This is a genomic window from Paenibacillus naphthalenovorans, assembly GCF_001465255.1.
GTDB lineage: Bacteria > Bacillota > Bacilli > Paenibacillales > NBRC-103111 > Paenibacillus_G > Paenibacillus_G naphthalenovorans.
The window spans coordinates 1,667,506-1,782,448 of record NZ_CP013652.1; the positions used below are offsets into that span (position 1 = coordinate 1,667,506).

Below are 114,943 nucleotides of genomic sequence, written 5' to 3' on the forward strand. Positions count from 1 at the left end.
CTTGTCCCCTCCTTAATGTGATATCATAAATAGTTGGAAAAGTCCAATGAGGATGAACCCCATAAAGCCCCGTGCTTCATAATGGAAGCCGCGGAGCTTAGCGATTTGTCATGGATGAACCTGTTGTTTTCGGCGTTGTCGTGCTGCACCAGCGGGAGTTCGGAAGCAGCTCCTATTCATGATTACGGATGTAATTCTGAGGCGACGTACCTACAATCGATTTAAAATCACGGATAAAATGCGATTGATCGTAATAGCCTAATTCCGAGGACAGTTCAAGCCAATCCGGAGGGTCGCCTTGTTCCATCCGCTCCGCAGCATCATGCAGCCGATAGCGCCGGATGACCCACTTGGGGCTTACCCCCACATACCGATCAAATAATCGTTGGAGCGTTCGTTTATGCAGACCGGTTTGCCGCACCGCATCTTCCACTTTGATCAGGGTTCGGTCCTCCCGAATCGCGCTCGCAATGTCATTGACCAGCCCAACGTTCGGATCCGGCTCAGGCAGCCGCTCGAATATAAACGATTCCACGAGATTTACCATTCACTGCGCATCATCACGCTCAAGGATTTCCTCTTCCAACGGTTTGCTGTTTAGGCCAAATACATTCTGAAAGCCGACGGAGCTATGAAGACACCAAATCACATTGGCCCATGATATTGAGCAATATTAAGACATACGCTGAAACGGGCAAGACAATTGACTTTGGATTTTAATATTTAATGTTATTCATCTTCTAATGCCGCCTGATTATGGTGGCATTTTTCGTTTTTGCTTAAATTTAGGATCGATCTTTTCATATTTATAGAAGGAAGTGCTAGTGAGAATGAGCTGAATGGTGATATAATAGAAAAACGTTTTTCTGAAAAAGGATCGTCGTCTGAGAAAGGAGCTGAACTTCGAATGGTGAAAACCTTGTGGAAATCGCCATACATACTGCTTATCATCGCGACTTGCTTTTGGGGCGGTAATTTTGTTGTAGGCAAAACGCTCGTAACCGAGGTTCCTCCTTTTTTGCTGGCGCTAATGCGGTGGATCTTGGCCCTGCTCGTGATCCTCCCGTTCTGGGGGGCGGAATGCTGGAGATACCGCAAGCAGATTATGCAAAAATGGCGGATGACGCTGTTCCTTTCGCTCACAGGTATTGCCGGGTTCAATACATTAACCTATATTGCCGTACAATACACAGGCTCCATTAATGCATCGCTGATGAATGCGGCGACGCCTATGATGATCGTCGTCATTTCGTTGTTCATGCTGAAGGAACGAATCAACTGGAGCGTGCTTCCCGCGATTCTGCTCTCCCTGTTCGGCGTAATCTGGATCATTTCGCGCGGCAGTTGGTCGGCGATCGCAGGCCTCTCTTTTAACCGCGGCGATTTGTGGATGCTGGCTGCCATAGGTTGTTGGGCGCTCTACTCCGTAGGCATGAAAAAGTTTGCAGGCGAGCTGCCTGTGCATGCTTTGTTCGTGGCCACGCTGGTGATGGCATTGATCGTCCTTGTTCCTAGCTCGGTTGCAGAATGGATGATCCGCGGTTCCGAGATCGAGTGGACGGCCGGGCTTGTCTCCGGCGTGGTATTTATCGGTATTTTTCCTTCCCTGTTATCCTTTACGGCATGGAATGCGGCGATCGCCATGATTGGTCCGTCGCGCTGCTCCGGCTTTTTGAACCTGATTCCGCTGTTCAGTGCGATCTTTGCTACATTTTTCGCCGGAGAATCGATTCGTGCGTACCATCTGATCGGAGCCGTATTGATTATTACCGGTGTGTACTTTATGAACCGTCGGTTAAAACCGTCGTCTAAACGAATGGAGATTACAGCCTGATGAATGCCAAACCGCATGTACCTATGGCTTTACCGCTGCTGCTGCTCATCGGTATCGTGGCTATTTCTTTTTCGTCTATATTCGTGCGGTGGTCGAACGCGCCGGTATCCGTCACCGCTATGTACCGGCTCGTCCTAACTACTCTGCTCATGCTTCCTTTCTTATGGAAATATCGTGAAGAGATTCGCCGAATCTCGATTCGGGATTGGTTGGGGCTGGCTTTATCGGGGCTTGCGCTTGGGCTGCACTTTTTATTGTGGATGGGCTCGCTTAAGCTGACAACGGTAGCAAGCTCCACGGCCATTCTCGCCCTGGAGCCGGTTTTCGTCCTGATCGGAGCCTGCCTCTTCTTGAAGCAGCGGACCAACACGTTTGCAGTGATCAGCATGCTGATCGCAATCACCGGAGCCATCCTGATCGGCTACGGTGATTGGGGACTCACCGGGCCGGCGCTGCTTGGAGATCTGCTTTCACTTCTCGGCACCATCGCCGTCGCCATACATATGCTTATGGGCAAAAGCCTGTTGAACCGGGTTCCCGCTTTTCTCTACAGCTTCTTCGTGTTTGCCTTTGCTGCGGCGGTTCTTGCCGTCTACAATCTGGGACTTGGATTTAGCTTTACGGACTACGATGCGAAGGAATGGGGAATTTTCCTGCTGATGGCTGTCGTCCCCACCTTGTTCGGCCATTATCTGTTTAATTGGCTGCTCAAGTTTATGCGTCCGGAATCCGTATCGATGAGCGTACTCGGCGAGCCGCTCGGAGCTACCGTTCTTGCTTATCTGCTGCTGGGCGAAACTGTTACCTGGCTGCAGGCGGCCGCGGGAGTCCTGCTGCTGTTGGGCGTTTGGCTGTTTCTTCTTTCGAATGAAAAGCAGAACTCCCCTGAATTGCTTCATTCTCAAGTCAATTAAACAAAATGAAAACCTCCTTTGTCCGCAGACAAAAGGAGGTTTCAGTCGTTTCCGATTAAGAAACGCGACGCGCGGTCGTGTAATTTTTCTTCCACCAACCACTATTCAGATCGGAGATCGTCACTCCGGGCTTGCCATATGTGTGTATAAATTTACCATTGCCAATGTAAATTCCGACGTGGTGGATCGGTTTATAGAAGAAGACGAGATCGCCTGGCTTCAACTGGCTTTTCGGCACATACTTGCCGACCTTGGATTGGGCTTTGGAAGTACGCGGGAGCGTAATTCCATGCTTTGCAAACACGGTCTTCACAAAGGAAGAGCAGTCAAAAGTTCGGGTTTGGCCCATCTTTGCACCAAACTCGTAAGGCGTACCCAGATATTTTTGGCTTGTGGAAATAATGCTCTGTGCTTTCGATGCGGATACAGCTTCAACGGTGTTTACAGGTCCAGCCAATATACCGGTCGTAAGCAGCGCAGCGCTTAAGCTGACTGACATCATAAGACGTCCCCAGCGTTTTCCCATCAGGTTGTTCATCTGTAACGTCCTCCTTGAGTAAGTTGTGGCTGCTTGGCCATAACCTACTATAGCACAGATGAAAATCAGGGATATTTTCCCAAAGTTAGGCGATTCCTTGCTATGACTGGCTTTAGGCTTGATTATTAGAATTCAATGAGAATTCTCTCATGGTCTGCTCAGATTATTACGCTTCCTTTTCCTTCTTTAGCAGAGTTATGGTAACGGTCATCCCCTTCCCTTCGTCGCTGTCCAGCCGGATCGTACCCTGGTTCTGTTCTACGATCCGTTTGGCGATCGCAAGTCCGAGGCCCGATCCTCCCGTGCCCCGTCCTCGCGCTTTATCCACTCGGTAAAAACGCTCGAACAGCTGACCAAGCTCCCGCCGCGGAACCCCGATCCCCTCGTCCTTCACTTGCAATATAACCGTATTGGCTTCTTCTTTGCACACGATCGTTACAGGCTTTTTACTGTATTTAATCGCATTATCCAGAAGAATAATCAGCAGCTGCTTGATTTTTTCCTCGTCTGCCATGCAATAAAGCTCCTTGGAGGCGGATTCCACCCTAATCTCCCGCTTGAACGCAAGGCTCAGCTGTTCGGCTGTCGCATCAATCAAAGGCTTCAAATTGATATTGCGCAGCCGGATCTCGGGTTGACGTTCGATCTCCGCCATATGCAGCAGGGAGTCGATCAGACCTTTCAGACGGACGGTTTCCGAATGAATGGCGTCCAACGCTTCTTGACGAAGGGTCGGATCTTCTCCTCCCCACCGCCGAAGCAAAGACGTATAGCTTTCAATGACGGTCAGCGGCGTTCTCAGTTCATGGGAGGCATCGGAAACGAATTGTTTTTGCTTCAGGTCGTTTTCCTGCAGACTAAGGATCATTTGGTTGAAGGTTTTGCCCAGTCTTCCAAGCTCGTCATTTTTTGTTGTAAATTGTGAGCTTAGTTGAATGAACTGGCCCTTACTGCGGACGGTGTTCATCGTCTCGAGCAGCTGCCGGATCGGCCGTATGATGACCCGGGTGTAAAATACCCCTCCTACCAATGAAAACAGGAGGACGCTAACCGTGGTCACCATGAGCCCGGTAGCCAAGATTTCCATAAAATCTCCCAAGACGTCGAGCGCCTTTCCCAATTCCAGCAGCCCGATTTGAACGCCATTCTCTATAATAGGTACTTGTATGAACAACAACTGGTCAAGGCCGTTTTCAACGGTAAAATGGTAATCAGTCCGATAAACCGGCGGATGGGTTGCAAGCTGTTCGTTGGAAACGCTTTGGGCAGCGATGGCACCGGTTGGAGTGATAATCCGAATAAGTGAATCGGGGTCTTGAAACTCTTTGAGAAGATGTGGATTCGACCAATTTTCCGGAATTTTTATTTCAGGATTGCGGAGAATGATTTGCGCCTTGTTCCAAAGAAGCTCCACCTCGGCATCTGTGATTTTCTTCAGAATATAAAAATAAATAAAGTAATTAAAAAACAGCACGATCAACAGTATCCAGGCTCCGGTCATCAAAATCAATCTTGTGCGGAGACTCATGGCTCAGGCACCGTCAATTCATATCCGATGCCTCGCGCTGTTCGAATCAGCTTAGGCTGGTAGCCTTTATCGATTTTTTGGCGCAGATAGCGGATATATACGTCTACAATGTTCGTATCCCCGACAAAATCATATCCCCAGACATCGGACAAGATTTGCTCCCGGCTGACCACATATCCTTTGTGCTCGATCAAATATTGAAGAAGATCAAATTCCTTGGGGGTAAGCTCAATGGCGTTGCCGCCGCGCGTGACCTTACGCGCTACCAGGTCCACCTGCAAATCATCGACTTCCAGCACATTGCCCGAAGGCTTGGGATGACTTGTCATCTGAATGAGATTGCGGATTCGGGCAAGCAGTTCTTCGATGGCGAACGGTTTGGTGACATAATCATTCGCGCCTTGTTCAAAACCGCTGACAACATCCGGTGTGGCGTCTCTGGCCGTCAACAAAATAACGGGAACGCTCTGATCCGCCTGACGGATCCGTCGCAGCACCTCCAGCCCGTTCCACTCGGGAAGCATCACATCCAGCAGGATGAGGCTCCAGGAGTCTTCCAAAGCCAGTTTTACTCCCTCCTTGCCATCAAATGCGGTACCGACCCGGTATCCCTCATGCTCCAACTCCAGTCTCAATACCCGCGATATATGCTCATCATCTTCAATAATAAGAATGGAATCGGCCATACGTTCTCCATTGTTCTCGTCGTTTGGTTTCATCATGTCCAAGCGGTTCATTCTTTATTCCGCTCCGGCAAAAAAAAGAGCAATGATCCGCCTCTTAGCGGTCATTGCTCTTTTCCTGCGGATTCGGCCCGTTCACTGCCGAAAGCCATGATGACATGCTGAATTTTTTGCAGGCGAATATATTCGTTATTTTTCAAATCCGTTCGAAAATAAGCAAACATATAAGCGCCTTCCAGGAACGACAGGCCGGGATAACAGATTAAATCCGAGTTGGTATAGGGATTATCGAGAATAATCTGCCATTCTCCATCCCGTTGATCTGCCGGGACGGTTTCGAGAACCGTTTGCTTATAGGTGACGATAAGCTCATATTCATCCCAAATCTGCGCCCAAGCGGGACTGAATAGCTGCGGCTGCGGAAAAAGCTTCTTGGCCAATGTTACCAGACGGCGCATGTTCGCCATGTCGTTATCCTCGCAACGCTTCAACCGTTCGCGAAATCCATCGATAAACAGCCGAAATGACGTAAATCCGCCCTTTCGAATGGTGTCCTGAAAGGTGTTCAGTTCAGTCTCCGTGGTTGCGGCTTCAAATAAATCAAAAAGATTCGTATTCATCAGCTTTTTATTCCCCGTTCTTTGCGTCATCATTAGGCATCCCATGCGGAATGGACGGTCATATTCCCTTGCGGATCTAAACAAAGCCTGCGGGAAGGATCATTTTTCAGCTTTACATTAAAAAGCTTTAACCGGCCTTCGTTAACAGGCAGAAGCTGCCACAAGTCAAGATCGTCACGGCCGGTCATGGATAAGAAATCATCCTTTTCCCGTTCTGCCGCGCTCTCGTCATCCCAATGCTTGGCGCCGTAATAATCCAGATCATAGTTGTTTTTTTGAATGCAGGCTGCAATCTCGCCGGATTGGGTATGCCGAAGGACATATAGCAACGGACATCCCTCCATATTTATGGGATAAAAAGAAAAGCGCAAGCTCAATGAAGAGTTTGCGCCCTGAGCATGTGCCTTACAAGTAAGGATTTTCGTGCTTCGCCTTCAGACGGCTCCAGCGGCGTTCCACTTCGTTCTCGAACGATTGAAGCGCTTCGGCGTATTCGGGCTTGGTCAGGTGCTTCGTTTTGCCCATATTTTTGAGCCACTCGCCAACCGGAATCCGCTTGTTTTTCTCTTCCGGGTTGTACGTAATCGTCGTCACTCCGTTCTCTACTTCGTAGAGAGGGAAGAAACAGGAATTCACGGCCTGATCGATCAGCGTTTGACCGATTTGTTCCTCAGACAGCCAGTTGAGCGGACAGGTGATCAGGATTTTGCCGTATACCAATCCTTCATTCTGTGCATAATATTGCGCCTTAGCCGCTTTCTTCAGCAGATCCTGCGGGTTGGCTTCCGAACCGGTAAATACATAAGGAATATTGGTCGCCGCCATAATTTGCGGAGTATCCTTATGGTGGAACAGCTTGCCTCCTTGATGCTTGCCGACATTGGACGTAGACGTCCGATGTCCCAGTGGCGTAGAGTAGGACAGCTGAGCTCCCGTATTCATATATCCTTCATTATCGTATTCAAGAATGATCATTTTATGATTGCGCAGCGCGGCGCCGATCGCAGGTCCCATCCCGATATCCATACCGCCGTCCCCGGTGATCATAACGAATGTGAAATCGTCCGGAAGGTTCAAATACTCCAGCTCGCCGCGGCGTTTACGCTCCCAGAACATTTCCACCACGCCGGACAGCGTTGCCGCACCGCTCTGGAACAGGTTGTGGATATACGTCGCTTTGTGGGAGGAATAAGGATATCCTGTCGTAACAACCATCGCGCAGCCTGTATGGAACAAGGCTACGATATCGCCTTCAATCCCTTTGAAAAACAGTTCGAGACCGGAGAAAATACCGCATCCCGGACAGGCCCCATGGCCGGGAGCAAGACGCTTGGGCTTTTTCGTCAGCTGACGGATCGGAGGCACTTTGACTTTGAGCTGTCCCGTTTCTTCGTCTTTGTTGACGGTAATCAGGCCCGTTTTGAGATCCTCATACTTCATCGGCTCAAGAACACGTCTGGGCTTGTTGTTAGGATCGCCGGGCGTATGTCCGTAATAATCGAACGGCACGTCGACACGGCCCTTCTTCACCGCCTCGATGGCGAGCTCGAAGAACGCATGGCCGTCTTCGGCATAGAAATCTTTGCCGCCGAGTCCGTATATACGGCTGATGACCATCGTATCGCGGTTGCCGTGCGTGAAAAGCGCCGCCCTGATCTCCAGCGACATATTGCCGCCGTAAGCTCCGTAGGAATCGGCGCGGTCGCCGACCGTCACGGCTTTGACGTTTTTAAGCGCCTCCGCAATTTGCTTCTGCGGGAACGGGCGAATCATGTTCGGTGCAATCGACCCCGCTTTGATGCCTTGGGCGCGCAGCTGGTCGACAACGTCTTTAATAATTTCCGACGACGAGTTCATCAGGAACACGGCCACTTCCGCGTCTTCCATCCGGTAAAGGTCGAGGATCGGGTAATCGCGGCCCGTCAAGATTCTGTATTCTTTTCGGATACGGTCGAATACCTCTCCTGCTCTGTACATCGCCTCGGATTGCTGGTAACAGTTATTGATGTAGTCCGGCTCGTTCATGTAAGGCCCGACGGTAATCGGATTATTCCGGTCAAGCACGTGCGGGAACTGCTTCGGCTGCTCCCCGATAAAGGCATGAACATCGCTCTTATGTGCGAAGGTTTGTACGCGGCGCTTCTGGTGAGAAGTAAAGTAACCATCGGAGGCTACGATAACCGGAAGACGGACATCCGGATCTTCCGCCAGCTTGATTGCCATGATATTCATATCGTAAACGGCTTGCGGATCGCGGCACATCAGGATCGGCCAGCCGGTATTCAGCGCGTAGTACAAATCGGAATGGTCGCCGTGTATATTCAAGGGTCCCGATACGGAACGGCAAACCAGATTCATCACCATCGGAAAACGCGTTCCGGATTGAACCGGCATCTGCTCCAGCATGTATAGATAGCCGTTAGCGCTGGTTGCATTGAATACGCGTCCGCCTGCGGTGGAGGCCCCGTAACAAATCCCTGCGGACCCATGCTCTCCGTCTGCCGGAATGAGTTTGATGTCATGCTGGCCGTTAGCCTTCATCAAGTCAAGGAATTGCGCTACTTCGGTGGACGGGGAAATGGGAAAGTACCCCATCACATGATAGTTGATCTGGTGAGCGGCATAAGCGGCCATTTCGTTACCGGACTCATATACCATCCGCTGCTCTACCGTTCCTTGGCTGACCTCTTTATTGATTTCAATTGCCATATGCTTTCACCTCTCCCTGTTTATCGTAAGCTTGTCAGTTCGCCAAGACGAAACGATGCGGAACGCGATGCGCTTCAGCGTAGCCATCCGTCTCGCGATTCGCCGAGAGCGCTTCCGTCGGACAGGCAACAACGCACTTCAGACAGCCTTTGCAGTATTGGTAATCAATGCCTTGAAGGAACATTTGCGGACGGCCCTTCTTGTCGGGCAGTTCGTCCCAGACGAAGCAAAAGTCGGGACAGGCGGTATCGCAGGCCGCACAGTGAATGCATTTGTCCTCGTCAAAATGAGGCATCATTCCGTTCCGGGAAATACTCAGATCCTTCAAAATACTGTTGCCGGGATTGGTGACCATTCCGCCGATCGATTGCGTGGCATAGCCCAGCACCGGGATATCCCAACGCGTAGGCTTCGGCATTTCCGTCCCTTCCGGCAATGCGAAGGTTTGAAACTGCACCTCGTCGTAGCCGCGCTGGAATGTTCTAAGAGCCGGCTCCACCGCGCCAGGGTATTTTTTCTCTAGGGATTTGCGAATAATCCCCTTCATATGCTCGAAATCAAGGAATTCGCAGAGCCGGAACAAGCCGCCCAGCATCGCCATGTTAACGCGGTTTTTCTCCTCCAGCGCAATGCCGGTGGCATCGACCACGGCAACCGTACCGCCGATCAGCTTCATTTTCTCCTTCAATGCTTCGGGAGTCTTGGAGGAATTGACCAAAACCACGCTGTCTTGATAAATGCCGCTGACCACATTCACGGTTTTGGATAAATTTTCATGAAACACACCTACTACGTGCGGACGCTCAACCGGCGTGGTGTCGCGAATGTTCGTCTCCATATCGCAAAAACGAATATGCGCTTTAACTGGCGATCCTTTTTTCTCGGAACCGTAAGAAGAAAAACTGACGCCGTTAAAACCGCTTCCAACAACGCCTGCTTCTGCCAGCATCTTGCCCGCCAGATTCGCGCCCAGACCGCCGATGGATTCGAGCCGAATTTCAAAGAAGCCGAGTTCGTTCGTTTTCGGTAGAACCCTCATGAGTTCAACTCCCCTCGTAAAATTGAAAAGGTTTACAATTCCTACGAAAACAGTATATCAGTTTCTATTCTTCTCGCATAGAGTTTCCGGCAATTTTGTAAGCGTTTTTTGAAGAAAATCTAACATGAATACCAAAAAAATTTCCATATATTACAATTATGAACCACCGGTTTTATTGGTTACAGAGCAATTCGTCCCATTTTTTATTAAAATGAGCTGAAAATGAGGTTTTATATGAAACTATCTGTTATGAAACAGCATAATTCTGTTATAAAACATTACAAAGATGGTCATTCTTATGCGATCGGTACCTATGCCAAAACGTAATAACGCCCAACCGTTCGCAGCTTCGGTCGGGCGTTTATTTTTAAACTTTTCTTCAGGCTTATCACTCATTAACTGCCGCGATACGTGCTGTATCCGCCTGGCGCGACCAGCAGCGGCACGTGATAATGCTTATCGGGATCTTGAACACCGAAGCGGATCGGCACCTCGCCCAGAAACGGCTCGCCGGCATCGAATGCCGCAGTGCCCAGGTCAACGAAATAATCCCCCACGGCAAAAACAAGCTCATACTTTCCTGCGGTCAACTCTTCGCCTTCAAGCAGCGGTGCGTCTGGGCGGCCGTCGGTATTGGTCATGGTCTTACGTATCCGCTCTTTGGTTCCGTTTGCTGTTATCCGCCATAGCTCCAGCTTCATGCCCCCGGCCGGACGTCCGGAAGAAATATCCAGCACATGCGTCGTCAAGCATCCGCCCTTCACGCTGTAACTCCCTTCTGTTCGCCCGCTGCCGTCCCGGCGTGCGCCTCTGTCAAATCGGCTTGTGTCATCGTGAAGCCCTGGAAGCCGTAAGGCGGCCTCGGTTCCGTGTATACGCGTCCTTCCGAGCCGGAGATTTCTTCGACGACCGTTTCCCACGTGCGGTTGTTTGATTCGAAGCGAACCTCCGACAGCTGTGGAAACCGGGACAAGATCCGAAGTCCGATATGATAAATTAGATGCTGGATCGACGGACTGTTTTGTTCGTGGAAAACGGTATGCGCAATATCGCGAATTTGCTCTGAAGCGACATAGCTTTCTTCTCCCGGCGAGATGACATCCTCAACCTTCCCGTACTTCCACCCGATGTTGAGCCAAATGAACAGAGGCCGGTCATGCGATTCCGGCAAGGTCGTATATTCATCCCGGACAAAACCGGCAAACGAACTCCCTTTCACTTTAATCAACTGAAGGTCGGAGACACTGCACTGATGGCCGGTCACCACAATCCCTTCACCCGAGCGTTCTACGGTCAAAGCCGCCGAGGAATGATCGTTGTGCGAACGCCGGTACACCAATCCGCTTTCAATAAGATCTCCTTGAGGCCCCGGCACGGGCAGCGTCTCGAAGGGAATCCGATCCGCACGCATTCGAATGGTAGTCATCTGGGGATATTTCGATAAAAAGATACGGCTAATATGCAGCAGGAAGCCTTCAACCGTACAGCCATCGTAATCTGCCGCATGGCGGAGGATCAGATTTTTCATCGAATCGGTGGCAACGACGAGTGAATTATCCCCTTCCGTGAATGAAGGCAGAAACGCATCGCCTTGCACCGCAATGTTCACATTGAGCGCAAAGATGACGTTATCGCTGCCGATAAAACCGGACTCCGGAATCCGCCTGATCGCCTGGAGCGGTTTGGCAAAGGTACGGTAAACCAGCACATCTCCTTTCCCGTAATACATGGTGCGTCCGGTTTCGTTCGGTTTTATCATCATATTCGCATTCCCCTTTCCGGAACATGAGACGGTATCCTCTTCGATCCGATCGTTTAAGCGAAAGAGGGCGATTTTGCTTACCTCTCTCCATGCGATTTCGTATTCTTCTTCTGTCGTGCCCTTGAGACGGGCTTGCATAGCTGCCAGGATCGAATGCTTGTTATGTCCTCGAACGGCCATAATAAAAGGAAATCCGAACTTGCCTACATATGCTTCGTTGCATGAGGAAAATTCCGCATACTCAGCTTCTGTCAAGCCGGTTAACCCTGCCCCTTGCTGCTCCTTCACTGACGTTTCGCTCATACTCAGCTTACCCGCCAAATCCGGGTGAGCCCGCAGCAGCGCAAGTCGTTCCTTCGGACTGGCGGAACGTACAGCCTCCAGCATCGCATCGTGCAGGTGCTTCACGCTGGAGAACGGACGTGCGGCATAAACTGTCTCCGCTATCCACGGGGAGTGCTCAAACACCCATCCGATCGTCTCGACGAACGCGTGTTTCTCCATGCTGTTCAGTGCGTTCAGCCTAATTTTCATGTCACCGACACCTGCTTCCACTGTCGAATCTCAACTGCTCCATTACGGCCTTCCGAATTTCCTTCTTTTAGATGAAAAGGTACATGCACGACTTACTTTTTAGGCAAAAATTCGGTAGTAAAGACTTTGCTAACATCGAGCGGCGACTTCAGAAGCCCCAGATCGGCCAACTGCTTGTTCAGCGTTTCCCAACGTTCCATGGACATGTAGCCTACACCGTGAGTGGCGGCATCTCCTTCAAAGACGAGAGGCTGCAGCGCCGTCGCGCTGTATTCCAATTTTTCCAGCGGAGTGTCCGGATTTTTCTCCTGGATGAACGGGTTGATTTCCGTATAATGGTCTTTGTAGTAATTCCACCCTTTCACCGTCGCTTCGACGAAGGCCTTCACCGCCTCGGGGTTTTCTTTCATAAAGCTTTCGGTGGTATACATGATGTTGCCGTAAGGCGCATAGCCGAAGTCCGCGTTCAGCAGCACCTCCACTTCAACCCCCTCCTGCTTCATGGCAAAAGGCTCGGAGGTCACATATACCTGTGTGGCGGATTCTTTATCGTTCACAAAGTTGGCCAATTGCCCCGTATATTTCAACTCCTGAACTTTATCGAGATGGAACGCCTTTTTCATGTATTCCCAATAAGCGACGCCGCTGCCGACATAAACTTTGCGGCCGTTCAGCTGCTCCATGCTTTTGATGTTCCGATCTTTGTGCACCATGATCCCCTGGGGATTTTTCTGGAAGGTTCCCAAAATCGCGACCAGAGGGAGGCCGTTTTCTCTTGCAAACAGCACTTCATCGGCCTGCCCCATGCCGAACTGCGCTTTCCCGGAAGCGACAATCTGCGTTGCCGAGATGCCCGGACCTCCGGATTGGATCGTCATGTCCAAACCTGCCTCTTTATAGAAGCCTTTGATTAGGGCCGTGTAATTGCCGCCGTGCTCCGATTGGGCAAACCAGTTCGTCACCTGGGTAACGGCAACCGGCTGCTTTTCTGCATCGGACGGGGCTCCTGGTTTCGGATCGGCCGAAGCCGGCTGCGTTTCCGATTGGGCGCCGCAGCCGCTAAGTACGGCACCGGCAATAAGCAAACCGGCGAATACGGCAGTAACCGGGCGTTTGGACCATGATAAATTCCATTTTTTCATATATATACCCCCATCATTCATATCGTTTACCCTTGAATTAATGAAGCCAATCGATCGAGTACATTCGATCCCCAAGTCTCTGTTTGCGCTGAAGCATACACCCATCTTCCGCCCCGGTAAACGGCGCGTCCGGAAGGCTGTTCCGTCAGCAGCTCATGAGCGGACCGCGCATCCAGAACAACAAAATCGGCGGAGGCTCCGGCGAAGATCCCGTATGCTCCAAGCCCCAGAATGGAAGCGGGGGTTTCGGTAACCATCCGCAAAAGCGCAAGCTGATCCGCAGGACTGCCCAGATGTGCGGCATAGCCGGTGATCAAGGCGATTTGCAGTAAATCCCCCTTGCCGAAAGGATGGAACGGATCCTGGATGTTGTCGGAGGCCGCCGCCAACGCAATACCGGCATTCAGCAGCTCCTTCACCCGCGTCGTTCCCCGGCGGATTAATCCTTGATCTCCGCGTCCCTGCAGGTACAGGTTGACTGCCGGAAGCGTAACGGCGCCAAGCCTCGCATCTGCCATCCGCTCGATCAACTGCCCGGCACGTGCCTGATCTATCGCGGACAGGGAGCATAAATGGCCTACCGTTACCCGCCCTTGATAACCGTACTCTATCGTTTTCTCCGCAATATAAGCGATCGTTTGAATAGTCGGGTCATCGCTTTCATCCGCATGAAGATCGATGGGTTTTCCGTATTTTGCAGCCAGCGCAAAGATAAGATCCATATCCTCCTCCGGTGTCATCGAGAGGTGCGGCGCTCCGCCGACCCCGTCCATGCCCAGCTTTAACGCTTCTTCGATCATTTCCATTTCCTCTTTGGTCAGCTTGTCGTAAGGACACATCGGGAAAAATTGCATCTGCAGCACACCCTGCAGCTCCTCTTTGACTTCAAGCGCGGCATGCACAGCACGAAAAGCGGTCTCCCGTCCTGCCTTGACAGGAAAATCCAGATGACTGCGAAGCGCTGTAGTGCCGAAAGAAAGAGCCCGCAAAGCCGCTTTACGGATGCGGTTTTTAAGCTCTTCTTTGGTAAAGCTCTGAACGGCGGCCCTGTAATTCGTTATCGCCTCGTGAAGCGTTCCGGAACGATTGCCTACTTTGGCGAGGGAATAGGCCTTATCCAGATGCATATGGGCATCCACCATGCCCGGAATCAGCACCCTGCCCTGCAAATCCAACGCACAGTCCGATCCGGCGTTAAACGGTTTCGAGAACCATTCATCCATAGGCAGGAAAGGGTCCGCGCAAGGAATCGTTCCCTGCTGCTGCAAAGCAATCGAAGTCCAGCTTCCGTCCGAAGCTTTCAATTCATATAGGCCGTTTTCATCCAGTAACGGAAGCCGTGCGTTAATCAAATGAAGTTCGGATGAATTCATTCGCCGCTCCTCTCTGTTCCCTTATTTTCGATGATCTCCTCCTTTCCGCTTACGGTTCATAAACAATTTTTCCGGGATTCAGCAATCCCAGGGGGTCGTTCTCGCGTTTTTTCCGCTGCATGGCTCCCACTTCGCCGCGTCCCCCGCTGTCGAGCACCCAAGTATGGGGATCAAAAATGTTCACGCCGTTGGCCTCAAAAAAACGGATGATTTCATATAATCTCTCTTCGCTTTTAAATCTGATAAGGGGAAGCGATGCCAGGCTTAACCGGCCTCCATTCTTCACCCATTCAAAATGCAGCAGCACCTCGTCGCCGAATTCATCTTTTATCAGCCGGATTTGCTCCAAATAACGGTCGGCTGCAAAGCCGGCCTGAAGATAAGTGATCGCCGGATCCATCTTCAGCGCCCAAAGCGTCGTATGATTCCAAGTAAAATCGGAAAGACCGATTGTCTTGCGGTACTGCTCCGCTTCGATGATATGCCCGACGCGCCCGCCCATGCTTTGGGCCAGCCCGGAAACAGCCGTCAGCGTGCCGTTGGCGATTTCCAGAAACACGGCCGCCGCCCCGGGTTCCAATACTTTTTTGAGCGGTACAAAATACGCGGGAATCGGCCACTCCATCGGGCTGATTAAACGTTTGGGAATCGCTTCTTCTTTGGCAAGCGCTTCGCCGAACTGCACCGCCGACGCTATATCGTTAAAATGAATAACGGTCTGCATCCACTCCGTTTTCGGGGCCGATGCGATGGTAAGCTCCGTGACGATCCCCGTCGTTCCATAGTTGTGAATGTATGGATACAGGTCCTGTCCTTGGACAACCAACCGTCTTGGAACTTCTTCCATTGTATAAACGGCCGCCTCCAGTACGTTGCCGTCCCACAGGTTGCCCCATGTGATCGAGCCGATGCCGCCGGAACCGCCGCAGACAAATCCGCCGACCGTCGCCTTCATGAAGGTGCTTGGATAGATGCGCAGTTCCTGTCCCCTCTCCCTCAGATGCTTCTCCAGCGAGCCGAGTCGTACGCCGCATTGCACGCGGGCGTATCCGTCGCCAACTTCCAGGATTTCATCCAGCTGACTCATATCCATCACAATACCGCCTTCCAGAGGAACCGCCTGGCCGTAATTGCCCGTGCCCGCCCCTCGAACTGTAACCGGTATGCGGTGCCGGTAGGCAAAGGACAATACCGCCGATACCTCGCGCTCATCCTTCGGGATGACGATGCCGTCGGCGATTTTTTCCTTCAACTGACGTTCGAGCACCGGCGAATACCAATAATAGTCCTTGGACAAACGTTCTTTGGACTCCATATCGAGCAACAGACGCGCTTCCCCAAGCAAACCGATCATTTCTTTCTCCCATTCGACAGCCATGCTCTGATTCGCTCCTCTCAGCTTCAATGTTTTCATGCGCCTGATACGACCCGTACCCGTTCACTGATTTCATTCGTCGTGCGGTACCATCAGCGTGGCTTTACCGATATCTCTTTCTCGCTCAGCACCTCCATTTGTTGTTATTGTATTAGATGGGTTATGAATGGTAAATAGAATATGAGTGTTTTTGTAATAATACATAACATTATAGTGCAGTTTTGTGCGTCATACCATAATCATATGTTATATATAATTACATATATATGCCATATTTAGAGGTCAAAAGACTTAGTTTCAATAAAATAAGCCGGATTTTCCTTATTGCGGAAAACCCGGCTTCCATTGATTGGTTCATTATATCAGCTTATTCGCTTATGTTTCGAGCAGGATTCGACCCGTCAAAGACAAGTCGTACCCGTGAATGGTGCGCAGTTCATTCTGAAATGCATCGGACTGCAAAATGTAAATGAAGGATTCGATCCATTCCCGATTCTCAGGCTTTTTCATCATAACGAGATCGTACCGTTCTTGAATTAAGGGGATAAACTGGACATTGCCGACAATGGAAGCGGCTTTTTCGATTCCTATGCCGACATCCGCCTCCCCGGAAGCCACTTTTCCGGCTACCCCTAAATGATTGGATTCCTCTTTATGATACCCGTTAAGCCGGTCCGGCGGAATGCCGTGAAGACGAAGCTGTTCGTCAAGCAGAACACGTGCTCCCGAACCCTTTTCACGATTGATGAGCCGTAAGCCCGGCCGCTTTAGATCGCTCCAACTGCCGAGATTGTGCGGATTGCCCCGCTGGACATAAAATCCGGCCCATCGCGAAAGCAAATTCACCACCAGATAGGACGAGCCGACGAGCAATTTACGGATATAGGGGAGATTATACTCTCCCGTATCGCCATCCAACAGATGCGTACTGACGATGTCCGATTCGCCCCGGTACATGGAAATCAGGCTGTCGAGGCTTCCGACATAGGCACGCAATGGCCGTACGCCGGGGATATTCCTCTCCATATGCTTGGCCAGAATATCCAGGCTGATGTCCTGCCCGGTGATAACGACAGCGCGCGTTCCGTTATGGGAAGCCGATAGCGCGGGTCTTGCAGAAACTTCAGCCAGTGCCGGCTTTTCGGCGGCCTTGATGCTTTTGGTTCTTTGCTTATACGCTTCGAGGTCGGCCGCATCCACCCGCATCTGCTTGCCAACACGGTAAGAGGGCAGCTCCCCTTTTTTTATCAGATCGTATACCGTGAGTTTGGATATCTTCAATAGCTTAGCGATTTCTTCGGTCGTGTAGGACTGTTCGTTAGACATCCTAATCCTCCCTGCTCATTGTCATTGCCGCTCATTCGTCCGACTTTATTTTATCACATCCGGACATAAAAAGATTCTTATACAGGTTTACAATGTAAAGACTCTATATACAATATAATTATTTATGTTATATTATATCTAATTATAATTTAGGAGGCGAAATAATGTTTGGAAATGTTAAAAGAAATATGATCTTATTATTTATCTCTGTAATAATGTTTGCGTTTGCAGGTTGCGGAACGGAGCAAAAACCGGCCGCTAACGCCGGTGACAGTGCACAGGCCCCGAATTCGAACCAAACCGGTCAGCAGCAGCTTGTGGAAACTGTGGAATTGACCGTTTCTGCGGCAGCAAGCCTGACCGATGCGCTCAAGGAAATCCAGAAGGCTTACGAAACCAAGAATACAAATATCAAATTGAACTTTAACTTCGGCGCATCCGGGGCTTTACAACAGCAGATTGAGCAAGGGGCTCCGGCAGATTTATTCCTTTCCGCTGCGCCCAAGAACATGCAGGCGCTCGTTGACAAACAGCTGATCGATACGAATAAACAAAAGAATTTGTTGAACAACGAACTGGTCGTCGTCACTCCGGCAGATGGGAAAACGGAGGTTAAAAGTATAGCGGATTTAGCGAAAGCGGAAGTAAAACATGTGGCGATCGGCATTCCGGAAAGCGTCCCGGCCGGAAACTATGCCAAAGAAGCGCTTACTAACGCCAAACTGTGGGATACGCTGCAGTCCAAAACCGTACAAGGAAAAGACGTGCGACAAGTGCTTCAATACGTGGAAACCGGGAACGCCGAAGCCGGATTTGTATATAAAACGGACGCTTTGACTTCAAAGCAGGTCACCATCGCTTTTGCCGTCGATCCGACTACCTACACTCCCGTCGAGTATCCGATAGGAATTGTCAAAGCGACGAAGTATAGTAAAGAAGCTGAAGATTTATTTACATACCTGCAATCGAAAGAAGCGCTGGATGTATTCGTCAAATACGGATTTTCCATACCGAAGTGATCGTGATGGGCATGAGTTGGAGTTGGAACGAATATTGGTCCCCGATAGGATTATCACTGCAAGTGGCCATGCTATCCAGTATAGTGGTTGCTGTATTAGGTGTGGGTGCTGCCTGGTGGATGTCCCGGCGATCGTTTAAAGGAAAGACGCTTCTCGAAACGGCATTTATGCTGCCGCTTGTCCTTCCGCCAACCGTAGTCGGTTTTTTGCTCTTGGTTATGCTTGGCCGAAAAAGCTGGATCGGACGTTTCTTCGAATGGTTGTTCGATGCGCCGGTCGTCTTTTCCTGGTGGGCAGCCGTGGTCGCTTCGATCGTGGTAGCTTTTCCGCTCGTCTATCAAACGATGAAGACAGGCTATGCTTCCGTCGACCGGGATTTGGAGGATGCGGGGCGTTCCATCGGAGCAAGCGAATGGCAAGTGTTCAGGTACATCACACTTCCATTAACCTTTCGTTCATTAGTCACCGCCTATATCCTTGGCTTCGCGCGGGGGCTCGGCGAATTCGGGGCAACCTTGATGATTGCCGGGAATATTCCCGGCAAAACCCAAACCATCCCTACTGCGATTTATGTTGCGGTCGATGCGGGCAATACGGCGATGGCGTGGGCCTGGACAGGTGCTATTATTCTCATTTCCTTTATTATGCTGCTGTTTACCGGTCGCATTTCAAAAAAATGATCATCGCGATGTTAAATATTTCATTCCAAATACGCTGAAATCATTTCCTTTCAAACATCCTGTGATATATTTTAAATGCAAGAAAACGTTGCCATTTGAAATCATGGAGGATGGTGTCTATGTTAGCGAATGAGCGGGAATTTGTCACCGACCTGATTGTTCGAGATCAGTATTATCCTGTTCCGCTTCCCGCCGTACTAGGCCATGAGGGCTCGGGTATTGTGGAAAGCGTAGGCAATGGCGTATCCAGCGTACAGCCGGGAGATCACGTTGTATTATCTTTTGCTTCCTGCGGGGCTTGCACCAGTTGTCGCACGGGCAGGCCCTATGCATGCGAAACCTTCTATGAATAGCCAAAAATCAACAGGGCTGCCTTCCAAGGCAGCTCCGTCCATTACGCCATACGCCATACGCCATAATGTCTGACCCAAAGGACAAACCGTTTCATTTCTTCGCACTATGCCCATGCTTATACTTCACGGTCCACATTCCTCGCACCTTGCCTGTTAAGTTCGGACAGCTTTTCTACCGCCCGAATGATCGGTCCATAGCCGGTACAACGACATAAATTGCCCGACAGGGACTCTTCAATTTCCGAACGATTCGGGCAAGGATTCGCTTTTAAGAGCCCCTTGACGGACATCAGCATACCCGAGGTGCAGTAGCCGCATTGAAAAGCGCCTTCTTCCAGAAACGCCTGCTGCACCGGATCGCGCTCCGGTCCTTGCAGCCCTTCAATAGTCACCAGCTCTCTGCCTGCGCATTGATAGGCCATCAACAAACAGCTGTTGACCGGTTTACCGTCCAAAAGTACCATACAAGCTCCGCATCGTCCGATTCCGCAGGCCATTTTCGTCCCCGTCAGACGCAGTTCATCCCGGAGAATGTCGAGCAATTTTCTCGTGGGAGGCATATGCTCCAGGACGACAGGTTTCCCGTTGATCGTGCAACTCCATGCTCCGGCATTGGCATCTACAATCATCCGCTTCACGCTCCATTCAAGAAATCGGCGTTTCCAATGAGCTGCTCCGGAGAGATCGGCAGCTTCTCCACCCACACACCGACGGCCTGCCGAACGGCAGAAATAATCGCCGGGGCCAGAGCCACCGTTCCTATTTCGCCTATTCCCCGAGGTCCATAGGGATCGCCTTCCGGAAGCTCTTCAATGGCATCCAGGCAAAAGCGCCCGGGCATATCGTATACGGTCGGAATCAAGTACGTATCCAAATTCCGGGTGACATAATGTCCCGATGACATAACCGCATCCTCCATTAGCGTAAATCCAATGGCCATGCTGCTCCCGCCCTCAATCTGTCCCGCATAGCCCATGGGATTCACAACCGGTCCCGCTGCAACCGCATGATACTGATCGACGATCCGGACACGGCCTGTCAGCGTATTAACCTCCACCTCGACAGCTGCACCGGCGTAAGTGTAAAGGAAATGGCCGCCCATGACGGCGTCAGGCGTTGTCGGAAAATGAATTTGACTTAAAGTCTCGATCGGTTTCGCTGCCTTTTCGGCCAACTCCCTGTAAGTTATGACGGGCGAATGGCGGTCCGACTCGCTTCCAAGCGCCTGCCTTCTCCATATGCCTCCTGGTCCTGTTTCCAGCTCTGAGGGATGAATGTCCAATATGGCCGATGCCTCCGACAGCAGCTTGCCGATAAAGACCGGCTTCATTTTTTGCAGGGCCAGCCACATCATCGTGGTTGTACGGGATGCGGTGCTGGAACCGCTGTGCGGCACACGATCCGTATCTCCAATAACAAGCGACAAATCCTCCGCAAGACAGCTGAATTGTTCCGTCAGCATGATCTCCAGCGTTCCCAGCAGCCCCTGCCCGATTTCCTCGTAGCCGAAGGCGGCCTCGATTTTCCCTTCCGGATTCAACGACAGCCTGCCTCCTCCGAAATCCGGCAAACCAAAACCGAGCCCCGATCCATGCATGGCGATAGCTGCGCCTACTCCCCGTCGAATCCAGGGTACCCGATCATCCTTCGCGTTTTCTTTTCTTCTGCGCCAAACATCGCTTTGTTCGACCGAGGCCCATACTTGGCCGGCTCCTTCAGTCGCAACGATCTTCTGTTCCATCGGACCGGGATCGTCCGCCTTGCGGAGATTGATCCGGCGCAGCTCCCAAGGGTCCATCCCCAGCTTTTCGGCAAGCCGGTCCATCTGACCCTCCAGCGCACAAATCACCTGATTTCCCCCGAAGCCCCGAAATTCTCCGGATATCCCGTTGTTCGTATAAACAGACAGCCCTTCCACGTCTACGTTGGGAATACGGTAAGGTCCCATGGTATGCTCGGTGGCGAAATTCAGTACGGCCGGTCCTAGAGTCGCATAGGCGCCGGTGTCCGCGATCATTCGCACCTGATGAGCTGCCAACCGGCCTTCGTCGTCCACGCCGGTGCGCATGGTAATCTTCATCGGATGACGCTTCAACCCTGCACGAACGGACTCGAAGCGCTCCTGATGAATCTTGACAGGCCGGCCGCTCTTTAATGCGAGCAGCGCTCCGAACGGCTGAATGTTAAGCTCATCCTTCCCGCCAAATGATCCTCCGATCGGACTGGAAACGACCCGAATCCCGGATTCCGGCATCGCCAAAATTCTCGACAGCTGCATCCGGTCCTTATAACCGTGCTGCGTCGGTGCGTACACCGTCAATCTTCCGTCCTCCCCAGGAACGAATAATCCGCCTTCCGTTTCCATGTACGTATGCATTTGTCTCGGCGTGTAATAAGTATGTTCCACCACATGCGCACAGCGGGTGAATGCTTCCGATACTTCACCACGCCGATATGAGGTTCGGTGCAGAACGTTTCCTGACGGATGAAGCTTCGGAGCATCCGGACGCAGTGCGGCTTCAGGATTATCCAGCACCGGTAAAGGTTCATAACCAACTTCGATCATCCGCAGCGCCTGCTCCGCAATCTCGAGGCTGTCCGCTGCTACGGCAACTAAAGCATCCCCTATATATCGGACCCGATCCTCACAAAGCACAGGCTGATCAGGGATGGCTATTCCAAAACGGTTCATGCCGGGAACGTCTCTGTACGTAATAACCGCATGAACGCCTGGAAGCCGTTCGGCTTCCTCCGTTCGAATGAAAAGCACCCGGGCATGAGCGTGCCGGCTTCGCAATATTTTGCCGTAAAGCATCCCCGGCTTATGCATATCCGTCAAATATATGCATTTTCCCGTCACCTTATCCGCTCCGTCCGGCCGGATCTTCCAGCGTGTTCCCGCATTTGGTTTGTTCAACAGCACGTCATTCCCTCCCCGGCAATTCGGATTTAACGTTTGGCCGTCATCTGCTTCCACAGCTCCGACACGATCAGATTGGCTGCGGCTGTCCGCCGGTATTCCGCAGCAGCGAATGGATCGGCGAAGCCGCTCCATTCCGATTTCACTAAATCATGCGCTTGTTTCAGAAGCGATTCCGTGAGCGGCCGTCCTGTCAGCAGCGCTTCCGTGTACGGCAGACGACAGGCCGTAGAAGAGCCTCCTCCTGCAGCTAACTTTAATTCAGACAAGCTTCCGTCTTGATGCAAAATCCCCGTGCCGGCAACCGTAACAAGAGAAGGAGCAAAGGCCTCCCGTCGCGCAGCTTTATGATAAAATTCCATGACGCCAGTATCGCTTCCCTTAACCGGCACGGGCTGCAGGACAATCTCCGCCAAGATGCGTTTGTCCTCTCCGGCCTTACCTTTCCGCCGTCCGGCCAACCAGGATTCCAGCCGTTCCGCTACAATTCCCTTGCCGTTAAACCAACTCAGGATGGCGTCGTTAACTAATAACGCAGGAATGGCATCACCGATGCCGGAAGCCACGTTGCCTCCCAGCGTTCCTATATTCCGCACGGAAGGTGCGGCAATCAACCTGCACGCTTCAGCGAGCAGCCGGGATTCCGCTTGTTTTCCGCACGCTGCCAACCGAACCAAACTGCCAATTCTGAGCTTGACTCCATCTCCTCTATTCTCCAGTACGCGCAAGCCTTGCAGTTCGGATATGCCCTCCAAGCTGATCAAATGCATGGGCATCTCGGTCTGTCCGGACTCCCACTGTGTCCTTAACAGCGACCCGCCGGATACGAAAGTGCTTGCCGCCTGCAGATTTTGGCGCAATTCCCATGCTTCTCTCAAACCGGAGGGCTGCCAAACCCTCGGTTCGGAAGGATGAATGCGGTTGCCGATCGCCATGGCCAATCCCTCCCGATGTTCAGATCGAGTGCGTGGTATTTCAAATCTTCCTAGAGCAAAGCATTCGGCCGCAATGCTGTCGGTGATTTCTTCCGGACCTGCCGTTACCGATATCCAAGCCGACCGGATCATGCAAATGATCCGGAGCAGATTTACGGCAAGCGTGTCCCTCGGTTTCGATCACCGTGGCAAGCACCGTCTTTCGCCTGGTTTGGAACAACACCTCCAGCAATTCGTGCATCTCCATGTCACCATACCTTATGATCCGTCTATATCCGCTTCAGCAGCCTTTCGATACACCGATCGGCCTCTTGCAGTACCACCTTCTTATCTACGGTAAGCAGCTGCTTTCCTTGCATCACGATCTTTCCGTCAATGATTACCGTATCCACGTCGCCGCGGGTTGCCGAATACACGATACGAGAATACGGATCGGCATCATACGATGGATACGCATGAAAATCGTTGAGATCCAACAGGATCAGATCGGCTTTTTTCCCCGGCTCGATACTGCCGATCTCGCCTTCCATCCCGAGCACCTCCGCCCCGCCCATCGTCGCCATCCGAAGCACATTCTTCGCCCCCATAGCGGCCGGTCCGTAATTCGTTTTATGAATCAGCGCAGCAAGGCGCATTTCTTGAAACATGTCGAGATGATTATTGCAGGCGGCCCCGTCCGCTCCCAGACCGACATGGGTATGCTGAGACAATAAATCCGGCACATCCGCAATGCCGGAGACCAGCTTCAGATTGGAGCCCGGACAATGCGTCACTTTCACGCCGCGTTGGCGGATAATCCGCTTTTCTTCTTCATCGAGCCAGATGCAGTGGGCCAATATCAGCCTGGGCGTAGCCAGCCCGATATGATCGAGGTACACGACATTGCGCATGCCTCTCTCCCGCTCGACCTGCTCAATCTCGCCTCTGTTTTCAGAAGCATGAGTATGGATCTTTACGTCGTACTGCTCCGACAGATCCCTGACTTCCGTCAGCAGACGCTCCGTGCAGGATACTACAAAACGCGGGCAAAATGCATACCGAATCCGTCCGCCTTCCGCTCCGTTCCATTTCTGCAGCAGATCTACGCTTTCCAGGATCGATTGATCCGTCCGCTCAAGTAAAGCGGACGGCACATCCGCGCCGCAATCCATCATGACTTTGCCGGCTACGGCGCGAATGCCGCTTTCTGCCATAGCGCGAAAAGCAAAATCCGTATGGCGAACCGTCTCCATATCAAGAATGGTGGTTGTTCCGCTGCGAATCAGCTCTCCAATGCCAAGCAAAGCCGAATAGTAGACCGATTCTTCGTCATGCGCAGCCTCCAGAGGCCAAATTCTCTTCTTCAGCCAATCCAGCAGCTCCATGTCATCGGCCCGCCCCCGGAACAGCGTCTGGCATAAATGAATGTGCGTTTGCACAAATCCCGGCAGCAGCACGCGCCCTTTGCCCGCAATGATATGATCGGCTTGCTTTTCCAACGAGCTCAGATCAGGTGCGGCATGAACGATCCGGTCATTCTCAATCCAAACATCCCCGGAATATACTTCTTCTTGACTGTTCATGGTAATGATTTGAGCTTGCTTGATGAGCAGTTTAGACATGGATGTCCTCCTTGCGTCTGGGTAACGCCTTTAGGAATTCAGCATTTGCCGAAAGACGAACACAAGCTTCAGCCGGAGCAAATCGCTTATGCTTTTATAATCGACGCCCAACAATTCGCCGATCTTCTCCAACCTATATGCCGCGGTGTTGCGATGAATGTAAAGCTGTTTGGCGGTTTCATTCATTTGCCCGTCATTGTCTATAAAGACCTCGAGCGTGTGCAGCATCTCCCGCGCATACTCGGGATCCTTGACCAGCAGCGCTTGAAGCACTTCATCGCAATACAGTTGCATTTTCCGGTCGGGCACATGCTGAAATAAATAGGCAAGCTCCACCGTTTCGAATTGAATGACCGGATCGCGAATTCCGAGACGTTCTGCAATCTGCTGCGTGTCCTGACATTCCTGAAACGCCTTCAGCAAAGACTCCGGCTTGCATTTTCTGCCGCTCACCGACAGCCGGGGCCTGCGTGTGGCGTCCGCCGCTCCGAGCAGGCCTTGTAATCCTTTGGCAAGAAGGGCCGGGAGCGTCCCGTTCCCGGAAAATGAATCCGCGGAAAAAATCGAGAACTCCCCCTCTCCTATGCGAAAATGGATCACCTGTTTGTTTTTCAGCTCAGGATGGAATTTAAGCTCTTCGCGAAGGTCGCGAAGCCATTTGGAGCGGTCGCTTTCCGGGATCTCCGGCGGCACCGCTGCCAGCACACACTGATACGATCCTTCGAAAAGCTTGATCCCAAGGCGTTCCGCCCCTTCTGTAAGCGCCTCAATGGTGCCGTTCCCTTTTAAATAGCGCGACAATAAGTACCCGAGGTCATTTTGCACGGATTGATCGACAAATTCTTTGTACACGAAACTCATTTGGTAAGAGATGATTTCTGCCGCCTGGTGAAAAAGACCTTCCTCTACCTTCATCAATTGAGGTTCTGTAGGATAAAACAGCACGTAACCGATACCTTCTTCTTTATCCGTCAAAGGAATGCGGAAATGTCTGCCGTTCTCCGAGTAAACCCATTGGCTGCGGTCTTTCCAAGGCCACCCCTGCAGAAGCTGCGCTTCACTCATCGAGGTTGAATTAAAGACCAGATGACCGCGTGAAGCGACCACAGCCATCGGATACCCGATAATCCCCAGTATCGCATGAAAAAAGTTGCTGAGATGGTCGGGTTTGAGGGCGAACTGCATAAGCTTTTTTTGCTTCTCGAGGACCGAATGAAGCACCTTGGTATTGCGCTGCAATTCGGCGTAAAATAACCCTTTCATCTGATCGGAGAACGTGAATTGATAAGGAAGCTCTATGAGAGGAAATTCCAGACGGTCCGCCTCGTCAAGGATGGATTCGGGAACATCGGACCAAAACCGGCCCAGCTTGATCCCGAGCCCCGCGGAACCCCGCTGGTCCAGCTTGCGCAGCAGTTGGATGCCCTCGTCAATGTCGTCTTTAATGAGGTATGCGGTCGTAAACAACATTTCGCCGTCTTTTATCCAATCAGTGATGTCCGGGGCGTCCATCACATTGACGGATTTCACGATTCTTGACGTACCGGTTTTTCCTGCAATCAGCCTTCCTTTAGACAAAGGAAAAATCGACAACGCCTGTTCGACGGTAAGATGCATAGGTACTCCCCTCCCAGGAAATGACCTCGGATATTCGTGCGGCTGGATCCATTGCGGAATTCGGAATATATATGTTATATTATATAACATTATACAAAGCAAAACACCAAAATTCAATGAATTTATGTTATTAAATATAACATAAATAAAAAATCCGCCCCTCGCGAGGTCGGATTTCGTGTGGAATTGAAGTCGGATTATTGCTTGAATACGCCAAGCAGACGTTTACCTTCTGCACCTGTCTCTGTGGTAAACACTTCGTAGATGCGAACGGATAACGGGTAACCAAACTGCTCGGAATTGCCGCTGAAGGTAAAGTTGTTTTCTCCGTTTACAATCCGGTTCGAACCGATGAAAGGAGCGGTTGCCGTTCCGAGTAAACGGTCTAAATTATCATAAAGCTCAAACTGCAAATGAGAGAAGCTCGGATCGATCTGAACCTGCTGCTGACGCTCGATATCAAAGAAAAATTTGGCTTTGTAGGAATGCGTAAGCGTCGTCGAGTTATACAGCGCGCTGATATTCCAGCTGCTTACCTTCACATCGAACGGATAAACACTAAATTGGTTTTGCTCGTTTTCGGGTTGAAGCGTCACATTATAAGTTGCGATGGTTGTTTTATACGGAGCCGCCGTCTTGGCGTCCAATACTCGGAGCGCCAGTCCTTTGCCCGTCTCGGAGAACGGCACCGTATACTGGAAGCTGACCGTAATCGATGAATTCGGCAGGACCGAAGGCGTGCTGATGCTCTGCCTGCTGCCGCTGTACTGGTATCCGTCCGCGCTTATGATTTCGGATTGGAAATTCGGTACGGCGATCGGACGGTCGCTCTTGTTCGTCAGCTTAAATTTGGCCGTGACGTTCTTGGAGCCTTCCTCTTTATTCTCATGCATGTTCAGTTCAACGACGGATACTTCCATATCCGGGTGAATCAAGGTGCTCAGGCTGTCAAATTTCATCGGCGCACCGAGCGTGTAAGCCTCATGGTTATTGATGTTTCCTTGGTTCGGAAGCAGAATGTTCAGGCGTCCCACATTGTAGGTCACCTTCTCTCCCGGTCCCCCTGCCCCGCCCTGGGCAAACGACTCGGGAGTCAGAAGGTTTAAGCTGGTGAGTACGGCATCCTGATCAACGGGAATGGAGTAATGGATATATTTTTTTTCTTTCGCTTCCAAGGCAACGATCCCCTGCTCTACCCGGCTGCCGGAGTAAATCTTGCCGTCCGTTTTACCGTCGATAACAAAATCAGGGACGATCTCTCTTTTGTCCGCCGGATTGTAAGCCAAAAGCTGTACGACGTAGAATGTACCCTCCTTGGTCGATTCTTTGTTGATGCCTACCGGTGTATATTGAATCGGAGAGATCACCGACGGAATCACGAAGGAGTCCGACCATTTTTTGACGGCCGCGGGATCCGTAATCGGCGTATCGCTTCCTTTCCACGTTTCTCCTTGAATCGGAGCGGCTGCGATCAGCGTCTCCTTCTTTGGATAGACATACACGTCTACATCCGTCCAGTTGACCTCGGTTAAGCTGACGCTGTCGGTCCGGTCGATAACCGTCATATAGCTCAGCTCGGTATTGGCTTTCGGTTGAATCGCTTTGGCATTGGAGGCGCTGGGCTGCAGCGTATATTCAATGCCTTCGCTCGTCTTCACGCGAAGCTCGTATTCCGGAACTCTCGTTACGGCATTGCCGTTGTTCTTCATCCGGATGACGACACCCAGACGCGTCCCTTCCTGTACACGTTCGTTCAATACGCTTTTGACCTCGACATCCAAAACCTGGGTCAATTTGTATGTAACGGCCGTCTGTGCGCTGACGGCGGGTTCTGAAGCCTCGGCCGCAAAAGCGGAGTAACCGGTGCTTATCATCGAGGCGGTAATTACAACAGATGCTACGGTTTTCTTCAGCTTGTGTTTCACTTGGGTTTCCTCCTGTCAAGTCTGATGTCGGTTATTTCTGCCTTTTTCTTCCGTTATAGCTCTCATTGCTGCTATTCAACCACAACTTTAGTGCCATCGGACAAGCTTGCCGGCGGTGAGATCACAATTTTGTCTTCATGATGGAATAAGGAGCTGTTTTCAACAAAAACCCAATCCTTATTTTTATCCTCAGTTGTAACTGCGATCTCCCGGACCTGATCTCCATCCAGCTTATACACAAGTTTTTTTCCGTCTTTTTCAATAATGGAGTCTCTCGGTATTTCTACACGTTTAGCAGCATCGGCGGTAAAGTTCACTGTAACCACGTTACCTGCGCGGAGAAGATTTTCCGGATTCGGGACGGTTAACCTTACCGTAAACGTGTTATTGTTAGGATCGGAAACCGGACTAACGAAGGAAACCGTTCCTTGAAATTTTTTATCCGGTAAGCTCGCGACTTGAATATCGATGGAGTCCCCTTCCTTGATCTGGTTCACCTCTGACTCCGGAACACTCACCTCGACTTTGGCAGGATCCAAACTAACCAGCTGCAGAAGGGAGGCACCGGAAGGCATGGCGGTGAAAGCCATCTCACCGGCTTTTGCATATTTCTTCACCACAATACCGTCGATCGGAGAAACAATAGAGGCATTCCTCAGCATTAAATTGGCCGAATCAAGATCCGCTTGTGCAGCTGCAACCTGGGCTCTAAGCTGGTCTATCGTACTGGCCGCAGCTCCGGCCTTTAATAAGTCCAGCTTCGCCTGGGCACTCCTCGCATTGGCTACCGCTGCATCGTAGGCTGATTTTGCCGTTTTATAGTTGGTTGTCGCTAACTCCAATTCATCCTTCGTGATGTTGCCCATATCATAATGGTTTTTGGCTTGATTATACGTAATTTGAATTTGGTCAAAAGCCGCTTTCGATTGATCAACCAAAGCATGGGCAGCATCCAGTGCACCTTGGACTGCACGGATATCCTCTTGCCTGGCTCCCTCAAGCGTATTAGCGAGCTGGGCTTGTGCTGCATCGAGACCGGCCTGGGCTTTTCTCACCTGCACTTCTAATTCGCTTGTCTCCAGCTGCACAAGCAAATCGCCTTTTTTCACTTTTGCCCCTTCCTCTACCAAAATGGAAGCGATTCTTCCAGGCTGCTTGGAATAGATCTCTACCGTTTCATTCACAACAACCTTACCGATGAGTCCACGTTCGACAGATGACAATGTAATCGTCTTAACCGAAGGAATCTGCTGTTCGGAGGCATTAGCAGGCAGATCGGTGCCGCAGCCTGTAAAGACCATCGTCGAAGCGGCAAGAACGGATAATATGGTGATCGTACGAAACCTTTTGTTCATCTCAGTTCTCCCCCTTAATATGTATCTTCACTTCAGCGCTCATGCCCGGAGACAGGTTCAACCCTCGCTGATCGTCTATCGATATTTTGACCCCGATCCGCTGGGTCACCTTTGTAAAATTACCGCTTGTGCTTGTCGTAGGAAGAAGAGAGAACGTTGACGCCGTGGCGTTCCCGATCTCATAGACTTTTCCAGTAAGCGTATGGCTCGGGAATGAATCAATGGAGAATTCAACATATTGGCCGAGCTTGATCTTTTCGATTTCCGTCTCTTCAATATTGGCGGAAACATAAAGTGCTTTTTTATCCACAATCATCGCTACGGATTGGCCCGGTGTGACGACCTCGCCCGGTTTTGCCGAGGTATGAATTACCGTACCGCTAACCGGAGAGCGAAGTGATGCTTGATCCAGTAACGTGCTGGATAAGTTCGTTATGTCCTGCTGACCTACGATTTGATCCGCAACAACCGTATCTCCTTGTTTGATCGTCAGTGTGTTTAGCTTCCCTGAAATTTTAGGCATGACACGATAGATCTCTCCTGCTAATCGCGCATCTTCCGTTTTCACATAATGAACCGATTGATACCAAAAATAAGATCCAATGCCTGCCCCTGAACCTATGATGACGATAATGATCAATATTAAGATCAGTTTTCTTTTCATGTTTCTCCCCCCAAGATTTCAAACGATAGATATGGTTCTGTATGGTCAATAAGCTCGGGTGAACTCAACCTTAGTGAATCATGATGTCATCCCCGCCTTCACGGGACGATTTGTTTTTCATTAGAAATACGAGAGGGATGCAAATCGCTCCCAAGATCACAAGAAGAAAAAACGTATCCGTGAAGCCCCGTACTAACGCTTCTTTCTGAATCGTTTGACCCAGTACGCCAAGGAATCCGCCCTGCGAGGCAGCCGTATCCGCCCCCAGCATCATATAGTTATGTACAATATGGCCTTGGAATACTGCAAATGCCGGCGACGTTTCTGATATCTGCTCCGTTATCGCTGCTCCGTATTGTGTTGTCCGATGCGACATAAAGGTCCCCAAAAGAGCAATCCCAAAGGAGGATGACACACTGCGCAGGATGTTGGAGAGCGAAGACGCGCTGCCCATCAGCTCGTTAGACATCGTATTTAATCCCGCAGCAATAATGGGCATCATGCATAAACCGATTCCCAGCCCTCGAATAACAAGGTATACGTTCAATTCATAGTTGGAGATGTCACCCGTAATAAAATGCAATTTGTAAGTACCAAAGGTTAATAGCGCCAGACCAGTTACTCCAAAAGGAATGACTCCAATCCGGTTTGATAGCGCACCGACAAGCGGCATCATCAAGGCGGTGGCAATGGCTTGAGGCATCAGCTGTACTCCCGTTTGAGACGGCGTTAGCCCCCCGACATTCTGGTACCATATCGGAAGGATATACGCTCCTCCTTGAATCGCAATAAACACCAGGGAAGAGATAAGGATACTGACGGTAAAATCCTTATTTTTAAATAATCGTAAATTGATGACCGGGTCTTTCTTCCCCGTCTCAACCCACAGCAGCAGCATGAAGCTGGAAACCGATATCCATATGAGCGTAACGATGTATAGGGATGTCCACCCCTCTGCTTCACCCTTTTTGATGATCAGCAGCAATGAACAAAAAAAGATACTCGAGAGAATAATGCCCGGAAAATCAAATTTCAAATGCGATTGTTTGGGTGTTTCTTTAATGAGAAAAAAAGCGATCAATAAGGATAAGAGGCCTATCGGAATATTAATATAAAACAAGATGCTCCAATGCATATGCTCTACGACGTAGCCTCCAATCGTTGGCCCCAGGGAAGGAGCAGCCATGGCAGAGATCCCCCAAATCCCCATCGCGATAGGCACCTTGGAGCGATCCATAATCTGATAAAGCATGGCCATGCCTACCGGCATGATGATTCCTCCGCCTAAGCCCTGAAGGACTCGAAATACGATAAGGCTGGTATCATTCCACGCCATCCCGCACATGGCTGAAGTCATTATGAAAGCCGAAACCGAAATCATAAGTATTTTTTTATAACCGAAGCGGTCTGCCAAGAATCCTCCGAGCGGGATGACCACGGCTGTAGCCAAAGTATATCCGGTAACCACCCACTCCATATCATCTATTGTTGAATTCAATAAGCTGGTCATTTTGGGTATAGCGACATTGATTACGCTATGGTCCAACATTTCGAGAAACGTTGCAAAAATAATGGAGAATAAAGCAATCCACTGCTTGATGCCACCCTTTTCCTTATCCGGCGATGGCTCAGATGTATTGGTAGTCATACATGTCCCCTCTTATATTACATATTTTGTAAAGTTAGTGGGCCCTCTCTTAGTCAAAAAGAAGTCTTTCGAGACGGTTACACAACTCCGATAAGGGTTTATGTTCTCTTAAATAATTTAGTAATGACTTCTTGATCACGGTTCTTGGACGATTACGATTCGCTTCTTCCTTCAGATAAGCAATCGCTTCTATCACTTCCTTTTTAGACTGAGGTTCGATGTTAAGAGACGCTGCCTTGCTCTCTATCATCCTATACAATTCCAAGATTTGGTTCTCTTTATCCACAGGACTGTACTCAACAAATTCTATTTTTTTTCTTAGTTCACAAGTAATCACGGGCTCGATACGGCTTTCATGAAAATACTGAATGAGGATATCGAGGATATTTGAAATCAGCTTGGATACAACTGGAATAGCGTTTTGTTGAGTATGAATGATTTGAAAGGCATATTCCCGCATAAAGGAGTGATAGGCTAATACGATATCCCAAACGAAGGGATCGATCTCTTCACCATAGGCAGACAGCAGCATTTTTTTCGTTAAATGCATGATTTGTTTTTCAAATATGACGATGGAGGAATTCGTTTTGACTAGACTTGCAGAGCTCACATCATGGGGAGAGATCACGGATAAGAAGAAATGCCTTTGCTCAAAAATATGTTCCAGTGTGAGCTGACAATGCTTCTCGATCTTTTCTTTTGCAGTCATATCCGCCAGCAGAATGACATAGTCCGCCATTTCCTGCATGGAATCGATAAATTGAGTCAAGACTTCGCTGAGAAGTACATCCTTGGATTCGAACATTTTATAAAAGGAGCCCTTGGCTACACCGGCTTCCTTGGCGATCTCATCTACCGTGGTTGCTGCAAGCCCCTTCTCGGAAAATAACCGGCTCGCTGCATCAATGATTTCTTGGCGCTTTGGCATGCTTCAACCTCCTGGATATTCACTCAAAGAACTAATGAGTTCATTGTGAACACTAAAGTTTAAACATCTTTTACTGATTATACATTGGACATTTTTTCCTCGTCAATACTAAAGAGTCTCTTTTGAACTCATAAGTTTACAGTTTAAAGCCTTTGTTCATTGATTTTTCAATAATTGATAGATAACGTTAGGTCCCGAATAGTTATCCAAACAAAAAAACCCGCTGGCAGCGGGCGTAAGGAATGGTATAGACTCTAGCTCAAGCTTTGGTTTACTCTTTGTACAATTTCATCGGCTGTCATGCCTCGGGCGTTAATCACCGACGCTTGAGTAACGGTTTCACTGATTCCCATCACGTTCTTATCCTGACCGGAAATGACGCAGCAATCGCAATTTTGCAAATTTCCGCTGTCTATGGAAACAACCTCGTGCCCGTTTTGCTGCAGGGCATTCTTTACATCCTCCAAGCTGTTCTCAACCGCAATTTTTGCCATGGCTTTTCTTCCCTCCTTTTCCATGATGTAGTTTACCCTGGAAGTTTCCTTTTTTATACCAGCTATTTTAGGGAGATGGGATAATCTTTATTGATGACAATCGGATCGTATACGCGCTGTAAAGAAATCGTGTACTTATCCTGCTTGGAGGCAGGGATGTAAAGATCCAGGTATGGACTGCTGCTTTCGCTTGTAATTGCTGTTCACTTTCTCCATTAATTGATCGTTTTGGGAAATTTGATCGTTATACTCTTTTATGAAGAAATACACGCCTTCCAGCCGGTCTTGATGAGGGGCTCCTTTTTTCACTTTCAAGTGAAGATATCCGTCATGATATCGAGCCTTCTCAATGACGATGTCCTTATTCTTATATCGAACCGTTAAGGGGAACGTTCCATTCATTGAAAGCTCAAAGCTGCCGCTGGGTTCTCTCTCTGAGACTTGTACCGTTCCTATATGCAGGTACAGCTCCTTTACCTCGGTGTCAAAGAACACGGATGAGGAAAATGGCAGCTGCATCTTTCCGTCTTCCATCATCAATCCAGGACCGGAAGAAGTGTTGTTCGTTGTCTCGGTCCAATATGCCTCGCCTCACTTTAAATGTTTCTATTCATATAGGCGTAACCGAGCGCCATTCGGTTCAATCCTGACCAAAGAAAAACAGCTGCAATGAGCAGCTGCGAATTAACCCTATTTTTTACTCTAAGCGGCATCTTGTTCACTCATCCGATTCCACTTCATACACACATTGAAATCGTTCAACGCCGGGGAATTTTTCCCCCAGGCTTCTGATGGAAAAACCGATATTCCTATAGAACTCCACCGATTCTTCATCGGTTTCCGCTTGAATTTCCCGCGGTTTTTTGAGCTCGATCAGCTCCAATATTTGTCCTCTGCCATAGCCTTGCCCGCGATATTCCGGATGAACAGCGAGATGCTTCACTTCCAGAAGCCCATTCGGATGCGCAATAAACCCGACAAGGCCAATCATTTGGCCATCCTCTTCATATCCATACAGCTCGCGGCTGTCCTCTTTCGCATAGGCGTTCAGTTCCTTTTCCAACAAACCGGAGTCGGGAAAGACCGAATACGAGAGCAGTTCCTGTATATTTTTTTCGCCGAGCCTATGTTTAATATCCACTAGCATTGAAAGTCACTCCGTTACCGTTTCAAAATAAGGATTGCACTCTTCTATTAAATCATAGTTTCCGGCGTTGTCCAATTTTTATTTCGTTGTGATCATCCCGTTTACCCGAACCAGACTTCGGCTTTCCTCCGCATAGAGCTTTCTGGTCAGGAAGAAGGTCAAGATAAAGACCAGCATTCCGCCTCCGACCACTCCGGGCCAACGGTTTAGATGCCAAAACCAGCCCAAATAAAAACTTCCCAGGCCGCCGCCCAAATAATAAAAGAATAAGTACAGACTGGCCGCGCTTGCTTTGGCAAAGGCCGCCCGGGAATTTACCCAGCTTGCCGAGGCGGAATGGGAAAAGAAAAATCCGAAGCACTGCAGAACCAGGCCGATCAGGATAACCGGAAGCCAACCGACAAGCGTAAGCAGAAGACCCGAGGCAAAGATCAGGATACCTGCCATCATACAGCGGCTTTTGCCCCAGCGGTCGGACAATCTTCCGGACACCGCGGAACCCAGGCTGCCGGCCGCATAGGCCAGAAAGAGCATGCCCAGCTGGGAAGGACTCAGATGAAAGGGCTCCTCGCTAAGCAGGAAAGTAAGATAATTAAACGAACCGATAAACACAAAAAAATGCAGGCCTCCGATCAGCATTCCGATGCTCAGCGTCGGGTTTTTCAGATGATTGATCATAGCCAACGCGGCACTGCGCCATTGCAGAGGCGAAGGCTTAAAATTGCGGGAACGGGGAAGCAAGAACACAAACGCGACAAATAAAGCCACCGACAAGAATCCTATCATGGCAAAGGACGAGCGCCATCCCCAATGCTCTGCGATCACTCCGCTCAGAATCCTTCCGCTCATTCCTCCAAGGCTGTTCGCCGCGATATAAAGACCCATGGAAACACTTAATGCTTTGGGTGAAAATTCTTCACTCATATAGGCCATCGCCAAAGCCGGAAGCCCTGCAAGAAACAAGCCCTGTACGGCGCGCAGGATGAGGAGAACCGAGTAATCGCTGACGTAGGCCGTCAGAACCGTGGAGACGACCCCTCCTGCCATGCACCAGACCATGATCGGTTTTCTTCCAACCGCATCGGATACGGGCCCGTAAATCAGCAAAGCCACACTGATACAAAATACCACCACCGAAAGCGATAAGCTTGACATAAATTCGCTTAATCCAAATTCAACAACGAATAAGGGCAACAGCGGCTGCGTCAAATAAACGATCGCAAATACCAGGAAGGACCCCAGGCTTAGCGCCGCCGTAGCTCTCCAATATTCTCCTGTACCATAATTCATCAACGAAAACTCCTTTACATGACTGTTCTACAGATGATACCATGATGACATACTATTAATAAAATATATTAATTTCATCATTTCCATAACTATTGGGAATAGTTTATTCCGCAAAGGAGAGCCATGGATGGATTTTAAAAAGCTGCAGTATTTTGTAGAGATTGCGAATTCCGGCAGTTTTACCAAAGCTGCCGAGAAGCTGCTGGTTGCCCAGCCGGCGATCAGCAAATCGATTCATAAACTGGAGGAGGAATTGCAGCTCACCCTGTTCGACCGTTCGGAAAAGGCAGTGGCTCTAACCCCGGAAGGCCGCGCGCTGCTTATTCACGCCCGGGCCATTCTCAGCCGTGTAGAAGAAGCCCGTAAAGAAATGGAGGAATTAAGAGGACTCGAGAAAGGGGAAATCCGCATCGGTCTCCCCTCCATGTTTGGCAGTTATTATTTTCCCCAGATCATTAAGGAATTTAAAAAGAAATATCCTGCTCTCACCATCAGCGTAGTAGAAGCAGGAACGCTGGAAGTTCAAAAGCTGTTGGATCGTAAAGAGGTGGACATTGGAATTAGTGTTCTCGGCGACCACCAGCAGGAGCATCACGAGGTCATCCCTTTGTTAAGGGAGGAAATGGTGGTTTGTCTGCCGGCCGGTCATCCTCTGGCGGAGCGTTCGTCCTTGCGCCTTCAGGAGATTTTGAGCGAGCCCCTGGTTTTATTCAAAGAAGGTTATCTCCAGCGTGAATTGATTATGGAAGCAAGCCGATATGCCGCGAGCCCACCGAATATCACCTTCTCAACCAATCAATTGTCCCTGATCAAATCCCTGGTATCCGAGGGCTTTGGAATCACTTTGTTTTTGCGTATGGTCATTAAGCACGACGATCAATCTCTGGTTCCCGTCTCACTCGATCCGCCGGTATATCTGCATTTGGGGGCTTCATGGAACAAGGATACGTACTTATCGAAAGCATGCCAAACCTTTATGAACTTTCTCAAGCAGTGGTTATAAAGGCGAAAAATAAAAACAGAAGCACCAGCTGTGCCTCTGTTTTTTACCGATTACAATGTCTTAAGCCGGCGGCAAATTTCCTGAACCACTTCGGTCGTCGACGATGTGCCCCCGATATCCGGAGTTTTGATGCCATCCTGAATGACGCTTTCCATAACTTCAAGCATTTTGCGTCCGGCCTCGACTTCGCCCAAGTGATCCAGCATCATCTTCGCCGTCCAGATTTGACCTATGGGGTTAGCAATCCCCTTGCCGACAATATCGGGTGCGGAACCGTGTACGGGCTCGAACATGGATGGATATTTCCCGTTGATGTTAATATTGGCTGCCGGCGCGATGCCGATGCTGCCCATGATGGCCGCTCCCAGATCGGTGAGAATATCCCCGAACAGATTGCTTGCCACAATGACATCGAACGTGTGCGGGCGGGTGACAAAGAATGCTGCCAAGGCATCAATATGGCAGGATGACGTCTCGATGCCGGGATAATCCTTCCTTACTTCGTTAAACACGTCGTCCCAGAACGGCATCGAATGCACGATGCCATTGGATTTGGTTGCGCTGGTGACACGGCCTTTTCTTTGCTCAGCCAATTTGAAGCCGTACCGAATGGCCCGTTCCGTTCCTTTTCTGGTAAAGACGGCGCCTTGAATGGCTACCTCGTCCTCTCCTTTATGAATCCGTCCGCCGATCTCACTGTATTCTCCCTCGCTGTTTTCCCTCACCACGATCAGATCGAAATCGTTCGGAGAGTGTAAGGGGGATTGAATTCCCTTTATATATTTGGCGGGGCGGATATTGATGACCTGCTCGAATTCACGGCGGATTTTGATCAACAACCCCCAAAGGGACACGTGATCCGGAACCCTCTGCGGATCCCCCACCGCTCCGAGAAATACGGCAGTATAATTTTGCAGGATTTGAATCCCGTTATCAGGCATCATTTTCCCGTGCTCCAAGTAATAATCGCAGCTCCATGGATAGCTTGTAAAATTAAATTTCAAGCCCCCGTGAACTTCCGCTACCGTGTTTAACACTTCCAACGACGCGGGGACAACCTCCTTGCCGATGCCGTCGCCTGGAATCACCGCTATATCGTATATGTTCATGTGTTATCTCCTCCAGTTCCCTACTTGGGGCTTATCATTTGAAGCAGCCCCGTTAAATCAGCCATTTCATAATCCGGGCTGTAACGGGGGTCAAGCGTATAATCATTCAGCCGGTTGGACCAGGCGCAGGTAAGCCCCGCTGATTTGGCTCCCATCACATCAAACACCGAGCCCGCAACATGCAATAATTCCCTTCTATCCAATCCGAGACGGGTAAACGGAAGCTGATAAATTTTGGGGCTTGGTTTATATGCTTCGGCCTGATCGGAAGAAAAAATGTAATCAAAATGAATGCCGATCTCCTCTTGAAGCGCTTGCAGCATCGCTTCCGTTCCGTTGGACAAAATGGCGATGGCGTAGCCTCTATTTTGGATTTCGGACAGGACCTCCGCCGCCTCCGGCCAAAGGCGCAGTCTCGTCCAAGCCAGTAACAATCGTTCTCTCGCTTCATCGGCCAGCTGAATGCCGAAACGCTTGGCTGTGTAGTCCAATGCGCGGAGGGTGATGGTATCATAGCTTAAATATCCCGTATCCAACGAATTGTTAAGCAATAAATAATCCCACTGCCGGGTACGCCACGTCCGAAAAAACGCCGTCGTATCAAGCTTATTTGAACCAATTTCCTTTGTGAGCTCGGGAATCAGACTCCCTTCAATATTAGCCAAAGCCGAGTATACATCGAAAGAAATCAACCGATAGGACATTGATTTATCCTCCTCTCTCTAAATTTGTAGACTGTCGACAGTAAACAATTATAGTATAACAGATCCGATTTGATTTATGAATCTTTTTTTGAATCGGATCGTGTTTTTTTTTAAAGCGGTCCGCCGGAATGCCCGAGAACTTGAATCAAATGCTGATAATCGGCCGTCAAGTGGCGTATCATGGCGCTTGACGCTTCTTCTTCGTTACGCTGCTTCATATACTCATAGATTTCCGCGTGCTGGTTATAAATCGTCCAATCGCGGGCTTCGCCCTGGAAATTCATGATCCGGTATAGAAACATCAAGGATCTCAAGTCGTTTAATTGTTTTTGTAAACGGTCATTCCGGCTGAACCGGATAATCAGATGATGGTATTGTTCGTTTAACCGGATCACTTCGTCCTTATCGTATCCATGGGGCTGTTCAATTTTTGATTTGGTTAACCTCAGCGTCTCTTCGATCTGCTTCAATTCCTCATCCGTCGCTTTTTGAACAGCCACACGGACAGCAAGCGCCTCAAGCGCCATACGGCATTGATAAATATCCTCAACGTCCTTTACCGTCGGCTTATAAACGATGATCCGCGATTTGTCGTCAATGATGACCAACCCTTCTTTTTCCAGGGCCCGGATCGCTTCCCGGATCGGACTTCTGCTGACATTCATTTCCTTGGCCAGCCTGGACTCCACAATTCGGTCTCCCGGTTTGTATATACCGTCAAAAATCATTTTTTTGATCGCATGGTACAGTTGATCATAATAGGGCATGGGCTTCTCGACGGAATAGGACTCCATTCATTTCACCTTCTTTTTCTGTCGGCATCAGTATAGGTATAAATGTAATGAATGCCCTCAGCGAAGTCAATGTCTGAATCCCATGAACCTCCCGGCTTCGCATGCTCAGGAGCCCTTAAACCCGGAATTTCGTTAAAGCCGCCTCCAATGAATCGGACAAGCTCTCAAGCTTCTCGGACAACCTGACGAGTTCCTCGCTGATATGGGTCTGCCCATGACTGAGTGAAGCGACCTCTTCCGTCGTTGCCGACGACTGCTCTGCTACAGCACTGACATTATGAATCGCAGCGCTGAGCGCGTATTGCGATTCATCCAATCGGTTGATCGATAAAGATACGTCCGTCAGCTTCTGAACAAAGCCGTCCATGTGCTCCTGCACCTGATTGAACAGCGTATCCGCTTCCTTGACGGATGCGATCTGTTCTTGGAACAACGGATAAGCGGTCGACAGCACCGATACCGTCTCATCGATTTCGCTTTGAATCGTCTCGATAATCTGCCCTACCACGTCGATGGATTGTTTGGATTGATCCGCCAGCTTGCGGATTTCGTCAGCCACGACCATGAATCCCTTGCCTGCGGCTCCGGCTCTTGCCGCTTCAATCGCAGCATTGAGCGACAAGATGTTGGTTTGCTTGGTTACATTATGTAATACATCCAATATTTTTCGAATGGAACGCGTGCTTTCCTTTAAATGATCCACTTTTTCAATCAGGGAACGAGTCATTTGTTCGGTAGAGTTCGTCTTGGAGATCAGCTCGACCATATATTCCGTTCCTTGTTTACTAGCTTGCTGCACCTGTGTCGCTGAGTTGACCATATCTTTATTAACCTCAACAACCTGCTCCATTTGCTTGCCGATCGTTTGCATGATGTCGCTTCCGCGTTCGGCCTCGACCGCTAAGCTGCCGGCTCCACCGGCGATTTCTTCTGTAGCCACGGCAATTTCTTTGGCCGATGCCGCCGTTTTCCTGGCAGCCTCTGAAAGTTCGCTTGAGGTGGACAACACCTCTTGGGCGGAGCGATTCGTTTGCTGGACCAATAACGTGATTTGTTCCATCATCTGGTTAAAGCTTTGTGCAAGCTCGCCGATTTCATCCCGGCTGTTCACTGTACAGCGAACGACAAGATTTCCCCGTTCCCCTTCCTTCATCAGGTTTCGGAGTTCGACCAACGGACGGGCAATGATCCGAACAACCAGATACCCGATGCCGCAAGCCACCAATGCCGCAATCAATGTCATCAAAACCGTTATTCCGGAGATTTTTTTGGTTTCCGCCAACAATTCATTCATCGGAACGCTTCCAAGCGTATACCAGCCTGTTTTTGACGACTGCTGATATACAACGAGCTGACTTTCGCCCGACGGATCAACCACAATATCGGAATATTGAGCCTGATCCAAATTGACGGCCACCTTGGAACCGGAACCTACAAGCTCTTCATTAGGATCATACACCATTCGGTGATCCGGGCTGACAATCGCAGCGAATCCGGTTTCCCCCATCTTCACGTCATTCATTTCATTCTGAAATACGCTGTACTTGTATTCAAACAGCACTATCGCATGATCCTGACCGCCTGAAATATCCGGCAGGATACCGGCTAGCGCAAAGGATTTCACCCCTTGTGTTCCGAAAAAACCGTCGTTTCGGGTTTCCAGCCAAACCGGAACGCCCTCAGCGGCAGACGATACTTTTTTAAACCAATCCGTATCGGTAACCTCCGTATTCGGCGGGTTCCCTGTTGTAACGATCGCTTTTCCGTTCTTGTCAAGCAGACTGATGGCATACATCGTATCGGCGTTGGATAAAGCGGATATCTGTGCTATGATTTGGCTGCCGATTTCCATCTGATCGAAAGAACCTTCAGGCGCCGAATAATACTTGAGAATGAGTAATTTTAAATCGCTGTCGGACAATGCCTGTTTGAAAATATCCTCAAACGAATTGTACAAAATATCGAGCTTGCGGCTGGTTTGAACAATCGTCTGTAACGACGCATCCGCTACCTTTTCCTGAATCACGTTTTTGGAAATAAAATAGGATGACGCTCCCATGGCGACAACCAAAACGACAACGCTGGCAAAAAAAATCAAAAACAATTTCATACCGACCGATTTCATCGGGTTTTTCTTCGTTATAACGAACGTCTGCTTACGGTTATTCCGATCCAATGAGATGAGTGAACTCCATGCTTTTTTGAACATTAGGCACCATCCTGTTTAACTCAAAAAAAATGGGAATTCAACCTTCTTGAGATGGTTAAATCAATTGGATAACCAAGTCCTTCAGGTAGCGAATTCCCTTTTTTTGAAGTTTATTATATTTGTGCAGATCTATCCGGAAATATCCACCTCAGAACCGACCGCGGCTTTTACCCGTTGTTTGGTACGCCGGATCAGGATCAGCGAAACAAAGAGAAGTACGAACGCCATGATCAGAATGCTCAACGATATCGGACGTGTAAAGAAAATGGAGAAATCGCCTGACGACATCGACATGGATTGAACAAAGGACTGCTCGAACATCGGCCCAAGAATAAAGCATAAGATCAGAGGAACCACCGGCCAACGGTATTTTTGCAAGAAGTATCCGACTGCGCCGAAAACTAATGCCATGAACACATCGAACAAACTGTTTCTTACCGTATAAGCCCCAATAATACTTAATACGAGGATAACAGGAGCCATCACACCGTATGGTACGGTAGTCAGTTTTGCCCATAATCCAACTAACGGCAAATTGAGTACAAGCAGCATCACATTACCGATAAACATACTCGCGATAATCGTCCAAACGAAGCCTCCGCTTTGTTCGAACAAAACCGGCCCCGGCTGAAGTCCGTAGATCATCAAGCCGGCGAGCAGAACGGCAAGCGGCGGAGAACTGGGAATACCCAGAGCAAAAAGCGGGATAAAGCCGGAAGAGCTGGTCGCATTGTTGGCCGACTCCGGTGCTGCCACCCCTTCAATCGCCCCTTTGCCGAATTGTTCCGGGTGCTTGGACACTTTCTTTTCTACGTCATAAGCCAGAAAGGTCGTAACCGCAGTGGAGCATCCGGGTAATAAGCCGAGGACAAAACCGATAAATCCTCCCCGGAACATCGCTTTGTAACTTTTCTTCAGGTCCGCAAAACTCGGATATACGCTGCCGATTTTGCCCGGAGCAATGGCGCCGCTCCTTTCTTCCATCCCCTTAATGACCTCGGTGATGGCGAATAGCCCGATAATGACGCTGATCATATCAATGCCAGCCGATAACGTATCGCTTCCAAACGTAAACCGCATCTGACCTCCGGAAGGCCCCATTCCCCCCATGGAGAACAAATAACCGAAGAGTCCCATGATTAATCCCTTAATAATGGAATTGCCCGCCAAGTTTACAATGACCGTAAGCGCCAACAACATCAATGCAAAATATTCCGGCGGACCGAACTTTAACGCCTGGTCTGCAAGGATCGGAGCAAAGAAGACAAGTCCGATCACCCCCATGGTTCCGGCCACGAAAGAACCGATTGCAGCGATGCCGAGCGCCGGACCGCCTTTTCCCTGCTTGGCCAGCGGATAACCGTCCAAACAGGTCGGCACCGATGAAACCTCTCCTGGAATGTTAAGCAGAATCGCCGTCGTTGAGCCGCCATACATGGCTCCATAATAGATTCCCGCTAACATGATAATTCCTTCTACCGGGCCGAGCACCGTTGTTAAAGGCAGCAAAATGGCGATGGCGGAAGTAGGTCCGAGACCCGGCAGCATCCCGACTAACGTTCCTACAAGTGCGCCCAATATGGCCATCGCAAGGTTAAGGGGTGTAACCGCTTCTGCAAATCCGTGTAAAAGCATGTTTAATGCTTCCATTGTTCATGTTTCACCCCTTCTTTATATATTGAATATTCCCGTCGGGAATGGCATTCCGAGCCAAAAAATGAAAAGGAAATAAAAAATCGTAGTTAAAATCGTTGCGTAAATCGCCGATTTGGCCAAACTGAAAAAACCAAGCACTTTAAACAAACCGATAGAAACCAATAAAGTACTGATCACATAGCCCAAATATTGAATGGCAAACCAATAAGCGAACAATAAACCTAAGGCGAGAAGCATGCTTTTCATGATCACACGGTCCGGAAATTCTACCTTAAAGCTTTCACCCTTTACAAAGAAAACCAACAGCAGACCTAACAAGATTAATGCGCCGCCAACAATCCCCGGCATCGTATGATCCCCGACGAATGTATCCATTCGTGCCGGAAACAAGCGAATCGCTTCCGACATTGCGATGCTCCCGAATATAATGCTGATGATGCCCCCAACACGATCAGACAGCATGTACTCTCCCCCTTCTGTTTGGATTTGACCCGTTACCTTGCAATCTCCTCCTTCTGTCGGTTTACCAACAAAAGGAGGAGATTGTTTTTCCTATCGATTACTTGATGAGTCCCTTATCTTTTACAATTTTCGTGAAGAGTTCCGTTTCTTCTTTTACGTATTTTTCATAATCAGCAGCATTCAAATATGCGCCTTGAACGCTCATCGACTTCAGCTTTTCCTGGAACGCAGGGTCCTGCTGCATTTTTTCAATGGTGGTTTCCCATTTCTTCACAACATAATCCGGAACGCCTTTCGGCATAGCAACCCCTACCCAGAACGATGCGGTGATTCCCTTTATCCCTTTTTCCTCCATAGTCGGAGCATCCGGGAAGAATTCGCTGCGTTTATCCGAGGCGATAGCCAGTATTTTCAGCTTGCCTGCCTTAACCAGATTATTGACTTCACTTACCCCTTGAACGCCAAGGGTGATGTGCCCGCCGGCAACCTTGGGAAGCGCATCGCCGGCGCCATTGGTGACGATCAGCTTAGCTTTGGAAAAATCTCCGCCGATGCTATCCAGCCACTGGATGACGCCGAAGGTTGCGATGGCCGTAGGACCATTGCTTGCAAAGGTAAGCTTGTCCGGATTTTTCTTGACCCAGTCATTCAGCTCTTCAATTGTGTTCCAGGGAGCGTCGGCCTTCACGACAAAAGCCAGCGGGTCATTGGTCGTTTTCGCAATAAACTGATAATCATCAATTGTGAACGGCAAGTTCGGAACACCTGCCAATAATCCCGTTACAGCGGAAACGCTCTGAGTCACTACGGAATATCCGTCCTTCGATCCTTGCTTCAAAACCGCTTGAGTGCCTGTTGCACCACCTGCACCCGGTTTGTTAACGACAATCACCGGCTGGCCCCATTCCTTGCTCAAATAATCACTCATGGCTCTTGCGAAAATATCCGTTCCTCCGCCAGCCGCAAAGGGTACGGTGATTTCAATTTGCTTCGTTGGGTATTTCGGTTCTTCTTTAACAGGTGCAGCAGCACCACCGCCCGAAGGGCCTTTCGAGGCTGGGGCCGAGCCGCACCCGGCTACAGCTACCGCCAATAAAGCCGTTGCCAGAATACCGCCAAACGATTTTTTCTTCACATGGAATTCCCCCTATACATTTTATAAAGAAAATCGCTTACAGTAAGCGTTTTCAGTTATAGACTCATCATAGTGGGATTAAAGAAAGAATACAATCTTTCGACCATATTGGTTCTTTTGGTCATTTTGGTCTTTGTGTCCTATTTGTTCAAAAACCGGTTCTCATTGGATTCTTTTCGAAATAACGACTTTCCATTTATAAAAAAATTAACGTTGGAAAATGAAAGGATTGCTCTATTCATTGATGCGTAATTTTTGCTTTGGATGAAATGAAGTCCAACGGTTCATAATAAATCCGGTAAATGAAATAATCTTCACATAAATGGATAGACAATAAATTTTTTAGGTGAGATGCTATGTTCAAATTTTGGAAAAGGGCTGCGGGCAGAAACGTTCATGAGCAACCTGACGATCTTCAGGAAACGGTTCTAACCATCGATGCCTTAAGACAAATGCTGGCTAACATGTATGATGCTGAATTCATTGAACGGCAAACAACCCGAGACCAGAAGGTAGATATTGTATACATAAGAACGTTGATCGACCAAGGGCGTTTGAATGAAGCCATTATCGAACCGATCTATCGTTGTTCCCAGGAGACAGTCTATGATTGTATTGCAGACATCAATGCGTCGGCTGTAGGTATGTTACTCGAGGCGCATAATCTGCTTTTACAAGGTTTCGTCCTTGTACATGATTCATCCATTAATCAATGGTGGTCTGTTCCTCTTCAGAATCCGTTAAGTCGAGCTATAGAGCCTTCGGAGACGGAAACCATTATCTATGGTCCAAAAGATAGCTTCAGCGAACAAATAGAGCAAAATATCACCATGCTTCGCAGACGCATGCCCATAGCAAAACTAAAGACAGAGATGTTTTCCATAGGTTATCTAAGTAAAACAAAGATCGTTATGATCTATGTTGAAGGTTTGACCAATCCTGAATTTATTTCCACTACAAGAAGTAAATTATCCAATATCGATTTTGATTTGATCCTTGAGTCATCCAACGTGACCGCTTTCATGGATGATCATACGCACAGCGTCTTTCCGCAGTATATGCAAACCGACAGGCCGGATGCATGCGTTTATTCTTTAGGGCTTGGCAAATTGATTATCCTGGTAGACAATACACCGTTTGCGATTATCGCGCCCATTACTTTTTTTCATCTTTTTCAATCCCCCGAGGATTATATCAACCGCTGGATGGTGGCCAGCTTTTTTCGGTGCATCCGATATTTGAGCTTTTTTCTAGCCATCACATTGATCCCGCTCTATGTGGCGTTATCTACCCATCATTATCAGATGCTGCCGCTGCAAATTCTTTTCGTTCTGCTGGAGTCCAGAAGTAAATTGCCGTTTACCCCCTTTTGGGAATCGTTTCTGATGCTGATCACCCTGGAGATCATCAAAGAGGCCAGCTTGCGGATGCCGACGAAATCGGGTCAGACCTTGGGAGTCATTGGAGGTATCGTGATAGGACAAGCCGCAGTACAAGCGGGATTCGCCAGTAAAGTGTTAATCGTGTTAGTCGGGATTTCGTCGATTGCTTCTTTTTTGGTTCCCAATTATCTGATGACCAAATCAAACACGCTCATCCAGTTTATTTTACTTGTGCTTTCAGCTTTTCTCGGGATTTTTGGAATAGCGATAGGGTTCATCGCATTACTTATCCATCTGAATGGGCTTACTTCACTTAAACAACCTTACTTTTCACCTGTAGCTCCATTTCACGCGGGAGAATGGATGGATCTTTTTATTCGAGGGCCCTTGCCATATATGAAAACCCGTCCTGATTCGTTGAAGCCTTTGGATAAACGGCGATATTGGCGGAGGAGATGATCATTTGAGAGAATTTTCCATATTTGAAAAATCGTCCGCCAATGGCGGTATATATGCCATGCTTATCGTAAACCGGTTGCAGCTGCTTTACTTTGCTTTAATGCTTCCCATGTATTTGATTCATTCCTATATGATTTGGGGGATCATTGTCATGGGGATATTATCACAAATCAATCTGACCCTTCTTTCCAAATGGTTCTCCTCGGATACGTCTCCAAAGGATTATCACGGCTTTGTTCAGCTTTTTGGCGAACGGACGGTTCGTATGTTTGCTTTGGTCGGCTGGGTTCTCATTCTAGTCAAAATTACGGTGATCACACTGAGTTATGTGGAAGTGATCCATTATTTCGTTTTCCCCTCTATGAACATATATTGGTTGATATTATTTGCTTTTTCCATTAGCTGCTATTTAGCCGTTACGGGAATGGAAAAAGTAATACGATTTGTTGTGATCACTTTTCTAGCTTCATTTTGGATCATTTTATTTTTTGTTCCTTTTTTCATACCGCCGGTTGCTTCGCTTTACGATCTATATCCCCTCATACCGACAAACTGGTCCATGGACTCCTGGAAAGGCTTGTTGTTCATATGGTCGGCTTTGTCAGGTCCCGAATACTTGGTTTGTTTGCTTCCATGGCTGGACAAAGGCCCTAAGCTGTTTAGATATGTATTCGCCGCGAATGCGCTTTCCGTTCTGGAATATGTCATTATATTTGCAGCCGCTTTATTTTTTTATGGCTCCAATTATTTGAGCAAAAGTGAGTTTCCGGTAGTGAATATGATCCGTTATCTGGAATCCCCTGTGTTTGAGCGGATCGATATGATTTTGATTTCCTTTAACCTCTTTCATTTCGTATTCGTCGCTGCCATCTTTATTCTCTTTTTTTACGGAGCTACCCGAATCATGCTCGGGAAGCAGGATAAGCCGCCTACCCGAACGGGCTTTTATGCTAGTTGTATGTTCATTTGTCTATGTTTGCTCATCGCCAATGTGTCATTCTGGCAGGAAGGAATCGAGCATAGCATCGGACTCATCCTGGAGGTATGCTTGAGTGCATTATCCTACTTACTGGTTCCGGCCATCCTTGTGGTTGCCGGCAAATTAAAGGGGCGTGTCTAAGTATGATTTGGATCAAGAGGTGTTTGCTAATAGCCCTTTTGTTCACAACGGGATGTTCACCGTTTGTAGAGAACAATACGATTGAAGAAATAGCCCCTGTGGTTTTTTGGTCTTTCAATGAAGGTGAAGAAGGAATGCTAAAAATCAGTACATTGGTTCCTCCGTTAATCAATGAAAAAAAGCGTCTGCTGAGTAAGCAGGTGAAACTGCTCAAGCAAGGGGGAAAGGAATTTAATTTAATTTATTATCGGGAGTTTAAATCCGGTCAGCTTCGGATGGTATTAATCAATAAAAATCTTGCCAAAAAAGGAACCCTCACCCTTATAGATACATTGTTAAACGATCCCGATATTTCTCAACGCCTTTATGTGGCCGTAGTAGAGGGAAGTTTTGAAGACTACATCAAGGGCCAGATAAGCAAGCAAGCCCACCTTGATTTTTTTCTTTATCGCATGTTCAAGCATTACGAGAATAGGCATCAAGGTGAAATGAGCATCGTGAATTTACATGAATTCAAAAATCGACTGTACTCTCCCTACACGGATCCTTTCCTGCCTGTATTCAAGGTTGGTAAAGACAATTTCATATATAAAGGAACAGCTTTTTTTCAAGAGGACAAACTTGTAGGAAGCATCGACAAGCTAAATGATCAAATTTTTCAATTGATCAGCAACGATTATTACCTCAAAAACCTTTCTATACCCGATTTAGCTGTAAGTATAGGTCAGGTTCGCTCCAAAACACAAATTCATTTTAATAAGGATTTCTCGGCCATGTCCATCCAGGTGAATCTGCAAGGAAGAATCGAAGAATACCGCGGGGACAAAAATATGTCTATAACGGAAGACTATTTGAGCCTTAATGAAGAGATAGAGACTTTTTTGGAAAAGCATACGATCATGTTTCTGAATAAATTACAAAAATGGAATGTTGACCCTATAGGGGTGGGGAAACTTACCCTTCGTCCCTTTTCCCGGCCTATAAGCAATAAAGAATGGTCTTCTTATTGGCCCAGAATGAAGATTAACGTCGAATATCGGATCGATTTTCAACCCATAAAGAGAATGAACCGCTAATTACAGCCTTGGAGTGCCAAGGTGCAAAAAAAGGATGGCATTTTGGCCGAAATTTGATAAGATAGTTGAGGTGTTTGTACATTAACCTGGACCGTCAAGGAGTGTATTGTTTTGAAGCAACCTAAACAAATCGGGGTTCATGAGCGCCTTCCGCTGCTGCAGAGCTTGCCGCTCAGTCTCCAGCATTTATTCGCCATGTTCGGCGCAACCGTGCTTGTCCCCTTCCTGTTTGAAGTGGACCCGGCCACGATACTGCTGATGAACGGAATCGGAACATTGCTGTATCTTTGGCTTTGCAAAGGGAAAATACCGGCCTATCTCGGCTCCAGTTTTGCCTATTTGTCTCCTGTATTTGCTGTTTTGTCAGCGGGGCTGCCTTATGAAGCGGCTCTTGGAGGATTTATTGCATCCGGGATTATTTTCACCTTGGTTGCTTTATTGATCAGCAGAGTGGGAACCCGCTGGTTGGACATCGTTTTTCCGCCTGCAGCCATGGGTGCCATCGTCACCGTTATCGGACTGGAGCTGGTACCGGTAGCTGCCGAAATGGCAGGCTTCATCAAACCGGCTGATGTTGCGGAATGGTCGCCTGATCCTAAAGCGATCATCGTCTCTTCCTTCACATTGCTCATTACGATTGTAGGCTCCGTTGTATTCCGGGGCTTTCTGAAGATCATTCCGATTCTTGTTGGCATTATCTGCGGCTACATTCTCGCTTGGTTTATGGGCTTTGTTCAATTTGGAGCAGTTGCGGAAGCGGATATCGTTGCAGCGCCGCACTTTTATTTCCCGCAGTTTAACCTCTCGGCCATCATCATTATTGCACCGGCCGCGCTTGTCGTTATAGCAGAGCATATTGGGCATCTGATTGTGACCGGCAACATCGTCGGAAAAGACTTATCGAAAGACCCGGGACTGGATCGTTCCTTGCTCGGCAACGGGATTTCGACGATCCTCTCCGGCTTCGTCGGCTCCACACCGAATACGACATACGGCGAGAATATCGGCGTTTTGGCCATATCCCGCGTATACTCTACTTGGGTAATTGGAGGAGCTGCGGTCATTGCCATTATTCTTTCGTTTTTCGGCAAGCTCACCGAAATCATCCGTACCATCCCCGTTCCGGTCATGGGCGGCGTATCTCTCCTCTTGTTCGGCGTCATCGCGGCCTCCGGAGTTCGAATGCTGGTCGAAACCAAAGTGGATTACTCCAAAGCCAGCAATCTGATTTTGACGAGCATTGTCCTTGTGATCGGAATCAGCGGAGCCACCCTGACGATCGGCAGTTTTTCGCTCAAAGGGATGGCGCTCGCGACTGTCCTGGCCATTCTGATCAGCCTCTTCTTTAAACTGCTGGAAAAGCTGAAGCTGATGAACGAATCAAGCGAATAAATTCCGAATAAAGAAAATACCCTGCAGCGGCAGCCATGCCTTTGCAGGGTATTTGGTATTTAAACCATATTACGAGATGGGTTCCAATCCGCCGTACTTGGATATGGCTATCACCAAATCGTGCAGAATGGGCAGAATAAATTGGGACGAGCCCAGCTTGAAGATGCCGCTGCGGTTATGCAGCACCGCTTCTCTTACATACACCCGGTAATGCTGCATGCCTGACTGAGTATTTACGGTCTCGCTTCCGACAGACTTGCTGGTGCTTAGCCGAACCGGACGGGAGCCCGCAGGGAGTTCAAACGGAGTGATGCTGATGATATCCTCCAGCATAATATGGTAATTCGCATGAGGCTTTTGAAAAATCAATTCCTTGGTGGATACCGTTAGACCGAAATCGCGCTTCTTGTGGGATAGCTTCAGGTCGCCCTCGAGCGCCTTGATCTTAATAAAGTTTTCGTTCATCGTTCCTTCCTCCTCGTATTTCTGCTGCGGAATCGCCTGAACGTATGAATAAGATACTGGATAATGCCATGAAACTAGCATACCACAAAACGGGATGTTAGTACTAACCCCTGTGGACAGTTCCTTTCGGCAAAACGGGCGAACGGCTCGTTTTGCCGAAACGACTAGATCCCGACGTGCGCATTCTACGGCTGGTGCTGCGCGACATCAATGAACGGGACCGATCTCTTCAACCGGCATACAATTGCTTTCCATTTTGACGAAAAAATACTTATTGTCATAAATGATTAATGTAATTAATTTATAGACTTTCGATAGACTCGCTCCGGTCGCCCGACGTCTCCGTAGGACAGGTCCGCTCTCAGCTTATTTTCGACAACCAAATGCTCAAGATATCGACGGGCGGTGGACCTGCTTACGCCAACCAGTTTTGCCGTTTGTTCAGCGGTTAAAGGTGCGTCGGCCTCGGCTATCGCTCCGATGATTTTATCCAGCGTAAGCTTGTCGATCCCTTTCGGAAGGGAAACGCCGACCACCTGTGCTTCTTTTTTCCCCGGGCCTTGAAGCAGGCGATCGATCTCGTCCTGACTGATATGGGCGTTTTTCCGCCGAAGCTGACGGATCGTATGGTAAAAGGTCTGGTAACGCAGCAGGGTTTCCCGCATCCGGTTAAACAGAACAGGCTTCATGATATAATCAAAAACGCCCCCACGGATCGCTTCCCGAACGGCATCTACTTCCTTGGCCGCGGTGATCATAATCACATCCGTTTGTCTGAATTCTTGTCCGATCATCCGGAGAATCTCGAGTCCGTTTGTTTCGGGAAAATAAATATCGAGCAGCACCAGATCCGGCTCCAATACCTGCAGCATTTCTACCACCTGCGTCTCATCGGTAGCCATTCCGATGACGGAGAATCCCTCGATCTTCTCGACAAAGCGCCGGTTGATTTCCGCAATGCGTTCATCGTCCTCAATAATCAGGACTTGAATCGGAAACCGTCCCTCCATCTCATTCTCCATCCAAAATCACTCCTTCGTAACGAAAGCTGTGCCTGCGGGGACTGCATTGGGGTTCCGTTTAGGAATAACGACGAAAAAAATCGTTCCGTGATCTGCGGACGGCTCATGCTGTATCGTTCCTCCAAGCCTTTGCACAGCGTGCTTCACCAAGGAAAGTCCAATGCCCCTGTGCTCGCCCTCTTTGCTGGATACTCCCCTCTCAAATATGCTGTCGGACCAATGCGGCGGGATTCCCGGCCCGTTATCTTCACATTCGATCATTAAATCATCACCCAGATCACTCAAAAATAGGGTGATTTTTTTCTCATCGTCGATCGAATGCTCAAGATGAGCTTCCATGGCATTGTCCGCCAGATTCCCGATGATGGTTACCAGCAGATCCTTGTCAATCCATCCGGGTACATCCCTGAAAGAACTCTCCCGGTCGATTTCAAATTGAATTTTCAACTCTTGCGCCCGGTTATATTTGCCGATGAGAAGTCCGCCAATGACCGGGTCGGGAATTTCACGCATGATGAACTGAATCAGGTTTTGATGGACGTCGGATTCTCTTGAGATCATCTCAACGGCCTCTTGATACGATTCGAGCTGAATCAAACCCGAGATGACATAAAGCTTATTGGAATATTCGTGCGTTTGCGCCCTCAGTCCTTCTGCAAATCGTTTGACCTGAGATAGCTCTTCAGCCAAACGAAACAATTCGGACTTATTCCGGAAGCTGGCCACAGCACCTATGACCTCCTGTTTCCGGTTGAAGACAGGAACTCTGTTGACTACAACCTCTTGTCCGTTGATCAGCATCATTTCGTCAAAATGGGATTGCCCCGTCCGGATGACCTCCAGCAGCCGGGTGGTCGGTACGACGTCCTGAATCGGTTTTCCCAGCAATTCTGCATCGTCCTTCAGACCAAGGATGTGCAGTGTCTGCTGGTTGGCCATGGTGATCCGCCCGCTGCTGTCTATCGCCAGCAGCGCCTCGCGGATCGATTCGAGTATCGCTTTCTTCTCCATATAAAGAGCGCCGATTTCTTCCGGCTCCAATCCGTGAATGGAACGGCGGACCCCTCTGGCGATCATCACCGCCCCAATTAGCGCAACCAGCAACGCGCCAAGAGCGATGATAAAAATCTGTCGCTGGTAGACGTCATCCCATTGATTAATATCATCGATCATAAAACCGATAGAAACGATGCCGATCACATCTCCATTGTCGGAGTGAATCGGTACTTTGCCCCGCAGCGAAGGGCCAAGCGAGCCTTCGGCTTCAGAAATGATCGACATCCCCTGCAGCACCGGCCCGTTATCTCCCCCGACCATTTCCTTGCCGATCCGGTCGGGGTACGGATGGGAATAGCGTATTCCATCTCGGTTGCCGATGACGATGAATTCAGCCCCTGTTTTGGAGCGAATGTCCTCCGCTATCGGCTGAATGACGGATGACGGATCCGGCAAGTCGAAAGCATATCTGATTTCCGGAATCGAGGCCACCGATTCGGCTACCTTTAAGGCTCTTGTGCCGATTTGATCCTTCAACAAGGAAGTCACCATATATTCAATAACGACGCTTAAAAGAACAAGCACCGTGAACAGCAGCGAACAGATGAGTACGATGAGCTTGGTTTGCAGCCTCACTTTCGTTTCGTTCTCCCTCCGCAGATCATAATATTATTAGCATACAATATTCAGCCGATGAACGAAACAAATCCCCTCACTGATGTTAAAGTCAGTGAAGGGACGGAAAAGCGGAATACGATTATCCTTCTTCGTTGACAAGCACTTTTTTGCCGCGCATCTTGAGCAGCAGAGGAATCGTAATCCAAAGAAGCGCAAGCAGAAGGAATACCAGAGAAAGCGGCTTCTGCAGGAAAATCATAAAATCGCCATTGGAGCCCGTAAGCGCCCGCCGCATATTGTTCTCGATCATTGGACCAAGAACGAGACCCAGCACCAGCGGTGCCAACGGGAAGTCATTGCGGGACAGGCAATAACCGGCTAGTCCGCATCCGACCAAGAGCATCAAATCAAATACCGACGCTTGTACGGCATAGACACCGAACACCGAAATCGCGACGATGCCCGGAATCAAATACTTCGGCGGCGTTTCGATAATTTTTGCGAACACTCTAACCAGCGGCATGTTTAAAATAAGCAGCATGAGATTACCGATAAACATACTTGCGATCAGGCCCCAAGCCACTCCGGGATGCTCTTCAAACAGCAGAGGACCCGGCTGAACATTGTACATGATTAATGCGCCCATCAGAATGGCCGTCGTTCCGGACCCCGGAATGCCCAGCGTCAGCAGCGGAATCATTGCGCCTCCGGCAGCTGCGTTATTTGCCGTTTCCGGTGCAGCTACGCCTTCAATGGCGCCTTTGCCGAATTTCTCGGGATGTTTGCTTACCTTTTTCTCCATAATATAAGAGAAAAAGGATGCCAGTGTTGCACCTGCGCCCGGCAATATGCCGATGAAAAAACCGAGCAGCGATGAACGGACCATGGGCATCGCACTGTCTTTCATGTCCTGTTTCGTCGGCAGGATACGGTTGATTTTGGCAAGAGTGCCATCGTTGGACTCCCGTTCCAAAATCGTCTTGAACACTTCTCCCAGTGCGAAAAGCCCTACAGCCACGGTCAGAAATTCCAGACCTTGATATAACACCGGAAGTTCGAACGTAAAACGTGCCACACCGGATACATTGTCTATACCGATGGTTGCGAGCAATAGTCCGAGAATCGTCATGATCATTGCCTTGGTCATCGATTTTCCGGCTAAACCGCTAACTGCACATAAGCCAAGGATCATTAATGAGAAATATTCGGCAGGCCCGAATCGAATCGCAACCGCAGACAGCGGTTGTGCCAGGAAGATCAGACCGATCAATGCGAACATCCCTGCTACGAACGAACCGATCGCCGCGATGGCTAATGCGGCTCCGGCCCGGCCTTGTTTGGCCATTTGGTAACCGTCGATGGCGGTTACGACAGATGATGACTCCCCTGGCGTATTCAGCAGTATCGAAGTCGTCGATCCTCCGTACATCGCGCCGTAATATACGCCCGCCAAAAGGATGATCGAGCTTACTGCCGCTTCATCCGGAGGCATGCCTCCTGTAATCGACGAAGTGATAGGGATCAGCAGCGCTACGCCGCTCATCGGTCCGATGCCGGGCAGAACCCCTACCGATGTGCCGATAAGAACGCCAAAGAAAGCGAAGAGCAGATTGTGCCATGCAAAAGCAGTGATAAAGCCGTCCATTAAATATTGCATTGTGCTCATAATGTTTCCCTCCTAAGGTGCCGCTCTCCTGTTATAGTCCCAGCCAAGCAGGGAATCCCGGCAGCGTACCCTGAAGCACGACGACGAATAAATAATAAACCCCGCCTGAGCAAAGCGCTGATACAATGATGGCCGAAATCCACCGGTCGCGCTTCATTGTTTGGAACCCGATGAGTAAAAATAAGAATGTACTGATGACGTACCCGATATGTTCCATAGAAAGACCGTATAAAATCGTTGCAGATAATATAATACCGAAACGCTTATAGTCAAGCTTAGGCTTTGAAGAACGATCTTGGGCAGCCGGATATTTGACGGCTTCATAAATCAATCTTGCACTAAGCAGCATTAGAATAATGCCTAAAATTAACGGAAAAATAGATGGCCCGACGTTGCTTCCGTAGGCGCTGGAAGATATGGAGCGGCTGCCCAAGGCAAACGCCGCGCCAATCGCTAAAAATACAATGCCTGCCGAGCGGTCAAACGTTTTGTTCATAGGTGTTTTCCTCCCCGCACCATCCAAAAGATCGAAGAAGAGAGCAGCCGTTGATCCAGGCTGTCTCATTCTTCTTATCGATGAATTTCTTTTCTTATTTATTTCGCCATATCCAATGCGGTCAGCATCTCTTTAATAAGCGACTCCTGCTGATCCAGGAAGGCCTTAAAATCGCTGGAGTTTTTGTAGTCTTTTTCCCAGGTATTCGCTTGAAGCTCTTTATTCCAGGCTTCCGAATCGTTCAGTTCTTTCAGCTTTGCGTCCCAGTACGCAAGGGCATCCGGGCTCATCTCTTTCGGTCCGAAAATACCGCGCCAGATATTGAACTCCGCATCGATTCCCTGTTCTTTAAGCGTCGGAACATCTTTCAGAAGACCGCCCAGGCGTTCGGGAGAAGCAATGGCCAACACCCGGATTTTCCCGGCCTTCAGATATTCGCCTACACTAGAAGCATCGGTAGCGATGACGTCGGCGTTTTTACCCAGCAGCGCCGTCATGGCTTCTCCGCCTCCATCATAAGACACATATTTCACTTGTTTCGGATCGATACCGGATTTAAATGCGGGCAGTACGGCAACCAAATGATCCATGGATCCCGGTGCGGAACCGCCGGCAATCGTCACCTTCGCCGGATCGGCCTTTAACGCATCTATAACAGATTTCATATCCTGAAATTTGGAGTCGGCCGACACCACAATAGCTCCGTAGTCCTTCGTCAATTGAGCAAGCGGTGTAGTATCTTTATAGCCGAATGCGCTGTTGCCTTCCTTCTTCAAGTTGTTGATCAGGATCGGAGGAGAGCTGACGAACAGCTTGTAATTGTTTTTTACATCTTTGGTGGCATATTCCGCCATGAATACCGTTCCGCCGCCTCCCGGTTTGTTCTCCACCGTCATCGATTGGCCGATCATTTTGTTTTCGCCAAGCACTTTGACTATGGATCTCGCCGTCTTGTCCCAACCGCCGCCTGCGCCGGAAGGAGCCACCACGATGATCGGCTTTTCCGGATATTTCGATGCCGAGGGGGTTTTGGAACTGCCTTCACTTGCTTGCGGCGTGCCCGAGCCGCTTCCGCATGCAGTCAAGCTAACGGCCATTACGCCAGCCAGTACCATTTTCCAGGAAAGACGAGACAGTGTTTTTAACATCATTTTTGAGGACCTCCCTGATATTCTTTTTCGATATGATAGCGCTTTCCATATTGCTTTGTCATTGTAGCATCAAGCGTTTTCATTCGTATAGCTTATGATCATAAGTTGAATAAACCCCATTTAGACCATTTCGTTCATTATGTTCACGATAAAAAATCCTCCTGCGTTATACGCAAGAGGATGCTTATTATTCTATGGCCTTCTTCTTATCCAGCATGCTGGCGCTCTTCCAGTTTCCCCAAATATAGTAGCCTGCTGACAGCAGAATCCCTGCGAAAAATCCGATCGGAAAGCTCCACCACAGCGCATCCAATCCGTACTGTCGGCCAAGATAATAGGCCAGCGGGACGCGGATACACCACAGCGCCAGGAATGTCGTAATCAACGGAATCATCACCGCCCCTGTTGAACGGACGACACCTGAAAGGACGAAGGTAATCCCGAACAGAATAAAAGCCCACAGTGTGATATGATTAATATTCATCCCTATAGCTATCGCAGCCTCGTCCTGAAGGAACAGCTGCAGCGCTTGCCGGTTGAATACATAAATGAGCGCCACCAGCATCCCCGTCATCATAAAATTAAGCAGTATCCCCAATAACGTCGTCTTGTGCACCCGATCCCACTTGCCGGCACCGATATTTTGCGCGGCGAAAGTGGATACCGCACTACCGATAGCCATAGCGGGCATTTGGATATAGGTAGACAGCTGCATGGCGGCGCCAAACGCCGCCGTAGCCACAGAACCGAAGCTGTTGACCAGATTGACAATGGCAATGGCGCTGGTGGAAACGAACATCAACTGAAGACCCATGGGAACTCCCTTCTTCACCAGTGATCCAAGGATTTGGCTGTCGAACCGCAAGTAATGCCGATCGGCCCCGGTCAACCGCAGAAAATGCTTTTTGCGGTACAGATAAAAGAGCAATCCGCACAAGCTGACGAATTGAGCAATGACCGTGGCGGTCGCTGCGCCTGCTGTCTCCATGCGGGGTATGGGACCTAACCCGAAAATAAAAAGCGGATTGAGCACGATATCCAGGAATACGGCAAGAAGTAAAAAATAGAATGGCGTTTTCGCATCCCCCGCCCCGCGTAATATCATCATGATGAAATTAAAGAAAAACATGAACGGGATACCGATAAAAATGATACGCAGGTAACCCAAGGCATAGGTCATCGCATCAACGGGAGTTTGCATCCACTCCAAAATCGAGGCGCTAAGTCCTACTCCTGCCATGGTGATCAGCAGAGCCATAGACAAAAAAAACAAGGCGCTGGTACCGACCACGCGTTTGGCCTGCACCTCATCACGGGCCCCTACGCTCTGTCCGATGAGAATGGTTGAGGCCATTCCGACGCCAAAGACTAAGCTCAAGAGGAAAAACATGATGTTGTTGGCGTTAGATGCAGCGGCAAAGGCGCTTTCGCCCAAAAATTTGCCAACCCAAATGGCATTGATCGTTCCGTTCAATGATTGAAGCACGTTTCCCATCAGCACCGGCATCGCGAACAACAGCAGGCTTTTGCCGATCGGACCTTCCGTCAAATTGGCTTCTACGGGCATCGCCTTAGACATGCTCTACCCCCTCCAAAGATAAAAAAGCTTCCGCCCGAAACCGTTTCGGCGAAGCTGCATTCGTATATGTTATGAAAGGAAGGCAGCTGTAATAGCTGCCTTTAAGCGTTTCATCTTGATATGATACTGTTAATATATAGTAAAAAGTAATGCGCGTAAATCCGGCTATGGTTGTGGTTTCGAATCCGGTACGGAGGCTGGAACGTCTTGGATGGCAGGAACGTTGGATTCCGTACGCTTCGTTAAGTGTTTGACCAAATTCTCCAAATCAATACCGCTTACGTTCTTCAGCATCTCCGGAGCGGTGGCCATCAGCTGCGTGACGTAGTTGCTGACGCGCGCCGCACCTTCGCCATTGCCTGTATCGACGACGGTGAGCTTGTCGATGGACTTCAACGGCTCCGCCACTTTTCCGGCAAGCTCCGGCAGCATCTTCACGATGATATCGAGTACGGCGGCTTCACCGAATTTCTCAAATGCCTGAGCAAGCTTCTCCTTCGCTTCCGCCTCGGCCAAACCGCGGAGCCGGATGACTTCCGCCTCAGCCGTACCTTTGGCCCGTTCGGCATCCGCCACAGCCAAACCTTCGAGCCGCTTCTGCTCAGCCATCGCCCGCGCTTCGGCTTCGATGCGGTATTGTCTCGCATCCGCTTCCGCCATTTGCTTGGCCTTTTCAGCTTCCGCAGCCTGAATCACTGCATAACGATCGGCATCCGCTTTTTTCTTCACTTCCGCATCATATTGCTTCTCGCGGCGCAAAATTTCTTTGCCTTCAAGATCAATTTCGCGTTCTTTACGAACAAGCTCGACTCGCATCTGCTCCTCGACAACGCTTTGTCTGGCGCGGGCTTCCTGAATATGGTAGGCTTGATCCGCTTCCGCGCGTGCCGTATCCTGCTCCTTTTTAAATGAAGCCACCTTCAGCTCTTTTTCCTTTGAAGCTTCGGCAATGTTCGTATCTCGCAGCAGCTCCGCTTTCTGCCCTTCTTCCTCGGCACGCGCCTTTTGAATCCTGGCATCCCGCAGGGCTTCCGCTTCGGCAATTTCCGCATCGCGTTTGACCGCGGCGATTCTGGGCTTCCCGAGCGCATCGAGATAACCGTGCTTATCCCGTAAATCCTTAATGGTAAAGGAAACGATCTGGAGGCCCATTTTTTTCAAATCCTTGGCTGCTACGCTTTGAACCTCCTGCGCGAATTTGTCGCGGTTGCGGTACACTTCTTCAACCGTCATCGAGCCCAGAATGGCCCGCAGGTGCCCTTCCAGCACTTCCTGCGCTTCCACCTTCAACGCTTCCGTCGGCTTGCCCAAGAACTGCTCCGCCGCTGTTGCCACATCTTCGACGGATCCGCCGATTTTGATAATGGCAACGCCGTCGGCCATGACCGGAACGCCCATACTAACAGTGTAGATACTTTTAATAACTAAAATTAAACTGCAAATGCTTTATAATCCCATCTTCAATTATAATAAAATCAATCAGTTTTAAAATAGTATATCTCTTTTCCTCAAGTGATTTATTACGATAATCAGCAATTTCATCTAATCGATTACGAAAACTTTTTAATAATAATTCTTTATCAATGTTATTTTGAGATTTTAATTTTATTTCTTCCAGTCTGCTTGTAAGCCTATCTAGATCGTCTGAGTATCGCTTGTTAAACAATTCAAACTGATTATCATTAATCTTTCCTTCCATGTTTTTTTCCAGAAGCTTGTCCATTTTTTTAGCTACTTGTTCAATTTCCTTTTCAATTCTTTTCATTTCCTTATCGTCTGAAACACTCCCATCATCAATATGTTTTATGGAATCATTAAATATTTGATCAAATTGTTCTTTATTATTTCGTAACTCATCGAGTTTGTTAAAGATCGTTTCTTCCAAATCTTCTGCTCTAACGTGATGAGAATCACAGTACTGGCTCCCATATCGGATATAGTTCATACAATAGTAATTATTTCTTGTGACTACCTTGCCATCACTGTTTTTTTTACCACGTTTAAAAGTCATACCATGTCCACACTTCCCGCATTTTGCCACACCAGCAAACAAGGATACATTATTTCTTATACCTTTTCTTGCGGCCTTAACACCCATTATCTCCTGTGCCTTAGAAAAAGTATCTTCACCTATAATGGGATCGTGAGCGTTCTTTACAGTAATCCATTTATCTTTATCATTAAAATCATTGCCAATATAAATATCTTCTGTTGTTTTGCCAATTGCTTCTGGATTTTTATACGGCCTTTCTTTTTTGCTTCGCTTATTATATACAACGCTCCCAATGTAGACTTCATTCTTTAAAATAAAGCCAATAGTATATTCATTCCACCTTTTAGATTTAGGCGAAGGATACTGTATTTTATCTTGGTTGTTACCATTAAGATAATGGGCAATTGATTTCATACCCATTCCTTCTATATACAATTTAAATATCAATCTAATAATATCTGCTTGAGAATCTTTAATTTGTAGTTTTTTTGTTTCGGGTACATATTCATATCCATAAGGAACGCTGCTTGGTTGATTCCATTCTCCTGCATAGGCTTTTTCAATTTGAGTATATTTAACCCTGTCTGCAAGTTTTTTGGACTCCATTTCTGCAAACATTAAATACATAGTCAATCTAGACAAATCTAATTTACCTGTTCCCGTCCTATTTTCAGGAGCAAATGAATCAAAATGTTCCTCTACAGTAACAACTCTGATTCCACTTTGATCTAGACGTTCGATTAATTCTAATCCTTTTGAAGTTTTGCGGTATAGACGACTAATTCCCTTCATGATTACACATTGGTAATTTCCATTGATGGCGTCTTTTATTAATTCCTTTACTTCTGGTCTACTATTATCATCAGTACCAGTTGCTGAGTCAGTTTTAACATCAACTATAACCAATCCCAATTCTTTTGCTTTTCTTTTGCATATTTTAATCTGATTTTCAATCGTCTCTTTCTGACCAACCTTTAAAGTTGATTTTCTTGTATATATAGCTGTTTTCATATTGTATCACCTCAAAATAAAAAAATGCTATCATAAGTATATATAATGACAGCATTTATTTCAATGATATTGTAAGTATATATAAGTCCATTTCAGTGTAAACTCATTTTCTTTTTATTAACTCAATAAACTCTTTTTTTATGTATTCATAATAATTAAATTTACCAGCATATGTGATTTTTTCTATAGTCAAGAGTTTAGGTTTTTTATCGTCAATTATCTTACTTTCCATTGTAATCACCTCTTGCAAATAACTATGCACCTCCAAGATTGTCTTATAATTATATCTGCATCTCTATGTATAGAAATTGAAAAATGAACAGAAAAGTGGTTGTTGAAAAATTAATTTTAATAAAATTTTCATTCTCCTTACGAAATTATTTCTTTATTATTCTATGTTTCTTTTTTACTCTTCATCTTTCTCTTTGGTTTCAACATTTCCTTATACTTCTTTTTATCCCATTCCAACAATTTGTTTTTGATAAGATATGTGAGTGCTACTGCAAAGGAATCAGATTCATCTTCATTATTGAAAACAATATCTGGATATGCTACTTGAATGATGTCTTGCACAAACTTTTTTGTGGCATCTCCACGTACAATTGCTTCTTTAACCTGCTTTGGTGGGTAATAGTTTTGTTCATAATCTCGCATTAGGTAATTAACTAATCCGTGCGCTCTATAGATTACCTGTGTAGAAGTGTTAAATCTTGAGAATCCTCTTTCAATTGCTACCACTTTTGGTTCATATGTATTCTTTAACTCTTCAACAACCGATGCAATTGTATAGAGCCTCATGCCATGTGTATGTTTTTCATTAGTTTTAACGGATGTTATATGTATTGGTTTTAAAGTTCTTAAGTCAAAAATTGTGATACCTGTCTGTTCCATTGAAATATCAAAACCATATAGATGGTTACTCAAATAATCACTCCTCTATTTATTATTTCTATAAACTTGAATTTGATTTTGTAGTTCACGAACCGAATTTACTAATCCTTTATTTTCGTTTTCTAACTCATAAATTCTTAGTAACAGTGTTTTAATTGTTTTATATATACAATTTTTCATATGCTTTACTCCTCATCATTTTCAGCGATCATTTCTTTTGTTTCAGTGATTGCAATTAAACAATTAATATTCCTACAACACACGAGACCGTAGTGCTCTAATATCTCATCCCCGATATATAGAGTTTTTCTACAGTTTTCGTTAGCACATGTTGAAAATTCCTCTGGTGATTCTCCTTCATCTCTGTACTCAAATCTATCCAAAACTTAAATCACCTCCTTTGCTTCATAATGTTGTTCAAATGTATGTATTGCACTATTAATCATCAATTTATTATGTGTTTGATTTGGATTATCAATTCTTTTTTCGCTAACTTTTATGTATTTTGCTTTTTTAAATTTTAATAATCTTTCAACCACTTCTTTTGACTGATTCCTAAAAACATAAAAACTCCAATCTCCATCTTTTGATAGCCATTTTGCATATACTCTTTTATGTTTTGTGTATTTACTTGGTTTGATCTTCTTCTTATTTCTTTTAGTTTTTTTATTTTTCATGTTGTGTCATTCCCCTTATGTAAATTTATAGGTAATAAAAGAGTGATTTTATTGGGTATTGTGATGATAAAAACAAGAGAATGAGTGAGTATTAGTGAGATATACAGAGATAAAATTACGTTATTTTAGAAAATTCATATCTCACGTTCGGTTTTGACGATAATTGTTCCGTCATCATTGACTTGGGTTATTAACATAGTTGTGTGCTTAACAGGTGAATCAAAATACTTGTATGGCTTAAATTGTGAACCGCGACGATATCCATATACCACCAATTTATTTCCACGAGTAAACCAACTTTTCTCTAATATTTCCTTTTTATCTCCATTTAGTCTGGAGACTTGCTTATTATAGTGAGCAAAAGCACCATCATAATACTTAACAGTAACTACTCCATCAGTTGTAAGCAAAGCAATAGTGTGTTTATTTTTATCTCTGTCAAGTACTGTTCCAGCAATACAACATAATTTAAACCTTGGTTTTTGTTGTCCTCTAGATTCGTAATGACTGACTACAACAGGTTCTTCAGGAAGAGAATTAAAATCTTCAATTCCATATATTTCTTTATTGATGTGTTTTAATTCGTGTTCAGTATAGTAGAACGATAGCGAATCCATTTCCCATTTACTGATTGTTCCTGAAGCATTACTTTCCCACTCAATTTCATATAAATGGTTGTTAACCATATTTAATGTATCTACACTTTGAAGCCATTCTTTAATACCGTCCATTTTTTTATCATATTCTTTTTTAAAGATTTTTTCAGAAATAACAGGAAGATTGTCCTTATACTCAACAATTCCGTTAGTTGTAAAATGTTCATAATAAAATTCAGTTGAAATATCGTCCAGTAAGTATAGTTTATCTTTACCTTCCGTTCTGTAGACTTTTTTCGTGACGTATTTTCTAAATTTAAACAACCTCTTGTACAAAGAATATTCTTCAGGAATTAAATTATTTTCAATTAATATATTAAAGTTTTGCATAGTCAATTTATCTTTTGGTGAGTAAACTCTAGTTGTTATAAAGTGTTTCATAATTTCAATTCTGTCACCAAAAGAATCGAAACATCCTGCTTTAATTAATTGAAGCACTTGTCCTTTTTTAACTAATCCTGTGTCATGCATTCTCTCAAGGAAGTCATCGAATGATTTATATGGTCTATGTTCAACCAAGATAGACGCTAATTCATCTCCAACTCCAACAAGTCCTTTTAGTCCGTATGTAATCTGTCTTACTTCAAAATCGGGCTTAAATCCAAATGATGCTTTATTAATATCTGGTAGACCAATTTTTACTCCATGGGATTGCATCATTCCAATAGCAGAAGCGACTTTACCATAGTTTGTAGATTTGTTTTTCTTTTCTTCTCCTTCATCGGATTCATCATTATTTTCATCTTCTGAACTCGCACTATTTACAGTGAGACAAGCTGTGTTCCAAATTAATGGATCATAACGATGATATAGATTCAAATCTTGTAATCCAACGATTGTATATACTGTAGTATGTAAATCTGAAAATGAGTATCCGATTTGTCGTTTAATTTGGACTTCCCATACATAATTCAGTAGATGTTTTGAAGTTCCTCTTTCTCTCCCTTTTTTGTAAAAAAGCTGTCTTGTTTCTTCGATTTTATCTTTGTTTTTTTTGACTATGCCTTTTCGAAGAAGGTTGGCTTCTACAATATCAAAGCCACTAATCTTCTCATCCATAACCATAATCATTACAGATTCTTGTGAATCTGCGATACCATATTTATGCTTCAAATGCTTTTCCATGATTGAGATTTCATCATCAGTTAAATGATGATCCCTCATTTCTTTATACCATAGAGAAATATTATTTTTATATTTTACATATAAATCAACAGGTTGAGTACTACCCTCATCAGGCATTAATCTCATTAGTGAGTTGGCAATTGAAGCTTCTAGTACATTTTGAGGTTTAACTTTTTTTGCAGTCTCGACTCCTATTTGGGTGTTGAATTGGAAAAGATCAATGACTTCACCATTACCCATTTTGTTCCATATTTCAGGATTATCATATTCTAATACATCAGGATGAAGATACTTTTCGTAGGTTTTCTTTAATGAGTCTTGCCATTCAATCATATTATTTTCTAATAATAAATTTAAAGATACTCTTAATTTATCTTCATTTTCAACCGTAAGAAGATCATATTTAATACCACCCATGTACTCACTATCACTCATGGAGAATTGTGTAATCCATTGTCCATTAGGAGCCTTCATTAGTGCATTTCTTTCAATCAAATCTTCATTGTAGATGAAGACTCCACCAGAATGGATACTTCTTTTATTTTCAAGTCCCTCGATCTTCAAAACTGTTTCTTTTAATTTCGGATATTTTTCAATTTCATTTATGAATTCTTTTACAGGTTCCCTTTCTTCTTCTTCATTTCCATATAAACAATCAGATATTGTCCAGTTAGAACCTCTTTCGAAAGGTATTAAAGAAGCAATATGCATTGCAATGTCATTATCGTAGCCAAGTCCACGGCAAGCTGTAAGTACTGCACTTTTTGATTTTTCGGTTCCAAACGTTGCAATATTAATTACTTTTCTTTCACCAAATTTTCTTTTCAGAGCATTGATGATTTGTTTTCTTTTTGCTGCTTCGCTGTCTAAATCGATATCTGGATAATCAGGTCTCGACTTGTGTAAATGCCGCCAATGTGGAAGATTGTACTGTAAAGGGTCAACTTGAGTAATATCTAACAAATAGTTAATGTAGAAGCCTGCCGCTGATCCTCGTCCCGGCCCAACAAGACTATTCCCACCGCAATCATCCCACATAATTAAAACAATTTCTCTTATGGTTATATAATACGCTGACATGGCTTCTTTTAGAGACAAAGAAATATGCCATAGTTCTTCAAGTTCAATATTGATTCGTGCTAATTTTTGATGAAAACTCTCTCTTGTTAAAGTGTTCCGAGGAACTTTAGCATCAAATCCGTCTTCAATTAATTTAATCAAATACCTGTCTTGTGGCTCATCTGAATAAGCCATTTTTGCTATGTATTCATATTTATCATATGCTGGTTTAAAGATATGGCGAACTTCAAATTCAGGCAATTCTATTCTAGGTATAGAAACTGGTTTAAATAGATCATATTCTTCAACCATATCCCCAATTTTTAATGTATTTTCAATTGCAATTTGGACATCTGAAGAGTCAAGATAATTTAGTCTTTCTTTGATTTCTTCTAAATTTTGAAGAAAACATGCTTCATAAAAATCATCCACTTCTCTTTCTCCATCTTTGGAATTAAGAAAAGCCCTATGGATTTCTCTGTCTTCTGGTCTTAAAAAGTGTGCATCGGTAGTAACAATCCATTGAAGACCATAATGTTTGGCAATAGGAATTAATTTCTTATTGCAATAAATTTGTTCTTCCGACCATGCAGGTTGAATTTCGATAAAGAAGTTTTCTTTTCCAAATGTATTGATACACCAATTTATAAAATTATGTATTTTTTTCTTTAACTCTTTTACTGTTTCTAAATCGTTATTTTCTTCTGCGACTTTCATCTCTAGTAGATAGATATTAATTTCACTACCAAGACATGCAGTTGACGCAATAAGATGTCCACGATTTTCAGAAACCACTTGTTCTAAGAATTCTTTTTCTGTAGGAGTTCTTTCCATTATACCTGTTTTAAAAGACTGCTCCCATGCTTTACTTGTGAGTATTCTTAATTGGCGATGACCAATAGCATCTTTGGCAATAAGAATGAAATGAGGAAATTTTGTTTTACCGCTTTTATAATTATTTTTTACTTCTTCTAGTGGCTCCATTAATAAGTAAATTTCATTTCCGAGAAGAAGTTTAAAATCTTTGGGGATAACAGTATTTCCATTTTTATCCGGCTTTTTCAATTCTTTTACTATTTTAATTGCCTCAACATGAGCAGATAGGCTTTCATGATCTGTGATTGCTATTCCTGAATACCCCATTTTTGCCGCTGTTTTTATTAAGTCTTTAGTTTTATTTGTTGAGTCAATTAATCGTAAATTAGAGCCTTTTGCAGTATGACAATGACATCCGATCAATTGGAAGCCTCCCCTCTATAAAATATTTCCTTTCATCGTGTTTCAGTTTTAGGTCGCCCTTTGCATATATCTCTATCTTCGTTACATCCCTTGCATGGGTTGCCCTCTTTATTTACCAACAACCAGACCAACTGACCATCCAATGTACACGTAAGCGGAATATATCCTTGCTGAACACACATCTGCTTGTACATATCCATTTTCAACTCATCTCCCCATGAAATTGTTCTTTTATTTGGTTTATGCAAATGGATCATCATCTTCTTGTTCATCATCAAGATATTGTTGATATTCTTCTTTAGGAACTTCTCTTATTACTTTGCATTTTTTTAAGGTAATTTGTGACCCATCTTTACTGTAAAAATCATCAACTTCAAATTCAACTTCAAGCAGCGCTTTATCTTTCCTCGAATTGAAAGGTGACTCATTGATTTCCTTAAGTTCGTTAAAATATAGTAATGGTGTTCCATAACTTCTATTTTGTGGTATTGCAATCTCACCAATTTTATACTCAAATTTACTATCATAATAACTTCTATATGTATTATTTTCATTTTTAACAAACTTATATAATTTCATATTACTAAGCTTATTTCCAGCATCTATTTCGATTCCATTTTTTGGCTTATTATTAGATTTTTTAATTGTTCCATTCGTTCTAATTCGATAATATACATCATTGATTTTAAAGAATTTAATAGGCTGTTTTCTGATTTCATCGATAATTTCTTCCGCATCTTCAAATTCCATAAACTCTGGAGCCTTAAAATAATCATCATCTAATGACAAATTTTCAATTTTATCAATTGCATTTTCAAGTGAAAAATCCTCACTTTCACCTTCAAAGAGTCTGTCATAATTTACTCCATACATACCACCAATCTGTTCTTTTAACTCAGATAAAGTAGTAATATTTAGTTTCATGCAAGTCATGACGATTCGCAGCATTTCAGGTTTAGAGATTGTATAGCCTTTATCTTTATACTTCTGAACACGTAACAATGATACAATTGGATAAGATGTATTTTTGTTAAAAATAAGAATTCTTTGCGAATTGTGCTTTAAGAAATCATTATGAAGATAAAATTTCTCATCGGCAAAATCAAAAGCGCCCATGCACACCGTAAAGTCGAATGTATCAAAAATCTCCTGTGCGTTTTTAAAATAGTCAAAGTGAATTAATTGAACGTCTTTACCTTGGAATTTAACGAGAGTGGCCTTTTTAGTGTTCGTTATCACCCATCCACTAGACCAGCTATCTTCAATAAATTGAATTAATGATTCTTCATCACGAAAATAGACATCGATATCATTAATTTCTCTGTTGCAGAATAAACTTGTGATTGTTCCACCAGCAATGAAACATTTATATTCTTTTAGTTCTTTGACTAATTTATCGCCTAAATGTGCATATAATTTATTCTTCTCAAATTGATAATCCATACCTTTATTTAACTCCTCCACTTCTTCGATTGGTTGAAACGTTTTTGGGTTGACCCACCCAAGAAAACAAATATTGTAATACGAACTAGGTTTAAGTGATTTCTCGTATAATGCTTCAAAATAATCTTTAGCAGTTTTTTTGTCTAATGGATTGGTGTTATAATTTGCATTATTTGATGAATAAGTTGGCACTAGTTTACCTTTGTGCTCTCGATAAGTCATAAGTAATTTCCTAGTAGTATTGATTGATGTATCGTATGTATGTACTTCTTTGGTGTTTGGTTCATATACAAATGTAAAGTTTTTTCTTTCTGAAATATCTTCTACATTTATTGGGTTTTTATAAGCCCACTTCTCATTTTTCAATGAGCAACATAATCAATAAATCAATTGATTATGGACAAAATGCTTGCCGTCTACTACTTTTTGCTTAAGCAATACGTAGATACTTCGTATAATTACTTGGTGTAAAATCCAATTTACAATTATTACTTAAAATATTCCATGCTCCAACAATGTCTCTGTGAAATTCTTCTTCGCAATTGTCACACCTATAATTCCTATTCTTTGGTTTGTTTTTGAATCCACAACAAGGACAAATTTGACTAGAATAACTCTCGTCAACTTTCTCGAATTGAATACCTTCAAGTCTTAACTTGTATTCTAGTAATCTCATGATCTTACCATATTCCCATTGGTTAATTTTTTGCCTTGTAAAACTATTTCCCTTAGCATTTGTCCCATATTCTATACCTGTCACATCTCCACAATATACCACAGAGATACCTTTCTCTATGGCCCAATTTGTATACATGCGAGTCAGTTTATGAATATGGTAATCAAGCTGTTTTCTGCATTTTGATTTGATTTTAGCATAAGCAATTCGATATTTATTGTATTGACGTGATCCTTTTTTGCAACGATCCATTTTTGAACGTAATTCTGCTTGTCTTTTATTACGAAATTGTTTGATTGAGCGAATTTTGCGACCAGTAATAATTAATTGATTTCGGTTATTATCCACAGATGTAATAGCATGAATCTCTCCAAGATCAATTGATGCTTTGTTGCTAAAGAAAGGTTTCTTTTCTTTCACTTCAATAAGATAAGAAATACAAGCATAATAATGACCATGTTCGTATACTAGTTTTAATGTTTTTATATTATGTGGTATTGGTGTTTTGAATTTTAAGACAATTTGTTTCCCATTATGAGGTTTTCCATCATTCCCAATGTATCGCGCAGTAGCTAAGTAGATAATATTGTCAGCATAATTAAAATGCATACGATAAGAGTCCCACTCTGTCGGAAAAAACTTTTTATCCTTATAAGGATAATACAGATCTTTCCTGCCAGATTTTCTAGCTTTTGAAATAGCTTTGTATGCTTCAAACACTCTTCTGGAAACGAAAGTTTTATTGAACGCGCATATAGTACTAACATCTATTTTCTTAACAAAACTTTGCAAATCTCCTTTAGATAGTAATTCTTTGTTCTTCTCGAAATTCATTTTATTTTCTTTAATGCACAAGTTCCATATATGAGCACTTTCTTTGTTGCAAATTTCAAGTCTTTTAAGATCGTATTCATTGCAATTAATTCTTAACTTGATAGTTTTATAAATTTCCAAAAATTCACCCCCTCTCGATGTGTATTATTAGTTCGAAAAGCTCCTTATACATTCCTCGATATCATCTAGTAAACTAGGTAAAATTTCACCTGTCTCAAGATACAACGTTGTACTATCCAACGATCCATTATAAAACCGTTCAAAAAACACCCTACTCATCTGATCTGTCCAATATTCCTCTAACCATCCAATAACCCATGGATCAACTTGAGGTATTTCCAAATAAATGATAAAATTAATGAATGACTGTTTAGATTGTTTTGCTGACTCCATTTGCCTACCTAACTCGATTACTTCTGCGTCCATTTTGATCATATGTATTAACCTCCCATTTGGTTATGGGATTATTGTATAACGAATTTCGTTAAATGTAAATAGTTAATCGAAAATAATTTAATTGAATTAATTAATTGTATTTTGTATAATTTATTTATAAAAGCAACATAGGAGGTTAAAACAATAATGAGTAGAATTGAATTTACTATAAATGACACACTTGAAGAATTAGGAATTACGAAAAATAAATTAGCTGTTGAAGCTAAACTAAGACCTAATTTGATACTAGAATTGACTAGTGGTGATACAAAAGCAATTAAGATAGAAACACTTGTACGAATACTCGATACAATTAATTTTATTGCTCATTCACAAGGAGTAGAGAAAAAATATAATGTTGAAAATATTATACGATACACAGAGTAAATCCACATATTCTTTTCCCTATAAAATCTAGTTTTTATTTGAACTGTAGTTCAAACTTTTCAATATCTTTGCTGGTCAATTGAATACCTACTTTTTCATCTGGAAAGTAGGTTAGTGTATCCCGCTGAATTTCCTTAGCTATTTCGTCTAAGTAGCTCTGTAATTTATTTAAGATGTGTTTTGAACGATCGTATGCTTCTTCATGAAGTTCCTCTGTAGCATTTTCTAAAATGCTTGTTGCATCAAACATTGCATTTGTAATATACGTCCCATAAATTCTCAGGCTAAGTATATCTTCAACTGTAACTTCTCTGTTATCATCAAGATACCATTGAAGATATTCTGAAAGCTCATCAGGAGCACAATATTTTTCAAAACCATCAATGTAAATCATTTCATATTTATCTAGCGCTTCTTTGTATGTAATTTTATTAATTTTCCCCCATTTTTCCCTTTCTTTTTGCTCCTCTTTGTTTCTTTGTTCCCATCTAGATTTATCGCACGTACAAAGATTACTGCGCCCAAGTAGGTTATCGCAATGTTCACATTTCTTTTGTACCCCATAATAACATGAGCCACATCCAACAATTGTGTCGTACCTGCCAAATTTTTTAATCTCATAAATTCCGTTCGTCACTTGCGCCAATGGGATTCCTTGAATATGCAATGATGTGCCGCTACATACAGGACATAAGACCTCATTATCTTCAAGTTCTCTAGTAACATTAAACTGTAAATTAACCTTTACGGTTTCAGTTCTCATTTTTGTCATTTCTCTCCTTTTCTTCATAAATTTCTTGTTTTATTACCATTCTAAAACCTTATCCTCTGGTCTTGTATACCAACCTTTTTCAATCAGTTTATCTATGTATTGCTTTGTAAATACAGTTTCAATTGTTGCCTCTGGATTATGTTTTTTGTGATGCTGCAACTCATGATATGCGTCTCTCATCGAGAGGATTAGCAAGTCTGGATCAATATCTTTTTTATACCCATTCATTTGAAGATGGTTTGCAAAGAGGATGCCGAATAATTTCTCGTCATCTCGTGAAACTACAGTATCACTTGCAACTGCCAATAATGCTTCTCCAATTGCTCTTGCTCGTTCTTTTGCTTTCATGTTTCCCCCATAAAATTCAAATTTCATCTTCTTTACCAAAGAACCTTGGTCATTCGTTAAATTAAATAATGTTTTCCAATGAAAACTTGTTAATTTTTTTATTTTACATTTCCCCTTCTTTAACTTAAAATAGATATTAATATGCAAAGAGGTGAATCTATGCTTAATGTAAAAATCTCTATTAATGACGGTAAAGGTAAAGAAGCAGAAATTGAAATCAATGAAGCAGATTCATTAAGTAAACTTGTGATAATTGATAAGGTTTTTAGGTTATTTGGTATTGAATCTGATGTTTTTGAGATGGTTGATACTTACTCTAAAATAGGCGATGCTTACAGTAACTTTTTTAATGAAGTAAAACCAATTGAACCACAACGAATAGATAAAACTGAAATTGAAAAGAATGAAATTAAAGAACAACTAATTAAAGGACTAACTGAAAATAAAGAAGAATTAGAATCTACATATAAAGAAACTAATGATCAACCTGATTACCTTATCACAGGAATTAAAATAGGACAACACGATGGTAAAAAGAGATATAAATTAAGATATGAGTGTTATGCATGCTACTTTAAAGGTACGCATTATGTATATGAAAGTTCTAAGAAAACTTGGTGTCACAAGTGCAGACATGAATTAACTATTTATCCCGCTCATCCTGAAGGTTTCCCTAATAGAGATAGTTTCGGGAACTATTTTAGAGCAGGTGAATATCAAGACATGAATTTAAAGTGGGACTGGAATTAGTCCCTTTCTTATCTTCTTTCGAAATAAATTTTTATTTGCTTTTCAATAAATTCTGCAACTGCTTTCCAATCATTAAATGTTTGTTTTTGTAGACCATATTTTACGGTTGTTAGAAAATCAATTCCATTATTATGATAAAACCAATAGCCAATCTCATCATTATTGTGAATTACATAGTATGCCATACCATCAGAATAAATTTTTAATTTATATTTACTTATTAAATCGCTAATCGGCATTAAGTATCTTGATTGTATGTAATTTGTAACATCTTCCATCATTAATAATCACCTTATAAAATGGAGTATTTTCATATTCTTTTTTTAATCTTATAGTCACACTTCATGCAAGACTTAATCGAAGTTCTTTTTATTCCCAATCCAAGAAAACCACAGTTTTCTTCTAAAATAATACCAAAAGGATTGATTTCACATCCACATCGAGGGCATCTCTTAGGCTTATCTTCTTTATATGGTCTAATGTATTCATATGTCAAAACTGTTCTCCTCCTTTCCTGATAAAAGTATCTTTTTATAGTGTTTTAAATATGTCGATTTATTATGTTTTCCATTCTGTCTATAATCTCTTGTAAGGTTGTTTTATTTATTTTTTTCTTTTCTAAAGTATTTACCATCCTTTCTAACATGTCGCATAATTCTAGATATCCTTCTCTACTTTCTTCAAGACTTAGTTCATAACTCAACAAATTGCTTTCTGTTTTATATTTAACTTCATCTGCTCTTTCAACCAAGTCTTTGATAGCGCATGACATGTCGTATCCCATATGATTTTCAACTAATTTAACCAAGTCATCATCATGTTTTATAAATTCAATCTCTCCATTTAAAATGTTAACAATTCTCATTTATTTCTCCCCAAGATCAAGTAATGCCCACCCAATATCATAAGATCCTTTATTTTGTAATTTACACTCCTTAATTACTGCTCTAAAGTCGTAATCGGTATTGAATTTCTTTTGAATCTGTTCATTAAATTTATCAAGTGACAACTTATTGTCGAGATATTTGCGATATTGTTTTGATATGTATTCATTTTCATCATATGTAAGCCACATAATTGTCACTCTCCATATAAAAGTTTTTTGTCTTCAATTTCATTATACAATTTCATTATATATTGAATCAATGCGTTTATTTGCAACTTCTATGTATTTTGATTCCGTTTCAAATCCTATAAATTTGCGATTATTTTTTAAAGCTGCTACAGCAGTTGTTCCACTACCCATGCAATTGTCTAGAACTATATCGCCTTCATTGGTGTATGTTTTTATAAGATATTCAAAAAGCGCCAATGGTTTTTGTGTTGGATGAACCGTTTTGCTTTCACTTGCAAATTCTAATATACTATCTGGATATCCTGTAAATTCTTGCACATATCCATCATTATTTCTACTGGGTCTTGTTCCGAATATATCATCTGGATTATTTTTTGATTTTTTCTTTTTTCCTAAAGGTTTAAGATCTTGTGGAAAATATTTCATATTTCGAGGACTCCTATTCGCTGTTGCTCCTTTAGAAAAAACTAAAACATTTTCATGTTTTTTCAATGGGGCATTTTTTGCATTTATAAATCCTGTCGGTTTACTCTTAACCCAAATCCACTCATATTTAAAGAGTCCATAATTGCTTTGAATTAATTTTGTTGTAAATGGTTGACTAGCAGTTAACACAATTGCTCCATCTGGTTTAATAATCCTTTCGTATTGTATCCAAAGTTTATCAATTGGAATTATACTGTCCCATTTTGCTTCTGTTGTGCCATATGGCAGATCACATAAAATTATGTCAATTGACTCGTTAGGAATTAACTTCATCCCTTCTAAGCAATCCATTTGATAAATACGATTTAATTCAAGACTACCAAGTAACTCTTTTCCCACCAAATCACTCTCCGTTTTATTTTTTGTTCCTAATAAAATGCATCTTTTATTTTAATTTTCTAAAACCTATCGTATGACTTACAACCGTTGCTAACCCATTCTTCAAATATTCTTTGTGTGCTGTGTCCATAATTTCCTCTAAACCAATCTGGAGCATGTTTGAATGTCTTCACAAATCCAACCAAACATTCATCACAAAGATCAAACAACCAACATTTTGAACGATACTTGTTATCTTCTTCTTCAAATGTCACATCTACATGATGCATATCTTCATGGCCCCAGTATTCATGGTCATGTTCATTCCATGTGACTTCACTTGTTTTCCCACACTTATTACAAACAACTGATTTGAGTTTTTGATCAATTTTAGTCGCTAGGATTTCTTCATAATTTCTCATATTTTTATTCATCTCCCTATAAAATAATTTTTTTTGTTCTAATCTCCATTTGAGATTAATTTTTATACAATAATTAGCTACTTAAGCAGCAATCTTTCCTACTGACATATCAAGTTCCGAGTTTACAATGAAGTATTGAACTAGTTCATCTTGCATCTTGCTTTTCTAATAAAATCTTGAGTTTCATTTGCTACATATAAATATTTCATCTTCCAAAATGCCGATAAATTTCATCTATATGAAATGGTCTATACTGTCCCAATTCAACACTAACGCACTTATAAATATTCTGATCTAAACCTTGAATCCGTGAATGAACATGCCCATGAACATTACCAATAATATCAGTTTGTAAAATTAGTTCCCAGAGCGCTTCTTCTTGTTGAGGATAATGACTCAATAGAAACTTATCAAAAATATAATAATTATGTACATCAAATCCCAGTTGGTGAAATTTTGAATCACTATATCCCTCGTCATGATTACCACGAATTAATATCTTTCTACCATTCAATCTAGGAATCATTTCTTGCTGCTTTTTTGAATTGTAAAAGAATACATCTCCTAAGTGAAAAATTAAATCGTATGGTTCCACATAAGAATTCCAATTATCAATTAATTCTTCATCCATTTCCTCGACAGAATTAAATGGTCGATTCTCATAAGCAATAATATTCTTATGTCCAAAGTGTGTATCAGCGGTAAACCATACTTCCATTTTTTCATCCCCTTCTCCTGATAAAACAGTGTATTTCATAACTTTTAATGTTCATCATAGTACACGTTGCCAATCCTGTAGAATCCCCTATAGAGTGCTTCCTTGAGAGTGATCAAATTGTTTTCATTCAAATGAAGATATTTCATCATGAATGCAGCATGTTCTTCCGAATAAACAATTTCACCATACACGTACCCATTAGTAAGTTTATCACCCTCTCAAAGTTCCGCTCCATCATTGTCTGTTTTACCCGTAGAGAACATAGGAATTTCATATTCTCGAAAATCTCTCAATTCATGGATTCCGTTCTCTTCAAAATAATAACAATAGTCAATATACTCCATTACATTGTGTTTCTTGTCATACATACGCATTTTAAATTTTTTCATTTGTATTCTCCTTTTTCTAATGAAACAGTGTATTTTATCGTAATTTACAGATTTCTTTTTTAAGTAGATCGAAAAATTCTTTTGCTTTTAATTGCAATTCCTCTGGCATACAAGAGATATTCAAATAAAATTCATCATTTTTGTACCTTATTGTTTGATTGTATATTTTACCAACCTCCTGTTCGATTTCTAATTTTGCAACCCCATAAAATTCTCCTTCGTCCTCTAGATCAAAAGGATTTTCATTTTCTGTACCAAGCGTGATGTTCCTTAGTTTTACTTTCACTTCATGCTCTCCTTTCGCCATGAAACTGGAATTTTAAGTGACTTATTTTATTTCAATAAACTGATAACTATCAGGCAAATAAACTTTAACATCATACAATCCTTTGTTAACGTTATGACCTAAGTCCCTTTCTAACCTTTTAAATGTGACGTATGGACGTTGCTCATGAGATAACTCCATGTGTGTCTCATACCAATTCGTATATGTCTCTACACCATTTCCCTTAAATGATATAGTAAGTGGTGTTCGCTGCACTTCAGTACTATATGTATATAACCAACCACCTGTTTTTTTGTGACTTAGCTCAGGATCAATTTTAATGTAAACCACTTCTCTTTTTTCTTCTGGAAGTTTCGAGATATATGGATAGGCCACTTCACTTTTCCATTTCTCTATTAGTTCTTCTTCTTTATTCATATCTGCGAGACCATTCCACCCAAGCAAACACATAAATACTATAACGGATAATAGGATACATTTTCCTTTTACTTCTTCATTATCTAAGAAAGAGTCGAATAACCAAATTGACAATTCAATTATTAAGAGCAATATTATAATAACCCACCATATCCAATAATCTAAACTAAAAACACTGCTATCATAATTTATTTTACCTAACTCAATAACTTGATCTATTGTCATATTTATCCCCTTTCAATAATATCCAACGTAATTTCTTGCATTCTCCTGTATGGCACAATCCAATATTGTTAGGTAGTGGATAACTACAGTCAGGGCAATTTCCTTTAAATGGACTATCCGATTCGTTAGCATACTTTCCCATACTATATGTCTTATCCATCTCTTCATCGAATCTACCGTGATCATAGCCTTCTTTATAAATTTTTGCTCGTTCTTCTTTTGTTCTTTTGCTACGATGACCAAATAATAAGAAGTGTAATGAAAATAAGTAAGCACCAATTGCTATAATCACTGATGGTATGTAAATGAACTTTGGTATATTTTCCATAAATCCGAAAATAACTGCTATTGTACCAATGGTGCTCATAAAGAAGTAATATGTTTTCATGTTCTCACCAATAAAACTAAGTTCGTTCTTTAACATTTCTTATCTCTCATCTCCCTTAAAATCGTTCTTTCAATGCAATGAGGATTTCTTCCATAACTCATTTCATCATCTCACTTTACTCTAATTATTTTCTTCTTTTATTTTTGCTTTCCACATAGTATTGTTTGTATCCATCTTCATCATTAATTTCTAAGCAATTCAGTTGAAGACCAAAGCAACATCCACCATCTATTCCTATTTTGTCTCCAGTAAACCAGATGTCTTCTGTTTCTTGCATATTGATTGTAGGTGTATGTCCAAAGATGACTGTTTTATCTACTAATGTGGGGTTATTTAAGAAAACGTCTCTAGTCCATAAGAAATTATCTTTGGGTTGTTCTTTCCAGTTTTCATACAGAGGGTTCAAACCTGCATGAACATAAATATATTCATCATCTTCATGATAGTATGACAAGGATTTAAGAAAATCAATGTGATGACCATAATGCTTTTGAATGAATTGTTTTGCTTCTTGAAATCTATTCATTGTAAAACCATCCTCAAACCAATTGACTCCACAGTAACTATTGATTGTATCAAGACCACCATTGTAAAGGAATGTACTGTCATCTTGATTATCAAGTGAGTCTAAGAACATTTGATCATGGTTTCCTTTGAGTGTAATTACTCCCCATTCTTCATGAAGGGCTTTTACTTGCTCAACAACTTCCTTGCTTTTGAGGCCTCGATCAATGTAATCGCCTAGAAGAATAAGTCTATCTTCTGAGGGATTGTATTTTACTAGAGCCAATAGTTCATTGAATTCTTCATAACAACCATGGATATCACTAATAACAAGTTTTCTTTTCAATATCATTCACTCCAAATAATGTATATATTTTGTTTTATGCTGATTCCTCTGTCATACACTTTAATTTTTCTAAAATTTTTTTATGTATTTGTGAAACTCTTTGATGGGTAATACCTAATTCATCCGACAATTCTCTTCCACTAATGCCTTCATAGTATATTTTATGTATAATGATTTTTTCTCTTTCGGTGGCAGTTTCATAGAATTTTATTAATAAATTACGTAAGAAAATAGAATTGGTTAGTGAAAAAGGATCAATAATATTAGTATCTGATACTATGTTATAAAGTGTATCTCCGTCTTCATGAGGTTTATCAAGACTGATAATGTGATAATAATCTCTTTTATTAAGTTTTGTCGCTCTTACATGATATTTAATCTCATTATTAATAGCTGTATATAACAAAGTGGTAAATTTGAAACCTTTAGTTGGGTCATAAAAATTGTATGCTTTTTGCATCCCTAGACAGCCTATGCTGATAAGTTCTTCAGTTTCAATATTACACCCCATTTTCTTCCATCTTCTCACTATTTTATAGATCGATGGAATATTATTTTTGAACAATAATTCTTTTGCTTCATTGTCACCTGATTTTGCTTTAGTGATTAACTCTTCATTATTGAGTTTCTTATTTCTTTTTATATAATTCCAGTTCAACTCCCCATCCCCTTAACTACTATGATATTTAGTGATTTTTCGTCAGTAAAAAATTTTGCTGATTCGGATAATTGCATTATATTACTCCCATGTATTTATTATGTATGTTATGTATTTATAATACCACTGTTGCGTATGCTCTTGCAATCTCTCTTTTATTATTTTGAATATTTTTTATTTTTAAATCTAAATCATTCACTTGGTTATTGAGATTAGCAATCATTTTTTCACATTCTTCTTTTACATTTTTTGATCGTGTTTTGTATTTTCTATACTTTAATGCTGATATTTCTGCTTCTGTTTTAAGTTTTAGATGTTCCATTCTTCTTAACATTGAACGTTCTATTCTATCTACTTTTCTAAATTCTTTTTCGTATAAATTTTTAACTTTTTCTTTTAGTCCAAAATATTGACCGTGCGAGTCGATAGGATATACAGTTAATATTGCAGTTAAGTCTAAGTTAATATGTATTGCAATTTTATCAGCCGTATACATATGCGATCTATTACCGTCTTCACCAACAATTTCACCTATGTATTTAGCTCTACCTAGCAATGATTTGACATGATTTAGTGCTGATGTTTTGTCTTTGATTTTAAAACGTTCTTCAATTCTTTCGTGTGCATGAGTTGTAAGACGGATATTTTTTACGTTTAAATTGGGTTTCTGCAATTGTTTATTCTCCTTTCCATTGAATAAAAAAATAATCCATATGGTAGAAACCTTATGGATTAAATATAGCATGATATTATATTTTAGTCAATATGTTATTTTTTATTTTCTTACGTACTCTCTAAAATAATAATCATATGGATTTTTATCGTCTTTCATGCCTTTTTCATCGCCTATTAATTTGAAATTTGATTCATATTCAGGGAAATAGGTATCGCCCTCAAATTGATGATCGATGTAAGTCACGTACAATTTATCTGCGATAGTCATAAATTGAGAATAAACATTTGCTCCACCGATTATAAAGATTTCTTCTTCAACACATATATTTTGTAATAATTTATGAATTGAATTAGAAACAATACAACCTTCAATTTTACATGAGTTATCTCTAGTTAAAATAACATTTATTCTATTAGACAAAGGCTTGCCTATGGACTCATAAGTATTTTTCCCCATGACTACAATATTTCCAGTAGTTATTTTCTTGAAATGAGATAAATCATTAGGCAGATACCAAGGTAAAGAATTGTTTGAACCAATCAATCTGTTTTTGTCGTGAGCAACAATTAGAGAGATCAAACAGATACCTCTCCTTTGATATGAGGATGTGCATCATAATTTTCTAAAGTAAAATGATCATATTTAAAAGAAAAGATATCTTTAATTTTTGGATCAATCTTCATTGTTGGTAGTGGTTTCGGTTCTCTTGTGAGTTGAAGTTTAACCTGTTCAATATGATTGGAATAAATGTGTATATCTCCACCTGTATAAATTAATTCTCCAATCTCTAAATCGCATACTTGGGCTACCATCATTGTAAGTAATGCGTATGAAGCAATATTAAATGGTAGTCCTAAGAAAACATCTGTAGAACGCATGTTAAACATACAAGAAAGTTTATTATTAACTACATAAAATTGAAATGCATAATGACACGGCGGCAAAGCCATCTGATCGATTTCTCCAACATTCCATGCTAAAACGAGATGCCTTCTAGAATCTGGATTGAATTTAATTTGATTAATAACCTGTGTTATTTGATCAATAGTCTTCCCATCTGCAGTTGTCCATGTGCGCCACTGAGAACCGTAGACACGACCAAGATTACCTTTTTCATCAGCCCACTCATCCCAAATTTTCACACCATTATCTTTTAGATATTGGATATTCGTTTCTCCAGACAGGAACCATAATAATTCATGGATAATTGATTTAAGATGGAGTTTCTTGGTTGTCAAAAGTGGAAATCCTTCCTGTAAATTAAATCTAAGTTGCCTTCCAAAAACAGAGATTGTTCCTGTACCTGTACGATCTGTTTTGATAGTTCCATTGTTTAATACATCTTTAAGTAAATCGAGGTATTGTTTCATAAATCCTCCTTAGTGTGATATTAAAGGGAGATACCGTAGCATCTCCCAATTATGTATTATTTTTGTGCTTCTTCAATTTGACGTTGGATTTCAGCTTCTAGAAGTGGTTCTGGAGGGTTCCAACCTTCAGGCTTTTGAATCTTACCATGCTCATTATAGCGCGGTTTACCGTCTGGAAATAACTTTTTCATATTGCAACTATGCACAATTTCAAACAGTGGGTCAGGATTGATCCCAAGTAGCGTGAAATCGCCACTATTAAAATATCTCATATCTAAACATGCATCAGCTTGAGCGACCAATTTATCTTCAGGAAATGGTTTTAAAGATTGTTTTGCATATGATTGTTCTAATCTTTCAAGTAGCTTTTTAAACATCTCTCTAAATTGTTTCGGGGATTCTGAAGTTGCATGAAGCAACTCAATCATCTCCTCCCCAAGAAATCCCATTCGATTTAATACCATTTCTTCGTCCATTGGTGTTGGTTCAGAAGGCATGGGATATGAAAATGCTGCATGGAACTCACGTACTGATTCATAGTTAGATTTATTGTTACTTGTCATAAAAACTCCTTTTATTATTTTTTTGTAAGGCTATAAATAAATTCAAAATCTTCATCCTTTAATGGTTCTACTTTAATCTTTGCATAACCATTTCCTTTTTGTGAGAAAAAGTCGTGAGTTCGTGTTTCAGTGCTCAGTCCATTCAATACAACAGAATTTATTTCTTCATTTGCAAAATGTGGTTCATAACCAAGATTCATTAATGCTTTGTTTGCATTGTATCTAATAAATTTTTTAACATCTGAAGATAAATTTAAAATATCATAAATTTCTTCTGTGTATCGACACTCAATTTCATACAGTTTATTAAGAAGTTCAATAGAAAAGTTTCTTAATTTTTCACTTTGTTCGGCGGAAAATTTAGAAATGAGTTTTTGATACAGAAGACCAACAAAAACTCCATGAATTGATTCATCACGAATAATTAAGGATATAATCTCTCCTGAGTTCTTCAATTTTCCTTGTCCTGCAAGTAATAAAGGATAAAAAAATCCAGAGTAAAACATATAAGATTCTAAGAATACAGAGGCAATCATAGCTTGTGCTAGTGAATATTCATCAGTTATATTTTTATAATAACTTTCAATTAATCTTGATTTATCTTGAAGCCATTTATCATGTTTAACCCATTCAAACACCTGTTCAATTTTTTGTTTACTTGCAAGTGTTGTAAAGATTGTACTATAACTTTTAGCATGAACTTGTTCCATAGCTGCCATAAATGTTAAAACGGCTTTTTCTTGTAAGTCCTGAACATGCATAGATATGAGTGGCATACCGACTCCACCTTGCTCTGTATCAAGCAAGGTGAGTCCTCCCAATACTTTCATATAAACATCTTGTTCTATATCACTTAATTCTTCCCAAGTCTTTTTATCTTTAGATATAGGGATTTCTGTATCAAGCCAAAATTGCTTAGTGTTTTGATCCCAAAATATCTTAGCAAAATCACTAGTTGTATTATCCCAATTTACCGCTTCAATCAAATTATACAACCTCCAAATATATTTTACTTACACAGAACAGCTTACACATTCATTAATGTTATTTGTCATTTTAGTTCTTGTGTAATATAATGTTTTTAAATTCTTTTTCCATGCATAAATATAATACATAGACAGTTCACGAGTAGTAATTGTATCTTTGACATATAAAGTACATGAAATTCCTTGATCGATATGTTCTTGCGCCGCCGCGTAAACATCGATCATTTTAAACATATCCATATCATAGGCTTCCTTAAAGAAAAAGAATGTTTGTTCATTAAGGAATGGCATTGGATAATATGTATCACTATCTTTGTATGTTCTGTGTTCGATTTTTTCTGTGATTGGCGAAATTGAAGCTGTGGAACTTTGGACATAACTAATACTACCCGTCGGAGCAATCGCAAGTCTATAACTATGTGCTAAACCATTTTCCTTAACTAATTGTTTTAAGGCTCTCCAATCTTCTTTTGTAGGCAATTCAATTCCTTTGAATAAATTTTCTACTTTTTCACTTTTTGGATGATAATCATTTTGCAAATATTGTTCAAAGTATTCGCCAGTATCATATTTTGAGCCTTTAAATCCTTTGAAAATAAATCCTGTTTCTTGTGCAATCTTCATAGATTCTAAAATTGAATAATAGTTTACTGCTGAAAAAAATGCATGAACAAATTCTACAGCATCTTTAGACTCATAAGATATTTTATTTTTTGCTAAAAAACCATGTAAGTTCATAGCTCCTAATCCTACACTTTTCATTTCATCATTGGCTTTAGCGACACTTGGTACGGCTTCAATGCGAGTCTTATTTGCCACCGTATTGAGCATTCTAATACCTGATGAAACTGCTCCTGCAATATCTTTAGATTCCATTACATTTACAATATTGAGCGATCCAAGATTACAAGAAATATCACGTTTAATTTCATCATCTTCATAATAATCATTAATTATTGAAGTCTCAGACAGTTGCAATACTTCGGTACATAAATTAGAGAATTTTACCTTTCCTTCATTACTAAGAGGATGTTGTCTATTAGCATTATCTTCAAAGAAGAAATATGGATAACCACTTTCAACTTGTACTTGTGCAATCATTGTAAGTAAATCTCTAGCATTGATTTTCTTTTTTCTAATTCTTGGGTTATCGACTAGTTCTTCATAAATTTTAGAAATATCGATTTCACTCATTCGTTTCCCATATTCTTTTTGAATCCCATATGGAGAGAATAAATACATTTCATAATCTTTTTCAACTAACTCAAAAAATTTATCAGGAACAATTAGTCCAAGAGACAATGTTTTAATACGCGCCTTCTCATCGGCGTTTATCTTCTTAGTGGAGAGGAAGTCGATGACATCAAGGTGGAAAATATTCAACCATACTGCTCCTGCTCCATCTCGTGAACCTAACTGATTAGCGTAAGAGAATGAATCCTCAAGCAGTTTCATTACAGGAACAACACCACTACAACGATTCTCAATTCCTTTGATTGGATCTCCTAACGCGCGAAGGTCAGTCAAGTTGAATGAAACGCCGCCACCTCGTTTTGATAATTGTAATGCGTTGTTAATTGCATTAGCAATAGCATTCATGGAATCATCAACCATAAGAAGGAAACAACTAACCAATTCTCCTCTGCGTTTGCGACCAGCAGATAGAAATGTAGGTGTTGCAGGTTGATACTTACCATCAATCAAATCTTTAACAAATTTCTTCGCTTTTTCAAAATTTCCATCTGCCAAGAATAAAGCATTCACCGCAACTCTGTCTTCATATCTTTCAAGAATCTTTTTGTCATCAGAAGTTTTAAGTGCATAATTATTATAAAATTTAAAGGCGCTCATAAATGAAGGAAAGCGAAACTTTTTGGCATAAGCAATCTTAAAAATTTCTTTGATTTCTTTAAATGAGTACTTATCAAGAAACTCTTTTTCGTAGTAATCATTCTCTACTAGATAATCTAATTTTTCTCTTAAATCATGAAAAAATACTGTGTTTTGGTTAATATAATCAACAAAGTAACTTTTTACAGCTTCTTTGTCTTTTTCAAATTGAAATTTCCCATCCTTTTGAATCATAATTTCATTGTTAAGTCTGATATAATCTGGAATTTTATCCATTAATACTATCTACTCCTTTGATTGTGTTGACTATAGTCTAAAAAATTCCCACTTTTGCAACCGATAATCGTCGCTCTTTCACCATTATTAGAGTAATATACTTCACCTAATTTATTTTCTGGATTCATTAGACAAATTTTTGCATCTCCTGTGTAAATATCTTAATGTCATCCTCTGTTCCACTTAATTCGAATTTCAATATTATTGGAACGTCATACTGCTTTGAAATTAATTCTGCTGCAAAACCATAATTTTTTCCCCAATTACGATTCCCACTTGAAGCTACTGCTATGATATATCTATTATTTTTAGATAGAAAATTAGTTGTTGATTGAGGTAATTGTCCAAAACCGGTTGTATATGTAATTAGAATAAAAGGTTCATTTACAATTAATTCTTTATGTATTTTTACATTTTTTACTCCCAATTTTTTCACAAATCTTTCGACATTTCCTGTCATTGAATCATATACTACAAGCAATATTGTATCGTCCTTATTATGTATTTTTAATTAAACATTATTGAATAACATTTCATTATCTTTTAATCACTTTCACAATTTCAATTTTACTGCCTTCTGATAAGACATAATCACTCAAAAATAAATACAATGCCATTTTAACAGCTTCACAATCACCATAAACTCCTTCAGTAATATCTTCTTCACTAAGTTTAACTGGAACAGCGAACTCAACTTCTCTTACACCTATTGGGTAGTGTTGTTTAATAGTAACTTCGAAAACTTCAATCAACTTTTTCACCCCCTTCATCGCCTAGTTAATATATCATTTATTACATATTAATGTCAATATTTTTTATATTTTATTTATATGAAATCATAGTTTCAATAGGAGTTAATCAATTAAATCTGCTTGAATCTCATCAAAACTATTGGCAGATGTAATACCAAGAATTTTGATTCCCTGAGAAAACTTATGGTTTAAATCTTCATCATAAACTCGCTGGTAGTATTCAAGTTTTGCCTGAAAGTTTTCTCGCTCATTGATAATGATTTCATCCTTCTCAAAACCACTCATCTGAATCTTCAGTCCAACGAATCGATCACCATTAACTGTTGCAGCATCAAAAGCCAGTTTAAGATCATTTTGTGTAATCAATATGTATTCTCCTTTATTATTGATTTAATCTTAATCTCTCATTCCTTGCATTCCAAAAATACTCACCTTTTGTCTTTTCATGAATCGATGTTAACCTATCCAATGATATCAAATAATTGCGGTAATCTCGTACATCTTCTTTTTGTAAGAGAGAATCCATGCAATTTGAAAGCAAAGAAATCTCGTCATTTAACTTCACTATGATATCTTCTAGAAATTCTTGAGTCTTTTCATTAACTTTTACATTTCTAAAATTCTTGTTGTGCATATTAATTAGAATTTCAATGGAATCGCACATACTTTTATAATTTTGAATGTCACCTTTTTGGCGATATTGAGAAAGTTTTGCAATTGCCGCTTTAGAATCTGCTCTAACCTTCAATATAATATTTTCCATATTTTATCCTCCTTTGATGATAGGTCATCACCCATTGAAAGAACTGATTTATTGGCTTTTTAGAAGCCTACTTCATGTAAAGTTGATCTGATTTCCGAGATAAGGTTTTTAGTTTCATCTGTATCAATACCTAATTCTTCAACAGTATCAACCCATGCTTCTAAGTCATCTTTGGCTGCTTCAAGTAACCTTAAAATTTCTTGAATTTGTTCAAGTAATGACACATTCATCAACTCCCACTCTTTATTAGATTGATACGACTCCATCATCATAATTAATCAAAAAATATTGCTTACCTTTTACCGTAAAATCTAAGCGATAGTCCTTATCAGTATAGAAATATTCTTCAATCTCTCCAATATGCTCTGCAATAAATTTTTCTGTGTTCACTGTCTCAAAAACAACATCATCTACCCTCAAAATTGTATTGTATCCTGTATTGTCTGTGATCAGATAGTATGCTCCCTCATTATATTTGAAGAAATCTTTTAATTTGTCAACGAATTGCATTTTTTCTTCTCTCCTTTAAATTGTAATCAATTGTTAATTTTATGATTATAATATCAATATGTAGTATGTAAAATATTTATATCATACTATATATAGAATTTACTTTAGATCAATCAATTCTTTGCGACCATCCAGATAATAAACAATACAGTTTTTTCTATAGTAAGATTTTTCCACTTCAGAAAGTGGTTTACCATAAATCATTGGAACATCGGTAGCATAATTATTGTTCCATTGTTTATTCCATCGATCCCCACAATAAGAGCAGTCGAGACCTTGATTACACTCATCAAAATATATTCCATATTTCTTTTCTGCTAACCAATTTGCATGTTCATAATTGTCAGCTTCAATAATCACATACTCGCAAACATCATCATTGACAATAAATGAACCACCGGAATTGTTTTGAATATATGTATAAAATTTAGGCATATAACCTCCATACTTTATTTATATTGAATTTCAATTGATTCAACAATGCCTTAACTAAATCCTCCGTTTTTTCATTGAAATATGCATTTATTGGTATTTTAAATCAATATATAGTATGTAAATTCATCATAATCACTATATTTAGTATGCGTTTTAGTATGTATTAAAGTCTATTTTTTATATCTTACGCTTCCACCTGCATCAATATTCCCACCAACAAAACCACATGTTACGGAACCACCAGCGTCAATATTTTTACCAACGTCTCCACAATCTACCGATCCTCCTGCATTCACACTTCCAAAAACATTGCCGTTTACTGTAGCACTCCCATTACATTTTAATGATGCTAAATCTCCTTCGAATTTTACTTCTACGATACCAGATAAATTTCCTTGAACAACTTTTCCATCGACAATCACTTGGTTGTTTGTGACGGAGATATTGTTTCCACTAGTATTGAATCTCTGACCGTTGATAATAATTGTATTCATATATATTGTTTTCTCCTGCTTTTATTTTTAAAATACCAACACATAAAACATATATCCAAAGTATACAACCCACAAAAATGATCGAATTACTGACATAAAAGTTCTCTTATCTTTTTTAACTAATTCTGCTTTATAAACAATTAACTCTTCTTCTGTCATATCGTTAGATTTTTTACTCTTCTTTGTTTTAATTATTCCAATAATTAATATTGCAATAGCAGTAATGGTAGGGAATTTATATGGATCATAGTCTAGTGCATTTACAAGATATAAAACTTCAGCGATAAATAAGAAACTTACAACAATCAGAGGAAAGCAGCCAGCTTTTAACCACTCTACGACATATTCTTTTTCATCACCCCCATTTAATTTTTTTAATTCAATTTGCTTTAATCTACTTTTTAGTGAACTAAAAAGTCCCCCCTTGATTAAACCAATCAAACTTATTGTAAAAAATACAATTGTCCAAAATAGCATTTAATCAATCTCCTCTCATTTTTCCATTGAAACTTGTTTTTTATAAACTTTTTTCAATCGCTTCTTTCAATCCCTCATGAGATGTATAATCAAAAATTTTCCCTTTTCTATTGTACGCAGATAATCTAATTAGAATTTCCTCGCGAAACGATTTCTTATCATTTTCTGAAATTCCAATTTTCTCTTCTATGCTTCTCATTAACTTTTCATCCGGTTCATACCCTACTCCATCAATATAAACCTTTTGCCAGTTACAATATCCCTCAATATGCTTAATATATTTCTCAAACAACTCTTGTGCTGCTTTCGTGACAAATGTTTTATATAAATATTCGCGCACTACTTTTAATGTATCCAATTCTTGAGCAATCTGATTCATAGCGTCTACCAATTCACTTTCACGTTTTAAAATCCACTTATAAGTTTCCACTTATCTTCCTCCAATCTTATAATAAAATGGCTCTTTCATCTTAAAACAATTTGATTTCAATATTTCTCAGTTGTGAGTTCATAAAATTTATCAAAATTATCTAATCTAAAGTAATCGATCATTCCATTTGGAAACTCAACTTTATATCTGATTTCTTTCCTCACGTAAACCACTCCTACTATTGTTGGAATGCCACCATTTGATTTAAAATTACTCTTAATAGTCCATAGTAGCTCGTTGTGTTCATAATTAGTGGTCACTGGTTCTTTTGGTTTTACGTACACTTGATATTCACCCATTTTCGTGACTCGACTCATTAAACATATTAGTCTCCTCTGTTTCCTATTGAAATATGCATTTTATTGTCTTTTTTGATTTGAAAATCCCTTTATTTATAAGGATTTTTCAACTTCGTCTTTTATGCTTTTTGGTAATTTATTACCCTTACGAGCAACTTTTTTAATGCGTTGGTCTGTATTCATCATCCATTTTTGCATCTCCATATTTTCAAACCAATCTTCAAGTGTGGGGATGAATCCTAAGTCCTCTATAACATGCTGCTCACCAATATAGCGAGTGTAAACAGTTTTTCCTTCGCTGTTAATGATTGATTTTCCGAATACTTCCTCACATTCAAAAATCCCAGCAGAATGATGTTTAAGCGCCCTATGTCTCATGTCTGCCATGTGAGCTTTGGAGTTGTCGAACCAATGGTGAATCGGAAGATAGTCCTCAACCGATCCACCAAACATTTTCACAGAATTCTTTGCATGGACTTCAGGATGACTCATATGTATAACTCCTATAGGTCAATTTCTTCAATATCGTGTTCATAGAGGTCATGACGGTAATCACAAATTACTTCATGTAGTTCTTCACCTAGTTCATAATCATAATAACTATCAGACCATTTAGATTTTTTATTAATTGTATAATTGTCAATTTCAACTTTTTCACCATTGGTATAGACTGCAATATTATTAGGGTAATAAGTAGTTCCACCTTCATCATCATACTCACCACAGAAGTCCCATTTAATCTTCGTTGGTTTTGGTTCTATATTATACTCTTCAAACACTTTATTAATTTCATCTCGCAAACCAGTAAAACACAATTCAGTTACAACTTTAGCCAATTCTTTTTCTAACACCTTTCTTCTTTCAGATAATTCTACTGGCAAAATCAATGTAATTTCGTTGTTCATATTTACATTACTCCTTTAACTTAATTTATTTTTAATAATAAAATTGAGAACTTTCATTATGTTTAGAAAGAGGATAAACCCCTTTCTTATTATCTCTTGCTTCTTGGTGTTGGATCTCCTGAAGAAAATCTCTTCTGCATGGTGCTTGCTCCTTTATGTGACCCACGTACATGATATACATCAACATATTCCAATCCACGTTCATGAGCAATCTCTTTTGCCTCAATTTTTGCCCGATGACGAATGTTTGATTGAAGTTCCAATACTGTAGTCGCATTTTCTTTTGTGTTAGCTAGTGCATAAAATTTCATTAATTATTATCTCCTTTTATGTATGTTATATTATTTGTTTTGATTGCTAGAATACAAAATTATTTTTCGTATAATCATTTCTATGTTCACAATTATTCCTATGGTTACAGAGGTTGCAAGCAAAGAAGTCTTTCGTTCCATCTACATTTACACATCTTGGAGTCCAATCACCATGAGACTCGATTTTCTTTACTGTATCAATTACCCATTGTTTTGTTTTTTCTAATTTTTTAACTTCAAATGGATAAGCGAATTCTTTTTTACCTTTTTCACGCGGGTAAATGTAAATTAAATAATCTGGGTATTTTCCATATTTCTCTTTAATCGGGATACTGTAAAGATAAAGTTGCATAATGTTATGCTCTAACTTGTCACCTTCATATTTCTTAGCTGTCTTATAGTCTGCGATGACTAGTCCATATTTTTTATGATTAGCAACAAGATCGGGAAAGCCAGTAACCAATATATCTCCAACTTTAAATATCTTTTTCTCTTCTGACTCCAACACTTGATACTGTGAGAATATTTCACTGTAACTTCCATCAGTGAAAAAACGGTGTATTGAATCCACGTACGATTTACCCATTGCTAGAAATGGAGGTTTAAATTCAAACTGCTTCATTTTAGAATTTAATTCATTTTTTATATCCCATTCAAATAATTCGTTTTTCATTAATTTTTCAATTGTTTCGTGAAATAATGTTCCATATTCACCAAAATAGTTATTTTCTCCGCGATCACCTTCTATGTATGTTTTAAACCAATTGTAAAAGCATCCTTCTCCTTTTTCTGCTAACGCAAAACCATTGATTCTACTGAATGAGTAGACTTTTTCATCTTTTATTTCTTCACTCAATTGATCACTCCTTAATTTAATATCCTGTTGCTTAGTTAATATAGCAAAAATGTTAATTTATAGTCAATAGTTTGTATATTTTATTTTATGATAAAATTCTAGTTTCATCGCTTTTATACAAGATGTTTTACTGCTTCCCATGCTGCTTTACCATCAACATATCCCATCCATTCCTCCTTGTTAAAAGCTGTCTCTTCTGTCAAGTCTTCTTTTCCATCAAATCCAGTATAAAAACCCTCCATGTAGTTTATTGACGTTAAATTCATTGTATATTTATCTACTTCTATCCCACTTATAATATTACCACCGTGAAGTTTATAGATTGCTCCCATGCCACAAGCACAACCGTCTGAAAAGTATTCTCCTCTAATTGGCTTAAGACCAGTTTTCTGATATGCTTTTAATACCATTTCTGGAGTGATTCTATTCATATTTCTCCTCCTTATAAATCCTTATATTTTATCATTTATTTGTCACCTCATGAAACCTGTATCTTTTAAAGCCTTTCTTTATCTGGATAATACTTCTCAATCAACTCATTGATAAACTCTGCTGTATGATACCATCCATCAAAAAGTCCAATTAATTCTTCATACTCATAACCAAGATATGGCTCCCACTCACCTGTAACTTTCCAATTATCAAAAACTTTTTGCTTGTCCTTTATGTAACTTGCTTCTGTATAATCTTCCATGAATCCTGTTGGTATGTATTTAAAAGTTTTGATAATCTCTACAAGACAGTTAGCACACATATCAAAGTTCCATATCTGATTCTCATACATCGTTCCATAATCAACAAATTTTGCGTTTACAGAAGTAACATCTTTTATTTTATTTTTAGTGTAAGTATCACCACATTTGTTACAAACACAAGAATCTAAATATGGAACTTCTAATATCTCAGTCTCGGTTGAGTAAAATTTCATGGAGATAATCACCTCTATGTTTTTTTTATAAAGATAATTTAGCATTTTTTGTTTTAAAAAGTCAATATAATACTTAGTATATATTCATTATTTTTTTACTCAAATTTATCTTGATCAAACTCTACCCAATCTTCGGTCGGATAACTTGGAAATGAAATTTTTTGATAACTACTTCCTCCATCTATTGCAATCTTCCCACATCCACACTGAATGTAGTCATGTCGTTTCATAGACTGAATAATGTCTTTACATGTTTTACATTGAATCCTATTCCCATCACTCACTTTTTATTATCCTCCTTTGGAAATTTCTTTTTGATACGTTTATAACATTCGTTAGCTAATTCTACAATTGCTTTTTCTGTGTTTTTATCTGTTTTATAAATTTCAGACTCTTCAGCAAAATTAACGATTTTTAGCCCGTCATAGTCTTCAACATAATCTTTGATATTTTTTCCTGTTGATTCTAAAAGAACAGTTAAACTACCAAGTGTCAACAAATCTTTATCGATTTGACGCAATAGAAAAGTTTCCTTTCTTTGTAATTTAATCTCACCAAAATCGAATTTTTCTACTCATTAATTTAAATAGATAGTCAATATCTTGTTGTTTCAGATACTCATGATGTCTAAAATGATCAGAATTGGATGCTTTGAAATACTTGTTAGAATATTCATCTTTCAGTATTCGATCCGTCAAAATTCTTACGACTCTAATTTCATGACCATGCTTTTTGCTATCCGTTAAAAGCCTCATCTAACCACGTAGCAACTTCTACAACTCTTTCATTCGAAACATTATCTTTAACAATAATACCGTCAAGAGAAATTGAATAATCATAATTCCCTTGACCCCAATACTCATCAGTGATTGTTATATATGCTTCAATATCTCCAAAATCAATATTATAAGCTCTCGGTACACCATTAAATGGTTCAGATATTTTCACTTCTCTGTCATTGCACATCTCATTAATTGCATCCATCGTCAATTCAACTTCATCATCCGATCTCATATAATTATATTTGTTAATTATTTCTCTTATTTCTCGTTGTCTCTCTGTTTCCACAACATCCAAAAATTTAAATGGTATACTTATATATTTTCCTTCTTTACTTAATTGTTCATTTTGTGAATACGAGTTACCATGTTTTAAAATAGGTTTATTCATCTTTGTCTTCTCCTTTTTTAAATTAGCAAATAAAATGACTCTTTTATCCTAATTTATACAAAGTTACTTCATAATTTTTAAACACTTTATCAATAATTTTATATACAACATCCCAATCCCCTCCACCCCTATCCGATCCAAGTTTATAGGGAAGTGCAACACTCAAGCCATCTCTTTTCGCTCTTTTATATAGCGACTCCAGAGCTAAGTGCAAAGCATCATAATCTGTATGTTGAATTCCTCTTCCGTATTCGTTCTGACCAAAAAGATTGGCAACATACTTTACTTTTGATACCTCAACTACTTGACATACTCCTAATGCAGTCGAACCTAAAAATTCACACATTGCAGAATATTGATAAAAAGCGGCAGGATATCTCCTTTTAATCTGTGCAGCTACGCCTGATCCCATCACTCCACGACAATTTACTTGGTGTCCAATAATATCCTCTGTCGCCTTAAGCAAGTCACCTTCGACAATTTTAATCAGATTAATCAACTCCCCTTAAATCAATTATTTTAACTGGATTTGATGCAACATATATTCATATGGAATCACTGTAAAGATAATTCCATAAACAAACCAAAACAAGTGACTCCAAGTATATTTCCATTCTTTACTTCTAAACTGTTGGTACATAATTACCGTGTATGTTGAAAGCGATAATACCAACCATAACACCATGATATAACTAAACATCTATAACACCCCTCATTTTCGTTTGATACTGATCTTTAGCGTTGTTAGGTCATATCCACGTATTTTAAATTCTTTAATCCACTCAGAAAAAGTGTCATCACCTCTAACAAAACCATGCGTTAGCCAACCGTCAGGTTTATTAAGATAGTCTATAATCCAATCCTTTTCACGTTTACTCCATCTAATTTTAAGTTGATTCATATTCAATCACATCTTTAATGTTTTTAATAAGCGCTTCAATACGCCAAATATAAAAATGATTTGTGTTGCGAAGTGAGTTGCTTTCAAATTTATGAATATGTATAGAGGGGAATCTGTTTTTTAATAAATCAATTAACAACTTACGATTATTTTCTGTATCTAGCACCTTCCAATCATACCCATCTTCTTTAATCATTTCATATCCTTTACTTTTAAGTAATTCTATATAATCAGCAAGTCTCTGCCTATCAGACGCAGGAGATTTACTAAACAAAGTAGATGTTCTACTACTCAACATAAACGAAAAATTACACAAAATTGATCCATAGCTAGTAAACTGAAAGTCACTAACATGATTAAATCCATAATCTCTCCACCAGCCATAAACTTTCCAATATAGATTTTCTAAAACTTTTGGAATACCATCTATGTCAGTGTGATCAGCAAGTCGTTGCTCAAGTTCTCTAATTTTAATATTAGCATTCCTAATATCGTCGTAACGTTTTTTCTCATCTTCAATTAGAGTTGAACTATAATTTAGTCTTTCTGCAATATCTGTAAAATGAGATTCAATTAACGATGGGATTGTCTTCCTCATTCCTTCAGTTAAAGCGTCTTTTTTAATCCACTCATATAACGAAGCTGCTACAAAAGAAATATCCTTAATGGATTTTAAAAGAATTTCTTTCTCATCCTGTGTAAAAGTAACCCTTGTTTCATCATTCATGCATTTTTAAACCTCCTAATATCTTAATAAAATCGTGTTTCATTTGTCTTCTGATTCATACTTTTTCATTCGTAATTTAACTAAGTTGACATGTAGATTATCAATAGAAAAAACAATTGCTAGAATAATAAAGAATGTCATCCAAGGATGAGCCATCATCCACTGTATCATGCGTTTTATTTCTCCTCCCTGTGAGATCGTTGTTTTATTTGCTTAATCCCACCAAGTAAATAATTTCTTTTTCATCAATTCACACAAATAATCTAGGTCTTGTTGCTTAAGATAATCTTGATGTTTTATACATTTACCAACATTTTTCTTATTTAATAGGTTATCGGAAAAATAATCATCGGTAATAAGTCGATCTGTTAAAATTCTTGCAACTTTTATTTGTTGACCATGTTTCCTAGCGTCTTTAGTGTATGTATTGTCGGTTAGAAAAAATTCCTCCATGTGTTTTAATTTCTTATTCATGATTATCAGCAGATAATTGTAGTCAAAATCTCGGTCGTCTAACAAAACCGGAAACCATCTAATGATATTTCTGATTTTACGTTTAAAGCTTTTCCACCGATACAAAGTATTTTTCACCTTCCAATCAAATCTTTCGTTTTATTATCTCTTGATATTCCAAGTGTCTTGATGGTCATAATACTCGGCTACATACCCTAATTGTTGAGTCAACTTTATTGATGAGTAATGAATCAATATGGTTTTTTCGCCAGTACCGTGACCACAACAACACCCTAATGTCCAAACACCCATATCATTCAACCATTGAATTTCATCCGCAATACACTCATCTACAGGAACCTCTGTACGTCCAGATGTTTCTCTTGGTCTATTTAACTTTACAATTTTTGTTTCACCGTGTTTGCACATACATTTCCTCCTATTGTTCACTCATTTCGATAATCAGCCCACCTTTAACACAGATGCTGCCACCCATAAACTTTTTCCCCTAATCAATATTATCTTTCATTCCCTTTTTAAATCCCGATTCTTTCATTATTATCAATTAACTCGCCTTATTTATCCTCTCGCTGTTTAACATAACTCGGTTCACCGTGACTAACTTCTCCGTTTGCAACTTCAACGTACTTAACTTCTTTTATATCTTCATCAATACATTTTGTTTTTTTATTTAACTTATAATTTTTATATGGTTCTATGAAAAGTCAATATACAAATTTCCATATTGCAGCTAAAGAAAAACACAGAACTACTATACCCAATATGTAATACTGATATTTGTCCAATAGTATTGTTAGTATTTCTAGAAAAGGGGTATATTCACTTATAGCCCAAATAAAAGCAATCCAAACTGACATTACAAGTATCCCAAGTGGAATACCAATTAAATGTAAGATAAATGTCTTCAGTCTTTGTTTAAACATTTTCAGAGAACACCTCTTTAAATTTGTTGTGTCATTTGCTCTTTCTGGATAAATTTTTCAACCAAGAAAAATGCTCCCATTGTTGTGAACATCCACCTTTCCCATCTGGGGAATAGTAACATTTAAGTATATCGGATAAAGTTCCATCATGACTAGCACACTTCTTGCATGATTGATTATATAATTGATCAATTTCATCACGATTCATTAAATCGAAATCTACTTGTCTGATTTTTAAATAATTATTAAGATATACAAGTCGATCTTGTAGTGCGCTCTTATCGATAATAAATCTTTTGACATAGTTTGTTGGTTCTTTACATTTGATTGGCTGCTTATTTTGTATGTATGTTTGAAGCTCTTCTAACGTATCATGATTTTCAATAACAAATATATCCTCTGTTCTTCCACCAAATGCATACTCACCTGAACATTCAATAATAATCATTTATTTCTTACTCCTTTCTTTCTGTAAGACATTCTTTCGTTTACTCACTGTATACTTCATCATGGATATTTAAATGCCATAACACATTTCTTTCTACATCTAATTCTGTGTAACTATTAATATCTCTTGGAATGCATAGTTTTTCGACCAGTAATTGCACGGCAAAATCTTTTTCATCATTATTTGGTTTTTGAACACTCCCTCCACTTACTCGCTTGCGCTCGTTGAAGTGGGGGATTCGTAAGAAGTTTAGTTACACAACTCTTATTCTTACTGGATTATTCAAGAATCCATTATCCCTCACATTTTCAATTGCTCTGGGAGTACATTTAGTATATTTTCTTAAAATATTTAACGATCCATTCATATCAGCATTAATCAATATACCTGACTTGCTTTGAAATAGTCCTCTTTGGATTCGTCTAGTTTTATCATAGTTTTGCTTATTGATTTCTTCCATATCCAAAGCAGAACAACCGGAAGTATATGATTCTTCTTGCAATACGACTTCAATACCAAGCAACTCTGCCTTATATTTTAGTTTATCTACAATCTTTTGAATAGGAATTTGTACAAAAGTTTTAGTACCATTATTTTGTTTAATTCCTGAAATATCACCTACTACAATTGTTTTGCATTCGTTCCAAATAGCATAATCGACAATCTTCTTACTAACTTTATGAACAAAGTCATTCATATAATTATTGCGTTTCTTTTGTAATTTAACAATTTTCTTGGTTCGCTTAAAAAAATTAGAATCTCCTTGTTGCTTCATAGCAACAGAAGTTAATCTTGCAATTTCTTTATTGTAGTATGAGTTCTTGCTTTTTGCTTCCTTACCATCAACGATAATACATTCTTTATTATCCATAAATGTTAAAGTTGCGATATTATCAAGACCAAGATCAACAGCCATAATATTTTTAAAGTTTTCTGTAATGTTGGCTTCTTGCTGGTTGTAGATAATAATCAAATACCATTCTTTATCTGAGATATCCCATTTAATTTTAATTTGTTGGATTTCAGAAAAATTCACAGGTATTTTGCTAGATTCGATAGCAAAATTTAAACTTTGAACCTGAAATTTTTCTTTAATCTTTTTAGAAAGAGATAATTTTAATAGCCCATCTTGGTATCGAATGGCTAGATTGGTGAATATGACTTCATTCTTTTTATCTTTGTTATTTTTATATTTTGGTGGTTGCGGCATTCCTTTATATTTACTTGAATTCTTTTTATAGTCTTTAATCGAAGCAAAATAAGATTTCCAATTTTGTTCAAGAATTTTTAGACATTGCTGATAATTATGTGAGTGTAAATATTCGTTATGCCAGTTTGATTTCAATTCTTTTTCAAGTTTAGTATATGATTTATACTCCGTTTCACGGCATATATAATTTGCTGTATTGTATATTTTAGTTGTGTGAAAAGATAATTCTTCGATAATATTAATTTGTTGTTGGCTTAATTTTTGTTTAAATTTGAATGACAATTTCATTTTTTTCACCTCCTCTCTATAACATTTTTTACTATATTTTATGTTAAAAAGTCAATACTTTCGCCATTCATCTCCCACCTAAAGAGGTAGTATTCTGGCTAAGAACTGATAAACTAATTGTGCGATTATTTTTGCAATCTCTTCATTTGTCATAAACTTTTCCTTCAAATAAAATTAGTCTTTTATAGTATGTTCATTGTAAACTTGAGTTTTAAATGGTTCTTTTAATGAGCAATCTTCATCTAAGAACATTGGATAAAATCCATTGCCGAATATACATCCCCACATGTCATTTTTTTGATCGTTACCATCTATCTCACGTATATATTTACAATCTTTACACTTCAAAATTTATCACCTCATAAAAATAATATTTTATGCCTATATTGCCACTTCATTTTGTATTGGAAATCTATTCTTGATTGCCTCAACTATAATTTTAGACAATTTATTTACTACTGCTAAACGTGTATTTTGAAGCACAAAATATTCCATATATCCACTTACATTAACTATGCCACCAATAGAATAATCACCAACTATTGGTAATCCCTCCCTCCCCACACCTGCACCTGTTCTATGACCTCCTTTTGAAAATTGGATTTTTTCTACATTCTCTAATTTCCCTAAAACGGAACCAATAGCGATAATTGTTTTATCTTTCGGTAATTTCTCAACATATTCATTAATGTTCATGGCATGTACTGGTGTTTCCAAGTTTCCATCAACTTTGTACCCTAACCTTGATAATTCTGTACCAATCATAGGAGACAATGAATCGCCAGTCGATCTGTCTGTTCCTATACATATAAAATGAACATCATTTGTGGTAATATTCTTTGGAATTAAATCTTTCATAGCTTCGGTTAACTCTTGTGCGTTTGTCGCCAACTTATTAGTTGTCTCAGATTTCTTTTTCATAAGTCCTAATACTTCGTTTAATTGATTATATTTTTCTTTATCTCTCTTAAACCAAGGATATGTATAACCTGCATTGAATATTTTTATAATCTTTTTATCATTTTTTATATAAATATGTAGTTTTCCATAAAAACACAATTCAATATCTTTGCTAATTTTTACTCGATGAGACAAATGCACATTTCTAGTTAATTTTCTTTGTGCTAATTCTACTGTGATATTCTTATTTCCTTTTACAATCTCACGATAATCCTTATACACACCTTTTCCAAGCATATAAATCTTCATTTAATTAAACCTCCTTTTTTATTAAACCATAATCTTACTATGTATTATATCATATTCATTTTTTGCTTTTTCGCTTACGTGAACATACCTTCCTCCTTTATCTTTTCTAATATCAATTACTTTATCACCTTTAATTGTAAACTTGAGATGATAATAATTTACTTGTCTCGATCCATCATTATTTAATGCAGCAATTTCACCTAACTGAATGCAACGATGAATTTTATACTCAATTTCATGATAACTATTACATTTACTACTACTCAACGGACATAATTCTTGAAATTGTTTCAATGCTTTTGGTGTAATTTTCAAATTCATTCTCCTTTTTTTATTTTGAAGTTCACTTGTATAATGTGCTATGATTTCATCTATGCTGCTGAAACACACTGTATTCAATCACCTTTATTATGTATTATTTTTTATCAGAAGTTACGCTAAAGAACTTACATATTAACAATATTGCGAATAACCATCCTACACAAAGAACCCCCCACAACATATTTTATCACCTCGTTTTCTATAATTTGTTTATAGTTAGAATATATCATAAGAATAAAAAATACACAATACTTCATTTATAAAGTTTGTGTATTTTTTAGTTTAATATTTAATTCGATTTTATTTTTGTGAGACAATAAAAGGTGGATTTTATCAGGTTTTTAAGATGAAAAAACCTTATAAACAAAGGTTTTTTCTTATGCGATAATTCTATAAAAGAAGCATTTTTTATAAAGTTTTTCAAAAACATCTATTCCAAGATCGACTGGACTATGTTTCAACTCCTCTGACAATAAATTTGTTTCACCATCCCAGAGAGCATAAACCTGTCTGGCGTTTCCGAACTTTTTTGCTTGTTTTTTAAAATCATCTACTGATTTATCTTTGTCTAGTGCTATGATAATCTTGATTTCAATCCCTAAGTTTTTAATCATTTGAGATTGAAAATCACTTATATCATCCCCCCCAATGGCAATACAATTACGATAACCATATTGTGTTGCCAACCAGCAAGATTTTTCTCCCTCAAAAATTATAACTTCTTTTTTCTCAAGGATGTAGTATAATGCTCTATGCCAATTATACCATTCAATTATTTTATTGTAATTGTACAGATAGATGAACTTGTAAATGCCTTTTTTTTTATAATCTGGATCAATGGTTCGTCCCTTAATTGAAATAATGTCTCCAAACCGATTATGTATTGGATATATAATTCTGGAAGATTGAATATCGAAACCAATTTCAAATTCTATTTGTGTTTCATAACTTATACCTTCTTCAATGTATGGTAGATACGGAAACATTACAAATTGATTTAATACTTCTTCAGGTAAAATTTTGTTTTCATATGTATTATTCAGATTCTTTTTTACTCTTTTTTTCCTGACTTCTTTAAGCCACTTTAAGGGATCTTCCTGTTTTTGCTGTGAATAATAATTACCGTTTATGAATTCATAATATCCTAATTTTTCACATATCCATTTTTTAGATTTATACTTATGTTTATTCTGAGATTCTTCTGTGAAACATTCAAAAATAATAAATGAAACAAGCTTGAAAATATCTCCTTCAGAAAATCCTCTTGAGCGAATTCTACATGATATTCTTTCATTTAAATAAACTTGTACTGATCGTTTATTATCACTTTTAAATTTTGATGGTAATTGAGCTTCAAATCGATTTCCTTTAAGAGTTACATGTTCACATTCCATGTGTAATAACAATTCTTCAACTTTATTTTCATTTAGTATTTTTTGTTTTATTAGTTTGAAGTCATTGTCCATTTTTCACTTCCTCTTAAGAAGCCTTATTTGTTTATTCCCGTGTTTTTGACTTGAGCGTAGGCAACTTCTCTCCAAATATTAAAATCTTGAAGAACCTCAAATACAATTTGCTCATCTTCAGATCCCTCACGATTTTTAGGTAAGAATAGGATTAGATATTTCTTTTCGGGATCAAGCTTATATGTCTTTCTCACCCATTTCGAACTAAAAGCATCTTTTTCATAGTTGTAGGCATATATAGGGTTTTTACCACCTTCATATTCATCTGCGTAAATGAGTCGTCCAGCCATAACAATTGCAGCAACCTCAACAATCTCCATTGATTTACCAATACTATCTAAATCAATATATCTAAACTCTTTACCAATTTTCATTTGAACTGTAGCTAAACAAGAGCAATTATTCGCCTCTTCTTTTATACAATCATATAATTCTTGAGCAGAATTAGAGAATGCTAACCATCGGTCAGCCTGTTGTGATACCTCTGGTTTAAATGTGTCGAAATAAATATGTTTGTATCCAAGAGGTCGATAAAGTTCAATTCTGCTGATTACATCTTCAATTCGATACTTTTTAAGAACAATGAGTTTAATGTAGTCAGGTTGATTTTGTTTTAACCATTTTGCTGCCTCTTTTAATGTTTCTTTATTTTCTTTACTGTAACCACCTCTGTTTACAACATCACGCGCAATAGGTTTTTTTAGTATTCTGGAAGCGACAGTTGCTAATAAGCGAGCTTGCCAACGTTTTTTACCTTCTTCGTTCACAAAAATTAATGCTTTTTCAAAATTCAAACCACTTTCAGGATCAAGCGCTTTAATATTATGTTCAAATATCGATAGCACAAATTTCTCTGTAACAATACTACTTTTACCGACACCTGAAGATAAAACCAAGTACATTAAATTCCCAAGTTTTTGTCCGTTAATCTTTTTTGACAGTCTTGGAGAATCAAATAGCGGTAGTCCAACTTCTTCACCTAAATCCAATTCATCAACCACTTCTTCGATATCTTCAGTCAAATTATATTCTATAACATCTCCCGAATTAATTTGAGAAAATGCTGTTTTAAACTTGTGTTGGCAGAACGACATTACTTGTTTTAATGAGAGTTTAGCTAATTTATTTATAAATTCTTCACTGTGAACGTTTAAAAAATTGAGTTCTTGAAGTTTTCTAAGACTTTCATACTTTTGAATTTCGCTAAAATGATACTCATCATTCTCTCGATCCTTATTACATTCTTCCATTAGCGTAAATATGGTATCGTATCCACCAAACTCATTATAAGCGTCTAAAAATGATTTTTTACCTGCTTCTTGAGGTCTGGACACTAAAAAAGAATAAACTGTAGTGTCTTCGAAAGATCTAATTCCGTTTTCGTACATTTCTTTCCCTATGTAATAATAAAAGTACCATATGCTTTTCGTGAAAGTACTTTTCTCAATTTTATGTGATTTATATTTTGAATATAAAGCTGGTTTATTCCAAAGATATCCTACAAACATTGATTCATGAATTTCACTTGGTACAACAAATGCATCTATGTAATTAGTAATTGAAAATCACTCCCTATAGAATATCCGAAATATCCATTTCATCTTTTCTTATTCTTTTTGGTGTTTCATAATCTAATGACATGTCTTGTGTTACGACTTCTTTTTGTATCTTCTCTTGTTTCATTTGATTGAGTTTGTGATTATAAGCATCCACAATATTATTCCTAACAATAGCAAGACAATAGTACATTTCACCTAACTTATTTTCAAAATTCATGTTTAATAAGACATTCTCTATATTTTTTTTACAGTAATCATATGTGTAACTTATTGCATTATAAGGAACTCCCTCTTTATATCTTTTATCTACTTTTCCAAGTAAACCCGAATCATTTCTAATTTCCTCAATTTTCATATAAAAAAGTGGAGGGATTTCAATTGTCTTTTCTATGTTATGTATTTTTAAAAGTTTATAAAATAATTCGTCTTTTTGTTGCTTTTCTTTTTCAAGAAACTGTTTATGCTTTCGATACTTGTCTAAACATTCACCATCATGAAAATACATGTTATCAACTTTTACTTTTTCTGACTGATCTTTAACTAAGCAGCTTCGACACTTTGTTACTCTAGCCAATTTACCACCTCAAACCTAATGAAAACAAAGTTTTATCTTATTTATCTTCAAATACAATTTTCGGATACAACTCATTTAACACTTCTTGATATTTACATTTTTCGTCTGTGCATTTATGTGGATACTTGGCAGGATAAGTCATATACATTAATCCTGTTGGTAGTAGCATCCCGTTAAGACATTTTGGACATTTATATTCGACTTTTTTAATATGCTGTTCTTTTTGAACTTCCATTTTATTTTCACTTCCTAAAATTAATTATTTGTTTCCTCATTAAAGATAAATTAATCCATTAAAACAGATAGATTTTATTTTTTATTTATTACTTTTTCATTATTATGTATAAACAATTGTTTTAAAATTGCTTCAACGACATCAATTACTATACTATTCCCTGCCATTTTATAAATTTGACTGTTTGATATTTTCTTATTTTTTAGTTTTATGTAGTCTTCATCGTCAAACCCCATAAGCCTTATGCACTCAAGTGGTGTTAATTTCCTGATCGACACAAAATAATATTTGTCACTCTTTTTGACTAGTATAATTTTTGGTTGTCTATTTCCCCCCTGCATTGTACTAATAGTAGGGGATATCCCTTCTGGGCTATATACTCGTCTAATTTGTTCATTTCCTTTAATGTCAAGCAACCCAATTTGTAATATTCCATGTTTATCCTGCGTGTTTATGGTAAAAGATGGATCATTATTTTCTTTAAATCTTCGTCCATTTTGTCTTTTATTAATTCTATCTGGAGTTAAACACGGTCTAACTTCTAAGGTTTTAAGTCCACTTCTTTGACTTCTTAATGAGGGAACAATATCTTCATAATATCTAATTCCGTCAAATCCTTGTGTATCGTCAATAATTAATACCCCATGCTGAACAGCAGAACGAATTGTAAACATTTTTTCATTAAAACCATATTGTCTCTGAGGGTTGTTTCTTGTTAGTAAATCACCTTTCACAGCAATGACGTTAAGAAAGTCTTTTTCTTTTAATTCTCTTATTAATTTTTCAACTTTATCTGCACCTATATAAAACTTCTCATCAACTTCTTCTTCCAGTAAATCTCTTAATCTTAACCCATTGTCAAATGACTTAGGAAACTCAAACTCTTGTTCAATATCATTTCTAATACTTATAATAAATACTCTTTCCCGATTTTGTGGAATTCCATAATCTTTTGCATTTAATACTTTCCAATAATTTTTGTATCCTTCTTGTTCTAAAAGTTGAAACATGGTTTCAAACTCAAACTGAAATTTCTTTTGCGTGAGTCCCTTAACATTTTCCATAATTGCATATTTTGGTTTCTTTTCTTGAATAATCTTGAACGCATCGAAGAATAAAGTTCCTCTTGGATCACCAAATCCATTTTGTTTTCCTGCAATACTAAATGCTTGACAAGGAGGAGAGTAAAAGATTATGTCGCAATCTGGAACTGATTTAGGGTTAATTTGTGTAATGTCTATTGGTTCAAAATTTGTGTTATGTATAATATTATACGAATCAATAGTTTTTTTATCGAATTCTACTACATAAACAACTTCGTGTTCTATGTTTAATCTCTCTAATGCTTTACTCCATGCTCCAATGCCCGCAAATAACTCTACGATTTTTAACTTGTTCATATTTATCACCTCCTAATGAAAACGTAATTTTAACGGTATTTATAAATATCGAAAGTCGTATACGATCCACTTACTATGTACTTTCCTTTTAAGGAAATCATTGTGCTTAAATCTTTAAAAATTTTAATTTGATTAACATATAAATCTTCATAAGGACAAATACCATCATGCAATCTTTTACTTTTCCAAACGGTCTTCTTCTCAGTATCATAAACATGAAACTCAGAAAACAATGCATCTATGTAGCCATTCAATTTTCCATCTTGCTCATATGTATCTTTTTTAGGATAAATATGTATGATAGGATTTGTTACAATTGAGTCTAATTGTTCCACTTCAATGTATTTTGAAAATACTTCTTTAACATAATCTACACTTTTTTGATGTAGTTCAATTTGATTGTTTATTAACATTTTTCACTCTGCTACTCAAAATATGGACAAATATACCCATATCGAGATTATTCCTGTTTCAACGTGCTCTGCCTCGCCAAATACTCGCTACTACAGGTTCATCAACACTCCACAGGCGTAAATTCCCGTGTAGCCCACGGTACATATCTACACTAGCTTTTGATTATGCTACTTTGTAGATTTTAGCATTTTTCAAATTTACAGCAGCATTCATATCTCTATCCATCGTGTTTCCACAATTATCGCAAACATAAATTCGATCTGATAGTTTCAAATCTACCTTTCTATGTCCACAGCACGAACAAAGTTTACTGGATGGATAGAAACGATCAACAATTCTCAATTCAATCCCATTAATTTTACACTTAACTTCAAGTTTAGTTTTGAATTGATTGAAACATTGTTGTGCCACTGCTTTTGCTAAATGCCGATTCTTCATCATTCCCCTAACATTCAAATCCTCAATCGTTATAAAACGTGGCTTTTGCTTTATAATCATATTGATTGTCTGATTAATATGATTCTCTCGAATATTAGATAGGCGATAATGAAGTTTCTGTACCTTTAGAACTTGTTTATGGATGTTTTGCCTAGTAGCAGTTTCCTCCTTTTTGTTTTTATTTTTCTTAGCGCTTTCGTATTTCCTCGAAAGTTTTCTTTGCTGTCGCTTCAGAGATTTTTCTATTTTTCTTACTCTTGCTGTTTTATTGATATTTTTAACTGGCCTATCCTGACTAGATATTACTGCAAATTCTTTTAATCCAAGGTCAACTCCAATTCCATCATTACTATCAGTACTCTCAGACGCAGCATCTTCTTCTACTAATACAGAGACATAGTATCGATCTGTTTTCTGTGAAACTGTCCCACTTTTAATAGTAGCATTTGTGGGCAGGTATCCTTTCTCTTTTATCTTCACCCATCCAAGAGTAGGAATCTTAATTCTATGGCGTTCACATGGAATAACCGTCTTTGCATCATTTTTTACAAAGTACATTTTTACATCTTGGTTTTTCTTCTTTTTGAATCTTGGAAATCTGCTTTCACCCTTGAAAAATTTTCGAAATGCTTTATCGGCGTTCATGATTGATTGCTTAACTGCTTTAGCATACACATCTTTAATCCAAGAATATTCAGGATTATTTGGAATAAAATCGTTATTCAGCCATTTGGAAAAATCCATTCCTGAAATGAATTTATTTGATTTTTTGTATTTCTCTTGGTTGTGTGCAATAAAGAAGTTATAAGCAAAACGACAAACGCCTATAGTTTGCTTAAATATCTTCTTCTGTTGCTCGTTCAATATGATCTCTGTCTTGTACGATTTTAGCAATATCTTCATCCTCCAGAATTTTTTTCTTATACTTTCTAAGACCATAGATTTTACAAGAGAATACATGAATTATGCTTATTAAATCTTGCACTAATTCCTCTTGCGGAGAAAGTTTTTCGTTATTTACAACAACTAATTCTACACCATTAGATTCAAGAAATTTCTCAAACCAACTATAACCAAATCGGATAAATCTATCTTTATGAGATACCAAGATTTTTGAGACATGACCCAACATACAATCTTCAAGAAGTTTGTTCCACTTTTTTCGATTGTAATTAAGCCCACTTCCTATATCTTCGAATATCTCATCGACGATAATTCCTTTTGAATTGGCATACTGTTTGAGAAATTCAACTTGATTCGCTAGATCGTCTTTCTGGTTAGAAGTGGAAACCCTTGTGTAAATAACGACTTTACCTTTTGGTTGACTTTCACCTATATAATCCACATATTGCTTATGAGTATAATATCTTCTCCCTGAAGGATGACGATTAGCTATAAGCGTTTTTTCTCTATCCCAACGCTGAAGGGTCTTGACTGATACCCCGATCATTTCAGCAAATTCTTGTGGCTTATAGTGATTACTCATAAGATACCCCTTTCGTATGTCTTATGAGTATAATTTATCACTTTTGAGTATATTTGTCAATGTTTTTAGGAATTGTTTTTCACTCTCCTTTTTTAAAGCTATACTCTTCACCTTCACTTGCATGATGAGTATAGCATTTTTTACATTTTAAAATCAATAGTTATGTATATTTTATTTTTATATTTAATTAACTAATCCGAATATGTTTTCCTTCTGGAGCCAACTGAACTCCATCAATCTGTTTACCTTCTTTTAATTCTGTAAGCAATAATTTCTTATCAACATGGATTTCTGTTTTAGTAACATATTGCTTTGGTACTTTTTCAACATCATACACTTCCACAGAAGGATTATTCTTTTGCAATCGAACTTTGAAATTTCCTGCATTCATCTTATCGATTCCATTCAACTCAAGAGAGTCTTTCATCCATTGTTTTAATCGATCATATGTATTTTGAAGATATCGTTGCTTACGCTCAAGTCTTTGCTTTTCTTTTTTAAATGCTTCAATGTCACCTTCAATATTACGGAGGAATTTAATTGTGTTTTCAAGCTTTTGTTCTAGATTATCTTCTATAGATTCTAAAGTTTCAAAGTATAGTTGCAAATCTTCTTCTGTAAAATCTTCATCTGAAGATAAGACTTCATCCATGTAATTATAAAATTGTCTATATTGTTCAGCTACTTGATATAAATTTGGCATTATTTTATTCTCTCCTTTTTTTAATTTCCCCGTGAAGCTAACTTTTTATTGTATTTTTTAAAACATAATCTCTCATTTTCTCTATTCCTTCAAACATCCATATGTATTTTCCTTTTACGTCCACAACTTTGCCACCAAAATTATAGTAATGCTCTAATGGTAGCACAGCAATTTTACTATCAAACATACCTACATTTCTTTTTACCTTATACCATATTGCTTTCAATATTTTATTTTGAAACTCTTCATCATGTCTTTCTTTGTATTTCTTTTTTAATTCTGTTCCAGTCTTTTTCGCTGAATATCCACTGAGGTTTCTTAATACCTCTTTCTCTTTACAATCCTCAATGCCTAGCCAGTACCAATAACCTTCAACAGAACTAAAATTCCCATCTTTGGTTGCTATATCGAATCGATAAAAATTACTAAGCATTTTACCAAGTTCAGTTTTTCCTTGACTATAAATGTTTACATGAGTTATTCCATCTTGAGTTGGATCAATTATTTTTACCTCTCCTTTCGGATGAAATTCTCTATTTTATCTGAAGTAAATCAAACTGTAGAACAATAAAACCTACGATGCCTAATGCTTGAAGAAATATATTCCAACTTGGAATATCATTGTTTTTGAAAAACTTACCTGTATTAACTAATGTCCACCAAACACCAAGGAATAAAAATAAAACTTTTAATGCTAAAATCCACTCCATATTAATCCACCTTCCAAATAAATTTACAATTTTATTTACTTACCACAAACTTAAAAGAGTCAGTGTATTTCTTAGCGACATCCCACTTTGTTTCATTGTCCTCATATCTAAACGGGTTTTCGATCAAATAATCATTGAAAAACCACCACATATCCTTCAAATCTTCAGCAGAGATTTTTACTATATAGTCAGTTTGCTCCCTGATAACCTGCATCTTACACTTCTCCTTTTTCCAAATGAAATCACGATTTTATGGTCAATCTACAATTTCTAGTTTTACTTTTTTACCCATGTTTCTTGCTCGTTCCAAAAGACCTCTAATTGGAATATTATTAATACAATAATCTTCAAAGTATCCATTATCACGAGCTTCTACGAAATCTCCAACAAGTTCAGTTAAAAAATGCTACTCAAATTGAGCAATGAATTCATCAATATTTCCACCTTCATATGTTATTTGGTATGAATTGCCTTCCACAGTTTCATAATGAAATTCAAAATAATGTCCATTTCCGTAATCATCATGATACCTATCGAGTTTGAATTGTTTAAATTTGTATCGTTCTGTTACTTTATTTAGAATTTCGAGTACACAAGGGATAGACCAAGAATAAAACCCAATTACTTCACCGATTGATGTATATAATCCTCCGTATGGATTTTTATTTTCAGTTTCCAGATATGTATCAATAATAAAATCATCATTACCTACTTCAATTTTGTATTTACCCCAGCCATTTGTATTATACGATAGATTCACTGTAATACCATCAGGAAGAATATTTTTAATCTTTGCTACAATCTCATCAGGTTCATTCATATCTGATTGCTCAATCAAAAAATTCTCCTCAAGATATTTCAAAGCATCTTCTCTACTTGTAAATCCCTTATTGTCAACTGTTACAATATAAACCATTTAATTTCTCCTTTTTCCTAATAAAAGTTGAGCTTTATCCTAGTTTACCTTATACAAATTACTATGTTTTAAGTCATCATCATCACAAAGCAAATTCTTGATGAACTCAATAGCTTCATCGCTAATGTCACCATCATATTCTTTTATTTTCACTTCAATGTAAGACTCATCATCTTCGATTACTTTATATTTTACATCTTCAATTAGCATTGCTTCATAAAATTCATCTGGATTGAACTTCTGCTCAAAATCCTGTGCAGAAAAATCTCCACCATATACATACAGAAATACACTCTTATTCAATTTATATTTTCTCCTATATTAATTCTAATGAATTGCTGCTTTTATTTGGATTTTTTAAGCCACCGTCTTAGAGTTGGGATTAAGCCTTCTGAGGTATAAGATATAGTTCCTCCGAAAATCCCACAGTAAACCATTAATAAACCAACTACATTGCTTGTGATTACTGCCAACCAAGCTAATCCTCCGTAAATTTCGATACTGAAGTCTGGAAAAAGTACACCGAAAACCACAACTATAATGCCAATCACATATAGTAGTGAATGCTTCTTTAAATGATCTATCATATCTTCATCTCCTCATAAATTCTTTATTTGATGGTAGTTCCCCATAGAAATGTACCCACCATTTCAGCACACCACTCATCAAAAGTCCATCCTCGTTCGTGTTTCGCTACTGTGTTTTGAAATTGGTCTCCAAGTTCATCAAGATATTCATCAGTAATGACCATATTTTTAAAAATACTTTCTTGTAACCTATCGTTATAAAATGGAGTTAATTGAAAACATCCAACCCAGTATTTTTTCATTCTTCCTCCTCATGAAGCCAAGTTTCATTATCTAAAGAGTCTTAACTTTTCAATTATTTCTTTTGCCTTTTTATCCTTAATTGGTTTCAATTGATTTACTACTCCCTTCTTTATATCATCACTTGCTCCATTTAATGATCCAAATTCAAAACCAGACATAAAGGATTGTTTAGCAATTTCAATACTGTAACTATCCAACTTTTGTTCTTCTAATCTTTCAATAAATGCTTCAACACAATCTTGTTTAAACGACATTTACTTTAACTCCCTATTATTTTATATTTGATAATACGAATTTGTGATGCCCACCACACCTCGACTCGCACCAAAATAACGACCAAAACATTAGGTTACTTCTTAATGCTTGAATTATGTCTTCATTTCCACTCCATACCTTCCTGTACCATTGTCCAAAGTGCGGTTGTTCATGTGGTCTACTTGCATTCCGTCGAGCGAGTCCAAGATAAAGCGATGAAGCAGGATTACGTCTCTTTTTCCATTGACCCAAGGGGTATGCATCTGACAATAAAAATCGTTGATAGACTTCCTGTATTGCACGTGCCATGTTCCGGCGAGCGCTGATACCTTCTCCAAATCCGATGTGCTGATTAAAGCCTCTTTGCGTCCATACTTAGGACTGTCTATTAAGATAGCCGTAATCTCACCTCGAATCTCGTATTCGTTCTTCATGAGTTTCTGTTTATCAATCAGTTCCATGTGGAACCTCCTTGTAGATGATGAGAGCTTCGCGGTAAACCTCGTTCACCTTTTCACCGTTTTGCATGATCGCAAATTTGATATCGATAATCACTTTATTGGGGTGATTTTCGAGGAATTCCTCTATCTCGTCTTCTATCGTTTTCCCAACATATTCGACTACAAGGTACACTTTAATTTCACTAGCTTTACATAGCATCTTTGTTCCTCCTTATGTTTTGCGGCTTGCCGCCTTCGAGTCGACCGAAATACTCAGCGACAGCGGTAGCCGTATATGGTTATTTCCCTTCGATCTTGGCGATGAAGGAACGGGCGATGTTTTTAATCTCCGTCACATAAACAAGCGCCTCGCCTTTCTTGAACTCTGCGATCTTCTTCATTCCTTCCAGTAGTGCATTCCGTTCCTGTTCTGCCTGTATTGCTCTTGCTTCAAGGGCATCGTTTTTGTATTTGGCATTGATGTAATCGTTTTGCGACTCTTCGGCCCCTTCTCTAGCCTCGTCGCGTTGCCGTCTCAGTTTGGCTATTTCCTCAGCAAAATCACTCATCTGTTCGTGGCATCTAGTTAGATTGTTGTATGCTTCGTGCTTTAATTTCGATTCTTTGGCTATCTCCTCTTGGGTGGAGTGGACAAAATCAATTAGTGTGTCGATCATGTTCAGATGCTCGCCCGAACCAAGCGCCCAAAACTCGTTGGAGCCTGCGATCCGCTCGATTTCTTGCAGTTTCTGTTTATCAATCAGTTCCATGTATCTACACCTCGCGCCAAGTGACATACCCAAGTCCGTACATATCGGCGTACATGCTGCATTTGTATTCGAGATACTTTTCGTCCAGTGGATTTTCGCTTTCGAGCGTTGCAGCTTCTTTTTCCTTGAAACCGTCCTCTATATCTTCGTAGAAGAGTTTGTAAGTGTAATTTGCTGACTTCTGTTTATCCATGTATCTATCCCTCCTTCTATTTTGCGGCTTGCCGCCTTTATTTGACCTTAGTCCTTTCGCAATCTTTCCTGCACCAATCTCTTATAAAGCCAATCTTCCAAACTGTCACGCGTTACAATGTCACCGTCACACTTGGCTAATTCAGATTCAATTGCGGTTAATACGTTGCAAAATGCTGTTGCATAGCGATCTTCACGAATTTCGCGCCTACGATCTAATTCTTCTGGGTGATACTCGAACCGACCACCGCCCATGTTGCTCAATCTCCTCATATTTCTTCCTCAGGTAAATTGATCTTCGCCCAATGCGTAACCGGCAGACTTAGTGGTTCTCTATCTTCATGCCAGCCATAACCATCACGGTATTTATATTTAGCATGTTGGGCAATCCAAACATTCCGGCCGTCCGTAATCAGGTGATTAACGTGGCTTTCAATCGCTCTGCTGTTCCTGTCATATTCAACCCATTCGATCACGTTCAAACCCTCCTCATGTATTTCCGTATTCACGATTGTTCATAAGCTGCAATCAAACCTTTCATTTCATCGATTACTGCAGCAGTTTCATCACACTCCAACATTTCAACCCATACCTTTAGAATTTCGTATTCAACTTGATCAATTTTCACTCTTATCCCCCCAAGTCCTTCGATATTCAAACCTTTGCATTACTCTTCGTCTTCCTCTTCACAACACTGGCAATGTGCAGTGTTTTCACCGCACCCGCCGGGGCAGATTGGATTCCGGATATGCCATTGGATTATGTCCAAGCTAGACTCGTACTCATCTAACTGTTCTTGAAGTTCATCGATTTTATTAAGCAGCTTTTCCTCTGCTTGTTTTAAACAAGGCATGCACATGGAATCTGTAAATATAGTGCCGCCGCACGTACAATCCTTTGGGAGTTTAATGACCGTTTTCATGTATACCCTCCTAAAGAGTGAATTTGCTTACTGCATTATCAATCATGTCTTGATTGATACCAATATATCTCATCGTGAGCGACGGGTACGCATGGTTGAATATGTTCTGCAGCATCGCCACATCCTTCGTCTTCTGGTAAAAGTGATAGCCGAATGTCTTTCGCAATGTGTGAGTACCTATTTCCTCAAGCCCACATTCACTCTCTATGAAAGAATAATTTTATGTATTATAATGTGATGCAATTAACCAAACAGAACCCGCAATTATTGCACCCACAATAACTCCTCTTAAAAATAAATCTGCTCTGTCACTAAATTCTTCTGGTGTCATTCTACTTACTCTTTTCATTTTTTATTTTCCTCCAATAAAACCACCATTTCGTAGGATTTAAAATGGTGGATGTTTTCTAATTGTTATAAATAGTGCAATTATGTAGGGTAGCCAAAAAATCGTTAATATAATTCGCCACAACCATTCAGGCATCTCGATATAATCTTTGAATTGATATGTACCCTTATTAATCTGCACCAGTCTTGAAGGTGGTGAAAAATATTGATATCCCCTCAATAATAGCAATATTGTGATTCCAGTGACTAAGTAGAATAATATCCAAAACATTGTTCCTTGCTCCTTTCCAATAAAAACACTATTTTAAGGCTTTTCGGATTGTGTGGTGGAATGAATCTTAATGGTTTCCAATTAATTGATATACTTAGATCTGTAGTTTACTTTATAACCTTCTCTTCTCGTCTCAAAAATAAAATTAATTCCGTATTGCAATTGTTCTACCTTGTCGTCTTTTGTTCTTTCGTACTCCTCCGCTAAGAACGTAGCAAATTCGGGTAACTCATCAATTGAAATATCACTTTTTTCGAGAATATCATGTATCAATTCATCGTCACCGAATATAACGTTATGCTTCTTAAATTCATCTACTATAGTCTGAAACTTTGGATTCATTTTATCACCTCAATTGACGTTTTATTTCCAGTTGTTCCACCACAAAATCCGAATACCCTATTTTAATAGCTTATGATCCAAAAGATACAACTTATTTGATTCCATACCATAAACGAATCTCCAACCATCTTGTTCTATAACCCTGATTAGCAGCGACTTTCCATTTAAGTTACACCAATCAAACTTAGCTTTATCTAACATTTCCTTTGTAAATAATCCAATTGATTTTGACATTCTATTCTTCCTCATCTTTAGGTAAATATTTTTCCAATGCCCATTGTAAGTGTTGTGACTTTGTTTGAAATTTAACTCGTGCCATACGAATGTCATAGAGTACCTTTTTTAAATCCTTACCACTCTTTACAATTGCAGTGACCATATCGTCAATCTCATTCTCATTTATGTATCTTATTATTTTATTCATTTGTCTTTCCTTGAAGTCGTTCAAGCAATTGATTGTTCAGATCAATAAGAAAATATAGTTTTTCTTCCATCCGTTCAGTATATGTTAACTCTCTCATTCCAGCGGCTTTACGGTAGTTACATGCTCTTTCGTACATCTCTTGATATTTCAGAATTTTAACTCACTTCCTCATGAAAGCATTGTTTTATAGACTTTTCATTTTTCTCATATCTTTATTCATTTTCTCAATATATTTATCAACAATCATCTTATATCTTCGAGAAACTTTGTAATAATCTTCTTCAATGTAAGCCATGCTATCACCTTGAACTTCACGTTGTTTGTTTTCTGCGTTCATTGCAGAAATTTCACAGTTAAACATAGCGGTAATAAAATCAATATAACTGTCTCGGAAATAGTTATACTTTTGATCTTCATTCAAATTTTCACCCCCCTTAAAATCGCTCTTTTATTAAGTTTCTATTAACAAACAGTACAGTACACCAAAATCGAGTAATATTATCTTCTCTCGCAACTATATAGAATGAAGAAACGATTCTTATAGTAGGAGGATGATGAGTATATGGAAATAGTATATGAAAAAACAAAATCTGGGACTGTAAGGTTTAAGCTTAGGTTTAGTTGGAAACTGTTTATGGGGCTGCTGTAATCACCCTCTCTAAAGTCTCCCAATGAAATTTGCCTTTATTAGCTTAGTAATTTAAAATCAGTGTCTTCATC

Annotated in this window: 143 protein-coding genes and 2 pseudogenes (1 of these 145 cut by a window edge); 12 read left to right on the forward strand and 133 right to left on the reverse strand. The window is 40.8% G+C overall.

Annotated elements, in window-relative coordinates:
• Positions 1-172: 172 nt before the first annotated feature.
• Positions 173-547 (reverse strand): helix-turn-helix domain-containing protein, encoded by a 375-nt coding sequence (locus tag IJ22_RS08025; protein WP_062408367.1) that lies wholly within the window; start codon positions 545-547, stop codon positions 173-175.
• 360 nt (positions 548-907) lie between these two features.
• Here IJ22_RS08025 and IJ22_RS08030 point away from each other — a divergent pair, with 360 nt between their 5' ends.
• Positions 908-1,834 carry a DMT family transporter gene (locus tag IJ22_RS08030; RefSeq protein WP_062408368.1) on the forward strand — a complete coding sequence of 309 codons (927 nt, stop codon included), beginning with the start codon at positions 908-910 and terminating at the stop codon, positions 1,832-1,834.
• Positions 1,834-2,748 (forward strand): DMT family transporter, encoded by a 915-nt coding sequence (locus tag IJ22_RS08035; protein ID WP_062408369.1) that lies wholly within the window; start codon positions 1,834-1,836, stop codon positions 2,746-2,748. The genes IJ22_RS08030 and IJ22_RS08035 overlap by 1 nt, the downstream gene beginning before the upstream one ends.
• A gap of 55 nt (positions 2,749-2,803) precedes the next feature.
• Here IJ22_RS08035 and IJ22_RS08040 read toward each other — a convergent pair whose 3' ends face one another.
• The 13 genes from IJ22_RS08040 to IJ22_RS08100 all read right to left on the reverse strand — a co-directional run bounded on the left by IJ22_RS08040 (position 2,804) and on the right by IJ22_RS08100 (position 17,377).
• Positions 2,804-3,286, reverse strand: coding sequence for a C40 family peptidase (locus tag IJ22_RS08040; protein WP_062408370.1), 483 nt, complete (start codon positions 3,284-3,286; stop codon positions 2,804-2,806).
• 166 nt (positions 3,287-3,452) lie between these two features.
• Positions 3,453-4,814, reverse strand: a complete 1,362-nt coding sequence (locus IJ22_RS08045; protein ID WP_062408371.1) for a sensor histidine kinase — start codon at positions 4,812-4,814, stop codon at positions 3,453-3,455.
• Positions 4,811-5,500: a response regulator transcription factor gene (locus tag IJ22_RS08050; RefSeq protein WP_062410914.1), complete on the reverse strand. Its 690-nt coding sequence runs from the start codon at positions 5,498-5,500 to the stop codon at positions 4,811-4,813. The genes IJ22_RS08045 and IJ22_RS08050 overlap by 4 nt, the downstream gene beginning before the upstream one ends.
• A 101-nt stretch (positions 5,501-5,601) precedes the next feature.
• Positions 5,602-6,150 (reverse strand): hypothetical protein, encoded by a 549-nt coding sequence (locus IJ22_RS08055; RefSeq protein WP_235594287.1) that lies wholly within the window; start codon positions 6,148-6,150, stop codon positions 5,602-5,604.
• Positions 6,150-6,446, reverse strand: a complete 297-nt coding sequence (locus IJ22_RS08060) for a hypothetical protein (protein WP_062408372.1) — start codon at positions 6,444-6,446, stop codon at positions 6,150-6,152. The genes IJ22_RS08055 and IJ22_RS08060 overlap by 1 nt, the downstream gene beginning before the upstream one ends.
• 76 nt (positions 6,447-6,522) lie before the next feature.
• Positions 6,523-8,826 (reverse strand): thiamine pyrophosphate-dependent enzyme, encoded by a 2,304-nt coding sequence (locus tag IJ22_RS08065; protein WP_062408373.1) that lies wholly within the window; start codon positions 8,824-8,826, stop codon positions 6,523-6,525.
• Positions 8,827-8,860: 34 nt separating this feature from the next.
• Positions 8,861-9,865 carry a 2-oxoacid:acceptor oxidoreductase family protein gene (locus IJ22_RS08070; RefSeq protein ID WP_062408374.1) on the reverse strand — a complete coding sequence of 335 codons (1,005 nt, stop codon included), beginning with the start codon at positions 9,863-9,865 and terminating at the stop codon, positions 8,861-8,863.
• Positions 9,866-10,260: 395 nt separating this feature from the next.
• Positions 10,261-10,629, reverse strand: coding sequence for a hydroxyisourate hydrolase (gene uraH, locus IJ22_RS08075; RefSeq protein ID WP_062408375.1), 369 nt, complete (start codon positions 10,627-10,629; stop codon positions 10,261-10,263).
• Complete coding sequence (gene pucL, locus IJ22_RS08080; RefSeq protein WP_062408376.1) at positions 10,626-12,161, reverse strand: factor-independent urate hydroxylase; 1,536 nt, start codon at positions 12,159-12,161, stop codon at positions 10,626-10,628. Before pucL ends, uraH begins: the two co-directional genes overlap by 4 nt.
• 92 nt (positions 12,162-12,253) lie before the next feature.
• Entirely contained in the window at positions 12,254-13,303 is a 1,050-nt protein-coding gene (locus tag IJ22_RS08085; RefSeq protein ID WP_062408377.1) for an ABC transporter substrate-binding protein, read from the reverse strand.
• A gap of 26 nt (positions 13,304-13,329) precedes the next feature.
• A complete protein-coding gene (locus tag IJ22_RS08090; RefSeq protein ID WP_062408378.1) occupies positions 13,330-14,676 on the reverse strand; it encodes an amidohydrolase family protein in 1,347 nt (448 codons plus the stop codon).
• A gap of 49 nt (positions 14,677-14,725) precedes the next feature.
• On the reverse strand, positions 14,726-16,054 hold the full coding sequence (locus IJ22_RS08095) for an FAD-binding oxidoreductase (RefSeq protein ID WP_062408379.1): 1,329 nt from the start codon (positions 16,052-16,054) through the stop codon (positions 14,726-14,728).
• A gap of 372 nt (positions 16,055-16,426) precedes the next feature.
• Positions 16,427-17,377 carry a substrate-binding domain-containing protein gene (locus IJ22_RS08100; protein ID WP_062408380.1) on the reverse strand — a complete coding sequence of 317 codons (951 nt, stop codon included), beginning with the start codon at positions 17,375-17,377 and terminating at the stop codon, positions 16,427-16,429.
• 164 nt (positions 17,378-17,541) lie between these two features.
• On the opposite strand from IJ22_RS08100, the gene modA reads away from it, so the two are divergent.
• The 3 genes from modA to IJ22_RS08115 all read left to right on the forward strand — a co-directional run bounded on the left by modA (position 17,542) and on the right by IJ22_RS08115 (position 19,429).
• On the forward strand, positions 17,542-18,396 hold the full coding sequence (gene modA / locus IJ22_RS08105) for a molybdate ABC transporter substrate-binding protein (protein ID WP_062408381.1): 855 nt from the start codon (positions 17,542-17,544) through the stop codon (positions 18,394-18,396).
• 11 nt (positions 18,397-18,407) lie between these two features.
• Complete coding sequence (gene modB / locus IJ22_RS08110; protein ID WP_373864992.1) at positions 18,408-19,076, forward strand: molybdate ABC transporter permease subunit; 669 nt, start codon at positions 18,408-18,410, stop codon at positions 19,074-19,076.
• A gap of 119 nt (positions 19,077-19,195) precedes the next feature.
• The gene (locus tag IJ22_RS08115) at positions 19,196-19,429 is read left to right on the forward strand and encodes an alcohol dehydrogenase catalytic domain-containing protein (RefSeq protein WP_062408382.1); all 234 of its coding nucleotides are present in this window, start codon (positions 19,196-19,198) and stop codon (positions 19,427-19,429) included.
• Positions 19,430-19,545: 116 nt separating this feature from the next.
• Here the strand turns inward: IJ22_RS08115 and IJ22_RS08120 are convergent, their stop codons facing one another.
• From IJ22_RS08120 to IJ22_RS08190, 15 genes are all read right to left on the reverse strand, one after another.
• Positions 19,546-20,058, reverse strand: a complete 513-nt coding sequence (locus IJ22_RS08120; protein ID WP_054820022.1) for a (2Fe-2S)-binding protein — start codon at positions 20,056-20,058, stop codon at positions 19,546-19,548.
• Between the two features lie 5 nt (positions 20,059-20,063).
• Positions 20,064-22,352: a xanthine dehydrogenase subunit D gene (pucD, locus tag IJ22_RS08125; RefSeq protein WP_062408383.1), complete on the reverse strand. Its 2,289-nt coding sequence runs from the start codon at positions 22,350-22,352 to the stop codon at positions 20,064-20,066.
• A 26-nt stretch (positions 22,353-22,378) separates the two neighbouring features.
• Positions 22,379-23,284, reverse strand: a complete 906-nt coding sequence (locus IJ22_RS08130; RefSeq protein ID WP_062408384.1) for an FAD binding domain-containing protein — start codon at positions 23,282-23,284, stop codon at positions 22,379-22,381.
• Positions 23,285-23,324: 40 nt separating this feature from the next.
• On the reverse strand, positions 23,325-23,525 hold the full coding sequence (locus tag IJ22_RS26265; RefSeq protein WP_062408385.1) for a hypothetical protein: 201 nt from the start codon (positions 23,523-23,525) through the stop codon (positions 23,325-23,327).
• A gap of 28 nt (positions 23,526-23,553) precedes the next feature.
• Entirely contained in the window at positions 23,554-24,885 is a 1,332-nt protein-coding gene (locus IJ22_RS08140; RefSeq protein ID WP_062408386.1) for a 5'-deoxyadenosine deaminase, read from the reverse strand.
• A 30-nt stretch (positions 24,886-24,915) separates the two neighbouring features.
• Positions 24,916-26,502 (reverse strand): PucR family transcriptional regulator, encoded by a 1,587-nt coding sequence (locus IJ22_RS08145; RefSeq protein ID WP_062408387.1) that lies wholly within the window; start codon positions 26,500-26,502, stop codon positions 24,916-24,918.
• 197 nt (positions 26,503-26,699) lie between these two features.
• Positions 26,700-28,427, reverse strand: a complete 1,728-nt coding sequence (locus IJ22_RS08150) for a hypothetical protein (RefSeq protein ID WP_145862509.1) — start codon at positions 28,425-28,427, stop codon at positions 26,700-26,702.
• A 71-nt stretch (positions 28,428-28,498) separates the two neighbouring features.
• Positions 28,499-29,782 carry an efflux RND transporter periplasmic adaptor subunit gene (locus tag IJ22_RS08155; protein ID WP_062408388.1) on the reverse strand — a complete coding sequence of 428 codons (1,284 nt, stop codon included), beginning with the start codon at positions 29,780-29,782 and terminating at the stop codon, positions 28,499-28,501.
• 1 nt (position 29,783) lies between these two features.
• Complete coding sequence (locus tag IJ22_RS08160) at positions 29,784-30,446, reverse strand: HlyD family secretion protein (protein WP_062408389.1); 663 nt, start codon at positions 30,444-30,446, stop codon at positions 29,784-29,786.
• 70 nt (positions 30,447-30,516) lie between these two features.
• Positions 30,517-32,094 (reverse strand): DHA2 family efflux MFS transporter permease subunit, encoded by a 1,578-nt coding sequence (locus IJ22_RS08165; protein WP_062408390.1) that lies wholly within the window; start codon positions 32,092-32,094, stop codon positions 30,517-30,519.
• A gap of 49 nt (positions 32,095-32,143) precedes the next feature.
• Complete coding sequence (locus tag IJ22_RS08170) at positions 32,144-33,022, reverse strand: TetR/AcrR family transcriptional regulator (protein ID WP_062408391.1); 879 nt, start codon at positions 33,020-33,022, stop codon at positions 32,144-32,146.
• Positions 33,023-33,276: 254 nt separating this feature from the next.
• Positions 33,277-33,516: a YkuS family protein gene (locus IJ22_RS08175; protein WP_054820207.1), complete on the reverse strand. Its 240-nt coding sequence runs from the start codon at positions 33,514-33,516 to the stop codon at positions 33,277-33,279.
• A gap of 135 nt (positions 33,517-33,651) precedes the next feature.
• Positions 33,652-34,035, reverse strand: a complete 384-nt coding sequence (locus IJ22_RS08180; RefSeq protein WP_062408392.1) for a hypothetical protein — start codon at positions 34,033-34,035, stop codon at positions 33,652-33,654.
• 199 nt (positions 34,036-34,234) lie between these two features.
• Entirely contained in the window at positions 34,235-34,663 is a 429-nt protein-coding gene (locus IJ22_RS08185) for a GNAT family N-acetyltransferase (RefSeq protein WP_062408393.1), read from the reverse strand.
• A gap of 78 nt (positions 34,664-34,741) precedes the next feature.
• Positions 34,742-35,953 (reverse strand): MFS transporter, encoded by a 1,212-nt coding sequence (locus tag IJ22_RS08190; protein WP_062408394.1) that lies wholly within the window; start codon positions 35,951-35,953, stop codon positions 34,742-34,744.
• Between the two features lie 127 nt (positions 35,954-36,080).
• On the opposite strand from IJ22_RS08190, the gene IJ22_RS08195 reads away from it, so the two are divergent.
• The gene (locus IJ22_RS08195; RefSeq protein WP_062408395.1) at positions 36,081-36,956 is read left to right on the forward strand and encodes a LysR family transcriptional regulator; all 876 of its coding nucleotides are present in this window, start codon (positions 36,081-36,083) and stop codon (positions 36,954-36,956) included.
• 50 nt (positions 36,957-37,006) lie between these two features.
• On the opposite strand, the gene IJ22_RS08200 is transcribed toward IJ22_RS08195, so the two are convergent.
• The 7 genes from IJ22_RS08200 to IJ22_RS08230 form a co-directional block, all read right to left on the reverse strand.
• The gene (locus IJ22_RS08200) at positions 37,007-38,065 is read right to left on the reverse strand and encodes a tartrate dehydrogenase (protein WP_062408396.1); all 1,059 of its coding nucleotides are present in this window, start codon (positions 38,063-38,065) and stop codon (positions 37,007-37,009) included.
• A 20-nt stretch (positions 38,066-38,085) separates the two neighbouring features.
• Complete coding sequence (locus IJ22_RS08205) at positions 38,086-38,769, reverse strand: haloacid dehalogenase type II (protein ID WP_062408397.1); 684 nt, start codon at positions 38,767-38,769, stop codon at positions 38,086-38,088.
• Between the two features lie 110 nt (positions 38,770-38,879).
• The gene (locus tag IJ22_RS08210; RefSeq protein WP_062408398.1) at positions 38,880-39,563 is read right to left on the reverse strand and encodes a GntR family transcriptional regulator; all 684 of its coding nucleotides are present in this window, start codon (positions 39,561-39,563) and stop codon (positions 38,880-38,882) included.
• A 115-nt stretch (positions 39,564-39,678) separates the two neighbouring features.
• On the reverse strand, positions 39,679-41,772 hold the full coding sequence (locus tag IJ22_RS08215; RefSeq protein WP_082660741.1) for a methyl-accepting chemotaxis protein: 2,094 nt from the start codon (positions 41,770-41,772) through the stop codon (positions 39,679-39,681).
• A gap of 129 nt (positions 41,773-41,901) precedes the next feature.
• Positions 41,902-43,422 (reverse strand): tripartite tricarboxylate transporter permease, encoded by a 1,521-nt coding sequence (locus IJ22_RS08220; RefSeq protein ID WP_054818413.1) that lies wholly within the window; start codon positions 43,420-43,422, stop codon positions 41,902-41,904.
• A 21-nt stretch (positions 43,423-43,443) separates the two neighbouring features.
• Positions 43,444-43,890 (reverse strand): tripartite tricarboxylate transporter TctB family protein, encoded by a 447-nt coding sequence (locus IJ22_RS08225; RefSeq protein WP_062408399.1) that lies wholly within the window; start codon positions 43,888-43,890, stop codon positions 43,444-43,446.
• Positions 43,891-43,987: 97 nt separating this feature from the next.
• The gene (locus IJ22_RS08230; RefSeq protein ID WP_062408400.1) at positions 43,988-45,025 is read right to left on the reverse strand and encodes a tripartite tricarboxylate transporter substrate binding protein; all 1,038 of its coding nucleotides are present in this window, start codon (positions 45,023-45,025) and stop codon (positions 43,988-43,990) included.
• A gap of 356 nt (positions 45,026-45,381) precedes the next feature.
• Here IJ22_RS08230 and IJ22_RS08235 point away from each other — a divergent pair, with 356 nt between their 5' ends.
• From IJ22_RS08235 to uraA, 4 genes are all read left to right on the forward strand, one after another.
• Positions 45,382-46,866 (forward strand): spore germination protein, encoded by a 1,485-nt coding sequence (locus tag IJ22_RS08235; protein ID WP_062408401.1) that lies wholly within the window; start codon positions 45,382-45,384, stop codon positions 46,864-46,866.
• Between the two features lie 4 nt (positions 46,867-46,870).
• Positions 46,871-47,986 (forward strand): GerAB/ArcD/ProY family transporter, encoded by a 1,116-nt coding sequence (locus IJ22_RS08240; RefSeq protein WP_145862510.1) that lies wholly within the window; start codon positions 46,871-46,873, stop codon positions 47,984-47,986.
• A gap of 2 nt (positions 47,987-47,988) precedes the next feature.
• Entirely contained in the window at positions 47,989-49,062 is a 1,074-nt protein-coding gene (locus IJ22_RS08245) for a Ger(x)C family spore germination protein (RefSeq protein WP_062408402.1), read from the forward strand.
• 111 nt (positions 49,063-49,173) lie between these two features.
• Positions 49,174-50,454: a uracil permease gene (gene uraA, locus IJ22_RS08250; RefSeq protein ID WP_062408403.1), complete on the forward strand. Its 1,281-nt coding sequence runs from the start codon at positions 49,174-49,176 to the stop codon at positions 50,452-50,454.
• 69 nt (positions 50,455-50,523) lie between these two features.
• Here the strand turns inward: uraA and IJ22_RS08255 are convergent, their stop codons facing one another.
• The 17 genes and pseudogenes from IJ22_RS08255 to IJ22_RS08330 form a co-directional block, all read right to left on the reverse strand.
• Positions 50,524-50,919: a hypothetical protein gene (locus tag IJ22_RS08255; RefSeq protein WP_062408404.1), complete on the reverse strand. Its 396-nt coding sequence runs from the start codon at positions 50,917-50,919 to the stop codon at positions 50,524-50,526.
• Between the two features lie 296 nt (positions 50,920-51,215).
• On the reverse strand, positions 51,216-51,941 hold the full coding sequence (locus IJ22_RS08260) for a response regulator (RefSeq protein WP_082660742.1): 726 nt from the start codon (positions 51,939-51,941) through the stop codon (positions 51,216-51,218).
• A gap of 6 nt (positions 51,942-51,947) precedes the next feature.
• Positions 51,948-53,573 carry an ATP-binding protein gene (locus IJ22_RS08265; protein ID WP_062408405.1) on the reverse strand — a complete coding sequence of 542 codons (1,626 nt, stop codon included), beginning with the start codon at positions 53,571-53,573 and terminating at the stop codon, positions 51,948-51,950.
• A gap of 121 nt (positions 53,574-53,694) precedes the next feature.
• Positions 53,695-55,221 carry a tripartite tricarboxylate transporter permease gene (locus IJ22_RS08270; protein ID WP_062408406.1) on the reverse strand — a complete coding sequence of 509 codons (1,527 nt, stop codon included), beginning with the start codon at positions 55,219-55,221 and terminating at the stop codon, positions 53,695-53,697.
• Positions 55,222-55,252: 31 nt separating this feature from the next.
• Positions 55,253-55,717 (reverse strand): tripartite tricarboxylate transporter TctB family protein, encoded by a 465-nt coding sequence (locus tag IJ22_RS08275; protein WP_054818408.1) that lies wholly within the window; start codon positions 55,715-55,717, stop codon positions 55,253-55,255.
• Positions 55,718-55,815: 98 nt separating this feature from the next.
• Complete coding sequence (locus IJ22_RS08280) at positions 55,816-56,865, reverse strand: tripartite tricarboxylate transporter substrate binding protein (protein ID WP_062410921.1); 1,050 nt, start codon at positions 56,863-56,865, stop codon at positions 55,816-55,818.
• 190 nt (positions 56,866-57,055) lie between these two features.
• The gene (locus tag IJ22_RS08285) at positions 57,056-58,447 is read right to left on the reverse strand and encodes an MATE family efflux transporter (RefSeq protein WP_062408407.1); all 1,392 of its coding nucleotides are present in this window, start codon (positions 58,445-58,447) and stop codon (positions 57,056-57,058) included.
• Positions 58,448-58,612: 165 nt separating this feature from the next.
• Positions 58,613-59,860: pseudogene (locus IJ22_RS08290) on the reverse strand (flotillin family protein); the annotation flags it as partial.
• Between the two features lie 4 nt (positions 59,861-59,864).
• On the reverse strand, positions 59,865-61,451 hold the full coding sequence (locus IJ22_RS08295; protein ID WP_062408408.1) for a recombinase family protein: 1,587 nt from the start codon (positions 61,449-61,451) through the stop codon (positions 59,865-59,867).
• Positions 61,452-61,554: 103 nt separating this feature from the next.
• Positions 61,555-61,683, reverse strand: a complete 129-nt coding sequence (locus IJ22_RS26990) for a hypothetical protein (protein WP_256380590.1) — start codon at positions 61,681-61,683, stop codon at positions 61,555-61,557.
• 161 nt (positions 61,684-61,844) lie between these two features.
• Entirely contained in the window at positions 61,845-62,375 is a 531-nt protein-coding gene (locus IJ22_RS08300; RefSeq protein WP_062408409.1) for a crossover junction endodeoxyribonuclease RuvC, read from the reverse strand.
• A gap of 152 nt (positions 62,376-62,527) precedes the next feature.
• Positions 62,528-62,725: a hypothetical protein gene (locus IJ22_RS08305; protein ID WP_062408410.1), complete on the reverse strand. Its 198-nt coding sequence runs from the start codon at positions 62,723-62,725 to the stop codon at positions 62,528-62,530.
• A 3-nt stretch (positions 62,726-62,728) separates the two neighbouring features.
• Positions 62,729-63,019 (reverse strand): hypothetical protein, encoded by a 291-nt coding sequence (locus IJ22_RS08310; RefSeq protein ID WP_062408411.1) that lies wholly within the window; start codon positions 63,017-63,019, stop codon positions 62,729-62,731.
• Positions 63,020-63,153: 134 nt separating this feature from the next.
• The gene (locus IJ22_RS08315) at positions 63,154-67,098 is read right to left on the reverse strand and encodes a PHP domain-containing protein (RefSeq protein ID WP_062408412.1); all 3,945 of its coding nucleotides are present in this window, start codon (positions 67,096-67,098) and stop codon (positions 63,154-63,156) included.
• A 240-nt stretch (positions 67,099-67,338) separates the two neighbouring features.
• Complete coding sequence (locus IJ22_RS08320) at positions 67,339-68,907, reverse strand: Gabija anti-defense Gad2 family protein (RefSeq protein WP_235594288.1); 1,569 nt, start codon at positions 68,905-68,907, stop codon at positions 67,339-67,341.
• 64 nt (positions 68,908-68,971) lie between these two features.
• Entirely contained in the window at positions 68,972-70,171 is a 1,200-nt protein-coding gene (locus IJ22_RS08325) for an RNA-guided endonuclease InsQ/TnpB family protein (RefSeq protein WP_062408413.1), read from the reverse strand.
• Between the two features lie 27 nt (positions 70,172-70,198).
• On the reverse strand, positions 70,199-70,486 hold the full coding sequence (locus tag IJ22_RS08330) for a hypothetical protein (RefSeq protein ID WP_062408414.1): 288 nt from the start codon (positions 70,484-70,486) through the stop codon (positions 70,199-70,201).
• 147 nt (positions 70,487-70,633) lie between these two features.
• On the opposite strand from IJ22_RS08330, the gene IJ22_RS08335 reads away from it, so the two are divergent.
• The gene (locus tag IJ22_RS08335; protein WP_062408415.1) at positions 70,634-70,873 is read left to right on the forward strand and encodes a hypothetical protein; all 240 of its coding nucleotides are present in this window, start codon (positions 70,634-70,636) and stop codon (positions 70,871-70,873) included.
• A 34-nt stretch (positions 70,874-70,907) separates the two neighbouring features.
• Here the strand turns inward: IJ22_RS08335 and IJ22_RS08340 are convergent, their stop codons facing one another.
• Together IJ22_RS08340 and IJ22_RS08345 are read right to left on the reverse strand one after the other, a co-directional pair.
• The gene (locus tag IJ22_RS08340) at positions 70,908-71,636 is read right to left on the reverse strand and encodes a hypothetical protein (RefSeq protein WP_062408416.1); all 729 of its coding nucleotides are present in this window, start codon (positions 71,634-71,636) and stop codon (positions 70,908-70,910) included.
• A gap of 42 nt (positions 71,637-71,678) precedes the next feature.
• Positions 71,679-71,993, reverse strand: a complete 315-nt coding sequence (locus tag IJ22_RS08345) for a hypothetical protein (protein ID WP_145862511.1) — start codon at positions 71,991-71,993, stop codon at positions 71,679-71,681.
• Positions 71,994-72,152: 159 nt separating this feature from the next.
• Here IJ22_RS08345 and IJ22_RS08350 point away from each other — a divergent pair, with 159 nt between their 5' ends.
• On the forward strand, positions 72,153-72,743 hold the full coding sequence (locus IJ22_RS08350) for a hypothetical protein (protein WP_062408418.1): 591 nt from the start codon (positions 72,153-72,155) through the stop codon (positions 72,741-72,743).
• An 8-nt stretch (positions 72,744-72,751) separates the two neighbouring features.
• Here IJ22_RS08350 and IJ22_RS08355 read toward each other — a convergent pair whose 3' ends face one another.
• From IJ22_RS08355 to IJ22_RS08715, 78 genes and pseudogenes are all read right to left on the reverse strand, one after another.
• Complete coding sequence (locus IJ22_RS08355; RefSeq protein WP_062408419.1) at positions 72,752-73,024, reverse strand: hypothetical protein; 273 nt, start codon at positions 73,022-73,024, stop codon at positions 72,752-72,754.
• A 260-nt stretch (positions 73,025-73,284) separates the two neighbouring features.
• Positions 73,285-73,608: a hypothetical protein gene (locus IJ22_RS08360; protein WP_062408420.1), complete on the reverse strand. Its 324-nt coding sequence runs from the start codon at positions 73,606-73,608 to the stop codon at positions 73,285-73,287.
• Entirely contained in the window at positions 73,609-73,818 is a 210-nt protein-coding gene (locus IJ22_RS08365) for a hypothetical protein (RefSeq protein ID WP_062408421.1), read from the reverse strand.
• Between the two features lie 42 nt (positions 73,819-73,860).
• Positions 73,861-74,643, reverse strand: a complete 783-nt coding sequence (locus IJ22_RS08370) for a DNA-methyltransferase (protein WP_418007102.1) — start codon at positions 74,641-74,643, stop codon at positions 73,861-73,863.
• A 59-nt stretch (positions 74,644-74,702) separates the two neighbouring features.
• Positions 74,703-75,044, reverse strand: a complete 342-nt coding sequence (locus IJ22_RS08375) for a hypothetical protein (protein WP_062408422.1) — start codon at positions 75,042-75,044, stop codon at positions 74,703-74,705.
• Between the two features lie 205 nt (positions 75,045-75,249).
• The gene (locus tag IJ22_RS08380; RefSeq protein ID WP_062408423.1) at positions 75,250-75,762 is read right to left on the reverse strand and encodes a metallophosphoesterase; all 513 of its coding nucleotides are present in this window, start codon (positions 75,760-75,762) and stop codon (positions 75,250-75,252) included.
• 218 nt (positions 75,763-75,980) lie between these two features.
• Entirely contained in the window at positions 75,981-76,151 is a 171-nt protein-coding gene (locus IJ22_RS26270; RefSeq protein ID WP_160327355.1) for a hypothetical protein, read from the reverse strand.
• A 34-nt stretch (positions 76,152-76,185) separates the two neighbouring features.
• Positions 76,186-76,437 carry a hypothetical protein gene (locus IJ22_RS08385; protein WP_062408424.1) on the reverse strand — a complete coding sequence of 84 codons (252 nt, stop codon included), beginning with the start codon at positions 76,435-76,437 and terminating at the stop codon, positions 76,186-76,188.
• A 42-nt stretch (positions 76,438-76,479) separates the two neighbouring features.
• Positions 76,480-77,079 carry a hypothetical protein gene (locus IJ22_RS08390; RefSeq protein WP_062408425.1) on the reverse strand — a complete coding sequence of 200 codons (600 nt, stop codon included), beginning with the start codon at positions 77,077-77,079 and terminating at the stop codon, positions 76,480-76,482.
• Positions 77,057-77,503: a hypothetical protein gene (locus IJ22_RS08395; RefSeq protein ID WP_062408426.1), complete on the reverse strand. Its 447-nt coding sequence runs from the start codon at positions 77,501-77,503 to the stop codon at positions 77,057-77,059. The genes IJ22_RS08390 and IJ22_RS08395 overlap by 23 nt, the downstream gene beginning before the upstream one ends.
• Positions 77,504-77,591: 88 nt before the next feature.
• The gene (locus IJ22_RS08400; RefSeq protein WP_062408427.1) at positions 77,592-78,323 is read right to left on the reverse strand and encodes a metallophosphoesterase family protein; all 732 of its coding nucleotides are present in this window, start codon (positions 78,321-78,323) and stop codon (positions 77,592-77,594) included.
• Positions 78,324-78,351: 28 nt separating this feature from the next.
• Positions 78,352-78,975, reverse strand: coding sequence for a sigma-70 family RNA polymerase sigma factor (locus IJ22_RS08405; RefSeq protein ID WP_062408428.1), 624 nt, complete (start codon positions 78,973-78,975; stop codon positions 78,352-78,354).
• A 115-nt stretch (positions 78,976-79,090) separates the two neighbouring features.
• Positions 79,091-79,648: a hypothetical protein gene (locus IJ22_RS08410; RefSeq protein ID WP_062408429.1), complete on the reverse strand. Its 558-nt coding sequence runs from the start codon at positions 79,646-79,648 to the stop codon at positions 79,091-79,093.
• A gap of 102 nt (positions 79,649-79,750) precedes the next feature.
• Positions 79,751-80,230, reverse strand: a complete 480-nt coding sequence (locus IJ22_RS08415; protein ID WP_062408430.1) for a dihydrofolate reductase — start codon at positions 80,228-80,230, stop codon at positions 79,751-79,753.
• Positions 80,227-81,021: a thymidylate synthase gene (locus tag IJ22_RS08420; RefSeq protein ID WP_062408431.1), complete on the reverse strand. Its 795-nt coding sequence runs from the start codon at positions 81,019-81,021 to the stop codon at positions 80,227-80,229. The genes IJ22_RS08415 and IJ22_RS08420 overlap by 4 nt, the downstream gene beginning before the upstream one ends.
• Positions 81,022-81,077: 56 nt before the next feature.
• The gene (locus tag IJ22_RS08425) at positions 81,078-81,584 is read right to left on the reverse strand and encodes a pyrophosphohydrolase domain-containing protein (protein WP_062408432.1); all 507 of its coding nucleotides are present in this window, start codon (positions 81,582-81,584) and stop codon (positions 81,078-81,080) included.
• A gap of 14 nt (positions 81,585-81,598) precedes the next feature.
• The gene (gene nrdF / locus IJ22_RS08430) at positions 81,599-82,570 is read right to left on the reverse strand and encodes a class 1b ribonucleoside-diphosphate reductase subunit beta (protein WP_062408433.1); all 972 of its coding nucleotides are present in this window, start codon (positions 82,568-82,570) and stop codon (positions 81,599-81,601) included.
• Between the two features lie 27 nt (positions 82,571-82,597).
• Entirely contained in the window at positions 82,598-84,697 is a 2,100-nt protein-coding gene (gene nrdE / locus IJ22_RS08435; protein ID WP_062408434.1) for a class 1b ribonucleoside-diphosphate reductase subunit alpha, read from the reverse strand.
• A 127-nt stretch (positions 84,698-84,824) separates the two neighbouring features.
• The gene (gene nrdI, locus IJ22_RS08440) at positions 84,825-85,178 is read right to left on the reverse strand and encodes a class Ib ribonucleoside-diphosphate reductase assembly flavoprotein NrdI (protein WP_062408435.1); all 354 of its coding nucleotides are present in this window, start codon (positions 85,176-85,178) and stop codon (positions 84,825-84,827) included.
• Positions 85,179-85,233: 55 nt separating this feature from the next.
• Positions 85,234-85,449, reverse strand: coding sequence for a hypothetical protein (locus IJ22_RS08445; protein WP_062408436.1), 216 nt, complete (start codon positions 85,447-85,449; stop codon positions 85,234-85,236).
• A gap of 102 nt (positions 85,450-85,551) precedes the next feature.
• The gene (locus IJ22_RS08450) at positions 85,552-85,815 is read right to left on the reverse strand and encodes a hypothetical protein (protein WP_201023605.1); all 264 of its coding nucleotides are present in this window, start codon (positions 85,813-85,815) and stop codon (positions 85,552-85,554) included.
• Between the two features lie 16 nt (positions 85,816-85,831).
• Complete coding sequence (locus IJ22_RS08455; protein WP_062408438.1) at positions 85,832-86,212, reverse strand: hypothetical protein; 381 nt, start codon at positions 86,210-86,212, stop codon at positions 85,832-85,834.
• A gap of 59 nt (positions 86,213-86,271) precedes the next feature.
• On the reverse strand, positions 86,272-86,436 hold the full coding sequence (locus tag IJ22_RS26275) for a hypothetical protein (protein WP_160327356.1): 165 nt from the start codon (positions 86,434-86,436) through the stop codon (positions 86,272-86,274).
• 22 nt (positions 86,437-86,458) lie between these two features.
• Positions 86,459-86,722 carry a hypothetical protein gene (locus IJ22_RS08460; protein ID WP_062408439.1) on the reverse strand — a complete coding sequence of 88 codons (264 nt, stop codon included), beginning with the start codon at positions 86,720-86,722 and terminating at the stop codon, positions 86,459-86,461.
• 99 nt (positions 86,723-86,821) lie between these two features.
• Positions 86,822-87,157, reverse strand: a complete 336-nt coding sequence (locus IJ22_RS08465) for a DUF7296 family protein (protein WP_062408440.1) — start codon at positions 87,155-87,157, stop codon at positions 86,822-86,824.
• Positions 87,158-87,327: 170 nt separating this feature from the next.
• Positions 87,328-87,651 (reverse strand): hypothetical protein, encoded by a 324-nt coding sequence (locus IJ22_RS08470; RefSeq protein ID WP_062408441.1) that lies wholly within the window; start codon positions 87,649-87,651, stop codon positions 87,328-87,330.
• 27 nt (positions 87,652-87,678) lie between these two features.
• Entirely contained in the window at positions 87,679-88,128 is a 450-nt protein-coding gene (locus IJ22_RS08475; protein ID WP_062408442.1) for a hypothetical protein, read from the reverse strand.
• Positions 88,129-88,168: 40 nt separating this feature from the next.
• Complete coding sequence (locus IJ22_RS08480) at positions 88,169-88,558, reverse strand: serine protein kinase (RefSeq protein WP_062408443.1); 390 nt, start codon at positions 88,556-88,558, stop codon at positions 88,169-88,171.
• Positions 88,559-88,614: 56 nt separating this feature from the next.
• Positions 88,615-88,875 (reverse strand): hypothetical protein, encoded by a 261-nt coding sequence (locus IJ22_RS08485; RefSeq protein WP_062408444.1) that lies wholly within the window; start codon positions 88,873-88,875, stop codon positions 88,615-88,617.
• Positions 88,876-88,950: 75 nt separating this feature from the next.
• Complete coding sequence (locus IJ22_RS08490; protein WP_062408445.1) at positions 88,951-89,349, reverse strand: DUF6915 family protein; 399 nt, start codon at positions 89,347-89,349, stop codon at positions 88,951-88,953.
• Positions 89,350-89,360: 11 nt separating this feature from the next.
• Positions 89,361-89,762, reverse strand: a complete 402-nt coding sequence (locus IJ22_RS08495) for a hypothetical protein (RefSeq protein WP_062408446.1) — start codon at positions 89,760-89,762, stop codon at positions 89,361-89,363.
• An 89-nt stretch (positions 89,763-89,851) separates the two neighbouring features.
• Entirely contained in the window at positions 89,852-90,073 is a 222-nt protein-coding gene (locus IJ22_RS26025; RefSeq protein ID WP_145862512.1) for a hypothetical protein, read from the reverse strand.
• Positions 90,074-90,119: 46 nt separating this feature from the next.
• Positions 90,120-90,929, reverse strand: coding sequence for a PD-(D/E)XK nuclease family protein (locus tag IJ22_RS08500; RefSeq protein ID WP_062408447.1), 810 nt, complete (start codon positions 90,927-90,929; stop codon positions 90,120-90,122).
• A 113-nt stretch (positions 90,930-91,042) separates the two neighbouring features.
• Positions 91,043-91,360, reverse strand: coding sequence for a hypothetical protein (locus IJ22_RS08505; RefSeq protein WP_062408448.1), 318 nt, complete (start codon positions 91,358-91,360; stop codon positions 91,043-91,045).
• A gap of 65 nt (positions 91,361-91,425) precedes the next feature.
• Entirely contained in the window at positions 91,426-91,857 is a 432-nt protein-coding gene (locus IJ22_RS08510) for a hypothetical protein (RefSeq protein WP_062408449.1), read from the reverse strand.
• Positions 91,858-91,952: 95 nt separating this feature from the next.
• On the reverse strand, positions 91,953-92,141 hold the full coding sequence (locus IJ22_RS08515) for a DUF7695 domain-containing protein (RefSeq protein ID WP_062408450.1): 189 nt from the start codon (positions 92,139-92,141) through the stop codon (positions 91,953-91,955).
• Positions 92,138-92,377 carry a hypothetical protein gene (locus IJ22_RS08520; RefSeq protein WP_062408451.1) on the reverse strand — a complete coding sequence of 80 codons (240 nt, stop codon included), beginning with the start codon at positions 92,375-92,377 and terminating at the stop codon, positions 92,138-92,140. Before IJ22_RS08520 ends, IJ22_RS08515 begins: the two co-directional genes overlap by 4 nt.
• Positions 92,378-92,592: 215 nt before the next feature.
• The gene (locus tag IJ22_RS08525) at positions 92,593-93,027 is read right to left on the reverse strand and encodes a hypothetical protein (RefSeq protein WP_062408452.1); all 435 of its coding nucleotides are present in this window, start codon (positions 93,025-93,027) and stop codon (positions 92,593-92,595) included.
• Positions 93,028-93,070: 43 nt separating this feature from the next.
• The gene (locus IJ22_RS08530; RefSeq protein ID WP_145862513.1) at positions 93,071-93,526 is read right to left on the reverse strand and encodes a macro domain-containing protein; all 456 of its coding nucleotides are present in this window, start codon (positions 93,524-93,526) and stop codon (positions 93,071-93,073) included.
• Between the two features lie 213 nt (positions 93,527-93,739).
• Complete coding sequence (locus tag IJ22_RS08535; protein WP_062408453.1) at positions 93,740-93,928, reverse strand: hypothetical protein; 189 nt, start codon at positions 93,926-93,928, stop codon at positions 93,740-93,742.
• Positions 93,915-94,655: a hypothetical protein gene (locus tag IJ22_RS08540; RefSeq protein ID WP_062408454.1), complete on the reverse strand. Its 741-nt coding sequence runs from the start codon at positions 94,653-94,655 to the stop codon at positions 93,915-93,917. Before IJ22_RS08540 ends, IJ22_RS08535 begins: the two co-directional genes overlap by 14 nt.
• Before the next feature lie 213 nt (positions 94,656-94,868).
• Entirely contained in the window at positions 94,869-95,129 is a 261-nt protein-coding gene (locus IJ22_RS08545) for a hypothetical protein (RefSeq protein WP_145862514.1), read from the reverse strand.
• Between the two features lie 141 nt (positions 95,130-95,270).
• Positions 95,271-95,537, reverse strand: a complete 267-nt coding sequence (locus IJ22_RS08550; protein WP_062408456.1) for a hypothetical protein — start codon at positions 95,535-95,537, stop codon at positions 95,271-95,273.
• A gap of 546 nt (positions 95,538-96,083) precedes the next feature.
• On the reverse strand, positions 96,084-96,500 hold the full coding sequence (locus IJ22_RS08560) for a hypothetical protein (RefSeq protein ID WP_062408458.1): 417 nt from the start codon (positions 96,498-96,500) through the stop codon (positions 96,084-96,086).
• A gap of 253 nt (positions 96,501-96,753) precedes the next feature.
• Positions 96,754-97,998, reverse strand: a complete 1,245-nt coding sequence (locus tag IJ22_RS08565; RefSeq protein ID WP_062408459.1) for an RNA-guided endonuclease InsQ/TnpB family protein — start codon at positions 97,996-97,998, stop codon at positions 96,754-96,756.
• 381 nt (positions 97,999-98,379) lie between these two features.
• Positions 98,380-99,207, reverse strand: coding sequence for a spore protease YyaC (yyaC, locus tag IJ22_RS08570; protein WP_062408460.1), 828 nt, complete (start codon positions 99,205-99,207; stop codon positions 98,380-98,382).
• Between the two features lie 21 nt (positions 99,208-99,228).
• The gene (locus IJ22_RS08575; RefSeq protein ID WP_062408461.1) at positions 99,229-99,522 is read right to left on the reverse strand and encodes a hypothetical protein; all 294 of its coding nucleotides are present in this window, start codon (positions 99,520-99,522) and stop codon (positions 99,229-99,231) included.
• Positions 99,523-99,905: 383 nt separating this feature from the next.
• Positions 99,906-100,994 (reverse strand): hypothetical protein, encoded by a 1,089-nt coding sequence (locus IJ22_RS08580; protein WP_062408462.1) that lies wholly within the window; start codon positions 100,992-100,994, stop codon positions 99,906-99,908.
• Between the two features lie 23 nt (positions 100,995-101,017).
• The gene (locus IJ22_RS08585) at positions 101,018-102,502 is read right to left on the reverse strand and encodes a hypothetical protein (RefSeq protein WP_062408463.1); all 1,485 of its coding nucleotides are present in this window, start codon (positions 102,500-102,502) and stop codon (positions 101,018-101,020) included.
• Between the two features lie 64 nt (positions 102,503-102,566).
• The gene (locus tag IJ22_RS08590) at positions 102,567-103,127 is read right to left on the reverse strand and encodes a hypothetical protein (RefSeq protein ID WP_062408464.1); all 561 of its coding nucleotides are present in this window, start codon (positions 103,125-103,127) and stop codon (positions 102,567-102,569) included.
• 37 nt (positions 103,128-103,164) lie between these two features.
• Positions 103,165-103,362, reverse strand: a complete 198-nt coding sequence (locus IJ22_RS08595) for a hypothetical protein (protein ID WP_062408465.1) — start codon at positions 103,360-103,362, stop codon at positions 103,165-103,167.
• A gap of 74 nt (positions 103,363-103,436) precedes the next feature.
• Positions 103,437-104,762: a DNA cytosine methyltransferase gene (locus tag IJ22_RS08600; protein WP_062408466.1), complete on the reverse strand. Its 1,326-nt coding sequence runs from the start codon at positions 104,760-104,762 to the stop codon at positions 103,437-103,439.
• Positions 104,763-104,791: 29 nt separating this feature from the next.
• Positions 104,792-105,175: a hypothetical protein gene (locus IJ22_RS08605; RefSeq protein WP_062408467.1), complete on the reverse strand. Its 384-nt coding sequence runs from the start codon at positions 105,173-105,175 to the stop codon at positions 104,792-104,794.
• 163 nt (positions 105,176-105,338) lie between these two features.
• Positions 105,339-106,508 carry an RNA-guided endonuclease InsQ/TnpB family protein gene (locus IJ22_RS08610; protein ID WP_062408468.1) on the reverse strand — a complete coding sequence of 390 codons (1,170 nt, stop codon included), beginning with the start codon at positions 106,506-106,508 and terminating at the stop codon, positions 105,339-105,341.
• Complete coding sequence (locus IJ22_RS08615) at positions 106,450-107,100, reverse strand: IS607 family transposase (RefSeq protein WP_062408469.1); 651 nt, start codon at positions 107,098-107,100, stop codon at positions 106,450-106,452. Before IJ22_RS08615 ends, IJ22_RS08610 begins: the two co-directional genes overlap by 59 nt.
• A 187-nt stretch (positions 107,101-107,287) precedes the next feature.
• Positions 107,288-107,803: a siphovirus Gp157 family protein gene (locus tag IJ22_RS08620; RefSeq protein ID WP_062408470.1), complete on the reverse strand. Its 516-nt coding sequence runs from the start codon at positions 107,801-107,803 to the stop codon at positions 107,288-107,290.
• 37 nt (positions 107,804-107,840) lie between these two features.
• On the reverse strand, positions 107,841-108,236 hold the full coding sequence (locus tag IJ22_RS08625; protein ID WP_062408471.1) for an NADAR family protein: 396 nt from the start codon (positions 108,234-108,236) through the stop codon (positions 107,841-107,843).
• A 100-nt stretch (positions 108,237-108,336) separates the two neighbouring features.
• Complete coding sequence (locus tag IJ22_RS26280; protein WP_160327357.1) at positions 108,337-108,513, reverse strand: hypothetical protein; 177 nt, start codon at positions 108,511-108,513, stop codon at positions 108,337-108,339.
• Between the two features lie 31 nt (positions 108,514-108,544).
• The gene (locus tag IJ22_RS08630) at positions 108,545-108,727 is read right to left on the reverse strand and encodes a hypothetical protein (RefSeq protein ID WP_062408472.1); all 183 of its coding nucleotides are present in this window, start codon (positions 108,725-108,727) and stop codon (positions 108,545-108,547) included.
• A gap of 192 nt (positions 108,728-108,919) precedes the next feature.
• Complete coding sequence (locus tag IJ22_RS08635) at positions 108,920-109,429, reverse strand: hypothetical protein (protein WP_062408473.1); 510 nt, start codon at positions 109,427-109,429, stop codon at positions 108,920-108,922.
• A 39-nt stretch (positions 109,430-109,468) separates the two neighbouring features.
• Positions 109,469-109,732, reverse strand: coding sequence for a hypothetical protein (locus IJ22_RS08640; RefSeq protein WP_062408474.1), 264 nt, complete (start codon positions 109,730-109,732; stop codon positions 109,469-109,471).
• Positions 109,733-109,773: 41 nt separating this feature from the next.
• Positions 109,774-110,016: a hypothetical protein gene (locus IJ22_RS08645; RefSeq protein WP_062408475.1), complete on the reverse strand. Its 243-nt coding sequence runs from the start codon at positions 110,014-110,016 to the stop codon at positions 109,774-109,776.
• Between the two features lie 23 nt (positions 110,017-110,039).
• Positions 110,040-110,258 carry a hypothetical protein gene (locus IJ22_RS08650; protein WP_062408476.1) on the reverse strand — a complete coding sequence of 73 codons (219 nt, stop codon included), beginning with the start codon at positions 110,256-110,258 and terminating at the stop codon, positions 110,040-110,042.
• Between the two features lie 27 nt (positions 110,259-110,285).
• Entirely contained in the window at positions 110,286-110,513 is a 228-nt protein-coding gene (locus tag IJ22_RS08655) for a hypothetical protein (protein WP_062408477.1), read from the reverse strand.
• Positions 110,514-110,627: 114 nt separating this feature from the next.
• Complete coding sequence (locus IJ22_RS08660) at positions 110,628-110,975, reverse strand: hypothetical protein (protein WP_062408478.1); 348 nt, start codon at positions 110,973-110,975, stop codon at positions 110,628-110,630.
• Complete coding sequence (locus IJ22_RS08665) at positions 110,962-111,174, reverse strand: sporulation protein Cse60 (RefSeq protein ID WP_062408479.1); 213 nt, start codon at positions 111,172-111,174, stop codon at positions 110,962-110,964. The genes IJ22_RS08660 and IJ22_RS08665 overlap by 14 nt, the downstream gene beginning before the upstream one ends.
• Positions 111,175-111,253: 79 nt before the next feature.
• On the reverse strand, positions 111,254-111,724 hold the full coding sequence (locus IJ22_RS08670) for a hypothetical protein (RefSeq protein WP_062408480.1): 471 nt from the start codon (positions 111,722-111,724) through the stop codon (positions 111,254-111,256).
• 4 nt (positions 111,725-111,728) lie between these two features.
• Positions 111,729-111,917 (reverse strand): hypothetical protein, encoded by a 189-nt coding sequence (locus IJ22_RS08675; protein ID WP_062408481.1) that lies wholly within the window; start codon positions 111,915-111,917, stop codon positions 111,729-111,731.
• 47 nt (positions 111,918-111,964) lie between these two features.
• Positions 111,965-112,171: a hypothetical protein gene (locus tag IJ22_RS08680; RefSeq protein WP_062408482.1), complete on the reverse strand. Its 207-nt coding sequence runs from the start codon at positions 112,169-112,171 to the stop codon at positions 111,965-111,967.
• Positions 112,172-112,185: 14 nt separating this feature from the next.
• Positions 112,186-112,392 (reverse strand): hypothetical protein, encoded by a 207-nt coding sequence (locus IJ22_RS08685; protein WP_062408483.1) that lies wholly within the window; start codon positions 112,390-112,392, stop codon positions 112,186-112,188.
• Positions 112,393-112,421: 29 nt separating this feature from the next.
• A complete protein-coding gene (locus tag IJ22_RS26995) occupies positions 112,422-112,544 on the reverse strand; it encodes a hypothetical protein (RefSeq protein ID WP_256380591.1) in 123 nt (40 codons plus the stop codon).
• Positions 112,545-112,583: 39 nt separating this feature from the next.
• Positions 112,584-112,838 (reverse strand): hypothetical protein, encoded by a 255-nt coding sequence (locus IJ22_RS08690; protein WP_062408484.1) that lies wholly within the window; start codon positions 112,836-112,838, stop codon positions 112,584-112,586.
• A gap of 10 nt (positions 112,839-112,848) precedes the next feature.
• A pseudogene (locus IJ22_RS08695) lies at positions 112,849-113,034 on the reverse strand (tyrosine-type recombinase/integrase); the annotation flags it as partial.
• 24 nt (positions 113,035-113,058) lie between these two features.
• Positions 113,059-113,187, reverse strand: a complete 129-nt coding sequence (locus IJ22_RS27000; RefSeq protein WP_256380592.1) for a hypothetical protein — start codon at positions 113,185-113,187, stop codon at positions 113,059-113,061.
• A 351-nt stretch (positions 113,188-113,538) separates the two neighbouring features.
• Positions 113,539-113,799, reverse strand: a complete 261-nt coding sequence (locus IJ22_RS08700; RefSeq protein ID WP_062408485.1) for a hypothetical protein — start codon at positions 113,797-113,799, stop codon at positions 113,539-113,541.
• Between the two features lie 235 nt (positions 113,800-114,034).
• Positions 114,035-114,223, reverse strand: a complete 189-nt coding sequence (locus tag IJ22_RS08705; RefSeq protein WP_062408486.1) for a hypothetical protein — start codon at positions 114,221-114,223, stop codon at positions 114,035-114,037.
• A 184-nt stretch (positions 114,224-114,407) separates the two neighbouring features.
• Entirely contained in the window at positions 114,408-114,644 is a 237-nt protein-coding gene (locus IJ22_RS08710; RefSeq protein WP_062408487.1) for a hypothetical protein, read from the reverse strand.
• Between the two features lie 266 nt (positions 114,645-114,910).
• A protein-coding gene (locus tag IJ22_RS08715; RefSeq protein WP_062408488.1) for a DNA-methyltransferase crosses the window boundary here: on the reverse strand, positions 114,911-114,943 show its final stretch. It continues 690 nt past the right edge of the window; the window shows 33 of its 723 coding nt (coding positions 691-723); its start codon lies beyond the right edge, outside the window — the gene reads right to left on this strand; its stop codon occupies positions 114,911-114,913.

Coding starts and splice junctions, on each gene's coding strand:
- IJ22_RS08625 (WP_062408471.1), bottom strand. CDS start 108,236: ATGCTTAGTAATTTTTATCGATTCGATATAGCAACCAAAGATGGGAAT.
- IJ22_RS08035 (WP_062408369.1), top strand. CDS start 1,834: ATGAATGCCAAACCGCATGTACCTATGGCTTTACCGCTGCTGCTGCTC.
- IJ22_RS08655 (WP_062408477.1), bottom strand. CDS start 110,513: ATGTCGTTTAAACAAGATTGTGTTGAAGCATTTATTGAAAGATTAGAA.
- IJ22_RS26025 (WP_145862512.1), bottom strand. CDS start 90,073: ATGAAATTTTATGCACTAGCTAACACAAAAGAAAATGCGACTACAGTA.
- IJ22_RS08675 (WP_062408481.1), bottom strand. CDS start 111,917: ATGGATAAACAGAAGTCAGCAAATTACACTTACAAACTCTTCTACGAA.
- IJ22_RS08510 (WP_062408449.1), bottom strand. CDS start 91,857: ATGAAATTTTACTCAACCGAGACTGAGATATTAGAAGTTCCATATTTA.
- IJ22_RS08375 (WP_062408422.1), bottom strand. CDS start 75,044: ATGAGAAATTATGAAGAAATCCTAGCGACTAAAATTGATCAAAAACTC.
- IJ22_RS08170 (WP_062408391.1), bottom strand. CDS start 33,022: ATGCCAAAGCGCCAAGAAATCATTGATGCAGCGAGCCGGTTATTTTCC.
- IJ22_RS08045 (WP_062408371.1), bottom strand. CDS start 4,814: ATGAGTCTCCGCACAAGATTGATTTTGATGACCGGAGCCTGGATACTG.
- IJ22_RS08380 (WP_062408423.1), bottom strand. CDS start 75,762: ATGGAAGTATGGTTTACCGCTGATACACACTTTGGACATAAGAATATT.
- IJ22_RS08540 (WP_062408454.1), bottom strand. CDS start 94,655: ATGAATGATGAAACAAGGGTTACTTTTACACAGGATGAGAAAGAAATT.
- IJ22_RS08100 (WP_062408380.1), bottom strand. CDS start 17,377: ATGTCTAACGAACAGTCCTACACGACCGAAGAAATCGCTAAGCTATTG.
- IJ22_RS08255 (WP_062408404.1), bottom strand. CDS start 50,919: ATGAACGAAAACTTTATTAAGATCAAGGCGCTCGAGGGCGACCTGAAG.
- IJ22_RS08580 (WP_062408462.1), bottom strand. CDS start 100,994: ATGGACAATGACTTCAAACTAATAAAACAAAAAATACTAAATGAAAAT.
- IJ22_RS08600 (WP_062408466.1), bottom strand. CDS start 104,762: ATGAACAAGTTAAAAATCGTAGAGTTATTTGCGGGCATTGGAGCATGG.
- IJ22_RS08455 (WP_062408438.1), bottom strand. CDS start 86,212: ATGGAAAATATTATATTGAAGGTTAGAGCAGATTCTAAAGCGGCAATT.
- IJ22_RS08585 (WP_062408463.1), bottom strand. CDS start 102,502: ATGTTTGTAGGATATCTTTGGAATAAACCAGCTTTATATTCAAAATAT.
- IJ22_RS08165 (WP_062408390.1), bottom strand. CDS start 32,094: ATGACTACCAATACATCTGAGCCATCGCCGGATAAGGAAAAGGGTGGC.
- IJ22_RS08185 (WP_062408393.1), bottom strand. CDS start 34,663: ATGCTAGTGGATATTAAACATAGGCTCGGCGAAAAAAATATACAGGAA.
- IJ22_RS26280 (WP_160327357.1), bottom strand. CDS start 108,513: ATGGAGTGGATTTTAGCATTAAAAGTTTTATTTTTATTCCTTGGTGTT.
- IJ22_RS08070 (WP_062408374.1), bottom strand. CDS start 9,865: ATGAGGGTTCTACCGAAAACGAACGAACTCGGCTTCTTTGAAATTCGG.
- pucL (WP_062408376.1), bottom strand. CDS start 12,161: ATGAAAATTAGGCTGAACGCACTGAACAGCATGGAGAAACACGCGTTC.
- IJ22_RS08205 (WP_062408397.1), bottom strand. CDS start 38,769: ATGTCCTATCGGTTGATTTCTTTCGATGTATACTCGGCTTTGGCTAAT.
- IJ22_RS08285 (WP_062408407.1), bottom strand. CDS start 58,447: ATGTCTAAGGCGATGCCCGTAGAAGCCAATTTGACGGAAGGTCCGATC.
- IJ22_RS08495 (WP_062408446.1), bottom strand. CDS start 89,762: ATGAACAACGAAATTACATTGATTTTGCCAGTAGAATTATCTGAAAGA.
- IJ22_RS08665 (WP_062408479.1), bottom strand. CDS start 111,174: ATGCTATGTAAAGCTAGTGAAATTAAAGTGTACCTTGTAGTCGAATAT.
- IJ22_RS08160 (WP_062408389.1), bottom strand. CDS start 30,446: ATGAAAAGAAAACTGATCTTAATATTGATCATTATCGTCATCATAGGT.
- IJ22_RS08225 (WP_062408399.1), bottom strand. CDS start 43,890: ATGCTGTCTGATCGTGTTGGGGGCATCATCAGCATTATATTCGGGAGC.
- IJ22_RS08400 (WP_062408427.1), bottom strand. CDS start 78,323: ATGATATTGAAAAGAAAACTTGTTATTAGTGATATCCATGGTTGTTAT.
- IJ22_RS08705 (WP_062408486.1), bottom strand. CDS start 114,223: ATGAATAAAATAATAAGATACATAAATGAGAATGAGATTGACGATATG.
- IJ22_RS08050 (WP_062410914.1), bottom strand. CDS start 5,500: ATGGCCGATTCCATTCTTATTATTGAAGATGATGAGCATATATCGCGG.
- IJ22_RS08395 (WP_062408426.1), bottom strand. CDS start 77,503: ATGTTAAAGAACGAACTTAGTTTTATTGGTGAGAACATGAAAACATAT.
- IJ22_RS08470 (WP_062408441.1), bottom strand. CDS start 87,651: ATGAATACAATTATTATCAACGGTCAGAGATTCAATACTAGTGGAAAC.
- IJ22_RS08340 (WP_062408416.1), bottom strand. CDS start 71,636: ATGAGAACTGAAACCGTAAAGGTTAATTTACAGTTTAATGTTACTAGA.
- IJ22_RS08425 (WP_062408432.1), bottom strand. CDS start 81,584: ATGACAAGTAACAATAAATCTAACTATGAATCAGTACGTGAGTTCCAT.
- IJ22_RS08350 (WP_062408418.1), top strand. CDS start 72,153: ATGCTTAATGTAAAAATCTCTATTAATGACGGTAAAGGTAAAGAAGCA.
- IJ22_RS08140 (WP_062408386.1), bottom strand. CDS start 24,885: ATGTCTAAACTGCTCATCAAGCAAGCTCAAATCATTACCATGAACAGT.
- IJ22_RS27000 (WP_256380592.1), bottom strand. CDS start 113,187: ATGAAAAGAGTAAGTAGAATGACACCAGAAGAATTTAGTGACAGAGCA.
- IJ22_RS08200 (WP_062408396.1), bottom strand. CDS start 38,065: ATGAACATATACGATATAGCGGTGATTCCAGGCGACGGCATCGGCAAG.
- IJ22_RS08180 (WP_062408392.1), bottom strand. CDS start 34,035: ATGCAGCTGCCATTTTCCTCATCCGTGTTCTTTGACACCGAGGTAAAG.
- IJ22_RS08475 (WP_062408442.1), bottom strand. CDS start 88,128: ATGCTATTTTGGACAATTGTATTTTTTACAATAAGTTTGATTGGTTTA.
- IJ22_RS08670 (WP_062408480.1), bottom strand. CDS start 111,724: ATGGAACTGATTGATAAACAGAAACTGCAAGAAATCGAGCGGATCGCA.
- IJ22_RS08215 (WP_082660741.1), bottom strand. CDS start 41,772: ATGTTCAAAAAAGCATGGAGTTCACTCATCTCATTGGATCGGAATAAC.
- IJ22_RS08235 (WP_062408401.1), top strand. CDS start 45,382: ATGTTCAAATTTTGGAAAAGGGCTGCGGGCAGAAACGTTCATGAGCAA.
- IJ22_RS08335 (WP_062408415.1), top strand. CDS start 70,634: ATGAGTAGAATTGAATTTACTATAAATGACACACTTGAAGAATTAGGA.
- IJ22_RS08360 (WP_062408420.1), bottom strand. CDS start 73,608: ATGAGAATTGTTAACATTTTAAATGGAGAGATTGAATTTATAAAACAT.
- IJ22_RS08550 (WP_062408456.1), bottom strand. CDS start 95,537: ATGTGCAAACACGGTGAAACAAAAATTGTAAAGTTAAATAGACCAAGA.
- IJ22_RS08505 (WP_062408448.1), bottom strand. CDS start 91,360: ATGAATAGAATCACTCCAGAAATGGTATTAAAAGCATATCAGAAAACT.
- IJ22_RS08605 (WP_062408467.1), bottom strand. CDS start 105,175: ATGTTAATAAACAATCAAATTGAACTACATCAAAAAAGTGTAGATTAT.
- IJ22_RS08565 (WP_062408459.1), bottom strand. CDS start 97,998: ATGAAATTGTCATTCAAATTTAAACAAAAATTAAGCCAACAACAAATT.
- IJ22_RS08345 (WP_145862511.1), bottom strand. CDS start 71,993: ATGAAAGCAAAAGAACGAGCAAGAGCAATTGGAGAAGCATTATTGGCA.
- IJ22_RS08245 (WP_062408402.1), top strand. CDS start 47,989: ATGATTTGGATCAAGAGGTGTTTGCTAATAGCCCTTTTGTTCACAACG.
- IJ22_RS08085 (WP_062408377.1), bottom strand. CDS start 13,303: ATGAAAAAATGGAATTTATCATGGTCCAAACGCCCGGTTACTGCCGTA.
- IJ22_RS08330 (WP_062408414.1), bottom strand. CDS start 70,486: ATGATCAAAATGGACGCAGAAGTAATCGAGTTAGGTAGGCAAATGGAG.
- IJ22_RS08535 (WP_062408453.1), bottom strand. CDS start 93,928: ATGAATCAACTTAAAATTAGATGGAGTAAACGTGAAAAGGATTGGATT.
- IJ22_RS08645 (WP_062408475.1), bottom strand. CDS start 110,016: ATGATAGATCATTTAAAGAAGCATTCACTACTATATGTGATTGGCATT.
- IJ22_RS08485 (WP_062408444.1), bottom strand. CDS start 88,875: ATGAGTCGAGTCACGAAAATGGGTGAATATCAAGTGTACGTAAAACCA.
- IJ22_RS08220 (WP_054818413.1), bottom strand. CDS start 43,422: ATGGAAGCATTAAACATGCTTTTACACGGATTTGCAGAAGCGGTTACA.
- IJ22_RS08465 (WP_062408440.1), bottom strand. CDS start 87,157: ATGCCTAAATTTTATACATATATTCAAAACAATTCCGGTGGTTCATTT.
- IJ22_RS08090 (WP_062408378.1), bottom strand. CDS start 14,676: ATGAATTCATCCGAACTTCATTTGATTAACGCACGGCTTCCGTTACTG.
- IJ22_RS26270 (WP_160327355.1), bottom strand. CDS start 76,151: ATGAAAAAATTTAAAATGCGTATGTATGACAAGAAACACAATGTAATG.
- IJ22_RS08365 (WP_062408421.1), bottom strand. CDS start 73,818: ATGTGGCTTACATATGATGAAAATGAATACATATCAAAACAATATCGC.
- modB (WP_373864992.1), top strand. CDS start 18,408: ATGAGTTGGAGTTGGAACGAATATTGGTCCCCGATAGGATTATCACTG.
- IJ22_RS08595 (WP_062408465.1), bottom strand. CDS start 103,362: ATGGAAGTTCAAAAAGAACAGCATATTAAAAAAGTCGAATATAAATGT.
- IJ22_RS08355 (WP_062408419.1), bottom strand. CDS start 73,024: ATGATGGAAGATGTTACAAATTACATACAATCAAGATACTTAATGCCG.
- IJ22_RS08630 (WP_062408472.1), bottom strand. CDS start 108,727: ATGCAGGTTATCAGGGAGCAAACTGACTATATAGTAAAAATCTCTGCT.
- IJ22_RS26990 (WP_256380590.1), bottom strand. CDS start 61,683: ATGGAAAGTAAGATAATTGACGATAAAAAACCTAAACTCTTGACTATA.
- IJ22_RS08545 (WP_145862514.1), bottom strand. CDS start 95,129: ATGAATAAGAAATTAAAACACATGGAGGAATTTTTTCTAACCGACAAT.
- IJ22_RS08040 (WP_062408370.1), bottom strand. CDS start 3,286: ATGAACAACCTGATGGGAAAACGCTGGGGACGTCTTATGATGTCAGTC.
- IJ22_RS08025 (WP_062408367.1), bottom strand. CDS start 547: ATGGTAAATCTCGTGGAATCGTTTATATTCGAGCGGCTGCCTGAGCCG.
- IJ22_RS08560 (WP_062408458.1), bottom strand. CDS start 96,500: ATGATTATTATTGAATGTTCAGGTGAGTATGCATTTGGTGGAAGAACA.
- IJ22_RS08210 (WP_062408398.1), bottom strand. CDS start 39,563: ATGGAGTCCTATTCCGTCGAGAAGCCCATGCCCTATTATGATCAACTG.
- IJ22_RS26265 (WP_062408385.1), bottom strand. CDS start 23,525: ATGCACGAATTGCTGGAGGTGTTGTTCCAAACCAGGCGAAAGACGGTG.
- IJ22_RS08280 (WP_062410921.1), bottom strand. CDS start 56,865: ATGTTAAAAACACTGTCTCGTCTTTCCTGGAAAATGGTACTGGCTGGC.
- IJ22_RS08525 (WP_062408452.1), bottom strand. CDS start 93,027: ATGAATAAACCTATTTTAAAACATGGTAACTCGTATTCACAAAATGAA.
- IJ22_RS08055 (WP_235594287.1), bottom strand. CDS start 6,150: ATGATGACGCAAAGAACGGGGAATAAAAAGCTGATGAATACGAATCTT.
- IJ22_RS08175 (WP_054820207.1), bottom strand. CDS start 33,516: ATGGCAAAAATTGCGGTTGAGAACAGCTTGGAGGATGTAAAGAATGCC.
- IJ22_RS08145 (WP_062408387.1), bottom strand. CDS start 26,502: ATGCATCTTACCGTCGAACAGGCGTTGTCGATTTTTCCTTTGTCTAAA.
- IJ22_RS08310 (WP_062408411.1), bottom strand. CDS start 63,019: ATGAAAAATAAAAAAACTAAAAGAAATAAGAAGAAGATCAAACCAAGT.
- IJ22_RS08095 (WP_062408379.1), bottom strand. CDS start 16,054: ATGGCTGTCGAATGGGAGAAAGAAATGATCGGTTTGCTTGGGGAAGCG.
- yyaC (WP_062408460.1), bottom strand. CDS start 99,207: ATGAAGATTTATATGCTTGGAAAAGGTGTGTATAAGGATTATCGTGAG.
- IJ22_RS08270 (WP_062408406.1), bottom strand. CDS start 55,221: ATGAGCACAATGCAATATTTAATGGACGGCTTTATCACTGCTTTTGCA.
- IJ22_RS08615 (WP_062408469.1), bottom strand. CDS start 107,100: ATGAGTAATCACTATAAGCCACAAGAATTTGCTGAAATGATCGGGGTA.
- IJ22_RS08620 (WP_062408470.1), bottom strand. CDS start 107,803: ATGCCAAATTTATATCAAGTAGCTGAACAATATAGACAATTTTATAAT.
- nrdE (WP_062408434.1), bottom strand. CDS start 84,697: ATGGATAAAATTCCAGATTATATCAGACTTAACAATGAAATTATGATT.
- IJ22_RS08120 (WP_054820022.1), bottom strand. CDS start 20,058: ATGATTGTAGATGCCAATGCCGGAGCATGGAGTTGCACGATCAACGGG.
- IJ22_RS08260 (WP_082660742.1), bottom strand. CDS start 51,941: ATGGAGAATGAGATGGAGGGACGGTTTCCGATTCAAGTCCTGATTATT.
- IJ22_RS08680 (WP_062408482.1), bottom strand. CDS start 112,171: ATGGGCGGTGGTCGGTTCGAGTATCACCCAGAAGAATTAGATCGTAGG.
- IJ22_RS08390 (WP_062408425.1), bottom strand. CDS start 77,079: ATGACAATAGATCAAGTTATTGAGTTAGGTAAAATAAATTATGATAGC.
- modA (WP_062408381.1), top strand. CDS start 17,542: ATGTTTGGAAATGTTAAAAGAAATATGATCTTATTATTTATCTCTGTA.
- IJ22_RS08660 (WP_062408478.1), bottom strand. CDS start 110,975: ATGGAACTGATTGATAAACAGAAACTCATGAAGAACGAATACGAGATT.
- IJ22_RS08190 (WP_062408394.1), bottom strand. CDS start 35,953: ATGAATTATGGTACAGGAGAATATTGGAGAGCTACGGCGGCGCTAAGC.
- IJ22_RS08195 (WP_062408395.1), top strand. CDS start 36,081: ATGGATTTTAAAAAGCTGCAGTATTTTGTAGAGATTGCGAATTCCGGC.
- IJ22_RS08155 (WP_062408388.1), bottom strand. CDS start 29,782: ATGAACAAAAGGTTTCGTACGATCACCATATTATCCGTTCTTGCCGCT.
- IJ22_RS08460 (WP_062408439.1), bottom strand. CDS start 86,722: ATGCAATTCGTTGACAAATTAAAAGATTTCTTCAAATATAATGAGGGA.
- IJ22_RS08065 (WP_062408373.1), bottom strand. CDS start 8,826: ATGGCAATTGAAATCAATAAAGAGGTCAGCCAAGGAACGGTAGAGCAG.
- IJ22_RS08130 (WP_062408384.1), bottom strand. CDS start 23,284: ATGGCGATCGGCAACCGCATTCATCCTTCCGAACCGAGGGTTTGGCAG.
- IJ22_RS08635 (WP_062408473.1), bottom strand. CDS start 109,429: ATGGTTTATATTGTAACAGTTGACAATAAGGGATTTACAAGTAGAGAA.
- IJ22_RS08030 (WP_062408368.1), top strand. CDS start 908: ATGGTGAAAACCTTGTGGAAATCGCCATACATACTGCTTATCATCGCG.
- IJ22_RS08650 (WP_062408476.1), bottom strand. CDS start 110,258: ATGAAAAAATACTGGGTTGGATGTTTTCAATTAACTCCATTTTATAAC.
- IJ22_RS08115 (WP_062408382.1), top strand. CDS start 19,196: ATGTTAGCGAATGAGCGGGAATTTGTCACCGACCTGATTGTTCGAGAT.
- IJ22_RS08420 (WP_062408431.1), bottom strand. CDS start 81,021: ATGAAACAATACCTCGATTTACTTAAAGATGTATTAAACAATGGAACT.
- IJ22_RS08690 (WP_062408484.1), bottom strand. CDS start 112,838: ATGAAAACGGTCATTAAACTCCCAAAGGATTGTACGTGCGGCGGCACT.
- IJ22_RS08275 (WP_054818408.1), bottom strand. CDS start 55,717: ATGAACAAAACGTTTGACCGCTCGGCAGGCATTGTATTTTTAGCGATT.
- IJ22_RS08700 (WP_062408485.1), bottom strand. CDS start 113,799: ATGAATCCAAAGTTTCAGACTATAGTAGATGAATTTAAGAAGCATAAC.
- IJ22_RS08295 (WP_062408408.1), bottom strand. CDS start 61,451: ATGAAAACAGCTATATATACAAGAAAATCAACTTTAAAGGTTGGTCAG.
- IJ22_RS08490 (WP_062408445.1), bottom strand. CDS start 89,349: ATGAGTCATCCTGAAGTCCATGCAAAGAATTCTGTGAAAATGTTTGGT.